The sequence below is a fragment of the Pseudomonas brassicacearum genome, assembly GCF_000585995.1.
GTDB lineage: Bacteria > Pseudomonadota > Gammaproteobacteria > Pseudomonadales > Pseudomonadaceae > Aquipseudomonas > Aquipseudomonas brassicacearum_A.
Map to the genome: position 1 here is coordinate 1,199,488 of NZ_CP007410.1, position 115,343 is coordinate 1,314,830.

Consider the following 115,343-nt stretch of genomic DNA (forward strand, 5'->3'; position numbering starts at 1 on the left):
ACCACCGTGACCGCTCGCCGTCGCGAGGAAAACCCGCAGGACGTGCCAATCCCGATCAACGTCCTCTACGGCGAGCAACTGGACGCAGCCGGCCTGCACAATGTTCAAGACATTCAACAGCGCGTGCCCGGCTTGATCGTGTCCGGGCATGACGCCCGCTATGCCGGCTTCGGTCTGCGCGGGTTCGGCGCGACCGCCTACAACGATGGCCTGGAAGGCAGCGTTGGCACCTACGTCGATGGGGTCTACCAGGCGCGCCAGGGCATGGCCTTCACCGAGTTGATAGACATCGAGCGCATCGAAGTGCTGCGCGGGCCCCAGGGTACCTTGTTCGGCAAGAACACCACCGCCGGCGCGCTGAACATCATCACCCGGCAACCGACGTTCCAGCCCGAAGCCAACCTCGAAGCCAGCTATGGCGAGCGCGGTCTGCGCGAATATCGCGGAACGATTTCCGGGCCGCTGCGGGACGATGTGCTGGCCGGGCGACTTAACGTTTTCGATAGCGCCACCGACGGCAGCGTGGAAAACCTGCAAGACGGTGCCCGCCTCGGTGACGCCGACAGCCAAGGCCTGCGCGGCCAATTGCTGTGGACGCCGACGGCGGACTTCAGCGCCCGCCTGATCGCCGACTATGCCGAGCAAAACGAGGCCGGCAACGTCCTGCTGGTCAATCACTACAGCCAGCAGACACGCAAGCGCGCCCAGTTCGTCGGCTATCCGCTGGCGGAGCCCGCCCCTTACCAACGCGAGAGCCGCATCGACGCACCGGGGCGCCCGCAAACCCTGCAGAACGGCGTGTCACTGGAATTGAACTGGGATCTGGACGAGGCGATGCGCTTCACCAGCATCACCGCCTACCGCGACTGGGACTACCGCGCCACCCGCGACAGCGATAGCTCCGCGCTGTCGGTCGCGCAGTCCGAGACCGAACTGGGGCACCGGCAATTCAGCCAGGAGTGGCGCCTGTCCGGCACGGCCGGCTCGTCCATCGATTATGTCGCCGGGCTCTACTATCTGCGCCAGCAGCTCGACCGCGAGATCGACACCGAATTCGGCAAGGACGCCGCGCCCTGGTTCGTCGGCGACCAATTGGAGCAATTGCAAAAGCTCTATGGCATCACTTTCACCGATCCGAGCCAGGTGCCGGCCCAGTTGCTGGAAGGCGCCCGACAACATTACGACGGCGAGCAGAAGGGCGACAGCCGGGCGATTTTTGGTCAGGTTTCCTGGCGCCCCATCGACCCCCTCGAACTGACCGGCGGCCTGCGCTACAGCCAGGAACGCAAGGACGGCTGGGTCTCCCGCGACGTCAGCAACCTCGCCCCGCTGACGGGCTTGCCGCCGGTTTTCCAAGCGGGTGGCCAGTTGTTGCGCGACATCGCCCTTGGCCGTGCCTATTACCGCGAGGACTCGATTGAAGAAGACAACGTCTCCGGCCTGCTCAGCGCCAGCTATCGTTTCAGCGACGCGGTGATGGGCTACGTCAGTTGGTCGCGCGGCTACAAGGCCGGCGGCATCAACTTCGATGTGGTCGGCCCGTTCACCGCGCCCACCTTCGAGCCGGAACGTGCCACGTCGCTGGAACTGGGCATGAAGACGCGCTTCTGGGATGAGCGTGCGCTGCTCGACCTCGCCGTCTACCAGACCGACGTCGCCGACTACCAGGCGCTCACCTACAGCCCGCCAACGTCCGTGTTCGCGCCGCCGCTGCGGGACAACCTGATCAATGTCGGCAAGGTCCGCTTGCGCGGTATCGAACTGGATTCCGCCTGGCAACTCACTCCGCAACTCACCGGACGCCTCGGCCTGGCCTGGAGCGATGCGCGCTATCGCAGCTTCCCCAACGCCCCGTGTCCGCCAGCCTCGGGCCAATGGACCTGCGACCTCAGCGGCGACCGTGTCTACAACGCGCCGGAATGGAACCTCAGCAGCGGCCTCGACCACACCCATCCGCTGCCCTACGGGCTGGAAGCCTTCAGCGGCATCGACTACAGCTTCCGGACCGGCTACTACGGCACCCTCGAAGGAGGCGAAGGCAGCTATCAACCCAGCTACGGCCTCACCAATGTGCGCCTGGGGCTGCGCAGCCAGGACCGTACGTGGGAAGTGGAAGGCTGGGTGCGCAACCTGTTCGACCGAAACTACATCACCGCCGTCTATTCACTGCTCGGCGCCGGTGACTACGGCGTCATGACCGGCAGCGAAAGAACCCTCGGCACCACCGTCAGGCTCCGCTATTGAGCGAAATAAACCGGGTCGGACAAAACGCCAAACGATTACCGCCAGCCTTTTTCGACAGGTACATCGCCTGGTCCGCCTTGCTGATCAGCGCATCGACCTCCTGCCCATGCTCAGGAAAAAACGCCACCCCGATACTCGCGGCAATCTCCACCGTTTGCGCGCCGATCAAGATGGGCGCATTGGCCGCCGCCAGCATCCGCTTGAGCAAAGGCTCGCAGTCTTGCACGTCCTGCAGCCCCACCAACCCAGCGACAAACTCATCGCCACCGAGCCGCGCGAGCGTGTCGCTCTCCCGCAGCGTCGCGTTGATCCGCGCCGCGACAATCTGCAACACCCGATCACCCCAGTCATGCCCGTAACTGTCGTTCAGCGCCTTGAAGCCATCCAGATCAATGAACGCGATGGCGACCTTATGCTGGTGAATACGTGCCTTGCCCAACGCCTGACGCATCCGCTCGGCCAACAGCAACCGATTAGGCAATTGCGTCAGCGCGTCATAACGGGCGTCGCGCTCCAGCAACTGAAGGCGCTGCTTCACCTGCGTCATGTCGCTGAGCAGCGCCACGTAGTGCCGAACATTCCCGTGACGGTCATGCACGGCGCTGATGCTGATGCGCGACGTCATCTCGCGGCCATCCTTGTGGTTGCTTTGAATCTCCCCGGACCAATGCCCGTGGAAATCCAACGCATTCTTCATCGGCGCATAAAACGCCGCGAGCCGACGCACCATGCGATGGGAATTCAACTCGCGGCCCTTCACCTCGTCTTGTCCGTAACCGGTCAGGCGCGTGAACGCCTCGTTCACACCGATGACTCGCCCGAAAGGGTCGACCAGCATCGCCCCTTCCCGCGCGTGGCTGAACACGGTCGCGGCCAGCTCCGAACAAACACCGGTACCGCGCCGCTCCAGCAAGTCCGAGTCACGGATGGCCGGCCGCGTCCGCGAATCGAAGCCCTGCTGCGCCAGATAACCGGCCAGGAACGAAAACGCCCGGTGCAGCCGGGTCAGCGCGTTCGTTACGAGCCTGGAATCGAAGCAATAGCTACGGATGAAGGTGCGTAGGTTCATTTGGGTCTATGTGGGGCTGGCGGGTAAGGGGGGCGAGCGAAGGGGGATTATCGTGGGGTGAATTTGCCGGCGACTTTGCTGGAGCGGATGAGAGCTTTGCGGGAGGGGACGAAGGAAAAAGATTTCTGCTGGGGGAAAGAGCGCGCTAGCCAGGGCTACCTAGACCTAAAGGAAAAACACTACCCCCGTGGCGAGGGGATTTATCCCCGCTGGGCTACGCAGCAGCCCCAAACCGCCGGACGCAGTCGGCTGGGACGGTTGGCGCCTCGGACGAAGCGGCCCCAAATACTGATTGGCTACCCATTGATGCTGCTTTGCACCTGCCGATGTTTTCAAGCTTCATGTGACTGAGCCGTAATTGGGCTGCCCTAGGCTCATCGTTTTGCTGTAAATCAGGTATGCCTTGGTTCGCCGCAAGGCACTTTTACGGCAGAACTCAGTTCAACGGCTGAGCGAATATCATCTTGGTGGTGGCATATCGCCAACAAACGGATATGATGTTGTTGTCCTCTAACTTCCGCCGGTAAGAATGCTAATGAAAATAAAGCTGTTGCTATTGTTTCTGCTGATCCTGAATGGATGTACACAAGTTCAATACCGTTCAGCAAGAATTGAAAATTCAACTGATGGAGCAATGGTTCTACGTGTTTTTCCCAATATAACTGGTGCGAGCCAGTTCTTCGGAAATTGGCAAAGCATTACACTCGAACGTATACCTCTCAATGGTGGCGAACGGGCTACTCAGTATGTAATTACCCCTAGACTGGAAGCTACATCCAGAACAGCAATTTATGCCGGCGCGTTACCACCGGGGACTTACCGCTTCGTTCAGTTCTCCGCTCAGCAATGTATCTATACATGTGTCAGTTCATGGGTAGATGTTCCCTCTAAATTCAGTCGCTTCGAGGTGCAAAGCGGCCGGCTCACAGATCTTGGTGAGCTAATTCAAGCGTGGCAAGGGAAGAAAGTTATATTTTCTCACAGTATTAAGCCAGACCACGCTAGAGCGGAAGAGGTGGTGAAAGGAGTATTGCCGGATCTTAAACAGCTGCTATCACAGCCTCTACTGTCGTGGAACTCCGAATCGGTTCCTGAGTATATGGAAAGTCTCTTCGAACTTTCTAAAGAGGTTAGCTATGGCGTTGTATCGGTTAAGAATACCAACCAAGACAGCTTTATCTATGGAAGCTCTAACGGTGTAGTCTACAGCTGGATACCCGGTCAGGCTCCAGTACCGCATGATATTGATCGTAGGGCCTCAATCGAATCTATCTTGGTCACTCCATCCGGGAGCTGGTTGGCCGGTGGCGAGTTGGGTGTGCTGCAGCAATCGGATGATGATGGCAGACACTGGCGATCAATCAGAGGGAACCTGCCATTTGGCGTCGTGGTTGATCTCCACCACTGGCACGACAAAGTGATTGCAACATCATTACGTGGTAATCAGGTTTACGTGCACTCCTCGGCAGAAGGGGATAATGAGTGGAAACTACTAGCCCACTACGACACAGACATTTCACAGCTTTGGGATATCCCAGATGTCCGCCCGCAATCTTTTTTAATTGATAATCAGCTCATCACCACAGTTCCGGGTCGCAAGGTTGCAGTTATGGACTTGAATAGCGGAGTGTCGGATATTCGAGATCTTCCGGGAGCAATGCAAATGTTTTCGGTGTCGCGAGACAAGGTATTGAGGTGCAGATGTGCTGCGGTCGTAGTAAATCCCTATGAAAGTCATGATTTTGGAAAAACTTGGCGAGACTCTACCAGCTCTCGCATTATGCAGATGCCAATATTTCGAGATGAAAATAACGGGGTTGCATTTAATGATGGTTTTTTTGCGCCAAGCCGAATGACATACACCTCAGATGGTGGCAATACATGGGTTGAAACTACTAAAACTCCTATGTTCTTCAAACAGCTTTTTTATAGTCGCGATGGGAGAAGCGTATACGCAGGGACTCCCAATGGTGACTTTTGGATTTCAACAGATGATGGTCGCCACTGGCGACCTGTAACGAAGGAGTAAAACACGAACCTTTGTCCTTTAGCTCTATCCGATCCCTAAGCAAACCACCCCCCAGACCACCCAGCGCAGTTCATCGCAAGAGGATCATGACCACTGCTGTCAATAAATGACTACTAGTCAGGAAAAGCAACAAATTACGAGGTAACTCTATGGAGTCCACTTCCCAGGGGCGCGTCTGAATGGATTACCCACTCGCCAGCACAACCCGGCCAAACCGGGCGTTTTGCTCCTGCGGCGTAATCGCCAATAACTGATCGAGACGAATCTCCAGGCGACCTTCCGCAGTTTTCACATCGAGAAACTCCTCCCACGTGCGAGCGGTACGCGTGGTGATCGCACGGGCTGTTAGGCGTTGGCCGTCAGTCAGTTCGATGTCCAGCGTGTAGCCGTACAGGCAGGCGATCTCCAGATAGTCATGCAAGTCGCAGTTCAAGGTGCGATAGGTGTTCATCTCATTGCCTCTACGGTCATGGCGGTGCTCACCCATTAGGACAACAGCGACCGAACAGGATGGCCCACCTGTCGGTCGCAAGGGAGCAGCGCGATTTAGCGCAGTTGTTTCAGCATCGTTTGCAGTTGGCTGACGCGCGCCGCATCAAGGGGAAACACCGGCAAGCGCGGATCACCCACCTCCAGGCCCAGGCTGCATAGACCAGCCTTGATGGTGGCGGGCAAACCGCCCTTGAGGATGAAGTCCAGCAGCGGCAATTGACGATAGAACAACGCCCGGGCCTGGCTCAGGTCGTTGGCCAGGACGGCGGCGTACAGGTCGAGGTTGAGCTGCGGGATCAGGTTCGGCGCGGCGGTGCACCAACCCTTGGCCCCGGCGGAGAAGGCTTCCAGCGCCAGGGGGTTGCAACCGTTGTAGAACGGCACCTGGCCTTCGCCCAGCAATTGCAGCTTGTGCATGCGCTGAATGTCGCCGGTGCTTTCCTTGACCATGGTGACGTTATCCACCGCGTTGAAAATCCGCAGGATCAGCTCCACCGACATGTCGATGCCACTGGTGGCGGGGTTGTTGTAGAGCATGATGGGCAGGTCGATGCTGGCGCCGATGGCCTGGTAGTGCGCGAGGATTTCCGCCTCGCTCAATTTCCAGTACGAGGCCGGCAACACCATCACCACATCGGCGCCCTTCGCTTGGGCAAAGCGTGCGCGGCGCACCGCCTTGGCGGTGGTCAGGTCAGACACGCTGACCACGGTCGGCACCCGGCCGGCGACGCGGGCAATGCTGAACTCGCTGACCTGGTCCCACTCGGCGTCGCTCAGGTAGGCGCCTTCGCCGGTGCTGCCCAGGGGCGCGATGGCATGCACGCCGCTGTCGATCAGACGGTCGATGGACCGGCCCAGCGCGTCCAGGTCCAAGCCCTGGCCGTCGGTGGAGAAGGGCGTGATGGTGTAGCCGATGATGCCGTGGATATTGGGGGTAGACATGGCTTCGCTCCTGGTGGGGTCAGTTCAGGCAATCGGCGTGTTGACGCAGGGTCTGCCGGGCGTAGTAGTTGAAGGCGGCCGCGTGGCGCTTGGGGCGGGCGATCCAGTCGTGGGCTTCGCGGCCCAAGTGAGGCAGGATCGGTTTCACCTCGCCAGCGGCCATGGCCAGCAATTGCAACTTCGCGGCGCGTTCGATCAGTTGGGCGATGTTGCAGGCTTCTTCCACGGTGGCACCGGTGGACAACTGGCCGTGGTGGGAAAGCAGGATGGCGCGCTTGTCACCCAGGGCACCGGCGATCAATTCGCCTTCCTCGTTACCCACCGGCACCCCCGGCCAGCCCTCCAGGAAGGCGCAGTCTTCGTACAGCGGGCAGAGGTCCATGTGGGAAATCTGCAGCGGCACTTCCAGCATCGACAGCGCGGCGATGTGGGTCGGGTGGGTGTGAATGATGCAATTCACATCCGGCCGGGCGCGGTAGACCCAGGTATGAAAGCGGTTGGCCGGGTTGGGCATGCCATGGCCCTCCAGCACCTCGAGGTCTTCATTGACCAGCAGCAGGTTACCGGCGGTGATTTCATCGAAGCCCAGGCCCAGTTGCTGGGTGTAATAGGTGCCCGGTTGCGGCCCGCGCGCGGTAATCTGCCCCGCCAGCCCTGAGTCGTGACCATTCTCGAACAGGATGCGGCAGGTCAGGGCCAGCTTTTGTCGTACAGTCCACGTATTATCCGGCAGTGTTTTCTGCATCTGGTTAACAGCATGCTGGACCAACTGGTCCTTGGGCGTCGCCAGTGTCTTGCTCATACCCGTTCTCCTGATTCGTTCTTTGACCGTTCTTGATCCGCGTCATGGAAGCTGTGAAAGGAAGGTGCTAATGACACTAAATAGACTATATGACACAAAGTGTCATTTGCAATCGCAGATTGTCCGTTTCTCTGGAAATGTTGGTTACCTATGTCCATTCGCTTGAAATTGCTCAGGAAAAAACTCGGCATGACACTGGACGTCCTGGCCGAAAAAACCGGGATGACCAAGAGCTACCTGTCCAAGGTGGAGCGGGGCTTGAGCACGCCCTCCATCGCCACGGCGCTCAAGCTCGCCAAGGCCCTGAGCGTGAAAGTCGAGGAGCTGTTCTCTGAAGAAAGCGTCTCCCTCGACAGCTACAGCCTGGTGCGCAGCGAAGACCGCCAATCCCTTGCAGCGAGCAGCGGCAGCTCCGAATACGCGGTATTGGCCCACCAAGTGTCCGAACGCAGCCTGCTGCCCTTCATCCTCTATCCGGCCGCCGAATTCACCGCCCATCACGCGTTCAAGGAACACACCGGGGAGGAGTTTTTGTTCGTGCATGAGGGGCAGGTGGAAGTGGACTTCATGAACGAGCGCGTGCTGCTGAACCGCGGGGATGCCTTGCATTTCAATGCGCAGAAACCCCATCGCCTGCGTTCGGTGGGGGATGTTCAGGCGCAGTTGTTGGTGGTGGTGCACAGCGATGAGTCGTCGGAGAAGGGCGAGGGCGCCTAGTGGCTCCAATCGCAGGTAACCAACGTTGCGAGGGAGCTTGCTCCCGCTGGGCTGCGCAGCAGCCCCCCTCCAATGAGCGCCTCGCCACAGATCTTCCGACAGCCTCAACTGAACGGTATCGGGGCATCTGCTCAGACCAGTCGAGTGGCGTCTGTCAGTAAAGACCGACAGACACCAGCGACGAAGGCCCGCTAGGCCACAGCGCCTTGCGCCTTTGCCTACAACTACGCCAGAATCCGCCGGCTTGTGCGCCTGGGGTTGCGTCGGTAGTTTTGGACCTGTCACTGATGGTCAGTGATCGGGTTTAGCAGCTCGCCGAGTTAAGTCGCACAACGCGTCATCAGACAGGAATCCCCATTCCTGCACTTGATGGTGGCTGTGCGCAGGGCGTCCTCGGACGCGCCGATTTCTTAACTCGTCGGTCTGCTAACCTGCGTACAGCTGCCTCCCAATTCGTTTAGCAGCGAACGGGTCGTGGCCTCAACCAGAGAGTTAAGACCATGGTCAAAGTTACACCGAATCCTCCAGTTACAGACGAACCCACATCCCGTGCCCAGTCTGCCCGCAACAAAAAGCTCGACGACGCGGCCACGCGAGCGTTGGATTACTACCTGAAACCCAAGGCTAAGAGCGAAACGTCTGACAAGTCAGATTCCATTTTTCGGATTGATCCGGGGGTTGATTCTGAGTGTTTGCTTGCGAATCTCAGTGAGAATTTGGCTTCGGCTAATGCCATGATCAATGATTTGGCGTTTGATTTGGATGGGGCACGACGGCGTGTTGCGTTGGGGATTTTGCAGGTGATTGAGGTGAGTGAGCTGTTGGCGAATCGGGCTTTGGATATTGTTGAGGTGAGGTAGGCAGCAATATCACGTGCTACCTAAATGAAAAAAGGTCTTGCCCAGCAAGACCTTTTTATGAGCCCGAGGGAGACTGTAGTGTTCCAGTAAACTCAAGGCCTCCAGAGAGGTTTGCTTTCTAGGGATACATGTAGGGATACATGCTCGCCATTGCTGTAGGCAGTATGAAGAGTTTCAGCGATTCCATGCAATCCATTCAGTCACTCACTCTCCCACTGATACGCCTGGTACGTGCGGCTCGTTCAGCATTGGTAACGATCCTTTATGACTCGGTCGAAGTAGCCCCCTTTTGACGGTGCGTTAATCAGCCCTTGATAGACGTTCAATGGTACGCGGCAAAAGTCGTACGTCTTTCCTTGCTTGAAGGTGATCTTCATTCGGTTGGTCGCCGGGTCGTAACCTACAGCTGTGATCGCACTTGAGTTCACGCGAACCATTTCCATTGGGACGTCCTTTCATGGAGGGAGCTAACCGATATGTCAGCATCACTTAGGATCGTAGCTCACGATATCCATTCGGCCTGTTCAAGCCGGGGTCGATTGCGGCTACCATTTTATCGATTCACAATTTATTAGACCGGAGTGGCAATGACGAGATCGGTAGAAGCCAATCGGGATCCGATTTCGAAATCTACAACGATGATGCTTGACGCTGCTGTCAAATGGATTGGTTGGTTGGAAGATTACCCAGGCTGGAAAGAATGGAATCGAGAAAGATTTAGCCGCACGCTCTACGACGACAATCTGGTCCCAGATGCTGATGAGGCAGAGCAACGTGTGTTTGTCTTTTCTGAAGACGTGGAACGCCAACACGCTGTGGTATTTCAGTACCTCAGCCTGCAACAGACTTCAACGGCCCTCAGGGAATGTGAATACTACTTTCGAAGATTTCCCTTTCACGGCTTGCCTGTCGCACATTCTGATCACATCACGAACATCTGCGAGATGTACTTCGGACGTTTCTACGAGTTCAGGGAGCGTTTGAAGAAGTATCTCAATGTGGTTGCGGTGGCTGCACCAACACGCCGAATTGACGTGGGAGGGTTTATCAAGGTTTTTGATAAAGAGTTCGATGGTGAGCTAAGAGCCCGTAACTCGGTGCACCACCACTCTCGTTTCGAGGATGCGGCTATCGAGCGTGTGTTTCTAACTCACGTCGTCTCGACCGGACCTTCTGGAAATGGGTGGAAGGCAGAGCGCCAGGCAGCCTACCGCAAAGTTACGCAAGAATGGGTTGCCAGGGTCAGAAAACGTGCATCCAAACTGGAAGAGTTTATGGAGGCTGCTGCTCAGTTGACTTTGAATAGCTGTGACTTTCTATCGGTTAGTCTCGCACCCAGCGATACGAACTCTTGATCTCGAAAGTAGCCCGGTTGCTCGGGGCGTTGCTGAATCTCCACCGATAAAACCCGCTGGGGACCCTGAGCGTCAAGGGTACGGGGTCGGAAACCCGCGGGATCTTGGTAGCGACAGAGATTGCACCTTACTGAAATTTCAACGTTGAAATTGAAAGGACCCTGACGAAAAAAGGGCATCGTTACCGTTACGGTAAAGGTGAGCCATTGTGTTGCTGATAGCGAACGGTTGAACCTGGTCAACCTTGGGGATGGTGTCAACCGACGTAGAAAACTCAGTCGCTAACAAGATGCTGCGGGTTCTTTGCCCCGTACCCATTCGAAATACCCAGGGTCCCCGGCGAGCTAACAAGCGATAGGGCAAATGCACAGGTGAACCACCAGTTCACCAGGTTCACTTGTTCACTAAGCTGTGCACTTTTTCGCTAACACGATCACGCGGGTTTCCGACCCCGTGTATTAAAGAAACCTCAGGGTCCCCGGCAAAATTTGGAACTGCTCCTGACGTTCGCTGGTGGCATTGATGCTTCCGGGGACCGGGGGAATACGTATCCTTCTGAAAGCAGTGTTACGAACGTTACTGGTGTAACGGTTATCGATAACTAGCTGTATTTATTTGATATTTTTGCGTAGCGCTGTGTTTGAGCATGAGCTTTTTAGGAGTGTTACTAAGCCAACTGGTGTAACGCTTCAGAGGTCTGAAGTAGACCCATAAAACAGCAAGGAAGCTATTGTCGAGCTCTCGCTTGACCATCAGCAACGATTGGCAGTTAGGTATGAGCACTTTGCTAGGGGTCAGCAAGCTATCAGCGATTAGCCCGCTGGTGTGACAGGCCGCTACCGGCCAGAAGCCGCTGCTGGAGCTTAATTCGAGTTCAAAGGGGCGCGAGACATAAGGTTGACTAGGCCGGGCTCAATCATGCCTTGCCTATCAGCGATATGAACCCTGTAAAGCTATCTGCAATCCTTTCCACGGACTCTTCTGGAGCGATCCCATCGAAACAAACGATAGGCCAAGGTGGAGAGTTTCCTCTGAGATCGAAAGCTACAAGCTCACCTGCACCGTTACTACCGAACACAAATAAATCTGGAGCTATTTGCTCATAGAACAAAACCTGCTTGGGGTCGGCGGTAACCTCCGCAGAATCGAGAACGAAGTTAAATGGACCAACAGGTAACGGCCCCTCGCCACCATTGCTGAAGGTCAGCAACTGGTAGTACTCATCAGGGAGCACATGCGGTACAACCGCTCGCAACGCGGCCAACGCATCATAAGAAGCCCCTGGTGATCTATGCCACTCTCCATCAATTTTCAATTCTTCAGGTCTCAGTTGATTTATCGCCAGTCGTGACGCAGGCAGCCGAAGGCTGCCTAAAACTATTACCGTCGCTGCTCATAAGCGGATGGCTTTACTTACGACAAGCATACGCATGTCAAAGTAACGTTCAAGGCACCTTGGGGTGAATTCAGGATCACTGGCCACAATCTCGATGATCGCATTGGGTAGATTTCGGCCAGTCGTGACTGGCAAACATCGACCCAAACAGGCCTGTCGTGCGACCGGCAGAAAACGGTCAAAAGCGGACGCTCACACGCTACCGCTTCCGGCCAAAAGTGCACGATGGACACGGTGATGGAAAATGAGTAGTGTCACGGGAGCTGTATTCGACTCTAGAAGGTAGCAGGGCTTGCCTTTATCCATGTCGCGTTTCTCCCTGAGCGATGTCACATATGCCGCGACCCACAAGGACTTACAGGACGACAAGGAACGTTATATGACACGCTATCGCGACATGACACGCGACATGGCATCTCGCTTAATAGTAGTTATGGTTCTAGCGGGCAACAGGACTCACCGACATCCATGTCGCGTTTTTCCCCGAGTAATGTCGATTTTGCCGCGACCACCTTTACGCTAGACAAGGACTTACAGGGCGATAGGGAACGTTGTATGACACGTCATCGCGACATAGCATGGCGTCTAACTATTAGTTAGATTTCGTTAACTTACGCATGAGAATATTTTATGAGGCGCGCACTTGTTTTGATAATTTTGTTGGTGCTGTCGGCATGCACAACCATTTCAGACTTAAAAAAGCCAATTAAAGAGCAGTATTTTGTCCTCGCGCAAGACTATGTGCGTACCGAAATTCGAGGCCTTTCTGATGTAAAATGGGTCGAAGGGCTAAAGTCTGGAAAATATGTTTCTGTCGGAGAGGACGAAAATGGCATTTACTTCAAAGGGGAAGCGGCATGTGTGCTTCTTCTTGCTAACAAAGATGCTGATTATTATCTGAAGAATGGGGAAGTCAGCGAGTCAGCTAAATCTAATATCAAAATCTTTCCACGTCCGATCAACGTAGGGGGGCTCTGGATTCCCAAGAAAGGTGTAAATGCAGACCCTAAATTATTCTACGAAATTCGCAACGCCACGGATGGAACTTTCGCGGGAGTAACAGGCATGGCAATTGTCGAAGCCACCGAAGGTTCTATCAATTTTCTTCAATTTGGATCCGAGAAAAATTTTGTTAAAAATCTAACAATCATTGATCAATAACAATCTAACTATATGCTCAAATCGTTCGCTTCGCTCACTGGGACCGGCTAAAGCCGGCCCCTTAGGCCTGCAGTCAGATTGTGCCAATACTGTTCAGCTAACGCTCCACAATGAGGCAGTTGAATGCTGTTTCTTTGATTGAAGGGATCACGTATTTCATGTGCCGTTCCTTGGGGAGCTGTTTTAATTTGTGATGATGGCAGATTTATTCGGGCTGGGTATCTCCTGTGCGCTATTTTGCGGCCTGTGACGGCCTACAGAAGCGCTAGAAGGGGGACGAGTCCCTATCCATGCCCTATGCCACCGACCGCATTCGACCCAAAGCTGACGTTCGCGCCGGGCGGCGTGTAGCCAGCAATGATTGTTCGACTGATGAAGCGGAGACAGTTATGCGACCGATCCACCTCGGCAGCGTCTGCCAGGGTTTCTTGGGAGAGGGCCACGGCTTTTCGTCGCGCACGGACTGCTGCCCCCAAGCGGGGTACTTTCTTCGGCAAGGTCTCCTCCGAGATCTCAAAGAGATGGAAATGTAACGAAGATGGAGCGACTAGACGGAGTAGCAGGAAAAAGGGGACGGATTTATTTTCTATGGCTGAGCTGGGCCGTCTCCTTTGTTACCTAGATTGGCCTGGTGTAAACGCCCGGCGCTCAGTATATCTAGCGGTAGAGTGTTCAGTCTCCCTGTGCTATCCCCGCTTGAGCAGCTTGGATACGCGTGTCGCAACGAACCATACAAATTGGCCCGAACCAACCAGCAGGCGCTTCAGCACACGGAGGCACTGGCCCAAGCGATGCCGTGCTGCCCTAAGAACGCGACGCCTATCAGCCGCAGGCCGTGCATCAATCAAACACAGCTTGGTAGTCGCCAACGCCACTTTTGCTCCGACCGCTACAGCGACAGCAAGGAAATACAGCCAACGGTGATTCTTGGCTTTGTCATGTTGGCTGACTAGTGCCGACAACTGCTTCAAGGAAGGCTTGGCACCGGCGAGCCAGGGAATGATGCATTCGCTGGCCAAGGCTACGGTGTGGCTGCTGATGTTTTTGTCTACAAGTCCCGGCGGGCCATCAGGATTGACCGAGCAATAGCCGCGGGGGACGTACTCGCAGGTGCTGGAGAGGGGCGATGAGCGCGACATACCATTGGAAAAGTACTTCACGGGGCACAACCGTTGGTTGTAGTCGTTGATCTCTTTGCGGATGGCGATCACATCCTCGTCGCTTATGGCTCTTCTAGTCGCGGCGTAGAACCCCTTGGACTCGTTCGGTGCGAAATCTATGAAGTAGCCGGATTCACCTTCCTTGATGTGAGTAAAGGTCCACTGTGAATCGCTGCTCCACTGGCACGATTTCAGGCTACCCAAGCCATTGGCCTTACAGTAATCATCGTAGCGCCTGATCTGGCTCAACAGGAACGCACTGGCGTCCTGGATGCTCGCTGTCGCCTCCTTCAGTAATGCGGCGTCTTCATTGGCTCCGTTGTCCGCCACGAAGAACACCGCTGCGACCAATGCCAGCGGAAACCAGAAGTGATCGTATAGCTGTCGGAAGCGTTCGGTGAGGTTGAGGTTGTCATAAATAAGGACCATGACACCCCATCCGGTGAGGGTGCAAAGCATCAACAGGGGAATCAGCCCGACTTCGCTGCCCAGCTTCCCAACACCGTTGATGGTGTAACGAATGGGCAGGTAATTGATGGTTGGGAAAAGGCCCAGGCAGTTCAACAGACCGGGTAGGAACAAGAGCGCGAAGAAGATGAACACGCCTCGCTTCTTGCTCACGGTAAAGGCCGCTGCTGCCAGCAAGGGGATCAGCAGCAGTGACAGCATCATCAGATAGCCCAGCGTGATCACCATGGCTTCATCGGGGGACCAGTAAGTTCCGGTGATTTGCCCGGCGTCGTTACGCCCGGTGAAGGTCGATGATACGACGCCAAGGCCTTCCAGGATCTGGTGCAGGTTGTAGGCAGCGCCGTGGAGAAATTTTACGTAAGGGTAGAAAAAATCCCCTATTGAAATTGACATCAATTTGAATCCTTCAATTCTTTTGCCAATCCGTGGTTACGTAGAAGAGAGCGTGAGAAACGGCCAGATTATTTGCGAGTTTATCCGAGGCGGACGCCCGCTCGGCCTTAAGATGCAAGTGCTCTTATCATCGCGAGTGAGTAAACGTTTCCCTCGCCGGATCCCCATAATAGAGGGGATAGCCGGTCGTCGGCGGTGAATATTAAATGGGTGGATGACAGCTCTATTAGTTTGGAGTCAGTCAAGCCAAATTGAGGGAGGTAGGGGTTGTGTAAGTCGTCGTGGAGATTGGAATCTATCTCTTTGAATGTTTCAAAAATGGTTCTGGCAATTTCAAAAGCTTTTTCTTGAGCGTAACCCTTTAAATCTAGAAGGTTGGAGACCTCTGCGGCAATGTATTTCGTTGTGTAGCCCTCTCCAAATGGTTGGATGGCTTTAAGCAACAAGTCATAGTCGCCAATGCTAAAGTCTTTCAGTCGCTTCGAGCTAGAGATGAACCTGCCTTCTTCTACGCTGCCAATTATTAGCAATAGCAGAAGGTTGGTATCAATAATTATGTTTCTTTTGTGGTTGGGTACCGATCTTTTTTTGTTTTTGGCCATCTTATTGGCCTTTGTAACGCTTGAATCCCTTGAGCGATCCATCTTTAGATGAGACCAAAAAAGTCTTGTACTCTTTTCGCTTGCCCAAAACAGTGGCCAATTCAAAAAGCGGCGTTCTAGTACGAGTTCCTGAGAGCGGTGAGGGGGTACGGTCGACATCGTAGCTAAAGGTCACCTCATACCGCGAATTGTCATCTGAAATGACAATCTCCTCCAGAACTATGTTACTTGCTCCCTGTACAAAATCATTGAAGCCATTACGGGCAGCTGCTTCAGCCTTTTTAAAGTCGATCATGATTTCCTCCTGTCGGGTCAGCCGGCGTAAATAAATGTGTCATGCCTGATCAAAGAACATCCCGCAGATAATCCCTCAGAATGATAGCTGGAGCATAAAGCCCTTCCATCGTCAGTGCAGCACCAAAATTCTTTGCCAAACGATGCAGTTCACAACCCAGCACTGTATCCACTCCTCCAACCGCCCCCAGCGCCAGATCCAAGCACCGACCAATCTCACTCTGAATTCCGGCCACATCCTCTCTCCGTACCAACAATCCAAAGACTTCCCGATCACAACCGCCCATCAACGGATCATCCCGCAGAATCGGACTATGCCCCTCCGTCTCATAAGCCAGCTTAAGCGAGTAAAGAGCGACCGTTTCCAGCAGTAATTCCATGGGGTGAAATCCTTTGTCAGCGGGTGAGGAGGGGCGGTGGGTCAACTGGGCGTTGCAAGGCGGAGCATCGATGGGGGCTGTGACATTTTTGTGAGCGCTTTGCGCTCAAGCGGGAGCAAGCTCCCTAGCCACAGGTTCCTACTAGCCACAGATTCTTCCTTGCCACAGGTTTGGTGGTTGGGGCTGCTTCGCGGCCCAGCGGGGACAAATCCCCTCGCCACAAATGGATCGGGTGACTTTCTTGCAGACGAAAAAAAAGACCTTGAATTTCAAGGTCTTTCTTTAAGATGGTGCCCCGAGGGAGACTCGAACTCCCACTCCTTTCGAAAACGGATTTTGAATCCGCCGCGTCTACCAATTCCGCCATCAGGGCTCAATGGCGGCGAAGTATAGAGAGGTGCCTACCGTTGGTCAATCACGTTTCATGGTGAATTTTTGATATTTCCGCTAGACTTTCCGGCCCTGCTAGACGAACCCCATCATGCGTGTTGCTGACTTTACCTTCGAACTCCCGGATTCGCTGATCGCTCGCCACCCTCTGGCTGAGCGTCGCGCCAGTCGACTGTTGACCCTGGACGGGGTCAGCGGTGCCATGGCTCACCGTCAATTCACTGATTTGCTTGAGCATTTGCGCCCGGGCGATTTGATGGTGTTCAACAATACCCGGGTGATTCCGGCGCGGTTGTTTGGCCAGAAGGCCTCCGGTGGCAAGCTGGAGATTCTGGTGGAGCGGGTGCTGGACAGTCATCGTGTGCTGGCCCATGTGCGCTCCAGCAAGTCGCCCAAGCCGGGCTCGTCGATCCTCATCGACGGTGGCGGCGAGGCGGTGATGGTGGCGCGGCATGATGCGTTGTTCGAGCTGGAGTTCGCCGAAGAGGTGTTGCCGCTGCTCGACCGTGTCGGGCACATGCCGTTGCCGCCTTATATAGACCGCCCGGACGAAGGTTCGGACCGCGAGCGTTATCAGACCGTGTACGCCGAGCGCCTGGGGGCGGTGGCGGCGCCGACGGCGGGGCTGCATTTTGATCAGCCGTTGCTGGAGGCGATTGCCGCCAAGGGCGTGGAGACCGCGTTCGTGACGCTGCACGTTGGCGCTGGCACTTTCCAGCCGGTGCGGGTCGAGCGCATCGAAGACCACCACATGCACAACGAATGGCTGGAAGTGAGCCAGGAAGTGGTGGATGCCGTGGCGGCCTGTCGCGCGCGCGGTGGTCGGGTGGTGGCGGTGGGGACCACCAGCGTGCGGTCCCTGGAAAGCGCTGCCCGCGATGGCGTGCTCAAGCCGTTCAGTGGCGACACCGACATCTTCATCTACCCGGGCCGGCCGTTTCATGTGGTCGATGCCCTGGTCACCAACTTTCATTTGCCCGAATCCACGCTGTTGATGCTGGTTTCGGCGTTCGCCGGTTATCCCGAAGCCATGGCTGCCTACAAGGCCGCCGTCGAGCATGGATACCGCTTTTTCAGCTACGGTGATGCGATGTTCATCACCCGTAACCCCGCGCCACGCGGACCCGAGGAAACAGTATGAGTCGCACCTGTCGCATGTCCTTCGAGCTGCTCGCCACCGATGGCAAGGCTCGTCGCGGTCGTCTGACCTTCCCCCGCGGTACCGTGGAAACCCCGGCGTTCATGCCGGTGGGCACCTACGGTACGGTCAAGGGCATGCTGCCACGGGACATCGTCGCCACGGGCGCGGAGATCATCCTCGGCAACACCTTCCACCTGTGGCTGCGCCCGGGCATGGAAGTGATCAAGGCCCACGGCGACCTGCATGATTTCATGCAGTGGAAAGGCCCGATCCTGACCGACTCCGGTGGTTTCCAGGTGTTCAGCCTCGGCGCGATGCGCAAGATCAAGGAGGAGGGCGTGACCTTTGCTTCTCCGGTGGACGGTTCCAAGGTGTTCATGGGCCCGGAAGAGTCGATGCAGGTACAGCGCGACCTGGGCTCGGACATCGTGATGATTTTCGACGAATGCACGCCGTACCCGGCCGATGAAGACGTGGCGCGGGTGTCCATGGAGCTGTCGTTGCGCTGGGCCCAGCGCTCCAAGAACGCCCATGGCGAAAACACCGCGGCGCTGTTCGGGATCGTCCAGGGCGGTATGCACCAGGACCTGCGCATGCGCTCCCTCGAAGGCCTCGACAAGATCGGCTTCGACGGCCTGGCCATCGGCGGTTTGTCGGTGGGCGAGCCCAAGCACGAGATGATCAAGGTGCTCGATTTCCTGCCGGGCCAGATGCCCGCTGACAAACCTCGTTACCTTATGGGCGTTGGCAAACCGGAAGATCTGGTTGAGGGTGTGCGCCGCGGGGTGGACATGTTCGATTGCGTGATGCCAACCCGTAATGCCCGCAATGGGCATCTGTTCATCGACACGGGCGTGCTGAAGATCCGTAACGCGTTCCATCGCCATGATGATTCGCCGCTGGATCCGACCTGCGATTGCTACACGTGCCAGAACTTCTCCCGTGCTTATCTGCATCATTTGGACAAGTGCGGCGAAATGCTGGGTAGCATGTTGAATACCATCCACAATTTGCGCCATTACCAGGTGCTTATGGCTGGTTTGCGCGAGGCTATTCAACAGGGTACATTGGCCGCCTTTGTCGAGGCCTTCTATGCCAAGCGCGGGTTGCCTGTTCCGCCCTTGGACTGAGTTTTCCGATCCTAAGATTCAATACTTGCAACTGGAGTGCTAAATGAGCTTTTTTATCTCTAATGCCATGGCTGACGCGGCTGCACCTGCTGCTGCCGGTCCTATGGGCGGCGGTTTCGAGTGGATTTTCCTGGTCGGCTTCCTGGTGATCTTCTACCTGATGATCTGGCGTCCACAGGCCAAGCGCGCCAAAGAGCAGAAGAATCTGCTGGGCAGCCTGCAGAAGGGCGACGAAGTGGTCACCACCGGCGGCATCGCTGGCAAGATCACCAAAGTGGCTGATGACTTCGTGGTACTGGAAGTGTCCGACACTGTTGAAATGAAGTTCCAGAAGGGCGCTATCGCGGCCACGCTGCCAAAAGGCACGCTGAAAGCGATCTAAGAGTTTCAACTTCTATTCAATCGACGGGGCGCGCAAGGCGCCCCGCGTCATAAGCGGGCGGCGTGATGCTGAACAAATACCCTCTGTGGAAATATGTACTGATCCTGGCGGTGCTGGCGGTCGGTCTGATTTATTCCGCTCCCAATCTTTACCCGGATGACCCGGCCATTCAGGTCAGTGGCGCAAGCACTGCCTTGCAGGTCACCCAGGCTGACCTGGATCGTTCGAGCGCAGCCCTCAAGGCCGCCGGGATCGAAGTCAAGGCTGCAACCATCGCCGAAAACGGCAAGGGTGGCCTGTTGCGCCTGGTCAAGGCTGAAGACCAGCTGCCGGCCAAGGACGTGGTGCGCAAGGCCATGGGCGATGATTACGTCGTAGCCCTGAACCTGGCCCAGACCACGCCGCAATGGTTGCGCAAGCTCGGCGCGCACCCGATGAAGCTCGGCCTGGACTTGTCCGGTGGTGTGCACTTCCTGCTGGAAGTGGACATGGACAAAGCCCTCGACGCGCGCATGAAAGTCTACGAAGGCGACGTCAAGAGCCTGCTGCGCAAAGAGCGCCTGCGCTATCGCAGCCTGCCGCAACTCGACGGTGCCATTCAGCTGGGCTTCAGCGATGAAGATACCCGCGAGCAGGCCCGTTCGCTGATCCGCAAGAACTTCAACGATTTCGACATTGTGCCGGCCGACCTCAATGGTCAGGCGGTGCTGCGTCTGGCGATGACCCCGGCCAAGCTGGCGGAAATCCGCGAATACTCCATCAAGCAGAACTTGACCACGGTACGTAACCGCGTCAACGAGCTGGGTGTGGCCGAGCCGATCGTGCAGCGCCAGGGTGCCAACCGCATCGTGGTCGAGCTGCCAGGCGTGCAGGACACCGCCGAAGCCAAGCGTATCCTCGGCAAGACCGCCAACCTGGAATTCCGCCTCGGTGCTGAACCGGGTGCTTCCAAGGCCACGACCGAGAGCTTCGAGTTCCGTGAAGGCGGTCGTCCGGCGGCGCAGATCGAGCGTGGCCTGATCATCACTGGTGACCAGGTGACCGACGCCCAGGCGGGCTTCGACGAGCAGGGTCGTCCACAGGTGAACATCCGCCTCGATGGCCACGGCGGCGAACTGATGAGCCGCGCCACGCGCAGCAACGTCGGTCGCAGCATGGCGGTGATCTTCATCGAGCAGAAACCGACCACCACTTACACCAAGCAAGTGGTCGACGGCGTCGAGAAAGACGTCGCGGTGCAGACCTTTAAGGAAGAGAAAAAGATCATCAGCCTGGCGACCATCCAGTCGCCACTGGGCAGCCAGTTCCGCATCACCGGCCTGAACGGCCAGGGTGAATCCTCGGAACTGGCCCTGCTGCTGCGTGCCGGTGGTCTGGCCGCGCCGATGTACTTCGCTGAAGAGCGCACCATTGGCCCGAGCCTGGGTGCCGACAACATCACCAAGGGTATCGATGCATCGCTGTGGGGCATGCTGTTCGTCTCGCTGTTCATCATCGCCATCTACCGCTTCTTCGGCATCATCGCCACCGTCGCGCTGGCGGTGAACATGGTGATGCTGCTGGCCCTGATGTCGTTGCTGGGTGCCACGCTGACCCTGCCGGGTATCGCCGGTATCGTGTTGACCATGGGTATGGCGGTGGACGCCAACGTGCTGATCTTCTCGCGGATACGTGAAGAGATCGCCGCGGGCATGACGATTCAACGGGCAATCAACGAAGGCTTCGGCCGGGCATTCACCGCGATTCTCGATGCCAACCTGACCACGTTGCTGGTGGGCGGGATTCTCTTCGCCATGGGCACCGGCCCGGTCAAGGGTTTCGCAGTGACCATGTCCCTCGGGATCTTTACCTCGATGTTCACAGCCATCATGGTGACCCGCGCAATGGTCAACCTGATCTTTGGCGGTCGTGACTTCAAGAAGTTGTGGATTTAAGGGGCTGCCATGTTACGTACAATCAACTTCATGGGCGTTCGCAACGTTGCGTTCGGCGTCACATTGTTTCTCACCGCGCTGGCGTTGTTCAGCTGGGGCACCAAGGGTCTGAACTACGGCCTGGACTTCACCGGCGGTACGCTCATCGAGCTGACCTACGAGCGTCCGGCCGACGTCTCCAAGGTGCGTGAGCAACTGGCGACCTCGGGCTACAGCGATGCCATCGTGCAGAGCTTCGGTGCAACCACCGACCTGCTGGTGCGCATGCCGGGTGAAGACCCGCAGCTGGGCCACCAGGTAGCCGAGGCCTTGCAGAAGGCTGGCGGCGACAACCCGGCGCAGGTCAAGCGCGTCGAGTTCGTCGGCCCGCAAGTGGGTGAAGAGCTGCGCGACCAGGGCGGCCTCGGCATGCTGATGGCGCTGGGCGGCATCCTGATCTACCTGGCCTTCCGCTTTCAGTGGAAGTTCGCGGTGGGTGCCATTGTCTCGCTGATCCACGACGTGATCGTGACCGTGGGCATCCTGTCGTTCTTCCAGATCACCTTCGATTTGACGGTGCTGGCGGCGGTGCTGGCGATCATCGGTTACTCGCTCAACGACACCATCGTGGTGTTCGACCGGGTGCGTGAGAACTTCCGCGTGCTGCGCAAGGCGTCCTTGATCGAGAACATCAACATCTCGACCACCCAGACCCTGCTGCGGACCATGGCGACGTCGATCTCCACCTTGCTGGCGATCGCGGCGCTGCTGTTCTTCGGTGGTGACAACCTGTTCGGTTTCTCCATTGCGCTGTTTGTCGGTGTATTGGCGGGTACTTACTCGTCGATCTACATCGCCAACGTGGTGCTGATCTGGCTGAACCTGAGCACCGAGGACCTGATTCCTCCAGCGGCCACCGAAACGGAAGTGGACGACCGCCCATAAGGCTCGTCGCTCCGCCCGTCACCGCTGAAAAGGCGCGAGTTGAACTCGCGCCTTTTTTTGTGCTCCAAGGCTGGGAGAAGCGCGGATTAATCCGCTTGTGATGGTCAGGAGGTTCAAGTGAACAAATCGATGCTGGTTGGTGCGGTATTGGGTGCTGTCGGTGTAACAGCCGGTGGTGCGGTCGCCACCTACAGCTTGGTAAAAAGTGGCCCTGAGTCTGCGCAAGTGTTGGCCGTGGAACCGGTCAAGACCCAAATCAAAACCCCGCGTGAAGTGTGCAAGGACGTCACCGTGACCCGGCAGAAGCCGGTTCAGGACCAGCACCAGATCGCCGGTACTGTCCTGGGCGCCGTGGCCGGTGGCCTGTTGGGCAACCAGATCGGCGGCGGCACCGGCAAGAAAATCGCCACCGTGGCCGGTGCGGCCGGCGGCGGTTATGCCGGTAACAAGATTCAGGAAGGCATGCAGGAACGCGACACCTACACCACCACCCAAACGCGCTGCAACACGGTCAATGACATCAGCGACAAGGTTGTAGGCTACGACGTTCGCTACATGCTCGACGGCAAGGAAGGCAAAGTCCGCATGGACCGTGACCCGGGCAACCAAATCCCGGTGAACAAAGAAGGCCAGCTGATCCTGGGTCAGAACGAACCCGCCCAGTGATCCAACCGCTATGAAAAAAAGCACCCTTCGGGGTGCTTTTTTTGTGCCCATGATCCATCACCCACCGCCAGTCCCTTGTGGGAGCGGGCTTGCCCGCGAAAGCGGTGGATCAGCTTGCATCCATGTTCGGGGTGTCATCCATTGTGGCGAGGGGATTTATCCCCGCTGGGGCGCGAAGCGGCCCTCAATGCCAGCAACCCGGTATGTCAGGCAGATTGAATTGACTGCTTGGAGGGGGGGCTGCTTCGCAGCCCAGCGGGGATAAATCCCCTCGCCACAAAGGGAGGTGCTTGCCTACATGAGGGCAGATTCCAGGCATAAAAAAAGCACCCCGAAAGGTGCTTTTTCTGTAGCCGAACTGTTTAACGCTTCAACGAAGCCGGCAGATGCGGCTGGATAGCGGTGAGCACAGCCTTGAAGCATTTGGTGTTGCCGGCAACGATATGGCCTTTTTCAAGGAAGTCGTGGCCGCCGGTGAAGTCGCTCACCAAACCGCCGGCTTCCTGGATCAGCAGGGCGCCTGCGGCCATGTCCCATTCAGACAGGCCTGACTCCCAGAATGCATCGAAACGGCCAGCAGCCACATAAGCGAGGTCCAGGCTGGCGGCGCCGGCGCGGCGGATGCCGGCGGTCTGGCCGACGAGGGCCCGGAACATGCCCAGGTAGTTGTCCAGGTTGTCCATCTGGTCATCGCGGAACGGGAAACCGGTACCCAGCAGGGCGCCTTCCAGGCTGGTACGACCGCTGACGCGCAGGCGACGGCCGTTCAGCTGGGCGCCACGGCCACGGCTGGCGGTGAATTCTTCCTGGCGAACCGGATCCAGCACAACGGCGTGTTCCAGGCGGCCACGGTATTTGCAGGCGATGCTGACAGCGAAATGAGGGATGCCGCGCAGGAAGTTGGTGGTGCCGTCCAGCGGATCGATGATCCACAGGTACTCTTCACCTTCGATCCCGGTGCCGGCGTGCATGCCGGTCTCTTCACCCAGGATCGAGTGATTCGGGTAAGCCTTGCGCAACGCGTCGACGATTTTTTGCTCGGCGGCGCGATCCACCTCGGACACGTAGTCCTTGGCGTCTTTTTCATCGACCTTGATGGTATCCAGGCGCTCGATGGAGCGGAAGATCAGTTCACTGGCGCTGCGGGCGGCGCGCAGCGCGATATTCAGCATGGGCTGCATGGAGGTGTCACCTAAGGTTGTTAAAGAAAGCCGCGCATTCTATCAGAAAGTTTTCTCAGGAGAAGGTTGGTGTTCGCTTTCATAGCTTAACGGTAGGTGCTTAGGTAAGATTTGCTCCCTTTATCGTGTTCGAGAGCGCCTCCCTTGTTGCAGAACATTCGTGTCGTCCTGGTCAATACCAGCCATCCGGGTAACATCGGCGGAGCTGCGCGGGCCATGAAGAACATGGGCTTGTCGCGGCTGGTGCTGGTCGAACCTCGTTCGTTTCCCCATCACGAAGCCGACGCCCGGGCTTCCGGCGCCGGCGACATCCTGGCCAATGCCCAGGTCGTCGCCACCCTGGAAGACGCCCTGGTGGGTTGCAACCTGGTGCTCGGCACCAGCGCCCGCGACCGTCGCATCCCTTGGCCACTGCTCGATCCTCGCGAATGCGGGACCAAAGTGATCGAGGAGGCCGCGCAAAACGCAGAGATCGCCCTGGTGTTTGGTCGTGAAGATTCCGGCCTGACCAACGAAGAGCTGCAGCGATGTCACTTTCACGTGCATATCCCTTCCGACCCGGAGTTCAGTTCCCTGAACCTCGGGGCGGCGGTGCAGGTGTTGAGCTATGAAGTGCGCATGGCTTGGCTGGCGGCCGAAGGCAAGCCCAGCAAGGTCGAAAAAATCGAGGTCACGTCGCCGCGCAGTGAGACACTGGCGACCATGGACGAGCTGGAACGATTCTATGAACACCTGGAGCAGACCCTGGTGGACATCGAGTTCCTCGACCCAGACAAGCCTCGGCACTTGATGGCGCGCCTGCGTCGGTTGTACGGACGAAGCTCGGTTAGCCGGGCGGAGATGAATATATTGCGCGGCATCCTCACGGAAACCCAGAAAGCGGCCCGTGGCGAGCTGATTAAGCGGAAGAAATAAAATGTTCGAACGTTTGCGTGAAGATATCCAAAGCGTTTTCCATCGCGACCCAGCGGCGCGCAATGCCTTTGAAGTGCTGACCTGCTACCCGGGAATGCACGCGATCTGGATCCACCGCCTGTCTGGCGCCTTGTGGAACATGGGCTGGAAATGGCTAGCGCGGGTGGTCTCGAACTTCGGCCGCTGGTTGACCGGGATCGAGATTCATCCGGGTGCCAAGGTCGGTCGTCGGTTCTTCATCGACCACGGCATGGGCATCGTCATTGGCGAAACCGCCGAGATCGGCGACGACGTGACGCTATACCAGGGCGTGACCCTTGGCGGCACCAGCTGGAACAAAGGCAAGCGCCACCCAACCCTGGAAGACGGCGTGGTGGTGGGCGCGGGCGCCAAGGTGCTCGGGCCGTTCACGGTAGGGGCAGGGGCGAAAGTCGGCTCCAACGCCGTGGTCACCAAGGCTGTGCCTCCCGGCGCCACTGTGGTGGGCATTCCGGGGCGGATCATCGTCAAGTCCGACGACGAGCTGGACGCCCGGCGCAAGGCCATGGCCGAGAAGATCGGCTTCGATGCCTACGGCGTCGGCGAAGACATGCCCGACCCGGTCGCCCGCGCCATCAACCAGTTGCTCGATCACCTGCAGGCCGTCGATGGGCGCCTGGAGGGGATGTGCGGCGCCCTGAAGGACCTGGGCAGTAATTACTGCGCCAAGGACCTGCCTGAGCTGCGCGAGGAAGACTTCGCGTGTGTGAAGGACAAGGATGAGAGCCAGGCTAGCTGAAACCCTGCTGGCCTCATCGCGAGCAAGCTCGCTCCCACGGGGGATCTGTGGTGTACACCCATTGTGCATCCACCAAAGCCCTCCTGTGGGAGCGAGCTTGCTCGCGATAAACGACAGCGCGGTATCACTGGTCGCCACTGGCCAGCCTTTGCTATCATTCGCGCGCTCTTTCGCGGGTAAACCTGAGTAAAGCACTAGGTCTTATACTTGACTTAAATACTCGGGAATTGCATACTCGCCCCCATTCCGAACTCCGTGGTAATTGTCCATGCGACTGACTACAAAAGGCCGATACGCCGTGACCGCAATGCTGGATCTGGCATTGCATGCGCAGCACGGGCCGGTGTCCCTGGCCGATATCTCCGAGCGCCAGGGCATTTCCCTGTCCTATCTTGAGCAGCTGTTCGCCAAGCTGCGCCGCAGCAACCTGGTTTCCAGTGTTCGCGGCCCCGGCGGCGGCTACCAGCTGTCACGCGACATGCAAGGCATCCAGGTCGCCCAGGTGATCGATGCAGTGAACGAATCGGTCGATGCGACCAAATGCCAGGGCCTTGGCGACTGCCATGGCGGCGATACTTGCCTGACCCACCACTTGTGGTGCGACCTCAGCCTGCAGATTCACGAATTTCTAAGCGGTATCAGCTTGGCTGACCTTGTAACTCGCCGTGAGGTGCAAGAAGTAGCCCAGCGTCAGGACCAGCGCCGTTGCAATAGCAAGGCGCCACACCTGGACAAGATTGAAGCGTCCGCCGTCGAATGACCGCCGCAGAGCAAGCGGAACGCCAGCCAGCCTGATTTAGGAGAGACTCCATGAAATTGCCGATTTACCTTGATTACTCTGCGACTACCCCGGTTGATCCGCGTGTCGCGCAAAAAATGAGTGAATGCCTGCTGGTCGACGGAAACTTCGGTAACCCGGCGTCCCGCTCCCACGTGTTTGGCTGGAAGGCCGAAGAGTCGGTCGAAAACGCCCGTCGCCAGGTCGCTGACCTGGTCAATGCCGACCCGCGTGAAATCGTCTGGACCTCCGGTGCCACTGAGTCCGACAACCTGGCAATCAAGGGTGTCGCGCACTTCTACCACACCAAGGGCAAGCACCTGATCACCTCCAAGATCGAGCACAAGGCTGTCCTGGACACCATGCGCCAACTGGAGCGTGAAGGTTTCGAAGTCACCTACATCGAACCGGGTGAAGACGGCATCATCACCCCAGCCATGGTGGAAGCCGCACTGCGCGACGACACCATCCTGGTTTCGATCATGCACGTGAACAACGAAATCGGCACCGTCAACGACATCGAAGCCATCGGCGAGCTGACTCGCTCCAAAGGCGTCCTGTTCCACGTCGACGCGGCCCAGTCCACCGGCAAGGTCGACATCGACCTGTCCAAGCTCAAAGTCGACCTGATGTCGTTCTCGGCCCACAAGACCTACGGTCCTAAAGGCATCGGCGCGCTGTACGTGAGCCGCAAGCCGCGTGTGCGCATCGAAGCGACCATGCACGGCGGCGGTCACGAGCGTGGCATGCGTTCCGGCACCCTGGCGACCCACCAGATCGTCGGCATGGGCGAAGCCTTCCGTGTAGCCAAAGAAGACATGGCTGCCGAGAACGTGCGCATCAAGGCCTTGAGCGACCGCTTCTTCAAGCAGGTCGAGCACCTCGAAGAACTCTACGTCAACGGCAGCATGATCGCCCGCGTACCGCACAACCTGAACCTGAGCTTCAACTATGTTGAAGGCGAGTCGCTGATCATGGCGCTCAAGGATCTGGCCGTGTCGTCCGGTTCGGCGTGCACCTCGGCGTCGCTGGAGCCTTCGTACGTACTGCGCGCCCTGGGCCGCAACGACGAACTGGCCCACAGCTCCATTCGCTTCACCTTCGGTCGCTTCACCACCGAAGAAGAAATCGATTACGCCGCGCAGAAAGTCTGCGAGGCCGTTACCAAGCTGCGCGCTCTGTCGCCGCTGTGGGACATGTACAAAGACGGCGTCGACATTTCGAAAATCGAGTGGGCGGCGCACTGAGAAGTCGCCACCAGAGCGACTCACTGATGAGGATTAAAGCAAATGGCATATAGCGAAAAGGTCATCGACCACTACGAGAACCCGCGCAACGTCGGCAAGATGGACGCGCAGGATCCTGATGTCGGCACCGGCATGGTCGGCGCGCCGGCGTGCGGCGACGTGATGCGCCTGCAGATCAAGGTCAACGAGCAAGGCATCATCGAAGATGCCAAGTTCAAGACCTACGGCTGCGGCTCGGCCATTGCGTCCAGCTCCCTCGCCACCGAGTGGATGAAGGGCAAGACCCTTGATGAAGCCGAAACCATCAAGAACACCCAGCTGGCTGAAGAACTGGCCCTGCCGCCAGTGAAGATCCACTGCTCGGTACTCGCCGAAGACGCCATCAAGGCCGCCGTTCGCGATTACAAGCAGAAGAAAGGCTTGATCTGATCCGCGTACCGGTAAGGAGTTATCCATGGCTATCCAGATGACAGAAGCGGCAGCTAACCATATCCAGCGCTCCCTTGCGGGGCGCGGCAAGGGCGAGGGTATCCGCCTGGGTGTTCGCACCACGGGCTGTTCTGGTCTCGCCTATGTACTGGAATTCGTCGACGAAGTGGGCGAAGACGATCAGGTGTTCGAAAGTCATGGTCAGAAAGTGATCATCGACCCGAAAAGCCTGACGTACCTGGACGGCACCGAGCTGGATTTCGTCAAGGAAGGGTTGAACGAAGGCTTCAAGTTCAACAACCCCAACGTGCGCGGTGAGTGTGGCTGCGGCGAAAGCTTCAACATCTGAGGCGGCTTGTGGGTACTCCTTGTCATTTTGCTTTGTTCCAGTTGCAACCTGCTTTCCAGCTGGATCTCGATCAGTTGTCGGCGCGTTACCTGGAATTGGCCCGTGGTGTTCATCCGGATCGCTTCGCTGACGGCTCCGAATCCGAGCAGCGGCGGGCGCTCGAGCAGTCGGCGAACCTCAACGAGGCTTACCAGACGCTCAAGAGTCCGGCCAAGCGCGCGCGTTACCTGCTCGCCATCAGCGGTCATGAGTTGCCCCTGGAAGTCACGGTCCACGATCCCGAGTTTCTTCTGCAGCAGATGCAGTGGCGCGAAGAGCTCGAAGACTTGCAGGACAGCGCCGATCTGGCCGGTGTCGCGGTATTCAAGCGCCGCTTGAAAGACGCCCAGCAAGAACTGAACGAAAGCTTCGCAGCCTGCTGGAACGATGCCGCGCAACGCGAACAGGCCGAGCGCCTGATGCGGCGCATGCAGTTCCTCGACAAGCTCACCTACGAAGTGCGCCAGCTAGAAGAGCGCCTCGACGATTAACCCAGTGCCGCTCCGGTCGCACGCCTGATTACAGATAAGTCCTGATTACGATGGCCCTACTGCAGATCGCCGAACCCGGCCAAAGTCCACAACCGCACCAGCGTCGCCTGGCTGTCGGGATCGACTTGGGTACTACCAATTCCCTGGTCGCTGCCTTGCGCAGCGGTCTTTCCGAGCCGCTGGCCGACGAGCAGGGGCAGGTGATCCTGCCGTCCGCCGTGCGTTATCACGCCGACCGCGTCGAAGTGGGCGAGTTGGCCAAGCTGGCCGCCGCCACCGACCCTCTGAACACCATTGTCTCGGTCAAGCGCTTGATGGGTCGTGGTCTGTCCGACGTCAAGCAATTGGGCGATCAACTGCCGTACCGCTTCGTCGGCGGCGAATCCCACATGCCGTTCATCGAAACCGTGCAGGGCCCGAAAAGCCCGGTCGAGGTTTCCGCCGACATCCTCAAGGTGTTGCGTCAACGCGCCGAAGCCGCGTTGGGCGGTGAACTGGTAGGGGCGGTCATCACCGTCCCGGCCTATTTCGACGACGCCCAGCGTCAAGCCACCAAGGACGCGGCCAAGCTGGCCGGCCTGAACGTGCTGCGCCTGCTTAACGAGCCGACCGCTGCAGCCGTGGCATACGGCCTCGACCAGCACGCCGAAGGCCTTGTCGCCATCTACGATCTGGGCGGCGGCACCTTCGATATCTCTATCCTGCGCCTGACTGGCGGTGTCTTTGAAGTTTTGGCCACCGGTGGCGACAGCGCCCTGGGCGGCGATGACTTCGACCATGCCATTGCCGGCTGGATCATCGAACAAGCGGGCCTGTCCGCCGATCTCGATCCGGGTGCCCAGCGTCACTTGCTGCAAACCGCCTGCGCCGCCAAGGAAGCCCTGACCGATACCGCGACTGTCGAAGTGGTTTACGGCGATTGGAAAGCATCCCTGACCCGCGCCGCCTTCGATGCGCTGATCGAGCCGATGGTCGCCCGCAGCCTCAAGGCCTGCCGCCGTGCCGTGCGTGATTCCGGCATTGAGTTCGAAGACGTCAAGGCCGTGGTCATGGTCGGCGGTTCGACCCGTGTACCTCGGGTTCGCGAAGCCGTTGCCGAGGCCTTTGGCCGCCAGCCGCTGACCGAAATCGACCCGGACCAGGTGGTTGCCATCGGCGCCGCGATCCAGGCCGATACCCTGGCCGGCAACAAGCGCGAGGGCGGCGAATTGCTGCTGCTCGACGTGATTCCGTTGTCTTTGGGTCTGGAAACCATGGGCGGCCTGATGGAGAAGGTGATCCCGCGCAACACCACCATCCCCGTGGCCCGCGCCCAGGACTTCACGACTTATAAAGACGGCCAGTCGGCCATGATGGTCCACGTGCTGCAAGGCGAGCGTGAGCTGATCAGCGACTGCCGTTCCCTGGCGCGCTTCGAATTGCGCGGCATCCCGGCCATGGTCGCCGGCGCGGCGAAGATCCGCGTGACCTTCCAGGTCGATGCCGACGGTTTGCTCAATGTCTCCGCCCGCGAACTGGCTTCGGGCGTGGAAGCGAGCATTCAGGTCAAGCCGTCCTACGGCCTGACCGACGGCGAAATCGCCAAGATGCTCAAGGATTCGTTCCAGCACGCCAGCGACGACAAAGTGGCCCGCGTGCTGCGTGAGCAGCAGGTCGACGCCCAGCGTTTGATCGAAGCCGTGCAAGGGGCCCTTGAGGCCGACGGCGAGCGCTTACTGGATGCCGAAGAGCGCATGGTCATCGAGCTGCAAATGCAAGAACTGTCCGAATTGATCAAAGGCACCGATGGTTATGCCATCGAGCAGCAGACCAAGCGTCTGTCGCACGTCACCGATGCCTTTGCTGCCCGCCGCCTGGACTCGACGGTCAAGGCCGCCCTGGCGGGGCGCAACCTGAATGAAATCGAGGAATAACTGATGCCGCAGGTGATTTTTTTGCCCCACGAGAAGTTCTGCCCGGAGGGTATGGTCGTGGAGGCTGAGCCCGGGACGTCCATTCTTGAACTGGCTCATGAGCATCACATCGAGATGGAAAGTGCCTGTGGCGGTGTCTGTGCGTGCACGACCTGTCATTGCATCGTTCGTGAAGGCTTCGATTCGCTGGAAGAGGCGGACGAGCTGGAAGAAGATTTCCTCGATCGGGCCTGGGGCCTGGAAGCGCAATCGCGTCTGGCCTGTCAGGCGATTGTTGGCACCGAGGACCTGACCATCGAAATTCCGAGATACTCGCTTAACCACGCCGCCGAAGCGCCGCACTGATTCAGGGAGCTACAATGAGTCTGAAATGGGTTGATGTACTGGAAATCGCAATCCAGCTGGTTGAATCCAAGCCAGATGTAGACCCCCGTTACGTGAACTTCGTCGATCTGCACAAGTGGGTGCTGGCATTGCCGGAGTTCAGCGATGATCCGACCCGTGGTGGTGAGAAGGTGCTGGAAGCCATTCAAGCCGCCTGGATCGAAGAGGCGGACTGAGTCTGCACCGTACGCAGTTAGGCAATACCCAAGAACCCGCGTATAATTCGCGGGTTTAATTTTTCGCAAATTACCGTTTCTGGAGTTACACCATGGCTGTTCAACGTACTTTCTCCATCATCAAGCCTGACGCCGTTGCTAAAAACGTGATCGGCAAGATCGTTACCCGTTTCGAAGACGCTGGCCTGCGCGTTGTAGCTTCGAAAATGAAGCAACTGTCCAAAGCCGAAGCCGAAGGCTTCTACGCTGAGCACAGCGAGCGCGGTTTCTTCGGTGAACTGGTTGCCTTCATGACTTCCGGTCCGGTTGTCGTTCAGGTGCTGGAAGGCGAAAACGCCATCGCTCGCAACCGTGAGCTGATGGGCGCTACCAACCCTAAAGAAGCCGCTGCCGGCACCATCCGTGCTGACTTCGCCGAGTCGATCGATGCCAACGCCGTTCACGGTTCGGACTCCGAAGCCGCCGCTGCCCGCGAAATCGCTTACTTTTTCGCCGCTACTGAAGTAACCGCTCGCTAAGCATTGGCTTAAGAGTGAAGGTGAATCCATGACGACATCGACTGTTAAAACCAACCTGCTGGGGCTGACCCAACAGGAAATGGAAAAATTCTTCGACTCAATCGGGGAGAAGCGTTTCCGTGCCGGTCAGGTAATGAAATGGATTCACCACTTTGGCGTCGACGACTTCGACGCCATGACGAATGTCAGCAAGGCCTTGCGCGAAAAGCTCAAGGCTGTTGCTGAAATTCGTGGTCCGGAAGTGGTCAGCGAGGACATCTCCAGCGACGGCACCCGTAAATGGGTGGTGCGCGTGGCGTCCGGCAGCTGCGTCGAGACCGTCTACATTCCCCAGGGCAAGCGCGGCACCTTGTGCGTTTCGTCCCAGGCAGGCTGTGCCCTGGATTGCAGTTTCTGCTCCACCGGCAAGCAAGGCTTCAATAGCAACCTCACCGCCGCCGAAGTGATCGGCCAGGTGTGGATTGCCAACAAATCCTTTGGCAGCGTCCCGGCGACCGTCGACCGTGCCATCACCAACGTGGTGATGATGGGCATGGGTGAGCCGCTGCTGAACTTCGACAACGTCGTGGCCGCCATGCACCTGATGATGGATGACCTGGGCTATGGCATCTCCAAGCGCCGGGTGACCTTGTCCACCTCGGGCGTGGTGCCGATGATCGATGAGCTGGCCAAGCACATCGACGTCTCCCTGGCGTTGTCGCTGCACGCACCCAATGACGCATTGCGTAATCAATTGGTGCCGATCAACAAGAAATATCCGCTTAAGATGCTGCTCGAATCATGCCAGCGCTACATGTCGTCCCTGGGCGAAAAGCGCGTGCTGACCATCGAATACACCTTGCTCAAGGATGTGAACGATAAGGTTGAGCATGCAGTCGAGATGATCGAGTTGCTCAAGAACATCCCGTGCAAGATCAACCTGATCCCGTTCAACCCGTTCCCGCACTCCGGTTACGAGCGCCCGAGCAACAACGCGATTCGTCGCTTCCAGGATCAGCTTCACCACGCTGGCTTCAACGTCACCGTGCGCACCACCCGCGGTGAAGACATCGATGCCGCGTGTGGCCAATTGGTAGGACAGGTGCTGGATCGCACCCGCCGCAGCGAACGCTACATTGCCGTGCGCGAGTTGAACGCCGCCGACGATGTAGCGCCAAACGCTGCGAACAGTCACTAAGAGAGGAACTCTATGTCCCTGCGCTTCGCGCTCATTTTGCTGTTGGCCGGGCTTTGCACCGGTTGTGTTCTGTCGGGTGACTACAACCCGATGAAAACCAGCAAGGGGCGCGATGAGGCGCGTGTGGCCTATGTGCAACTGGGCATTGGCTACTTGCAGCAGGGCATGACCGAACGGGCCAAGGTACCGCTCAAGAAAGCCCTGGAGCTGGATGATTCCGACCCCGATGCCAACGCGGCCCTGGCCTTGGTGTTCCAGGCCGAGATGGAACCCGAGCTGGCCGACGAGCATTTTCGCAAGGCGCTGTCCGGCCGGCCGCAGGATGCGCGGATCCTCAACAACTACGGCAGCTTCCTTTTCGAGCAGAAACGCTTCAAGGAGGCCTACGAGCGTTTTGAGCAGGCCGCCGCCGACACGCTTTATCCCGAGCGTTCGCGGGTTTTCGAGAACCTCGGCATGACGGCCTCGAAACTCGGCCAGCGTGACCTGGCTCGCCAGCAGCTTGAAAAAGCGCTGCGGCTCAACCATCAGCAACCGCGTGCCTTGCTGGAAATGGCTGAGTTGTCTTACGAAGACAGGCAATATGTGCCTGCGCGCGACTATTACGAACGTTTTAGCCTGCTGAGCGAGCAAAATGCACGTAGTCTATTGCTCGGTGTTCGACTGGCGCATGTGTTTGAAGATCGTGACAAGGCTGCCAGTTATGGCCTGCAACTAAAAAGACTCTATCCCGGTACGCCGGAATATCAGCAATACCTGTCGGAGCAATGATGAAAGCGGCGCATCCTGAAGTTGTAGCAGCGACTCGCGTAAACCCCGGTGAGACCCTGCGTCAAGCCCGCGAAAGCAATGGTTGGTCGCTGGCCGAAGTGGCCATCAAGCTCAATCTCACCGTGGCTTCCCTGGGCAATCTGGAAACCGGCGCGTTCGACAAGCTGCCAGGGCATACCTTCGCCCGGGGCTACATCCGCGCCTATGCCAAATTGCTCGGCATGGACCAGACCATCCTGGTCCAGCAATTCGATCAATTCACCGGTTCCGACGCCCAGGGCAGCAATGTGCACAGCCTGGGTCGCATCGAGGAGCCGGTTCGCGTTTCCCACACTATTTTGCGCATCGTCAGCCTGTTGCTGTTGATCGCGGTGATTGGTGGCGGTTTTGTCTGGTGGCAGGACCAGGCGTCCTTGCGCAACAAGGAACCGGTCGCCATGAACCCTGAACATGTCGAAGTCGAAGGCGCCGACGGCACCACCCAGATCCATCCGCTGGACGAGCCGGAAGACCAGGCCGTGGTGGAAGCCCAGGGCGAAGGTGAAACCACCTTGGCGCTGCCTCAAGGCCAGGACGGCGCCGATGCCGAGGCGGGTGCCGAGCCGGCTGTTCCGGCCCCAGCGCCTGCTGCACCGAGCACAACCGCGCCGATTGCCGCCGCTCCAACCGTCCCGAGCACGCCTGCGCCAAACGCCGCTGCACCGGCTACCCCAGCGGCTCCCGCCGCCGCACCCGTGGCGCCGTCGGCCGGTGAAGGCCAGGTCCAGATTCAATTCGTCGCCGATTGCTGGACGCAAGTCACCGACGGCAACGGTAAGGTGCTGTTCAGTGGCCTCAAGCGCAAGGGCGATAACACCTCCATCAACGGCAAGCCGCCTTTCGCCGTACGCCTGGGGTACGCCCGTGGCGCGCAGGTCAGCTACAACGGCCAGCCGGTCGACATCGCTCCATTCACCAGTGGCGAGACCGCTCGCCTGAAGTTGGGTCAATAAGTCATGCACGGCGAATCTCCAATCAAGCGTCGCGAATCCCGCAAGATCTGGGTCGGTAACGTGCCCGTGGGTGGCGATGCGCCTATCGCTGTGCAGAGCATGACCAACAGCGACACCAACGACGTGGCTGCCACGGTCGCGCAGATCAATCGCCTGGAAGCCGCCGGCGTCGATATCGTGCGGGTTTCCGTGCCGGACATGGACGCCGCCGAGGCGTTTGGCAAGATCAAGCAGTTGGTCAAGGTGCCGCTGGTGGCCGATATCCATTTCGACTATCGCATCGCCCTGCGCGTGGCCGAACTGGGCGTGGATTGCCTGCGCATCAACCCGGGCAACATCGGTCGTGAAGACCGCGTACGCGCCGTGGTGGATGCCGCCCGCGACCGTGGCATTCCGATCCGTATCGGTGTCAACGCCGGTTCCCTGGAAAAAGACCTGCAAAAAAAATACGGCGAACCGACCCCGGCGGCGCTGGTGGAGTCGGCCCTGCGCCATGTCGAGCACCTCGAGCGCCTGAATTTCCAGGACTTCAAGGTCAGCGTGAAGGCTTCCGACGTGTTCATGGCCGTCGAAGCCTACCGCCTGCTGGCCAAGGAAATCGTCCAACCGCTGCACCTGGGCATCACCGAAGCCGGTGGGTTGCGTTCGGGCACGGTGAAATCCGCCGTCGGCCTCGGTATGCTGCTCGCCGAAGGGATTGGCGATACCATCCGCATCTCGTTGGCGGCTGATCCGGTCGAGGAAGTGAAAGTCGGCTACGACATTCTCAAATCCCTGCACCTGCGTTCCCGTGGCATCAACTTCATTGCCTGCCCGAGCTGCTCGCGGCAGAACTTCGATGTGGTCAAGACCATGAACGAGCTGGAAGGGCGACTCGAAGACCTGCTGGTGCCGCTGGATGTCGCGGTGATTGGTTGCGTGGTCAACGGGCCGGGCGAAGCCAAGGAGGCCCATATCGGCCTCACCGGCGGTACACCGAACCTGATTTACATCGACGGCAAGCCGTCGCAGAAACTGACGAATGACAATCTGGTGGATGAGCTGGAACGGCTGATCCGCCAGAAAGCGGCCGAAAAGGTCGAAGCCGACGCAGCGGTTATCGCGCGCGGTTAAGTCGAAAGATTAAGGAATAGACGTGAGCAAGTCTCTGCAAGCCATTCGTGGCATGAACGACATCCTGCCCGAGCAGACGCCCCTGTGGCGTTATTTCGAGGGCACCGTGGCGCGCCTGCTGGATAACTACGGTTACCGGCAGATCCGCATGCCAATCGTCGAGTTCACCGAGCTGTTCAAGCGCTCCATCGGTGAAGTGACCGACATCGTCGAAAAAGAGATGTACACCTTCGATGACCGCAACGGCGATTCGCTGACCCTGCGCCCTGAAGGCACGGCGGCCTGCGTGCGCGCAGTGCTCGAACACGGCATCACCGGTGGCGGTCAGGTACAGAAACTCTGGTACGTCGGCCCGATGTTCCGTCATGAGCGCCCGCAAAAGGGCCGTTATCGCCAATTCCACCAGATCGGTCTCGAGGTGTTCAACCTCGAGGGGCCGGACATCGACGCCGAACTGATCGTCATGACCTGGCGCCTGTGGGGCGAGTTGGGGCTGCGTGATGCGGTCAAGCTCGAGCTCAACAGCCTGGGCACCAGTGAGTCCCGTGGCCGCTACCGGGAAGCGTTGGTGGAGTTTCTTTCCGCGCATCTGGACAAGCTCGACGAAGACAGCCAGCGCCGTCTGAAGACCAATCCACTGCGCGTGCTCGACACCAAGAATGCCGACACCCAAGCGGTCCTGGTCGACGCGCCGAAAATGGCCGACTACCTCGACGACGAATCCCGTGCGCATTTCGAAGGGTTGAAGGCGCGCCTCGACGCTGTCGGCATTCCCTACGTGATCAACCCCAAGTTGGTCCGTGGCCTGGATTACTACAGCAAGACCGTATTCGAATGGGTCACCGACAAACTCGGCGCCCAAGGCACCGTATGTGCCGGCGGCCGCTACGACGGGCTGGTGGAGCAGATGGGCGGTAAGCCGACCCCGGGCGTGGGCTTTGCCATGGGCATCGAGCGCTTGGTGCTGATGCTGGAAGCCTTGGACAAGGTACCCGAAGAACTGTCCCGTCAGGTCGACGTCTACCTGTGCGCCTTTGGCGAGGCCGCCGAACTGGCCGCCTTGTCGTTGAGCGAGCGGATCCGCGACCAGTTGCCCAACCTGCGCTTGCAGATCAACGCCGGCGCCGGCAGCTTCAAGAGCCAATTCAAGAAGGCCGACAAGAGCGGTGCGCTGTATGCACTGATCCTCGGTGACGACGAACTGGCCCAACAAGTGGTAGGTTTCAAACCCCTGCGTGGCCAGGGCGAACAACAAAGCATTGCCTGGGATGCGCTTGCTGCACACCTGGCCACCTGCGTCGTGCAGGGTTGAAGCTGTCAAACAGCCGATTTAGCGATTAAGGAGTATTGGGGTGTCGAGTACCGAAGATGAACAGCTGGCGGATTTGAAGGACTGGTGGACGCGCAACGGCAAGCCGCTGGTCACTGGCGGCCTGTTGGCGCTGGTCATCGTGTTCGGCTGGCAGGCCTACCAGAAATACCAGAGCAACCAGTCGCAAGGCGCCTCGGTGCTCTATCAGCAATTGCTGGAAACCACCCTGACCCCGGACGGCAAGCCTGACCCTGCCCGCGTTGCGGACCTGGCCGGCAAGCTGGACAAGGAATTCGGCGGCACCGCCTACGCGCAATACGGTCGCTTGTTCGTGGCCAAGGTTGCCGTGGACAGCGGCAAGCTGGACGACGCCGCTACCGAGCTCAAGGGTATCGTCGACAAGCCGGCCAACCCGACCCTGGGCGAAGTGGCGCGTCAGCGCCTGGCGCAGGTGCTGGCGGCGCAGAACAAGGCTGAAGATGCGTTGAAGCTGCTCGACGGCGATGCCGACAAGGCGTTCCTGGCGACCCGCGAAGAACTCAAGGGCGACCTGCTGGTACAGCTGGGTCGTGCCGATGAGGCCCATGCGGCCTACCAAAAAGCCAAGGCTGCGCTGTCGGATGAAGCCGCGGTCGGTGGCCTGCAAATCAAGCTGGACGACCTGGCCAAAGGGGATGCGTGACGTGATCCAGTGGAAACATGCAGCATTGCTGGCCCTGGCCATTCTGGCCGCGGGTTGCAGCAGCAACAGCAAGAAAGAACTGCCTCCGGCCGAGCTGACCGACTTCAAAGAAGAAGTCGTGCTGCAGAAGCAATGGAGCCGCTCCATCGGTGACGGCCAGGGTGAAACCTACAACATGCTGGTGCCGGCCATCGATGGCGACACCATCTATGCCGGCGACGTCACGGGCGTGGTCATGGCGATGGATCGCAGCAATGGCGACGTCAAGTGGGAGAAAGATCTCGAACTGCCTGTTTCCGGCGCCGTTGGCGTGGGTTACGGGCTGGTCATGATCGGCACGCTCAAGGGTGAGATCGTCGCCCTGGACGCGAGCAGCGGTGAAGAGAAATGGCGCGCCCGCGTGACCAGTGAAGTGCTCGCACCGCCTGCCACCAACGGTGACGTGGTTGTGGTCCAGACCCAGGATGACCGTCTGATTGGCCTGGATGCCGCCACCGGCAACCAGCGCTGGTTGTACGACAGCACCCCGGCGGTACTGACCTTGCGCGGCACCAGTGCGCCGATCGTCACCAACCGCCTCGCGGTGGCTGGGTTGTCGACCGGTAAAGTGGTCGCCCTGGATGTTTCCAACGGCGTGCCGGTCTGGGAACAGCGTGTAGCGATCCCACAAGGTCGTTCGGAGCTGGAGCGCGTGGTCGACATCGACGGCGGCCTGCTGCTGTCCGGCGGTACGCTGTATGTCGCCAGCTACCAGGGCCGCGTTGCGGCGCTGGACCTGGAAAGCGGTCGTCCGTTGTGGCAGCGCGATGCGTCCAGCTACGCCGGTGTCGCCCAGGGCTTTGGCAGCGTCTACGTGAGCCTGTCCTCGGGCACGGTCGAAGGCGTCGACGAGCGTTCCACCACCGCGTTGTGGAGCAACGACTCCCTGGCCCGTCGTCAACTGTCGGCCCCGGAAGTGTTCTCCAGCTACGTTGCAGTGGGTGACCTGGAAGGTTACCTGCACCTGCTCAGCCAGGTGGACGGCCGTTTCGTCGGCCGCGAACGCATCGACAGCGATGGCCTGCGGGCCCGTCCGCTGGTGGCGGGCAACATGATTTATGTGTATGGCAACAGCGGCAAACTGGAAGCCCTGACCATCAAGTAAGACTATGCTTGAGGCTAGATCTCAAGCGGCCCGTCCTTTGTGGGAGCGGGCTTGCTCGCGAATACGGTGTATCAGAGAAAACTTGTTAACTGACACACCGTATTCGCGAGCAAGCCCGCTCCCACAGGACTGCCTCCGAGCACCAGCCGCTGCCTCGCAGCGGCTTTTGTATTTTCTGAAATAACGAAGTGGAGAGCCGCATGGTTCCCGTAATCGCCCTGGTGGGCCGACCGAACGTCGGCAAGTCCACCTTGTTCAACCGCCTGACCAGGACTCGCGACGCCATCGTCGGCGACTTGTCCGGTCTGACCCGTGATCGCCAATACGGTGAGGCCAAGTGGCAAGGGCGTACCTATATTCTGGTCGACACCGGCGGCATCTCCGGTGATGAACACGGCATGGACGAAAAAATGGCCGAGCAGTCGCTGCTCGCCATCGAAGAAGCCGATGTGGTGTTGTTCCTGGTAGACGCCAAGGCCGGTTTTACCGCCGCCGACCAGATGATCGCCGAGCATTTGCGCAAACGTAACAAGCGTTCCTACGTGGTTGCCAACAAGGTCGACAACATCGACCCGGACATGGCCCGCGCTGAATTCGCACCGTTGGGCATGGGCCAGGCGATCCCGATCGCCGGTGCCCACGGTCGCGGCATCACCCAGATGCTCGAAATCGCCCTGTCTGATTTCCCCAAGGATGACGCCGAAGAGCCGGAAGACGGCGAAGAAGAGATCGTTGCCGAAGGCGAGGAAGCCAAGCGCATTCCGGGCCCTAGCGAAAAAGACGGGATCAAGATCGCGATCATCGGCCGCCCGAACGTAGGTAAGTCGACGTTGGTCAACCGCATGCTCGGCGAAGACCGGGTCATTGTGTACGACCAGCCCGGCACCACCCGTGACAGCATCTACATCCCGTTCGAGCGTAACGAAGAAAAGTACACGCTGATCGACACCGCCGGTGTGCGCAAGCGCGGCAAGATCCACGAAGAAGTCGAAAAATTCTCCGTGGTCAAAACCCTGCAGGCGATCAAAGACGCCAACGTGGTGATCTTCGTGATGGACGCCCGCGAGGGTGTGGTCGACCACGACCTGAACCTGCTGGGCTTCGCCCTGGAGGCCGGTCGTGCACTGGTCATCGCGATCAACAAGTGGGACGGCATGACGCCGAGCGAGCGGGATTTCGTCAAGGTCGAATTGCAGCGCCGGCTGTTCTTCGTCGACTTCGCCGATATCCACTTCATCTCGGCCCTGCACGGCACGGGCGTGGGCAACCTCTACGCCTCGGTGCAGAACTCGTTCAAGTCGGCGGTCACCCGCTGGCCGACCAACCGCCTGACCCAGATCCTGGAAGACGCCGTTGGCGAGCACGCCCCACCGATGGTCAACAACCGCCGGATCAAGCTGCGTTACGCCCACTTGGGTGGTGCCAACCCGCCGATTATCGTGATCCACGGTAACCAGATCGAGAAGGTGCCCAAGTCGTACGTCCGTTACCTGGAAAACACCTATCGCCGCGTCCTGAAGCTGGTCGGCACGCCGATCCGCATTGAATTCAAGGGTGGCGAGAACCCGTACGAAGGCAACAAGAACACGCTCACCGACCGCCAGGTCAACAAGAAGCGTCGCTTGATGTCGCACAACAAGAAGGCTGACAAGAAGCGTCGCGATAAGCGCTGATCGGACCTGCTGGCCGGAACAGCTTTTGTGGCGAGGGAGCTTGCTCCCGCTGGGTTGCGAAGCAACCCCAAATCTATCAGCTGCCATGTTGTAGCAGATGGAACGCAGGGGGCTGCTGCGCAGCCCAGCGGGAGCAAGCTCCCTCGCCACAGAGTTTTCCTGCGATTGGGCGACATGAAAAAGGGTGCCCTTGGTGGCACCCTTTTTCATGCCCGGCGATTGGGCTATCCTCGACCTCTCCCGCGCCGCACCAGAGCCGGGTGCAGACCCAGGGAACCCTCGATGATCACCAGCAAGTTGCCGAATGTCGGCATCACTATCTTTACCCAGATGTCCCAGCTCGCCGCGCAGACTGGCGCGCTCAATCTGTCCCAAGGGTTTCCCGATTTCGATGGTCCCCAGGCCCTGCGCGATGCAGTCGGCCGGCATATCGCCCAAGGCCATAACCAGTATTCGCCCATGACCGGTTTGCCGGCCCTGCGCCAACAGATCGCGGCGAAGATCGCCCGCAGTTACGGCGTCACCGTCGATGCCGACCAGGAAGTCACCGTCACCCCAGGTGCGACCCAGGCGATTTTCTGTGCCATTGCCGCCGTGGTTCACAGCGGCGACGAAGTGATCGTGTTCGACCCTTGCTATGACAGCTACGAGCCGGCGGTGCAGCTGGCGGGTGGGCGCTGCGTGCATGTGCAGTTGGGCCTGGATGACTTCGCCATCGACTTCCAGAAGCTCGGCGAAGCCCTGAGCCCGCGTACGCGGATGATCATCCTCAACAGCCCCCACAACCCCAGCGGCGCCCTCATCAGTCGTGCCGAGCTGGATCAGTTGGCGGCGTTGATTCGTGACCGCGACATTTACCTGATCAGCGACGAGGTCTACGAGCACCTGGTGTTCGACGGCGTTTCCCACGCCAGCGTCCTGGCCCACGAAGAGCTGTACCGCCGGGCCTTCGTGGTCAGTTCGTTTGGCAAGACCTACCATGTCACCGGCTGGAAAACTGGCTATGTCGTGGCGCCGTCCGCTCTGACGGCGGAGCTGCGCAAGGTGCATCAATACGTCAGCTTCTGCGGCGTGACGCCATTGCAGTACGCATTGGCCGACTACATGGCCGAGCATCCGGAGCACGTCGAAGAACTGCCGGACTTCTACCAGGCCAAGCGCGATCTGTTCTGCGATCTGCTGGCTCCGTCGCGGTTCAGTTTCAAGCGGGTGGCCGGGACCTATTTCCAGTTGGTGGATTACTCGCAAATCCGCCCGGACTTGAATGACGTCGACATGGCGGTCTGGATGACCCGTGAGCACGGCGTGGCGACGATCCCGGTCTCGGTGTTCTACCAGAGCCCGCCCGAAGGCCAGCGCCTGGTGCGCCTGTGCTTTGCCAAACGCGAGGAGACGCTGCGCGAAGCGGCGGAAAAACTATGCGTGATCTGAGTGCGTTGCCCAACCTCAATGTCGCGTTGATCCAGACCACCCTGGCCTGGCACGACCGCCAGGCCAATCTGGTCCACTTCGAAGGTTTGCTGGAGCAGGCGCGTGGGGCGGACCTGATCATCCTGCCGGAAATGTTCACCACCGGGTTCTCCATGGAGTCCGAGGCCCTGGCGGAGCCGGAATACGGTCCGTCGCACAAGTGGCTCAAGGCCCAGGCGGCGAAACTGGATGCGGTCATCACTGGCAGTGTGATCATCCAGGCCGCCGACGGCAGCCATCGCAATCGCCTGCTGTGGGCGCGACCGGACGGTGAGGTGCTGCATTACGACAAGCGTCATCTGTTTCGCATGGCGGGGGAGCACAACCATTACACGCCGGGCGAACGCCAGGTGTTGTTCGAACTCAAGGGGTGGCGGGTTCGGCCGCTGATTTGCTATGACCTGCGCTTCCCGGTCTGGAGCCGCGATGCCGAAGACACCGACCTGTTGCTGTACACCGCCAACTGGCCGGGTGCCCGACGCCAGCATTGGAACCGGCTGCTGCCGGCCCGGGCGATCGAGAACCTGTGCTACGTGGCGGCAGTGAACCGCATCGGTACGGACGGCAAGGGCTTTGCCTATACCGGTGACAGTCAGGTGCTGGATTTCCAAGGCGAGACCTTGCTCAGCGCCGGCGAGGCAGACGGGGTGTTCACAGTGTGTTTGAACGCGGCGGACCTGGCAGCGTATCGCACGCGGTTTCCCGCGAACCTGGATGCCGACGACTTCGAATTTATCTGATTGAAACGATTCAGCCCTTCAGAAGCGGTGTTGCGTGCCGATAAACGGTCAGCCAAGGAGAATGCTCATGACCACGATCAGCGCAACCACCGTTAACCCGTACCCGCTTTCGGCGCCTAAAGTCTCGATCAAAGGGGCCACTGAAGAGAAAGGAACCAGTGCTGTAGCGCCGACTGACGCCAACGGCGATAAAGACAAAGACAGCAAGCTAAGTGTGGATACCAGCGGTGCGAATGTCGCCGGTGCTCCTTCCAGCGGCGGTGGGGACGTCATCGAGCAACTGAAAAAGCAGATCGAGCAGGCCGAAAAACTGCTGGCCCAGCAGCAAGCCCAATTGGCCCGCGTGCAGAAGAGCCAGGCCAACGAAGAGCAGAAGGCCCAGCAGGCCATGGCCATCCAGACCCAGATCATGGGTACCCAGGCGATGCTGCAAACCTTGCGGGCGTCGTTGTTGCTGGCCATGACCGTTTCTGTCGACACCCATGCCTGACATTTGGGTTGTCTGACAGGTCGCCATCGCGAGCAAGCTCGCTCCCACAGGGGCTGAGGGAGGCACAGGATTTTGGACCCACTGAAGATCCAGTGTGGGAGCGAGCTTGCTCGCGATGAGGCCAGAACAGTCAGCACCAAACCATCAGCCAAACAAAAAGGCCCCAAGGTTCACACCCTGGGGCCTTTTTGCATTTCAGCCCAGGAATCAGGCTGCCTTGGCTTCTGGCTGGCTCAGCGAGCGGTTCAGCGCACTGAACAGGGCCTTGAAGCTGGCGGTGGTGATGTTTTCATCGATGCCCACGCCGTGCACGGCACGCTCGCCGTTAACCCGTAGTTCGATGTACGCCGCAGCCTTGGCGTTGGTACCGGCACCAATGGCATGTTCGTTGTAGTCCATGATCTCCACCGGAATCGGCAGGCCGGCCACCAGGGCTTCTAGGGCGCCGTTGCCCTTGCCGCGCCAGTGCAGGTTGGTCTCGCCCTGGCCCTTGCTGGCCACTTCCACTTCCACGGCGCTGTTGCCGTTTTCTTCCTGCAGGCGATGGCTGACCAGCGCGTACGGGGTGTTGGCTTGCAGGTATTCGCGCTGCAGCAGGCCGTGGATCTGCTGGGCGGTCATTTCCAGGCCCAGGCGATCGGTTTCGCGCTGCACCACCTGGCTGAATTCGATCTGCATGCGACGCGGCAGGCTGATGCCGTATTCCTGCTCCAACAGGTAGGCGATGCCGCCCTTGCCGGACTGGCTGTTGACGCGAATCACCGCCTCGTAGCTGCGGCCGATGTCTGCCGGGTCGATCGGCAGGTACGGGACTTCCCACAGGCCGTCGGATTTCTGCTGGGCGAAGCCCTTGCGAATCGCGTCCTGGTGCGAACCGGAGAACGCGGTGTGAACCAGGTCGCCCACGTACGGGTGACGCGGATGAACGGGGATCTGGTTGCACTCTTCGACTACTTTGCGCACGCCGTCGATGTCGGAGAAGTCCAGCCCAGGGTTGATGCCTTGGGTGTAGAGGTTCAGTGCCACGGTCACCAGGTCGACGTTACCGGTGCGTTCGCCGTTGCCGAACAGGCAGCCTTCGACGCGGTCGGCGCCGGCCATCAGGCCCAGCTCGGTGGCGGCCACGCCGGTGCCACGGTCGTTGTGGGTGTGCAGGCTGATGATCACGCTGTCACGGCGGGTGATGTTGCGGTGGAACCACTCGATCTGGTCGGCGTAGATGTTCGGGGTGGCAACTTCCACGGTCGCTGGCAGGTTGAGGATCACCTTGTGCTCAGGCGTCGGGTTCCAGACTTCGATCACCGCGTCGCAGACTTCCTTGGCGAACTCCAGCTCGGTGGCGCTGAAGGTTTCTGGCGAGTATTCGAACTGCCATTGGGTTTCTGGCTGCTGGGCGGCGTATTTGACGAACAGCTTGGCCGCGTTCACCGCGATTTCCTTCACGCCTTCCTTGTCCTGGTTGAACACGATGCGGCGGAACGACGGGCAGGTGGCGTTGTAGAGGTGGACGATGGCTTTTTTGGCGCCGCGCAGGGATTCGAAAGTGCGGGCGATCAGGTCTTCACGGGCCTGGGTCAGCACCTGGATGGTGGTGTCGTCCGGGATGTGGCCTTCTTCGATCAGGGTACGCACGAAGTCGAAGTCAGTCTGCGATGCGGCTGGGAACGACGCTTCGATTTCCTTCACGCCCACGGCCACGAGGGTTTTCCAGAAGCGCAGCTTCTTCACCGCGTCCATCGGCTCGATCAGCGACTGGTTGCCGTCACGCAGGTCGGAACTGCACCAGATCGGCGCGGCAGTGATGGTCTTCGACGGCCAGGTGCGATCCGGCAGGTTGATGGTCGGGAAGGCGCGGTATTTGGAAGACGGGTCTTTGAGCATGCTCATCAGGGAATCCTTATTGTCGTGGCCGGAAAAAGGCGGCCTGCCGGTGGTTCGAATGGGGGTGGTTTCAGAGCCGGAACGAGGTGCCGCGATTCAGCCCGGCAGTCGTGCGCTGACGAGGCACAGGCTGCGGTGCTGGCGAAGCTGGATGAGGGTGTGAGAGGTTTTCATGCCTCAACCCTAACCGGGCGAGGGGAGGATCGCAAGCAGTCGAGAAAAATTGAGAGAAGTTCTGCTTTTCGATGAGTTGGCGAGATTTAATCGCGCCTATTTGATAAGTCGGTGTTGGAAATTGCGTCGATGTTTTGAGCTTGGCAATTCACTGAGGGTGGTGATGCGGCTGCCGTCATCGCGAGCAAGCTCGCTCCCACAGGGGATCTCTGTGGGTTGCGAGAGATGTATTCACAACAAATCCCAATGTGGGAGCGAGCTTGCTCGCGAAGAGGCCAGTAGCCTTGCACAAACCTCAGGGCTGGAACGCCCCGATGAAAATCGCCGGATCCACCCGCGCATCATTCAGGCTGATGTTCCAGTGCATATGCGGCCCGGTCGCCCGACCCGTGGAACCGACCTTACCCACCACCGTGCCCCGGGCCAGCTGCTGGCCGACCTTCACGTCGATCTTCGACATGTGGCAGAACATGCTGATGAAGCCTTGGCCGTGGTCGACGAACACGGTGTTGCCATTAAAGAAGTAATTGCCGGTGAGGATCACCTTGCCGGCGGCCGGGGTCTTGATCGGCGTACCGGCGGGCACGGCGAAGTCCAGGCCGGCGTGGGGGTTGCGCTCTTCGCCGTTGAAGAAACGACGCACGCCGAACTTGCTCGACAGCGGGCCGTTGACCGGCTTGTCCAGCAACAGGTTGCTGGGGATGTTCGGGCTGAAGCTGCGGTAGGCTTTCAATTGCACCGCCAACTCGGCATCGATGCGCTTGAGGTCCGCCGGGTTCGGGTTGACCTGGCGTTTGTTCTTCAGGGTGATGTGTTGCTCGGGGTACTTTTTATAACCGACCACGAACGGCTGGGTCGCGCCGCCGCTGCTGATCTGTTGGGTGCCGGGCTGGACTGTCAGCGGGATGCCGACAATCGCCAGCCAGTTGTCCTGTTCCTTGACCACCAGCACCGGCTTGCCCTGGTAACTGGCTTTCGGCGCCTGGGCCGCGCTGCCCAGGTCCACCACGGCCACGCCGCCGGGCACCGGTTTGTTCAACAGGCGACTGATGTAACTGTCGGCGTGGGCGTTGAAGGTCAGGCACAGCAACAGCAATGGGGCGAGATATCGCGGCATGAATCAATCCAGTAAAGAAAGGGTGACTGGCGTCAGGTGATTGTCTTCGACCCGTACCAGCAGCTCGCCTTCGCCAAGGCGGGCGGTCAGGCGTTGGCCGGTCTGGGTTTGCCCGGCGCTGCGGATCGCATGGCCACGCTCATCGAGCAAGATGCTGTAGCCCCGGCCAAGGGTCGCCAGGGGGCTGACGATGTGCAGCGTCTGCATCTGGTTGTGCAACTGCACACGTCGCGCTTTCAGGCCTTCGCGCATGGCCCGGGGCAGGCGTTCGGCCAGGCTGTCCAGGCGCTGGCGCAGCAACGCCAGGTGCCGGCCCGGATGTTGCCCGGCCAGGCGGGTTTCCAGGCGGATCAAGCGTTCGCGGCGGGTATTGAGGCTGCGCTCGAAGGCCCGACGCAGGCGCATGTCCAGGTCGTCGAGGCGCTGGGCTTGCTGGCGCAGGCGTTCACCGGGGTGGCGCAGGCGCCGGGTCAGGCCCTCGAGGCGCAGTTGATCGCGCATCAGGCGGTCGCGCATGCGCATCACCAGCCGGCGATGCAGGCTTTCGACCCGGCGCACCAGGTCACCGGCGTCCGGAGCCAGCAGTTCAGCGGCCGCAGACGGGGTCGGAGCGCGCACGTCGGCGACGAAATCGCTGATGGATACATCGGTTTCATGACCCACGGCGCTGACGATCGGCGTGACGCAGGCATCCACCGCCCGGGCCACGGCTTCTTCGTTGAAGCACCACAAGTCTTCCAGCGAACCGCCGCCACGGGCCAGGATCAGCGCGTCGAAACCCCGGGCATCGGCCAGTTTCAGGGCGCGGACGATTTGTGCGGTGGCTTCGCGGCCCTGCACGGCGGTGGGAATCAGGGTCAGGGCAATCTGCGGCGCTCGACGGCGGAAGACGCTGATGATGTCGCGGATCACCGCACCGGTGGGCGAGCTGATGATGCCGATGCGTTGCGGGTGGGCCGGTAGCGGCACCTTGCGCTCGGCGCTGAACAGGCCTTCGGCGCTGAGCTTTTCCTTCAGGGCATCGAAGGCCAGGCGCAGGGCACCATCGCCGGCCGGCTCCACGGTGTCGAGGATCAGTTGATAGTCGCCACGGCCCTCGAACAGCGAAACCTTGCCGCGCACCTTCACCGCCAGCCCGTCTTTCAAGGCTTGGCGCACCCGTGCGGCGTTCTGCCGGAACAGTGCGCAACGCACTTGGGCGCCGCTGTCCTTGAGGGTGAAATACACGTGGCCGGAGGCCGGACGGGCAAGGTTGGAGATTTCCCCCTCGACCCAGATGTTGCTGAACACGTCTTCGAGCAACACCCGCGCACGGCCGTTGAGCTGGCTGACAGTCAGGACCTCGCGGTCCAGGCCCAGTCGGGCAAAGGGATCTTTAATCATGGGCGGCATGATAAGGGCATTCGCCGGTGAATCTCCATGTGTGGAAACAAATCGGACCGAGTTGCCTTCATCGCGAGCAAGCTCGCTCCCACATTTGATTTCCAGTGCGACATAGATCCAGTGTGGGAGCGAGCTTGCTCGCGATAGCGATAGGCCTGTCACCACAAATGCTGGATAAGCCTCCGACCTCTGGCTAAAGTCCCCGCTCTCCTCATCAAGGAAGTGCCGGATGAATCTTCTGTCGTGGTTGGGCCAGTGGGCATTCGCGCCCATGGAGTGGCTGGTGATCGGCCTGGCCATCGCCCTGGCCTATGTCGTGTTCGGCATCGCCGGGTTCGGCACGGCACTGGTGGCGGCGCCCATTCTGTTGCTGTTCATGCCACTGTCGAAAATCGTGCCGCTGCTGGTGCTGCTGGATTTTGTCGCGGCCTTCGGCAACCTGCTGCCGTCGCGGCGGGACGTGTCCCGGCCGGAGCTGTTGCGATTGCTGCCGTGCATGGCGCTGGGTTGCACCCTGGGGGTGATTTTCCTGCTCAACCTCAAGTCCGACCTGTTGCTGCTGTTGATGGGGCTGTTCATCAGCGGCTATGCGGTCTACAGCCTGTTGATCAAGACCCGGCCGACACAGTTGTCGTCGCTGTGGGCGTTCCCGATGGGCACGGTGGGCGGGATGTTCGGGGCGTTGTTTGGCAGTGGCGGCTTTTTATATGCGATCTACCTGAACAGCCGCCTGCCCAAGGATCCGGCCCGGGCCACGCAAAGTGCCTTGATCAGTTGCAGCACCGTGGTGCGTTTGAGCCTGTTCATCATCGCGGGCGTGTATGCCGAGCTACCCTTGTTGGTACTGGCGCTGTGTTTGTTGCCGGCCATGGCGCTGGGGCTGTGGGTGGGGCGTCGCCTGACGATGCGGATGTCGCGCGAGGCATTCGTGCGGTTGGTGACCTGGCTGGTGCTCGCCAGCGGCATTGCCTTGATCGGGCGCTACCTGAGTGCTTGACCTGGCTCGGCCAGGGATTAAGCTGCCGGCCTTTATTCGCCCGTATGGGAACCTCCAGGCCTCGTCATGAATTCGCAAAGCATCATCGTCCCGAAAATATCCACCCTGCCGGTCCACGAGCCCCGGGCCCGGGCGATCGTGCGCTGGCTGGTGCGCAAGAACATCGTCGAAGAACAACTGACCACCTGCGGGCGTACCGGCAATCGCATGGCCCACGCCATCGCCCCTGGCGCGCGTGCGGTAGTCTTGCATCCTGAAGCCTTGCCGTTCGGCGAGGCGATCAATGGCCTGGAGATCATCACCAAGCGCTGCATCTATACGCCGGCCAAGGGTTTTCTCGAGGAAGCCGGCTGCGCCGAGTGCCGCAAGGAAATCGGCGAGGCGCTGTTCGAAAGCCTGGAAGACTGGATGCCGGCCCGCACCGACAACTTCACCTGCCCCGAGTGTGGGCACGAAGATGACATCAATGGCTTCCTGTTCCTGCAACCCTGCGGCTTCTCCAACCTGGGGTTCATCTTTAACAATTGGCTCGAGGCCGGTTTCAAGCAGGACTTTCTCGATGAATTCGCCGATTGGCTGGACCTGCCGGTGAGTTGGGTGAAGGTGGAGTTGTAGATAGGCACACTGGAGATGGCTTTTGTGGCGAGGGGATTTATCCCCGCTGGGGCGCGAAGCGGCCCTAAACCCAGGCTATGCGGTACATCAGGCATACGAGTCGACTGCTCTGGGACTGCTGCGCAGTCCAGCGGGGATAAATCCCCTCGCCACAGGGGGGCGGTGTACAGCCACAGTGCAGTGATTAGCCCCGTCAATCACCCCGCCAATAATAGACAGAGTTTTACATTGAGCCAGACGGGGTCCATGAGTATAATGGCGCGCTTCCATTTTCCCGCTCGGGAGCCCCCGCGATGCTGCGTATCAGCCAAGAAGCTCTGACCTTCGACGACATTCTCCTAGTGCCCGGTTATTCCGAGGTACTGCCTAACGAAGTCAGTCTCAAAACCCGTCTCACCCGTGGCATCGAACTGAATATCCCGCTGGTTTCCGCCGCCATGGACACCGTGACCGAAGCCCGTCTGGCCATTGCCATGGCCCAGGAAGGCGGTATCGGGATCATCCACAAGAACATGACCATCGAACAGCAGGCCGCCGAAGTGCGCAAGGTCAAGCGGTTCGAGGCTGGCGTGGTCAAGGACCCGATCACCATCGAGGCTGACGCCACGGTTCGCGATCTGTTCGAACTGACCCGCATGCACAACATCTCCGGCGTCCCGGTACTGCACGATGGCGACCTGGTCGGCATCGTCACTTCCCGCGACGTGCGTTTCGAGAATCGCCTGGATGCCACCGTCCGCCAAGTGATGACGCCTAAAGAGCGCCTTGTCACGGTCAAGGAAGGCACCAACAAGGACGAGGTCCGCGAATTGCTGCACAAGCACCGCATCGAGCGCGTGCTGATCGTCGACGACAAGTTCGCCCTCAAGGGCATGATGACCGTCAACGACATCGAAAAAGCCAAGGCTTACCCGCTGGCCAGCAAGGACGACCAGGGTCGTCTGCGCGTAGGCGCAGCGGTCGGTACCGGCAAGGACACCGGTGACCGCGTTGCGGCCCTGGTCAATGCCGGCGTCGACGTGGTAGTGGTCGACACCGCCCACGGCCATTCCAAAGGCGTGATCGACCGCGTTCGCTGGGTCAAGCAGAACTTCCCTGACGTGCAGGTGATCGGCGGCAACATCGCCACCGGCGCCGCCGCCAAGGCCTTGGCCGAAGCCGGCGCCGACGCGGTCAAGGTCGGTATCGGCCCTGGCTCGATCTGCACCACCCGCATCGTCGCCGGTGTTGGTGTTCCACAGATCAGCGCCATCGCCAACGTCGCCGCAGCCCTTGAAGGCACTGGTGTACCGTTGATCGCCGACGGCGGCATCCGTTTCTCCGGTGACCTGTCCAAGGCCATCGTAGCCGGTGCTTCCTGCGTGATGATGGGTTCGATGTTCGCCGGTACTGAAGAAGCGCCAGGCGAGATCGAACTGTTCCAGGGCCGTAGCTACAAGGCTTATCGCGGCATGGGTTCGCTGGGCGCCATGTCCCAGGCCCAGGGCTCTTCCGACCGTTACTTCCAGGACTCCTCCGCGGGTGCCGAGAAGCTGGTGCCGGAAGGCATCGAAGGTCGCGTGCCGTACAAAGGCACCCTGAGCGCCATCATCCATCAATTGATGGGCGGCCTGCGTTCTTCCATGGGCTACACCGGCAGCGCCAACATCGAAGAGATGCGCACCAAGCCGGAGTTCGTCCGTATCACCGGCGCCGGCATGGCCGAGTCCCATGTCCACGACGTGCAGATCACCAAGGAAGCGCCGAACTACCGAGTAGGGTAAGGCCTTCAGCAAAACGTTAATCACCGGGGCTGTTCATTCAGCCCCGAGTTGTTTCTGATTCACTACATGAGAATGAGTCATGGCCCTCGACATTCACGCTCACCGCATCCTGATCCTCGACTTCGGTTCCCAGTACACCCAGCTGATCGCCCGCCGCGTGCGCGAAATCGGCGTGTACTGCGAATTGCATCCGTTCGACATGGATGACGAAGCGATTCGCGAATTCGCGCCTAAAGGCGTCATCCTCGCCGGCGGCCCCGAGTCTGTGCACGAAGCCGACAGCCCACGCTGCCCGCAAGCCGTGTTCGACCTGGGCGTGCCGGTCTTCGGTATCTGCTACGGCATGCAGACCATGGCCGAACAACTGGGCGGCAAGGTAGAAGGCTCCGACCTGCGTGAGTTCGGGTATGCCCGCGTTGACGTCGTCGGCAAGAGCCGCCTGCTGGATGGCATCGAAGACCATATCGACGCCGACGGCCTGTTCGGCCTCGACGTGTGGATGAGCCACGGTGACAAGGTCACCAAGATGCCGGAAGACTTCCACATCCTGGCCAGCACTCCGAGCTGCCCGATCGCTGGCATGTTCAACGATGATCGCCGTTACTACGGCGTGCAGTTCCACCCCGAAGTGACCCACACCAAGCAGGGCGGCCGCATCCTGTCGCGCTTCATCCTCGACATCTGCGAGTGCGAAGCCCTGTGGACCCCGTCGAAGATCGCTGAAGACGCCATCGCCCAGGTGCGCGCCCAGGTCGGTACCGACAACGTTCTGCTGGGCCTGTCCGGCGGCGTGGACTCCTCGGTGGTCGCTGCGCTGCTGCACAAGGCCATTGGCGATCAACTGACCTGCGTCTTCGTCGACAACGGCCTGCTGCGCCTGCACGAAGGCGAGCAAGTCATGGCCATGTTCGCCGAGAACATGGGCGTCAAGGTGATCCGCGCCAACGCCGAGGAGCAGTTCCTGGGCAACCTGGCCGGCGAGTCCGACCCGGAGAAGAAGCGCAAGATCATCGGCCGCACCTTCATCGACGTGTTCGATGCCGAATCCTGCAAGCTGGACAACATCAAGTACCTGGCCCAAGGCACCATCTATCCCGACGTGATCGAGTCGGCCGGCGCCAAGAGCGGCAAGGCCCACGTGATCAAGTCCCACCACAACGTTGGTGGTCTGCCGGAAGAGATGAACCTCAAGCTGGTCGAGCCGCTGCGCGAACTGTTCAAGGACGAGGTCCGTCGCCTCGGCCTTGAACTGGGCCTGCCCTACGACATGGTCTACCGCCACCCATTCCCGGGCCCGGGCCTGGGCGTGCGGATCCTCGGTGAAGTGAAGAAGGAATACGCCGACCTGCTGCGTCGCGCCGACCACATCTTCATCGAAGAACTGCGCAAGGCCGACTGGTACCACAAGGTCAGCCAGGCGTTCGTGGTGTTCCAGCCGGTGAAATCGGTGGGCGTGGTTGGCGATGGCCGTCGTTACGCCTGGGTCGTGGCCCTGCGTGCCGTGGAAACCATCGACTTCATGACCGCTCGCTGGGCACACCTGCCATACGAGCTGCTGGAAACCGTATCCGGGCGCATCATCAACGAAATCGAAGGTATTTCTCGCGTGACGTACGACGTGTCGAGCAAGCCGCCGGCGACGATTGAGTGGGAATGAGCCAAGCCTGAATATCGGGACCGCTGAAGGCCGCTATTGGCTCCGGCGCCTGCCTTGATCAAAGGCCCTGTGGATAACTTCCACAGGGCCTTTTTCATTTTTGCTGACCCATTCCAAGCTCCACTAGTCCTGCAACCGCAATGACATACCGCGAGGGTGATGCCGTCACCTTTCGCTACGATTACCCGCCTTGGAGCGCACCGGGAAGCGCTTATCGTCGGCTGCAGCCCTATGGGTATTTCACCGACATGATTCACGGAGAGTTGCCGTGTGCCAATCAAATTTGCCTCTTTGAGACGCTGCCGAGTGCGGCTGTCAGAAAGGAGGCGAAGTTGTCATTTGACAACCTTGCAGCTCATGCGAATACTGGAGATCACGGATGATTCGTCCAACGCACCCGAAGAAAGAGATCGAAGACGCGCTCAGGCATGCCGAAGGGCGCGGGTGGCGCATAGAAGTCGGCGGTGGTCACGCCTGGGGACGGGTTTATTGCCCCTACAAAGACGTGGAGTGCCGCTGTGGCGAGTTCTGCATCACATCGATATGGAGCACGCCGAAAAACCCTGGCAACCATGCGCGAGCGTTGCGACGCGTTGTGGACAATTGCTCGACGCATCGCAATCGGCGCGATGCGGATTACGATGCTAAGGAATAGAACAATGGAATTTACCTTTACCTTGAAATATCAGCTTGCTGACGATGGCTGCGCCCCGGATGAACTGGTTGAGCGGCTGGGCGAAGCGGGCTGCGACGATGCCTTGGTAGGCATCGGGCAGCCGGGGCGGCTGGCACTTGAGTTCACTCGCGATGCGCCTGATGCGGTCAAGGCAGTGCTTAGTGCTCTGGGCGACGTCCACCGCGCGGTGCCGTCGGCCAAGTTGATCGAGGTGGCTCCTGACTTGGTCGGGCTAACCGACGTAGCCGAGATCGTCGGTGTATCTCGGCAAAACATGCGCAAGCTGATGTTGGCTCATCCGGGCAGCTTCCCGACGCCCGTGCACGAGGGGAGTGCGTCTATCTGGCACTTGGCAGACGTTCTGGCCTGGCTGCAGGCCAGGGGCAACTATTCGCTTAGCAAGGGCGTGTTGGATGTGGCCCAGGTGGCGTTGCAGGTCAACGTTGCGAAAGAAGGCCGACGGTTACCAGGCGTGGCTTCCAAAGAGTTGGAAGCTTTGGTTGGGTAACAATCTTGTGGCGTCGCTGAACGGGGATTCCACACGACCTCAACGCCGCGCCACATCCGAAAAATAAAACTTATCCAGGGTATGCCGTGATTCGGTGTACTCGAACTGTCGGCCGTCCTGGAGAAAGGTCTGGTTGCTGACCACGATGACGTGGCTCTGGCCGTCGAGGTCCAGGTGTTGCTGGTCGTCCTTGCCGCAGCGGACCGCTTCGATGGTGCGCTGGGCATAGGCGATTTGCAGCTGCAGGGTCTGTTCGATGAAGGCGTAGATCGAGCGCTCGGCGATGTCGCGGGTCAGGCCGGGGATCACGTCGCTGACGAAATGGTTGATGTCCAGGATCACCCGTTTGCCGTCGATTCGCCGTACCCGCTTGATGCGCGTCACCTGGCTGCCGGCGGGTGCCTTGATGTGCTCGAGCAGGGCACCTTCCAAGGGCATTTGGCTGAATTCGACCACATCAGTGCTGACGTCGTCACCCAGGCGCGGGTAGGTCTCCTGGAAACTGACGATGCCGCCGAGCTGAAATTCGATGGGGGAGGTCGACAGCACGAAGGTGCCCTTGCCGTGGATCTTCTGGGCAAAACCACGTTCCTGAAGCTGTTCGATGGCCTTGCGCACGGTGCCGCGACTGGCCTGGTAGCTGTCCATCAGTTCGGTTTCCGAAGGCAGGCGGGCGCCACGCTCCAGGCGTTCGGTGGTAATGCTGGCCAGCAGATCGTTGTAGATCCGGTTGTATTTACTCATGGAATGGCTCTGTACCGCGCTGTTCACCGGGGCGGAACCTTAAGGGCCAAGTGGGGGATTTGTCCATTCGGCTGTAATTATTTGATGACAGGAGCGTAGGACGTTTCCTGTTTTATCAGGGGATATCATAAACAATTTCAAAACTCGTCTGTACGAGTTGTTGATTTAACTCGTACAGACGAGTACTTTCCCTTCCACGTGCTGTCGACTCTCAATAACAAGAATGACGCGGAAGAAAAAAGCATGAGCCACGACTACTCCAAAATCGCCAGTGAGCTGCTGCAAAGCCTCGGTGGCGTCGACAATATCGAGCAAGCTGCCCATTGCGTGACGCGCCTGCGCCTGTCCCTCAAGGACGCCGCCCGGGTGAACAGTGCCACGCTGAACCAGATCGACCTGGTCAAGGGCTCGTTTTTTACCGGTGGGCTGTTCCAGGTGGTCATCGGACCGGGCGAAGTGGAAAAGGTCTACGCCGCCCTGCGGGAGCTGACGGGGCTTGCGGCCGCGACCATTGCCGACGTCAAGCGCCAGGGCGCGCAGAAGGGCAACGGCATGCAGCGCCTGGTACGGGTGCTTTCCGACGTGTTCATGCCGATCCTGCCCGCGCTGGTGATCGCCGGCCTGTTGATGGGCGTCAACAACCTGCTGGGGGCCAAGGGCATGTTCATTGCCGGCCAGACCTTGCTCGACGCGTATCCGAACCTGGACGGTGTCTGGAGCCTGATCAACCTGATGGCCAACACTTCCTTCGTCTTTCTTCCGGCCCTGGTGGGCTGGTCGGCGGCCAAGCGTTTTGGCGGCAGTGAAATCCTCGGCATCGTGCTGGGCCTGATGCTGGTCCACCCGGACCTGCTCAACGCCTGGAACTACGGCAAGGCCGTGGCGGGGCTGGACGGCCAGAGCCTGCCCTATTTCGATATCTTCGGTTGGTTCCGGATCGAAAAAGTCGGCTACCAGGGGCAGATCCTGCCGATCCTGCTGGCGGCCTATGTCATGAGCATGATCGAGAAATGGTTGCGTGCCAGGGTGCCCAACGCGATCCAACTGCTCGTGATACCCATCACCACCATCGTGGTCACCGGGGTGCTGGCCCTCGCCATCATCGGTCCGGTCACCCGGCACCTGGGGATCCTGATCACCGAAGGCATGGTGGCGCTGTTCGACCTGGCGCCGGTGATTGGCGGGGCGATCTTTGGCCTGCTCTATGCGCCGCTGGTGGTCACCGGCATGCACCACATGTTCCTGGCGGTGGACCTTCAGTTGATCTCGACCCAGGGCGGGACCTTTATCTGGCCGATGATCGTCATGTCCAACCTGGCCCAGGGGAGCGCGGCGCTGGCGGTGTTCTACATGACCCGCAATGCCCGGGACAAGAGCATGGCGTCCACCTCGGCGATTTCCGCTTACTTCGGCATCACGGAACCGGCGATGTTCGGGGTCAACCTGCGCTACAAATTCCCCTTTTATTGCGCCCTGGCCGGCTCGGCCCTGGGCTGCATTTTCCTCTCGTTGAACAAGATCAAGGCCTCGGCCATTGGCGTGGGGGGCTTGCCGGGTTTCATCTCGATCGTTCCCGACGCCATACCGATGTTCGTGATCGGCATGGTCATCGCCATGAGCGTGCCCTTTGCCCTGACCTGTGCATTGAGCATGAAGATCGTCCGGCCGGGATATCGGGTCGCCTGACACTTGTGAGATCCGGGCTGGCCCGCGATGAGGCCCCCGGGTCGGTACCCAACAGACTGAAGGAATCTCGCCATGCAAGACTGGCAACGTTCAGTGATCTACCAGATTTATCCGAAGAGTTTCTACAGCCATGGCGGCCAGGCTACCGGTGACTTGCTGGGTGTCGTGGACAAGCTCGACTATCTGCACTGGCTGGGTGTGGATTACCTGTGGCTCACCCCTTTCCTGCGTTCGCCTCAACGGGACAATGGCTACGACATCAGCGATTACTACGCCATTGACCCCAGCTACGGCACCATGGCCGATTGCGAATTGCTCATCGCCGAAGCCCACAGGCGCGGTATCAAGCTGATGCTCGATATCGTGGTCAACCACACCTCCATCGAGCATCCGTGGTTCCAGGCCGCCCGCAGCAGCCTCGACAACCCGTACCGTGACTTCTATATCTGGCGCGACCAGCCCAACAGTTGGGAGTCCAAATTCGGTGGTTCTGCCTGGGAGTACGAAGCGCAGACCGGCCAGTATTACCTGCACCTGTTCGACCACACCCAGGCCGATCTGAATTGGGACAATCCTCGGGTGCGCGACGAAGTGTTCAAGATGATGCGCTTCTGGCGGGACAAGGGGGTGGGTGGTTTCCGTCTCGATGTGATCAACCTGATCTCCAAGCCGGCCGACTTTCCTGACGATCACACCGATGGCCGACGTTTCTATACCGATGGCCCGAACGTACACCGCTATCTGCAGGACATGCACCGGGAAGTCTTCGAAGGTTTCGACCTGATCAACGTTGGCGAGATGTCGTCCACCAACCTTGAACACTGCGTTCGTTACTCGTGCCCGGACTCACGGGAGTTGTCGATGACCTTCAACTTCCATCATTTGAAAGTGGATTACCCTAACCTGCAAAAGTGGGTGCGGGCCGACTTCGACTTTTTCCAGCTCAAGCGCATCCTGTCCGACTGGCAGACCGGCATGCAGGCCGGTGGTGGCTGGAACGCACTGTTCTGGTGTAACCACGATCAGCCGCGGGTGGTGTCGCGTTTCGGTCATGACGAAGAGTATCGGGTGGTCTCGGCGAAGATGCTCGCCACCGCGCTGCACTTTCTTCAAGGCACGCCTTTCGTGTACCAGGGCGAGGAGCTCGGGATGACCAATCCGGGCTTCGATCACATCGATCAGTACCGCGATGTGGAAACCCTGAACATCTACCGCCTCAAGCGCAACGCCGGAGTGCCTGAAGCCGAGGCCATGGCGCCGATCATGCAAAAGTCCCGTGACAACGGGCGTACGCCGATGCAATGGACTGCTGGGCCGAACGCGGGTTTCAGCCGTGCCGAACCCTGGATCGACGTACCCGCCAACGCGGCCTTCATCAATGTCGAGCAGCAACTGCAAGACCCGACCTCGGTTCTGCATTACTACCGTCACTTGATTGCCCTGCGCCGCAGCGAAGCCCTGATCCAGGATGGGGTCTATCGCCTGCTGCTGCCCGAGCATCCTCATGTGTGGGCGTACCTGCGCGAAGGGCAGGGCGAGCGCCTGCTGGTCGTCAGCCACTTTTACGGTGGCGACTGCGAAGTCCAGTTGCCCGAAGGGATTCTCTCCGGCGACACGAAGCAGCGATGGGTGATCGGCAACTACGACCGCCAACACCGTGAGCGACGATTGTTCCTACGCCCCTACGAGTCGTTCGTGCTGCACCTGAGCGACTGAATAAACGTCATTTCTGACCCAGGCATTGCCTGATAGCGACCACGTTGCGCGCGACGCACCGTGTGCCCTTTGTCGCCCATTCGTTGGCAGGCGAAGGGAGATTGAAGCGCATCAAAAAACAATAAAAAAGAAGGAGCGGTATATGAAAACAACAATAAATCGTGGTCTTGCGGTGTCTTGTATTTGCCTGACGTTGCCATTCCCGGCCCAGGCCCTGGAGTTCTCCGGCTACTTGCGCAGTGGCGTCGGCAGCGCCACCAATGGCCGCTCCCAATCCTGTTTCCAGTTGCCCGGGGCGCAAAGCAAATACCGATTGGGCAACGAGTGCGAACAATATGGCGAACTGGAGCTGCGCCAGGATCTTTTCACCCTCGACGACGGTTCGGTGCTGAGCGTGGATGGCATGGCGTCGCTGTACAACCGCTACGATCGCACGCCGACGTTCCAGGGCGAAAACGGCGCGGCACGGATGCCGCAGATGTATGCCCAGTGGTCGAACATGCCCAGCCTGAACGGAGGTTCGCTATGGGCCGGGCGGCGTTACTACAAGCGTAACGACATCCACATTTCCGATTTCTACTACTGGAACCAGAGCGCCACCGGGGCCGGGATCGAGGACGTGTTGATCGGCGGGCTGAAATACAGCTACGCCTTTTCGCGCAAGGACAACCTGTACCAGAAAGACCCGGTCAACCGGCATGATTTCAACGTGGGCGGCTTCGATACCAATCCCGGTGGCGAGTTGGAGTTCGGCGTGAGCTTCATCGACCAGGCGAGTCGTCGCGATGCTCATCGCGGTTGGGCCCTGACCGCCCAGCATGTGCAGCAGGACTTCCTGGGTGGCAAGAATAAACTGGCCTTGCAATATGGTGAGGGGCCCGGCACCGGACTGGGTTATACCGGCGATACCGGGCTGGACGACAGCAACAAGAGCTATCGTCTGGTGGAGTTTTTCGATTGGCAGGTCACGCCGCGTTTCGGCGGGCAAGTGCAGGCGGTGTACCAGAAGGACATTCGCCCTGATGGCGCGGATCAGGACTGGCTGTCGTTGGGGGTTCGCCCGGCCTACGCCATCACCGAACAGTTCAAGCTGGTGGCCGAACTGGGCCACGACCAAGTGCAGGCCAGCGATGGAACACGCAAGCTGAGCAAATTCACCTTTGCCCCCACTTGGTCGCCCAAGGGCCCGGAATTCTGGGCTCGCCCGGAAATACGACTGTATTACACCTACGCCAGCTGGAACGCGGCGGCCCAGCGCGCAGCCAATGAACTGGCGGCCGGGTCGGCGCTGTCCGACACCGGTGCATTTGGCGGCTCGCGGCATGGTTCCAACGTGGGCGTGCAGGTTGAGTACTGGTGGAAATGACCCGTGTGACGCGGGTCGGTGAACGCGCTCGGCCCGCGATGCCAAAAGAACAGACAGCAGCAGGTGAAGTCATGAACACAACGCAATCTTTGCAATTGCTCGCACCGTTGTCCGGTGTCTTGATGCCCTTGGACAACGTGCCTGATCCGGTATTTTCCAACCGTGTAGTGGGGGATGGAATCTGCATCGATCCGACTTCGCAGACCCTTTGTGCGCCGCTCTCCGGTGTCGTCGGCACGCTCCAGGACAGCGCCCATGCAGTGAGTGTCACCGGTGACAACGGTGTTCAGGTGTTGATGCACATCGGCCTGGACACGGTGAACCTGGCGGGCAAGGGCTTTACCTCCCGAGTAGAAATAGGTCAACGAGTCGAGGCCGGGCAACCGCTGATCGATTTCGATGCCGACTACATCGCCTTGCACGCGCGCAGCCTATTGACGTTGATGCTGGTGGTCACTGGCGAAGACTTCAGCCTGATACCGGCCCAATCGTCCTGGGTGGAAAGCGGTCAGCCGTTGCTGCAGGTGAGTCAAGGGGCGCAAGGGCAGGACGCGCGGACGCCACAGGGCTCGGTGCTGTTTTCCAAGCCGCTGATCCTGCCCAATGACAGCGGTCTGCATGCGCGTCCCGCTGCGGTGTTCGCCCAGGCGGCCAAAGGCTTCGATGCGAACATCTGCCTGCACAAGCAGCAGGCCAGCGCCAACGCCAAATCCCTGGTGGCGATCATGGCGTTGCAGACGGGCAAGGGCGACAGTTTGCAGCTCAGTGCCGCCGGCCCACAGGCCGAGCAGGCGCTCGAGGCACTGACGCAACTATTGTTGGCGGGCTGCGGCGAATCCGTCCAGGCGCAGCCGACGCCAGAAGTGCCCATGTGCATCGGATCGCCCACGCCTGACCGGTGGCAAGGCGTGTGTGCCTCGCCAGGCTCGGTGTCGGGTGTGGTGGTGCAGATCGCGACCCAGGCGTTGGAAGTGCAAGAGCCAGGCGCGGGGATAGAGACCGAACAGGCCCTTCTGGACCAGGCGTTGAACCAGGCCAACCAGGCATTGAAGGCGTTGCAGGACGAGGGCGCGGGCAGCGTCCAGGCGCAGATTTTTAGCGCCCATCAGGAGCTGCTGGAAGACCCCACCTTGCTGGAGCAGGCTCGGGATTTGATCGTCGAAGGCAAGAGTGCGGCCTTTGCCTGGAAAACCGCGACCGAGGCGACCGCCACGCAGTTCCAGCAATCGGGCAGTGCCTTGCTGGCCGAGCGCGCGATGGATCTGTCCGATGTCGGGCACCGGGTCCTCAAGTTGATTCTCGGCGTACGGGACCACGCCTGGGATCTGCCCGAGCAGGCGATCCTGGTGACCGCGCAGCTGACGCCGTCCCAGACCGCCAACCTGGACACCTCGCGAATCGCCGGTTTCGTCACGGTGGGTGGCGGTGCTACCAGCCATGTGGCGATCCTGGCCCGTGCGCTGGGCCTGCCGTCGTTGTGTGGCGTGCCTGAGCAGGTATTGACCCTCGCCAACGGCACCCCGGTGTTGCTGGATGCCGACAGCGGCGAACTGCACTTGAATCCAGACGCGGCGCGGATTGAACAACTCCAGGCCTCCCGTGACCAACAGTTGCGACGGCAGCGGCGTGATCTCGAACAATCGGCCCTGGCGGCCTGTACCCTTGATGGTCATCGAGTCGAGGTGAGTGCCAATGTGGGGGCGCTACGGGACGTGGAGCAGGCCATGACCCTGGGAGGCGAAGGTGTCGGGTTGTTGCGTTCCGAACTGCTTTACCTGGACCGGGCGCACCCACCTGGCCATGACGAGCAAGCGGCCTTGTACAGTGCCGTCGCTCGGGCCCTGGGTGCCGAGCGCAATCTGGTGGTGCGTACCCTGGATGTGGGCGGGGACAAGCCGCTGGCCTATGTGCCGATGGCCCGCGAGGCCAATCCGTTCCTGGGCATGCGCGGTATTCGCCTGTGCCTGGAGCGACCGCAGTTATTGCGCGAACAGTTCCGGGCAATTCTCGCCTGCTCGGGGCTGACGCGGCTGCACATCATGCTGCCAATGGTCACGCAGCTGTCGGAGTTGCGGCTGGCGCGGCAGATGCTGGACGAAGAGGTGCGCAACCTGGGACTGCCGCAAGCGCCGAAGCTGGGGATCATGATCGAGGTTCCGGCGGCGGCCCTGATGGCCGACCTGTTTGCTCCCGAAGTGGATTTCTTCTCCATCGGGACCAACGACCTGACCCAGTACACCTTGGCCATGGACCGCGACCATCCGCGCTTGGCCAGCCAGGCCGATGGCCTGCATCCGTCGGTGCTGCGCCTGATCGCCCGGACGGTCGAGGCCGCTCACGCCCATGGTAAATGGGTCGGTGTGTGTGGCGCGCTGGCATCGGAAACCTTGGCGGTACCGGTGTTGCTGGGCCTTGGCGTGGATGAGTTATCGGTCAGCGTGCCGCTGATTCCGGCCATCAAGGCCTGCGTGCGTGAATGGGATCTGAGCGAGTGCCGCGCGCTGGCCAAACAGGCCTTGGGCAAGGAAAGCGCCGAGCAAGTGCGCGACCTCTTGCGTAATCATTCATCCACGGCCAGTCCGGCCACCCTGGCCATGGAGCATTGAACATGTTCGACAAACTGCAACAGGCATTCTGGAAAGCCCTGACCCCGGACCTGGTACCGGAAGAGCCCAGGCCAGCGACAGCGGGTGATGAACTGTCACCGGCCATCGTCGCCGCGCTGGGTGGCGTGGATAACCTCAAGCACCATCAACCCGTAGCGCTGACGCGGCTGCGAGTGGAGTTGCGGGATGTGGCCCTGATCGACCGGACCGGGTTGAGCGCGGCCGGGGTGGCCGGGGTGATGACACTGGAGAACGGTGTGGTGCATCTGATTACGGGCTTGCGGGCCTGAACCGTCGAGACGACTGACGGTATCGGTTGACGGGGTACGCACCGGGGAGCGTTCTATACTCACGGGCATCCAGTTACGGCAACTGTCACGCCGCAATAAGGAGCCCGTCATGAACGACACCCAACGACTTGCCGCTTTGCGCATCGTTTTGATCGTAGTCGGTCTGATCGCCATATTCGCGATCTGGCCGCTAATGATCCTATGGCCGTCCGGCTGGGCGTGGCACAGCGGCCATTCCCAGTATCCGCTGATGATTGTCGGCATCTACGCGACCCTCGGCGTGTTCCTGCTGATGGCGTCGCGTGATCCGATGAAACATCTGAGCCTGATCTGGTTCACCGTGTGGTCGAGCGTCGTGCACGGCGCGATCATGGCCGTGCAGTCCTTTGGCGTCGAGATGGACGGGACAAGCCACGTCGGCCATCTGGTGGGCGATGTGCCCGCGTTGCTCATCGTGGCGGCGGCGTTGGCCTTCTTCACGCCGCGGCGCAGCAATGTGTAACCCGCGAATGGATTGATCCTGCCGATAAGCTCTGCTTCGATGTGCACGAAAAATGCCCTGTGGATAACTTCCCTAGGGCATTTTCATTTTGTTTTTTTCATTTTCGCTGACCTTACTGTTTCTCATCTGCGGGTGTATCGTATTCGCCTTTTGCGGACCTCCCGGTTCGCCGCAGATTCAATAGGTGGTTGTGTCCATGTCCTTTACCCGTCGCCAAATACTCGGTGGCCTGGCCGGTCTTGTTGTCGTTGGCGTAGGCGCGGGAGGTGCTTCGCGGTATTGGCTGGGCAAGATGGCGGATGCCGAAGCCGGTCACGACTATGAACTGATCGCCGCGCCCCTGGACGTCGAGTTGGTCGCTGGGCACAAGACCCAGGCCTGGGCGTTTGGCCCCTCGGCGCCGGGCACCGAGCTGCGGGTGCGCCAGGGCGAGTGGTTGCGGGTACGCTTCATCAATCACCTGCCGGTTGCCACCACCATTCACTGGCACGGGATCCGTCTGCCGCTGGAGATGGACGGTGTGCCGTACGTCTCGCAGTTGCCGGTGCTGCCGGGCGAATACTTCGATTACAAATTCCGCGTGCCGGACGCTGGCAGCTATTGGTATCACCCCCACGTCAACAGCAGCGAAGAGCTCGGGCGTGGGCTGGTGGGACCGCTGATCATCGAAGAGCGTGAGCCCACCGGCTTCAAATACGAACAGACCCTGAGCCTCAAGAGCTGGCACGTGGATGAACAGGGTGAATTCGTCGCCTTCAGCATTCCCCGTGAAGCAGCCCGTGGCGGCACGGCCGGGCGCCTGGCGACCATCAACGGCGTGCCGCAGGCGGTGATCGACCTGCCGGCCGGGCAGATCACCCGGGTGCGTTTGCTCAACCTCGACAACACCCTGACTTACCGTATCAACATCCCAGGTGTTGAAGCGCAGATCTATGCGCTGGACGGCAACCCCATCGAACCGCGCCCGTTGGGCAAGGAATACTGGCTTGGCCCGGGCATGCGCATTTGCCTGGCGATCAAGGCACCGCCGGCCGGTGAGGAGTTATCGTTGCGCAACGGCCCGGTGCGCCTGGGCACCCTGCGATCGGTGCCTAACAGTGACGCCCCGAGCCAATGGCCGCCGGCGCTGCCGCCTAACCCGGTGTCCGAACCGGACCTGGCCAATGCCGAGAAACTCAACTTCAATTTCGAATGGGTCGGTTCGGTGTCGGTCAACGTCGACAACGGCAAGCCGCCAAGCCTGTGGCAGATCAATGGCAAGGCCTGGGACATCACCGACAAGACCTGCGCCGACCGGCCGATCGCCACGCTGAAAAAAGGCCAGAGCTACATATTCGAATTGAAGAACATGACTCAGTACCAGCACCCGATCCACCTGCACGGCATGAGCTTCAAGGTGATCGCGTCGAACCGCCACAAAGTCGTGCCGTACTTCACCGACACCTACCTGCTGGGCAAGAACGAGCGGGCGCAGGTGGCGCTGGTGGCGGATAATCCAGGCGTGTGGATGTTCCACTGCCATGTGATCGACCACATGGAAACCGGCCTGATGGCCGCCATCGAGGTGGCGTGATGCGCCAGATTCGCCCCGCCAAAATCATCGACCGCAGCCGCGACCAGGACTTCATGCGCGAAGCCCTGGCGCTCGCCGCCCAAGGTGCCGCCCTGGGCGAAGTGCCCGTGGGCGCGGTGCTGGTGCAGGACGGCGAGATCATCGGGCGCGGCTTCAACTGCCCGATCAGCGGCCACGACCCCAGCGCCCATGCGGAAATGGTCGCCATCCGCGCCGCCGCCCAGGCGGTGAGCAACTATCGCCTGCCCGGCAGCACCCTCTATGTGACGCTGGAGCCGTGCAGCATGTGCGCCGGCCTCATCGTCCACTCGCGCATCGCCCGGGTCGTCTACGGCGCCCTGGAGCCCAAGGCCGGCATCGTGCAGAGCCAGGGGCAGTTTTTCAGCCAGGGGTTCCTGAATCATCGGGTGATGTATGAAGGGGGCGTGCTGGCCGAGGAGTGCAGCGCGGTGTTGAGTGAGTTCTTCAAGGCGCGAAGGGCCAAATCGCAAGATTGAACGCATAACCCGTGGCGAGGGAGCTTGCTCCCGCTGGGCTGCGCAGCAGACCCAAACCATTCAACACCCGGGCATCAGGAAAAACCGTTTGGCAGGTTTTGCGACTGCTGCGCAGCCGAGCGGGAGCAAGCTCCCTCGCCACAATGATGCTAACCACCTCTAGTGAACAGCATTGGCTCCCCTAAGGGGTTGTGTCTGGGGTATTTATTTACGCGCCACAATCACTGCACGCATCGGCGCCGGCAGCCCTTCGATGGTCTTGCTGTGGTCGGCAGGGTCGAGGAAGTCACTCAGCGACTGGTACTTCATCCATTCGGTACTGCGCTGTTCTTCCACGGTCGTCAGGCTCACGTCCACGCAACGCACATCGCTGAACCCGGCGCGGCGCAGCCAACGTTCCAGGGCCGGTACCGAGGGCAGGAACCAGACGTTGCGCATCTGCGCATAGCGATCCTCGGGCACCAGCACCTGATGCTCGTCACCCTCGATCACCAGGGTTTCCAGCACCAGTTCGCCGCCCTTGACCAGGCAGTCCTTGAGGGCCAGCAGGTGTTCGATGGGCGAGCGGCGGTGGTAGAAAACGCCCATGGAAAATACCGTGTCGAAGCCTTCCAGCTCCGGCGGCAAGGCCTCGAACGGAAACGGCAGGTGCCAGGCATTGGGCTGCGCGAGGTAGCGTTGCACGGCCTGGAACTGGCAGAAGAACAGCCAATTGGGATCGACGCCGATCACGGTGTCGGCCCCGGCGCCGAGCATTCGCCACATGTAGTAACCGTTGCCGCAGCCCACATCGAGGATGCGCTTGCCCTTGAGATCCAGGTGCGGCGCCACCCGCGACCACTTCCAATCCGAGCGCCATTCGGTGTCCACATGCACGCCAAACAGGTCGAATGGCCCTTTGCGCCACGGCGACAGGCCCATCAGTGCCGTACGCATCTGTGCGCGGGTTTCGTCGGAGCAGTCGGTATCGAGAGTCAGGCCGTTCAGCAGGTCGATCTCGCTCGGCTGCAGCACCGGCAAGGCGTCGAGGGCGCTCTGCCAGCGCTCCAGGTCGCCGTGGCCCTTTTCCATCTTGCTGTCGAGTTGCGCCTGTAGCGTCGCAGCCCAATCGGCCAGGGGCGTGCCGGCCAAGTGGCGGGCGAGGGGAGACAGATCAATCATGGCAGGGCAATCAACGAGGCGAAGTTAAGACACTGGAACCACGGCACGACTTTCGAGAACCCGGCCGCCAGCAGGCGTTCGCCGTGTTCTTCGAGGCTGTCGGGCTTCATGACGTTTTCGATGGCGCTGCGTTTCTGGGCAATTTCCAGCTCGCTGTAGCCGTTGGCGCGTTTGAACGCCACATGCAGGTCGTTGAGCAGTGCATGTTCCTCGGCATCGTTGAAGCGCAGCTTTTCCGACAGGATCAGCGCGCCACCGGGCAGCAGCGACTGGCGGATGCGGCTCAACAGTGCGGTGCGCTGGTCTGGCGCGATGAATTGCAGGGTGAAGTTCAACGCCACCACCGAGGCTGGCTGGAAGGTCAGGGCGAGGATGTCGCCTTCAATCACCTCCACCGGCAGCAGCTCCTGGAACATCGAGTCCTGGCCGTTGAGGTATTCCCGGCAGCGCTCGACCATGGCCGCCGAGTTATCCACTGCAATCACCCGGCAACCGTCGGTGCGCACATGACGGCGCAGCGCCTGGGTCACCGCGCCCAGGGACGAGCCGAGGTCATAGAGCACGCTGCCCGGCTGGGCGAATTGCGCGGCGAGCACGCCGAGGTTCTCGACAATGGTCGGGTAACCCGGCACCGAACGCTTGATCATGTCCGGAAACACCCGCACCACGTCCTCGTTGAAGGCGAAGTCAGGCACTTGGGCCAGGGGTTGGGCGAATAGGCGATCGGGCTCTTTGCTCACGGCGGTTCCAGCGGCATGGGGGTGAAAAGGCCGGCATTTTAACTAAAAAAGCGGTGGGAGCGAGCTTGCTCGCGATTGGGGTGGTTCAGCCAGCCATAATGTTGGCTGACAGACAGCTATCGCGAGCAAGCTCGCTCCCACATTATCTGGCTCAGTGTGGCTTTTGGGCGAACGCCGATGCTGTAATGCCCCATTGGCCCAGCCAATAACTGATGATGATCAGGTAAGGCGCGGCATGGAAGGGCGCGACGAAGCGGTTGATGCCGATCAGGCTGTCGGAAAAAACAAACGCCAGCGCCCCGGCGGCAGCCAGCCAGGCCGAGCGTTTCGGCGCTTCGGTGCCCAGTCGCGCCAGCGCTCGCCAGAGCATGGTACTGATGACCAGGCCATAGACTATGACGGGGACCAACAGCGGCCCGAGGCCGTTCGACATCAGGATCCCCAGCAGGGCCGCGCCGATACCCGAAGCCAGGGCCAGCGGCAACAGCGCCGGGCGACGACAATCGCTGAGGTAGGCTTTCAGGTACGCCAGGTGCGCCAGCAGAAACGCGCCGAGGCCGAACACGAACAGGTCCCCCGGCCAAGCCAGCAACACGTCGCCCACCAGCGAAAAGATCAAGCCCAGGCTGATCCAGCGTCGATACTCGCCGGGTGGCGCATCGTGCAGCCAGCCGAGCAGGGCCAGCACCGGCATCGGCTTGACCAGCAGGCAGAGCAGCGTGGCGTGTACGGTCAGGCCATACAGGTAGGTGGCTGCGCCCATCAATGCAAGGATCAGCCAACCCACGATCATTTCACCGCAATGGCGCAGTCGAAGGTTTCAACCGGAGGCACTTCCGGTGCCCAGGGTTGTTGATAGGTCAAGCGCAAGCGACCGGTGCCGGCGTTGAACGCCTGGAAGCGCCAGGTCGACACCCCGGCGGCACCGACGATGCCGGCATCCTCCGGGTTGCGATAAACCTCAGGCCCAAGAGACTTCAGCACGCCGCCCGCTGAATCCTGGATCGCCCAGCGATAACCGGTGGTGGGGTTGCTGGGCAAGCTCAGGATCAGGTTTTGCCCACTGTTGAGTCGCACCGGGCACTGGCTCAGTTTTTCCACGGTCACGTTGTTGCTGGTTTGCGTGGCGCAGGCGCTCAACAGGGCGAGGCTGACGGGGACAAGCAGGCGAGTGAGGGACATAAGGGCAACGGCTCCGGCATTCACGACGAACGGCGAGCATAACCGAAGATGCTACTGGGTGTGTCAGGTGGGCAAGTGTTGTTGCCGATGCCGCCTTCGCGAGCAAGCCCGCTCCCACAGGGCTTGGTGTGGATCACAAATGCTGTGAACACCGCAAATCCACTGTGGGAGCGAGCTTGCTCGCGATGAGGCCATTGCAGGCGCTACAGGGTCCTCAGAACAACACCTTGGCCACATCCGCAAACCGCTTGGCAAAGTGCACCGTCACACCTTCCTTGAGGTAGTCCGGCAGTTCTTCGAAGTTGCCCCGGTTGGCTTCCGGCAGAATCAGCTCGTTGATTTTCTGCCGTCGCGCCGCGATCACCTTCTCGCGCACCCCGCCAATTGGCAGCACATGCCCGGTGAGGGTCAGTTCGCCGGTCATGGCCACGCCTTTTTTCGGCGGCTGGTTACGGGCCAGGGACAGCAGGGCGCTGGCCATGGTCACCCCGGCACTTGGACCATCCTTGGGCGTGGCGCCTTCCGGTACGTGCAGGTGGACGAAGGCCTCGTCAAAGAACTTCGGATCGCCGCCAAATTGCTTCAAGTGCGAGCTGACGTAGCTGTGGGCGATTTCCGCCGATTCCTTCATCACGTCCCCCAGTTGCCCGGTCAGCTTGAAGCCGCGGTTGAGGGTATGGATGCGCGTCGCTTCGATCGGCAAGGTAGCGCCGCCCATGCTGGTCCAGGCCAGGCCGGTAATCACCCCGATGCCGGACAGCACCTGCTCGTTGCGGAACACCGGTTTGCCCAGGGACGCCTCGAGGTCTTTCGGCCCAAGCTTGATGATGGCTTTCGGGTCATCGATCAGCTTCATCACGGCCTTGCGCACCAGTTTGCCCAGTTGTTTCTCCAACTGTCGCACCCCGGCCTCACGGGCATAGCCATCGATCAGGGCCTTGAGGGCACTGTCGTTGATACTCAAGCTGGCCTTGGACACGCCAGCCTTGGCCAGTTGCTTGGGCCACAGGTGGCGCTTGGCGATGGCGACTTTTTCTTCGGTGATGTAGCCCGACAGGCGAATCACTTCCATCCGGTCCAGCAGCGGGCCGGGGATCGAGTCCAGGGTGTTGGCGGTGCAGACGAAGAGCACTTTCGACAGGTCCAGGCGCAGGTCCAGGTAGTGGTCGAGAAACTCGACGTTCTGTTCCGGATCGAGGGTCTCCAGCAGGGCCGAAGCCGGGTCGCCCTGATAGCTCTGGCCCATCTTGTCGATCTCGTCGAGCATGATCACCGGGTTCATCACTTCGACGTCCTTGAGCGCCTGCACCAGCTTGCCCGGCTGGGCACCGATGTAGGTGCGCCGATGGCCCTTGATCTCGGCCTCGTCGCGCATGCCGCCGACGCTGAAACGGTAGAACGGCCGCCCGAGGGATTCGGCGATGGACTTGCCGACGCTGGTCTTGCCTACGCCCGGCGGGCCTACCAGCAGCACGATGGAGCCGCTGATTTCGCCTTTGTAGGCGCCGACGGCGAGGAATTCCAGGATACGGTCCTTGATGTCATCCAGGCCGGCGTGGTGCTGGTCGAGAATCTTGCGGGCATGCTTGAGGTCGAGTTTGTCCTGGCCGTACACACCCCACGGCACCGAAGTCGCCCAATCGAGGTAATTGCGGGTGACGGCGTATTCCGGCGAGCCGGTTTCCAGGATGGAGAGCTTGTTCATCTCCTCTTCAATGCGCTTCTGCGCCTGGGCCGACAGGGTCTTGCCTTCCAGGCGTTGCTCGAATTGTTCGAGGTCGGCGCTGCGGTCGTCCTTGGTCAGCCCCAGCTCCTGCTGGATGACCTTGAGCTGCTCCTTGAGGAAGAATTCGCGCTGATGTTCGCCGATCTTGTTGTTGACCTCGGCGGAGATTTCTTTCTGCAGCCGCGCCACTTCGACTTCCTTGCGCAGCATCGGCAGCACTTTTTCCATGCGCTTGAGCATTGGGACGCAGTCGAGCACTTCCTGCAACTCGCTGCCGGTGGCGGAGGTGAGGGCGGCGGCGAAGTCGGTCAGCGGCGAGGGGTCGTTGGGGCTGAAGCGGTTGAGGTAGTTCTTCAGTTCCTCGCTGTACAGCGGATTGAGCGGCAGCAGTTCCTTGATCGCGTTGATCAACGCCATGCCGTAGGCCTTGACCTCGTCGGTCGGCTCGCTTGGCTGGTGCGGGTACTCGACCTCCACCAGATACGGCGGGCGGTGGTGCTTGAGCCAGGTGCGGATGCGCACGCGGGTCAGGCCCTGGGCAACGAACTGCAGCTTGCCGGCCTCGCGGCTGGCGTGATGCACCTTGACCAGCGTGCCGTACAGCGGCAGCGCCGAGGTGTCGAAATGGCGCGGGTCTTCCTGGGGCGAGTCCATGAAAAACAGCGCCAGGGAATGATGTTCGGACTTGGCCACCAGTTCCAGGGTCTCGGCCCAGGGTTCTTCATTGACGATGACCGGCAGCACTTGGGCCGGGAAGAACGGACGATTGTGGATGGGGATGATGTAGACCTTGTCCGGCAGGTTCTGGCCAGGCAGGGCCAGGCCGGTGCCGGAAGCGGTGTGTTCGATGTGTTCGGAGTCAGCGTATTCGTTCGTGGCTTCAGTAGAGTGCTGGTCGCTCATGGGGCACCTGCGCAATGGAGTATGGGTCTTAGATGGGGCAGGCGGGGGTGGTTTCAATGGTGGGTGAATGTTAGCGGGTATTTCATTGAACGTTGTTCAGGCGTCCGACAGGTCTGGAGCCGGGCCTGTTGCCAGGTCCGGCTCCCTGTTCAGGCGACCCTGTTCAAATCGTTGTGGCGTGTCTCTTTCAGGCACAACACGGCGATCACACTGAGCACCGCGGCCCCCGACACATAGCCTCCGACGTAGCTCAGGCCGCCCATCGCCACCAGCTTCTGAGCGAAGAATGGCGCGGCCGAGGCGCCGACGATGCCGCCCAGGTTGTAGGCCGCCGACGCGCCGGTATAGCGCACGTGGGTTGGAAACAGCTCCGGTAGCAAGGCGCCCATGGGTGCGAAGGTTACGCCCATCAGGAACAGCTCGAGGCACAGGAATAGCGCCACGCCTGCGGTCGAACCGTGGGTCAGCAAGGGTTCCATGGCGAAACCCGAGGCAATCGCCAGCACGCCGCCGATGAGCAGCACCGGTTTGCGCCCATAGCGGTCGCTGGCCCAGGCGGACAGGGGCGTGGCAGCCGCCATGAACAGCACGGCAAAGCACAGCAGGCCCAGGAACGTCTCGCGGCTGTAGCCGAGGGTGGCCACGCCGTAACTCAGCGAAAACACCGTCGAGATGTAGAACAGCGCGTAACACACCACCATCGCCGCCGCGCCCAGCACCGTCGGTGCCCAGTATTGGCTGAACAGCTCGACCAAGGGGATTTTCACCCGTTCCTGACGGGCCATGGCATTGGCAAATACCGGGGTTTCGTGGAGCTTGAGCCGCACATAGAGACCGACGATCACCAGCACCGCACTGAGCAGGAACGGAATCCGCCAGCCCCAGGAACGGAACTGCTCGTCGTCCAGGGTCATGGCCAGGGTCAGGAACAGCCCGTTGGCCGCGAGGAAGCCGATGGAGGGGCCCAGTTGCGGGAACATGCCGAACCAGGCGCGCTTGCCTTTGGGGGCGTTCTCGGTGGCGAGCAACGCCGCGCCGCCCCATTCACCGCCCAACCCCAGGCCCTGGCCGAAACGCAGCAGGCACAACAGGATCGGCGCCCAGGCGCCAATACTGGCGTAACCGGGCAGCACGCCGATGAGGGTGGTGCAGACGCCCATCAGCAAGAGGGAGGCCACCAGCGTGGACTTGCGCCCGATCCGGTCACCGAAGTGGCCGAACAGCGCCGATCCCAGTGGGCGGGCGAGGAAGGCAATGCCGAACGTCAGAAAGGACGACAGCATCTGCGCCGTGCCTGAGGTTTGTGGGAAGAACACCGGCCCGATCACCAGGGCGGCGGCCGTGGCGTAGACGTAGAAGTCGTAGAACTCGATGGCGGTGCCGATGAAACTCGCGGTTGCCACGCGGGTGGCGGAGTTCGTCGGCTGGGCAGGCACAGCCTCGTTGCAAGTGGTGGTTGTCATGCAGTTATCCCTGACAGTCATGTGCTCCGTTGGAGCGAATTATTATGGTTGAACACCCAGGGATGTGGGTTTGGGCACCCTCGCTGTTTCGGGTAGGAACAGTCGCAAGGCTGATGCGGATTTTGCTGATGGTCTGACCGGAACCGGCTAAGTGCGGGGTAAGCACAGGGTTCGGGCGGGGCTGGGTAAGCGGATTGATTATAGGAAGGGGGCTAACGAATCAACAAGTGAGCCTGCACACATTCGTGACGCTTGTGCAGAACCCTGTGGCGAGGGAGCTTGCTCCCGCTGGGCTGCGAAGCAGCCCTGAAACCTGGCCGGTGTGCCAGACAGGCTGCATTTGCTGCTTTGGGGCTGCTGCGCAGCCCAGCGGGAGCAAGCTCCCTCGCCACAAGGGCTGCCCTGCACCCGATCCAAACAGGAGTTTCAGGAAACTGCAGGCACCGAACTGTTATGCCACACCAGCACCTGGCTGACGCGGTTGTCCACGGTCTCGATGATTTCCAGCCGATAACGGCCGATCTTCAGGCACACCGGGCTTTCAGGGATGGTTTCCAGCGCTTCGGTCACCAGCCCGTTGAGGGTCTTGGGGCCGTCGCAGGGCAGATGCCAGCCCAGGGTTCTGTTCAGTTCGCGGATCGACGCGGCGCCATCGATCATCAAGCGTCCATCGGGCTGGGGATGGACGTGGGGGTTGTCGAGGCTGTGCTGGCTTTCGAATTCGCCGACGATTTCTTCGAGGATGTCTTCCAGAGTGACAATGCCCAGCACTTCGCCGTATTCGTCCACCACCATGCCCAGGCGCCGTTGCTGCTTGTGGAAATTCAACAATTGCAGCTGAAGTGGCGTGCTTTCAGGCACGAAGTAAGGTTCGTGGCAGGCGGCCAGCAGGGCTTCCTTGGTGAGGCTCGCGTCCGCCAGCAGATGACGGATCTGGCGGGTGTTGAGCACCGCCTCGACCTGGTTGATGTCGCTGTGGAACACCGGCAGGCGGGTACGACGGTTCAGGCGCAATTGTTCAATGATGTCGCCAATGGGGTCGTCGAGGTTGATGCCATCGACCTCGCTGCGGGGCAGGAGGATGTCATTGACGGTAATGTTGTCCAGGGCATGGATGCCGGAAATCGTATGCAGCCGGCTGTTGCGGTGCTCAGGTTCGTGCTCATTGCGCACCGGCGCGGGTAGCTCGTCGTCGCTTTGCTGTACCACCTTGCGTTTGCGGGCAAATGGACGCAGCAGCAACTGACTGATGCCATTCAACAGCCAGGCAAAGGGATAAAGAATCTTCAGGGGCACGCCAAGCAGGGCGTTGCCCAGTGCCAATACCGCGTCGGGTTGGCGGGTGGCCAGGGTGCGCGGCAGGTAATCGGCAAAGACCAGCAGGGCTGCACTGGTGCCGAGCCAGGCCATCCAGGGGCCGTTCTCCAGCCAGGTAAAAATCGCCAGCAATGTGCCGATCACCACTGTCAGGGTGCGGCAGAGGGTATTGCACAGAATCAGGCTGTCCCGGGGGAAGTTCAGCGTCACCAGCGGTTTGTCGTTGGCGCGAGAGGCCTTGCGCTGGGCCAACAGGTGCAATTGAGCGGCTTCGATCGCGGTGAACAGGGCCGACCAGAGGATCAGCACGACCAACACTGCGAGCAACGGCCCCACGGGCAAGGTATCCATCAGGGCCGTCCGTCAGATATGCAGAATGTATTCACGGACCAGCTTGCTGCCGAAGTAAGCCAGCATCAGCAGGCAAAAGCCGGCCAGGGTCCAGCGAATCGCTTTATGGCCACGCCAGCCGAGACGGGTGCGGCCCCACAGCAACACGCTGAACACCACCCACGCCAGGCAGGCCAGCAGGGTTTTGTGCACCAAATGCTGGGCGAACAGGTTCTCGACGAACAGCCAGCCGGAGAGCAGCGACAACGACAGCAGGGTCCAGCCAGCCCAGAGGAAGCCGAACAGCAGGCTTTCCATGGTTTGCAGCGGCGGGAAGTTGCGGATCAGCCCGGAGGGGTGCTTGTTCTTGAGCTGGTGATCTTGCACCAGCAGCAGCAACGCCTGGAACACCGCGATGGTGAACAGGCCGTAGGCGAGGATCGACAGCAGGATGTGGGCAAGGATGCCGGGCTCTTCGTCGATGATCTGCACCGTGCCCGACGGCGTGAACTGCGCCAGCAGCACCGTGGCCAGTCCCAGCGGGAACAGCAGCACCAGCAGGTTTTCCACCGGGATGCGCGAGCAAGCCAGCAACGTCAGGGCGATCACGGCCACGGCAATCAGGCTGGCGGCGTTGAAAAAGTCCAGGCCCAGGCCGATCGGCGTCATCAAGTGGGTATAAAGGCTGGCCGCGTGGCCGAGCACCGCCAGCACGCCAAGCGTGACCAGCAGGCGTTTGTTCGCCTTGGCACCGGTGGCCAGGCGGGAGCCTTGATAGAAGGTCGCAGCGGCATAGAGGCAAGCGGCGGCGAGAGTGGCAAGCAAACTGGGTGACAAGGGGAGCATAAATCCTGTTAGGCAAGCCCGAAAGGCGCTGAGTTTGGCATAGAACCCCCATCGCACGAAAGACCACCGCAACTGACAGCGAGCTGTACGTCGCCCGCTTCTTCGCTATAATCCGCGACCTGCCCACGCCGCAGGCTCGCCGAGCACATTTTTCACGGTCTGGGCCGCCATTATCCCGGTCACATCTGGGCCTGAAAGGATCGCGCATGTTTGAAAACCTAACCGACCGTCTCTCGCAGACGCTGCGCCATGTCACCGGCAAGGCGAAACTGACCGAGGACAACATCAAAGACACCCTGCGCGAAGTGCGCATGGCGTTGCTCGAAGCCGACGTCGCCCTGCCGGTGGTCAAGGACTTCGTCAATTCGGTCAAGGAACGCGCCGTCGGTACCGAGGTGTCGCGCAGCCTGACGCCGGGCCAGGCGTTCGTGAAGATCGTCCAGGCCGAGCTCGAAAGCCTGATGGGCGCCGCCAACGAAGACCTGAACCTGAGCGCCGTGCCACCCGCCGTAGTGTTGATGGCCGGTCTGCAGGGCGCGGGCAAGACCACGACGGTCGGCAAGCTGGCGCGCTTCCTTAAAGAGCGCAAGAAAAAGTCGGTGATGGTGGTCTCCGCGGACATCTATCGCCCGGCGGCGATCAAGCAACTGGAAACCCTGGCTAACGACATCGGCGTGACATTCTTCCCGTCCGACCTGAGCCAGAAGCCGGTGGACATCGCCCAGGCGGCCATTAAGGAAGCAAAGCTCAAGTTCATCGATGTGGTCATCGTCGATACCGCCGGTCGCCTGCACATCGATGAAGAGATGATGGGCGAGATCAAGGCGCTGCATGCCGCGATCAACCCGGTGGAAACCCTGTTCGTGGTCGATGCGATGACCGGCCAGGACGCGGCCAACACCGCCAAGGCGTTCGGTGATGCGCTGCCGTTGACCGGCGTGATCCTGACCAAGGTCGATGGCGACGCCCGTGGCGGTGCCGCACTGTCGGTACGCGCCATCACTGGCAAACCAATCAAGTTCATCGGTATGGGCGAGAAGAGCGAAGCGCTCGAACCGTTCCACCCCGAGCGTATTGCTTCGCGTATCCTGGGCATGGGCGACGTGCTCAGCCTGATCGAGCAGGCCGAACAGACCCTCGACAAGGACAAGGCCGACAAACTGGCCAAGAAGCTGAAGAAGGGCAAGGGCTTCGATCTCGAAGACTTCCGCGACCAGCTGCAACAAATGAAGAACATGGGCGGCCTTGGCGGGCTCATGGACAAACTGCCGAACATCGGTGGCGTGAACCTGGCGCAGATGGGCAATGCCCAGGGCGCGGCTGAGAAGCAGTTCAAGCAGATGGAAGCCATCATCAACTCCATGACCCCGGCCGAGCGCCGCGACCCTGAGCTGATCAGCGGTTCGCGCAAGCGTCGTATCGCCATGGGCTCCGGTACCCAGGTGCAGGACATCGGTCGCTTGATCAAGCAGCACAAGCAGATGCAGAAGATGATGAAGAAATTCTCCGCAAAAGGCGGAATGGCCAAGATGATGCGCGGCATGGGCGGTATGTTGCCCGGCGGTGGCATGCCGAAAATGTAAAGAATCTGCGCCGGCTGTCACGCCGGCGTTGCCCCGCACGGATGCGGGGATCTCCAGCAAACCCGTGCTATGCGGGAGCTGACCTGCCGTTTTTCATGACGGCTCCATGGCAAATCTTGATCGCATGGCGCCAGGCGCCGGAAAAAGACATTTGCAAAAGTCCGGATATTCCTTAGAATATGCGGCCTTTCGGGCACCTATGCCCGCTGTGCATTTAGATTTGCAGCACCGACTACAGGAACGATGTTCACATGCTAACAATCCGTCTTGCCCTTGGCGGCTCCAAAAAGCGCCCGTTTTACCACCTGACCGTAACCGACAGCCGCAACCCGCGTGACGGTTCCCACAAGGAGCAGGTTGGTTTCTTCAACCCTGTTGCCCGTGGTCAGGAAGTTCGTCTGTCCGTGAACCAAGAGCGCGTAGCCTACTGGCTGAGCGTTGGTGCACAACCTTCTGAGCGCGTTGCTCAGTTGTTGAAGGAAACGGCTAAGGCTGCGGCCTGAGCAATATGAACGCGACGCCAAAAGATGCTGATGATTTGATCGTTGTCGGCAAGATCTATTCTGTTCATGGCGTTCGCGGCGAAGTGAAGGTGTATTCCTTTACTGATCCGATCAAAAACCTGTTGGAGTACAAAACCTGGACGCTCAAGCGCGAAGGTAGCGTGAAACAGGTTGAGCTGGTCAGCGGACGCGGGAACGACAAGTTCCTGGTCGCAAAGCTCAAGGATCTCGATGATCGTGAAGAAGCGCGTCTTCTGGCCGGTTATGAGATCTGCGTGCCGCGCAACCTGTTCCCTGAACTGACCGACGGCGAGTACTACTGGTACCAGCTGGTGGGTCTGAAGGTTATCGACCACCTCGGGCAATTGCTCGGGAAAATCGATCACCTGCTCGAGACCGGTTCGAACGATGTCATGGTGGTCAAGCCTTGCGTCGGCAGCCTGGATGATCGCGAACGCCTGTTGCCCTATACCGAGCAATGCGTGTTGGCCGTCGACCTTGCAGCAGGCGAGATGAAGGTGGAATGGGATGCGGATTTCTAAACGTGGCTAATTTGCGCGTTGAAGTCATCACATTGTTTCCCGAGATGTTTTCCGCCATCAGCGAGTACGGCATAACCAGCCGCGCGGTGAAACAGGAGCTGTTGCAGCTCACCTGTTGGAATCCGCGGGACTACACCACGGATCGGCATCACACTGTGGACGATCGCCCGTTTGGCGGTGGTCCGGGCATGGTGATGAAGATCAAGCCCCTGGAAGACGCTCTGGTTCAGGCCAGGACCGCAGCCGGGGAGGGCGCTAAGGTGATTTACCTGTCGCCCCAAGGCCGCCAGCTGACTCAGTCGGCGGTACGCGAGCTGGCGAATTCGGATGCATTGATCCTGATTGCCGGCCGTTATGAAGGCATTGACGAGCGTTTCATTGAAGCTCATGTCGATGAAGAGTGGTCGATTGGCGACTATGTACTGTCTGGCGGCGAGCTGCCGGCGATGGTCCTGATCGATGCGGTTACACGACTGCTGCCCGGAGCTTTAGGGCATGCAGATTCCGCTGAGGAAGATTCCTTTACGGATGGTCTGCTGGATTGCCCGCACTACACCCGACCGGAGGTGTATGCGGATCAGCGTGTTCCCGACGTGTTGCTAAGTGGCAACCACGCGCACATCCGGCGTTGGCGTTTACAGCAGTCCCTTGGTCGGACCTATGAACGACGCGCCGATCTTCTGGAAAGCCGCTCGCTTTCTGGAGAAGAGAAGAAGCTGCTCGAGGAATACATCCGCGAGCGGGACGATAGTTAACAACGTATCGATGGTGAGTCCGATGACTTGCCTTAGGAGCACAGCATGACTAACAAAATCATCCTTGCACTCGAAGCAGAGCAGATGACCAAAGAAATCCCTACCTTTGCCCCGGGCGACACCATTGTCGTTCAGGTGAAAGTGAAGGAAGGCGACCGTTCGCGTCTGCAAGCGTTCGAAGGTGTCGTTATCGCCAAGCGTAACCGTGGCGTGAACAGTGCTTTCACTGTTCGTAAAATCTCCAACGGTGTTGGCGTAGAGCGTACTTTCCAGACCTACAGCCCGCAAATCGACAGCATGGCTGTGAAACGTCGCGGTGACGTGCGTAAAGCCAAGCTGTACTACCTGCGTGACCTGTCCGGTAAAGCAGCTCGCATCAAGGAAAAACTGGCTTAAGTCCAGCTTCCGATGCAAAAAAAGCAGCCTGCGGGCTGCTTTTTTGTTGCCTGCGATTTGGTCTTTGAGCACCCTGCATGCCTTCATCTTCTATTTCGATGCAGCCCGTGTTCGCATCTTCCATGAGTCTTTATGCCAGCCATCGATCATCCGCTGATAGACCAGTTTCTCGACACCTTGTGGCTGGAGAAGGGCCTGTCCGATAACACCCGCGATGCTTACCGCAGCGATCTGGCCCTGTTCAACGGTTGGCTGCAGGAAAAAGGCCTGGAGCTGGCCAACGCCGGGCGGGAGTTGATCCTCGATCACCTGGCATGGCGTTTGGAGCAGAACTACAAGCCGCGATCCACCGCACGGTTTCTCTCTGGTCTACGTGGGTTTTATCGCTATTTGCTGCGGGAAAAGCTGATCGCGGTGGATCCGACCTTGCGGGTGGAAATGCCGCAATTGGGCCGTCCGCTGCCCAAGTCCCTGTCGGAAGCCGATGTGGAGGCATTGCTGGCGGCGCCGGACCTCAGCGAAGCCATCGGCCAGCGCGACCGGGCCATGCTGGAGGTGTTGTACGCTTGCGGCCTGCGGGTCACCGAGTTGATCAGCCTGACGCTGGAGCAGGTCAACCTGCGCCAGGGCGTGTTGCGAGTGATGGGCAAGGGCAGCAAGGAACGCCTGGTGCCCATGGGGGAAGAGGCCATCGTCTGGGTCGAGCGCTACATGCGCGATGCCCGCCATGAACTGCTGGGCGGGCGCCCCAGTGATGTACTGTTCCCAAGCCTGCGCGGCGAGCAGATGACCCGCCAGACTTTCTGGCACCGCATCAAGCACCAGGCCAAGGTGGCCGGGATCGGCAAGTCCCTCTCGCCCCACACCTTGCGCCATGCCTTCGCCACGCACCTGCTCAATCACGGCGCCGACTTGCGGGTGGTGCAGATGCTGCTGGGCCACAGCGACCTGTCCACCACCCAGATCTACACCCATGTGGCCCGGGCGCGGTTGCAGGACTTGCATGCCAAGCATCATCCACGGGGCTGACATCTGCCGCGATGTTGTCAAAGCTGACGCCATCGCGAGCAAGCTCGCTCCCACATTTTGGAACTGTGCCGGGCCGCAATTGTGCGTCCACCACAAATCCCTGTGGGAGCGAGCTTGCTCGCGATGACGGCGTGTCAGCCGACATCAATCCTGTGTGTGCTTACAAAACGTCGTGCGTCAGCGGCATTCGGCCACGCAGCCCTTATGTGGTAGGCTTTGCCGGTTTGCACAGTGGGCGGCCGGAACCCGAATCTGCGGGTCGGCGTTTCCCCGTCCCATTTGTTCGCCTCAGGAGTCCCCATGCGTTTGATCCAGATGTTCACCGCCGCCGCCATTGCGTTGGCCAGTACCTTTGCCATCGCCGACGACGCGGCCGACAAGGCTATCCGCAAGAGCCTGGAAAACCTTCAGCTCGAAGTGCCGATCGAAACCATCTCCGCCAGCCCCATGTCCGGTCTGTACGAGGTCAAGCTCAAGGGCAGCCGCGTGCTTTACGCCAGCGCCGATGGCCAGTACATCGTCCAGGGCAACCTGTTCGAGCTCAAGGACGGCAAGCCGGTCAACCTCACCGAGATCACCGAGCGCCAGGGCATTTCCAAACTGATCAACGGCATTCCGGTTGCCGAAACCGTGGTTTACCCTGCGGTGGGTGAAACCAAGTCCCACATCACGGTATTTACCGACACCACCTGCCCGTATTGCCACAAGCTCCATGCCGAAGTACCGGAGCTGAACAAGCGCGGTATCGAAGTGCGTTACGTCGCGTTCCCGCGCCAGGGCCTGGGCTCGCCGGGTGACGAACAGTTGCAGGCGGTCTGGTGTTCCAAGGACAAGAAAGCGGCCATGGACAAGATGGTCGACGGCAAGGAAATCAAGGCCGCCAAGTGCGAGAACCCGGTTTCCAAGCAGTTCGCCCTCGGACAGTCAATAGGTGTGAACGGGACGCCAGCGATTGTTTTGGCGGACGGTCAGGTAATTCCGGGCTACCAGCCGGCGCCACAAGTCGCCAAACTGGCCCTTGGCGCGAAATGAAATGAGCATGGGCGGTCAGTTTCTGAAGATCTCGGCTCGGCGAAACCTTCGTCGGGCCGTTAAACACTAGGTCGCGTTACTGCGTGGCTGTATTTCACGGCCGACCTTGCGTCGGCCGTTTCATGGGGAGTCAAGAGTGAATCCGGTCAAAGTAGGCATCTGTGGGTTAGGTACCGTCGGTGGCGGCACCTTCAACGTACTTCAGCGCAACGCCGAGGAGATTTCTCGGCGTGCCGGGCGTGGAATCGAAGTGGCACAAATTGCCATGCGCACGCCAAAGCCTCAGTTCCAGACGACCGGTATTGCGATTACCAACGATGTCTTCGAAGTGGCCACGAACCCTGAGATCGACATCGTCATAGAGCTGATGGGCGGCTATACCGTTGCCCGCGAGCTGGTACTCAAGGCCATCGAGAATGGCAAGCATGTGGTCACCGCGAACAAGGCGCTTATCGCTGTTCACGGTAATGAGATTTTCGCCAAGGCTCGCGAGAAGGGCGTGATCGTTGCGTTCGAAGCCGCCGTGGCCGGTGGTATTCCAGTGATCAAGGCGATCCGTGAAGGCCTGTCCGCCAACCGCATCAATTGGGTGGCCGGGATCATCAACGGCACCGGTAACTTCATCCTGACCGAAATGCGCGAGAAGGGTCGCACCTTCGAAGACGTGCTCGCCGAAGCCCAGGCCCTGGGTTATGCCGAGGCCGATCCGACCTTCGACGTGGAAGGCATCGACGCGGCGCACAAGCTGACCATCCTGGCGTCCATCGCCTTCGGTATTCCGCTGCAGTTCGACAAGGCCTACACCGAAGGCATCACCAAGCTGACCACCGCTGACGTGAACTACGCCGAAGCCTTGGGCTACCGCATCAAGCACCTGGGTGTGGCTCGCAGCACCGCCAGCGGCATCGAGCTGCGCGTGCACCCGACGCTGATCCCGGCCGACCGCCTGATCGCCAACGTCAACGGCGTGATGAACGCGGTGATGGTCAATGGCGATGCCGCCGGCTCGACCCTGTTCTATGGCGCCGGTGCCGGCATGGAGCCGACGGCCTCCTCGGTGGTGGCCGACCTGGTGGATGTGGTTCGCGCCATGACCTCCGATCCGGAAAACCGTGTGCCGCACCTGGCTTTCCAGCCGGACTCGTTGTCGGATCATCCGATTCTGCCGATCGAAGCATGCGAAAGTGCCTACTACCTGCGTATCCAGGCCAAGGACCATCCGGGCGTCCTGGCCCAGGTGGCGAGCATTCTTTCGGAGCGTGGCATCAACATCGAGTCGATCATGCAGAAGGAAGTCGAGGAGCACGATGGCCTGGTGCCGATGATCCTGCTGACCCACCGTGTGGTTGAGCAGCGCATCAATGATGCGATCACTGCGCTGGAGGCCCTGCAGGGCGTCGTGGGTCCGGTGGTCCGTATCCGCGTTGAACATTTGAACTAAAGCAGCTACAAGCGGCTAGCTGCAAGCGACACGTCAAGAGCAGCCCCGCTTTTACTTGTCGCTTGTGGCTTACAGCTCGCAGCTCAAACCGAAGGTTTGCCCTTATGCGCTATATCAGCACCCGCGGCCAGGCACCGGCCCTGAATTTCGAAGATGTCCTGCTGGCCGGCCTGGCCACGGACGGCGGCCTCTATGTGCCGGAAAGCCTGCCGCGTTTCACCCAGGAAGAAATTGCCTCCTGGGCCGGCCTGCCGTATCACGAGTTGGCCTTCCGGGTGATGCGCCCGTTCGTCACCGGCAGCATCCCGGACGCCGACTTCAAGAAGATTCTGGAAGAGACCTACGGCGTCTTTTCCCACAACGCCATCGCACCGCTGCGTCAGCTCAACGGTAACGAATGGGTGATGGAGCTGTTCCACGGCCCGACCCTGGCATTCAAGGACTTCGCCCTGCAACTGCTCGGTCGCCTGCTGGACTATGTGTTGCAAAAGCGTGGCGAGCGTGTGGTCATTGTCGGTGCCACCTCCGGCGACACCGGTTCGGCCGCCATCGAAGGCTGCAAGCATTGCGAGAACGTCGACATTTTCATCCTGCACCCGCACAACCGTGTCTCGGAAGTGCAGCGTCGGCAGATGACGACGATTTTCGGCGATAACATCCACAACATCGCCATCGAAGGCAACTTCGATGACTGCCAGGAGATGGTCAAGGCCAGTTTTGCCGACCAGAGTTTCCTCAAGGGCACGCGGCTGGTGGCGGTGAACTCGATCAACTGGGCGCGGATCATGGCCCAGATCGTTTATTACTTCCACGCGGCCCTGCAATTGGGTGGCCCGGCCCGTTCCGTGTCGTTCTCGGTGCCTACCGGCAACTTCGGCGATATTTTCGCCGGTTACCTGGCGCGCAACATGGGGCTGCCGATCAATCAATTGATCGTCGCCACCAATCGCAACGACATCCTGCATCGCTTCATGAGCGGTAACCAGTACGTCAAGGAAACCCTGCACGCCACGCTGTCGCCGTCCATGGACATCATGGTGTCGTCGAACTTCGAGCGCCTGTTGTTCGACCTTCACGGTCGCAATGGCGCGGCGATTGCCGGCCTGATGGACAGCTTCCGGCAGGGCGGCGGTTTCAGCGTCGAGCCTGAGCGCTGGACCGAAGCCCGCAAGCTGTTCGACTCCCTGGCGGTGGACGATGCGCAAACCTGCGAAACCATTGCCGAAGTGTTTGCGCAGAGCGGTGAATTGCTCGATCCGCACACCGCTATCGGCGTGAAAGCCGCCCGTGAGTGCCGTCGCAGCCTGGATATTCCGATGGTGATCCTGGGCACCGCGCATCCGGTTAAGTTTCCGGAAGCGGTGCAGAAGGCGGGCGTAGGAAAAGCGCTTGAGCTACCTGCACATCTTTCTGATTTGTTTGAGCGAGATGAGCGTTGCACTGTGTTGCCTAATGACCTGAAAGCCGTGCAAGCCTTTGTCAGCCAGCATGGCAACCGCGGCAAGCCACTTTAACCGCTGAAACCTGTCACATTTTGAAGCCCGTCTCCTGACGGGCTTTCTTGTTTCTGCATGCCAAACTGGCCGGGTTTTCGCCCTTGGAGGGACGGGCGAGTCATCTCGAAGGAAATGCAGATGTTGTTTTTTACCAAAGGAAAACCAGCGCTGGGCTGGGTGATGGGCCTGGTCCTGTTGTACTGGGGACAGGGGGGCAATGCGGCACAATTGGCGACCTTCGAAGCGCCGCCGCTCGACCCTGGCGAGCGACTGGTGCTGGATGCGCAGGAATTGAAGTGGATCAAGGAGAACCCGCGGGTCATCGTCGCTTCGATGCAGTTTCCGCTGTACCTGTTCAAGAATGAACTGGGGCAGTGGGACGGGCTGAACCATGAAATTCTCCAGCGCATTGCGCAAATGACCGGGCTTGAATTCGTGCATCGCGAGTCGTTCTCCCCGGGGCAGTTGCTGACGATGCTGGAGAATGGCGAGGCTGATATGACGACTCTCCTGGCGATGAACGATGAACGCCGGGATTTCCTCAGTTTCAGCCATGCGTTTGGCGGTTCCGGCTGGGTGTTCGTCGGCCGTGACGGGGAGTCGGTACTCCATTCGCTGAAGCAGTTGGAGGGCAAGGTCCTGGCGTTGCCGGCACGGCATGCCTTGGAGACGGAAATCAGGCGCGACTACCCGGCCATCGAATTGCGCACGACCAAGACGTATGGGGAGGCGCGGGCGCTGGTGGAGAGTCGGGAGGCCTACGCCACCATTGAAAATGAAACGGGGGTGCATCTGTATCCGGCTGGGCAGTTGCAGGTAGGAAGTGGCCTTGAGGGCAAGTGGGAACCGGACTACCTGGCGGTGCGCCAAGACCTGACTCCGTTGCTCGGTATCTTGAATAAAGCACTGGAAGTCTTCCCGGCCGAGGACATGCGCGCCCTGCGCGCCAAGTGGATGGCGGGTATTGCCCCCATCCAGGCGCCATCGATCTGGTTGCGTATGTCCCGTTGGGGCTACTGGTGCGTGACCGTGGTCGTGTTGTTCGGCTTCCTGTCCCTGTTGTGGAACCGTCGCCTGAAGATACAGATCGATCAGCGCCTCAAGGCCGAAGCGGTCCTCAAGGACCAGTTGGTGCTCCAGAGAGCCCTGATGGATGCCATTCCCGATCCGATTTTCATCCGTGATCTCGAAGGGCGCCTGGTCATGTGCAACAAGAGTTACGAAGACCAGCTGGCGACGCGCTTCGAAAAGCTGCGGGGCAGGCGGCTGACGGACTCCCCGACGTTCCCGCCGGCCACCGCCGAGCTGCTGCATGGGGAGGTGATGGAGCAGTTGCGAACCGGCCAGTCCCGATTCGTCGACCGTCAGTTGATGTTCAGCGGCGGATTGCGGGAAATCTACCACTGGTCGGTGCCCTTCTACGGAGCCGATGGGCAGTTGCGCGGAATCCTGGGCGGATGGATCGATGTCGGGCGCCGCTGGAGCCGCACCGACAAGCTCTTCGCTTGAATAAGACCGGTCGCGACGAAAATGGCTTCAAGTGAAGATTGTTGTTTCCCTGTCATATTGGACGCGCATGCTCGGTTGAACAGGTTTGAGGCGCGCCGGTTCGGTGCGCTGGCGAACTTTCTGCTGTGGCCCAGGGTCACTTACTGTGAACATGCAGTTGTTTTCGGACTATTGAAGGGTGAGCGAATGGAAAGTATCAGCCTATTGCTAGGTGAGGCTTTGAGCCCGTATCAGGTCACGCTGACTCCCTTCGGCGCCAAGGGCGAATGCCTGGTGACGTTGAAGAATACCGTGGGGAGCATCATGGTCGAGCGGGTGTTCAACCAGGCTCAATTGACCGACAAGCGCCAATTGACGGACGTGGTCGATGGCTTGCATCGCGATGTACTGATTGCCGAGGGCCGCCTGGAGCCCTGTGTGATTGCGGCGCTGCGTAATCTGGCGCGCCACAAGGCGATGGCCATCCCGAATTGAACGATATTTTGTGGGAACCTTCTTACGTCCCGGTGAGTCAGACCTTTTACCAGCAAGAGCGAGCATTGTGCTCCGGTGCTTGTCGCTTGTTGTACTGACCTCAAATATGGTCACGTTTAACCCCGAGTCGTCTCCCCACTTCTCGGGGTTTCTTTTTGTCTGGCGTTCAAGGTTTTTAGCCCGCTCTGCTACTGAGCAGCGCTGAACCCTTGTGGGAGCGAGCTTGCTCGCGATTGCGGTGTGCCAGTCAGTATCAGTCGACTGAACCGACGCCATCGCGAGCCAAGCTCGCTCCCACAGTTGATCTTCAGTGACAGCGATTTTCCTTCGCGGCAGATCCCCTGTGACGCGTCAAATGGCCCCGTCGGTGCGCAGCCGGGCGATCTGCTGCGCATCGTAGCCAAGCTCCCCGAGTACCTGTGCATTGTGCTCACCCAGCGCCGGCCCGACCCATTCGGAGGTCCCCGGTGTGTCGGAGAGCTTCGGTACGATCCCCGGCATCTTGAACGCCTTGCCGTCCGGCAGTTTGGCCTGCAGAAACATTTCACGGGCGAGGAATTGCGGGTCGCTGAACATATCTTCGGCGCTGAAGATCCGACTGGCCGGCACTCCGGCCTGGTTCAACTGCTCAATGACGGCATCGAGCGGCAGCGAGTTGACCCAGCGATCAATGACCCCGTACAGCTCATCGCGGCGGCTGTCGCGACCATCATTGCTGGCCAGTTGCGGATCATTGGCCAGGTCGTCACGGCCGATGATCTGCATGAAGCGCTTGAAGATCGCGTCGCCGTTGGCGCCGATCTGCACGTGTTTGCCATCGGCGCTGGTGTGGATGGACGACGGAGTGATGCCGGGCATGATATTGCCGGTGCGCTCGCGGATGAAACCGAACACGTCGAACTCCGGCACCATGCTCTCCATCATGGCAAAAATCGCCTCGTACAAGGCCACATCGACCACTTGTCCGGTTCCACCGTTGACCTCGCGGTGACGCAGGGCCATCAGTGCGCCGATCACGCCCCAGAGGGCGGCGATCGAATCGCCGATGGAGATCCCGGTGCGCACTGGCGGACGGTCCTCGAACCCAGTGATGTAGCGCAGGCCGCCCATGGACTCGCCCACTGCGCCGAACCCGGGCTGATCTTTCATCGGTCCGGTCTGGCCGAAGCCCGAGAGCCGCACCATTACCAGTTTCGGGTTCAGTGCATGCAGCACATCCCAGCCCAGGCCGAGCTTTTCCAGCACGCCGGGGCGGAAGTTCTCGATCAGGATGTCGGCTTCGCCGATCAGTTTTTTCAGGATCGCCAGGCCGTCGGGATGCTTGAGATTAAGCGTCAGGGACTTCTTGTTGCGTGCCTGGACGAACCACCACAACGATGTTCCTTCGTAAAGTTTGCGCCACTTGCGCAATGGGTCGCCGCCGTCAGGCGATTCGACCTTGATCACCTCGGCACCGAATTCACCGCAGATGCGCGAGGCAAAAGGCCCGGCGATCAAAGTGCCGAGTTCGATGACTTTGACGCCGGCAAGGGGTTTGGCAGTAAGCGACATGAGCAATCCTGTAGGACAAAGGCAGAACGAATAGAGCGTTTTATCATAGGCCAATCGCTGTCGCCGCAGGTTGATGGTCGGCAATTCGTGGATTGTCCGCGTCATCGGTTAGACTTGCCGCCTTTCTCTGTATCAAGAAGCCCGTTCATGGCCCAGCCGTCCACGACCTATAAGTTTGAACTGAACCTCACCGACCTCGACCGCAGTGTGTACGAGAGCGTGAAGCAGACCATCGCCCGCCATCCTTCGGAAACCGAAGAACGCATGACCGTGCGTCTGCTGGCCTACGCTTTCTGGTACAACGAACTGCTGGCATTCGGTCGTGGTCTGTCAGACGTCGATGAACCTGCGCTGTGGGAAAAAAGCCTGGATGACCGTGTGTTGCACTGGATCGAAGTCGGCCAGCCTGACGCCGATCGCTTGACCTGGTGCTCGCGCCGCACCGAGCGCACCAGCCTGTTGGCCTACGGCAGCCTGCGCGTCTGGGAAGGCAAGGTGATCCCGGCCGTCAAGAACCTGAAAAACGTCAACATTGCCTCGGTGCCCCAGGAAGTGCTGGAAACCCTGGCCCGGGATATGCCTCGCGTGATCAAGTGGGATGTGATGATCAGCGAGGGCACGATTTTCGTGACCGACGACCGTGGTCAGCATGAAGTCCAGTTGCAATGGTTGCTGGGCGAACGCGGTTGATCCGCCCCGATATCAAGTGAACTCAATGTGGGAGCGGGCTTGCTCGCGAATACGGTAGATCAGTTTGCATTTATGTTGAATGTGCCGCCGCTTTCGCGAGCAAGCCCGCTCCCACACAAGCTCCCTTGCCAGAATTTTCACGATTATCCAGATAAATGTCCTTCACCCCATGCGCATAGAACCCCGCCAGCTACCCGACACCCTGCCATTTCTCGGTGATCTGCCGCCCCTGTTGACCCGCCTATACGCCGCGCGTGGCGTGCAGTCCGAGACGGAACTGGACAAGAGCCTGGCGCGCTTGATTCCTTATCAGCAGCTCAAGGGCATCGACGCGGCGGTTGACCTGCTGGTGGTGGCGCTGGAGCAAGGCCAGCGCATCCTGATCGTCGGCGACTTCGATGCCGATGGCGCAACGGCCAGTACGGTGGGCATGTTGGGGTTGCGTCTGCTCGGCGCGGCCCATGTCGACTATCTGGTGCCCAATCGCTTCGAATACGGTTACGGACTGACTCCGGAAATCGTCGAAGTCGCCTTGACCCGCGAGCCGCAGTTGCTGATCACCGTGGACAATGGCATTTCCAGCGTGGAAGGCGTGGCGGCGGCGAAAGCGGCGGGCCTCAAGGTGTTGGTCACCGATCACCACTTGCCCGGCCTCGAACTGCCGGCGGCCGATGCCATCGTCAACCCGAACCAGCCGGGCTGTGAATTCCCGAGCAAGGCCCTGGCCGGGGTCGGCGTGATTTTCTATGTGCTGATGGCGCTGCGGGCCCGTCTGCGCAGCCTGGGTTGGTACGCCAGCAAACCCCAGCCGAACATCGGCGAACTGCTCGACCTGGTGGCCTTGGGCAGCGTGGCCGACGTGGTGCCCCTGGACGCCAATAACCGCATTCTGGTCCATCAGGGCCTGGAACGCATTCGCGCCGGACGCGCCCGCCCCGGTATCAAGGCGATTCTGGAGGTGGCCAAGCGCGATCATTCCCGTATTACCTCCACGGACCTCGGATTTATCCTCGGCCCGCGTCTGAACGCGGCGGGGCGCCTGGACGACATGAGCCTGGGCATCGAATGCCTGCTCACCGACGACGCGGCCCTGGCGCGGGAGATGGCGGCGCAACTGGACGGCATGAACCAGGATCGCAAATCCATCGAGCAGGGCATGCAGCGTGAGGCCCTGGCCCAGCTCAAGGACTTGCCGGTGGAGTCGATGCCGTTCGGTTTGTGCCTGTTCGATCCACAGTGGCACCAAGGGGTCATCGGTATCCTTGCCTCGCGCATGAAAGAGCGCTATTTCCGCCCGACCATCGCCTTTGCCGATGCCGGGGACGGCTTGCTCAAGGGCTCGGGGCGCTCGGTACCGGGGTTCCATATCCGCGATGCGCTGAGCGTGGTGGCGGCGCAGCATCCGACCTTGATCAGCAAGTATGGCGGTCACGCCATGGCGGCGGGCCTGACGTTGCCGGAAGCGAATTTCCCGTTGTTCGCCGAAGCGTTCGACGCTGAAGTGCGTCGGCAATTGCGTGAAGAAGACCTGACCGGGCGCCTGTTGTCGGACGGCACGTTGGCGGTGGAGGAGTTTCACCTCGAGCTGGCCCGGGCGCTGCGCCACGCCGGGCCCTGGGGCCAGCATTTTCCCGAGCCGATGTTCCACGGCGTGTTCCAGTTGGTCGAACAGCGGGTGGTGGGCGAGCGGCACCTGAAGGTGGTGCTCAAGAGCGAATGCGGTTCGGTGAAGCTCGATGGCATCGCCTTCGGCATCGACCGCGAGATCTGGCCGAACCCCACCGTGCGCTGGGTCGAACTGGCCTACAAGCTTGATCTCAACGAGTTCCGCGGCCAGGAAACGGTGCAGTTGATGATTGCCCATATCGAACCGCGCTAGGCATGCCTGTCAGTCCCTGAACCCCTGTGGCGAGGGAGCTTGCTCCCGCTGGACGCGCCAGCGTCCCCTTGCGATGTGATGGCTGGAACAGGGCCGCTTCGCAGCCCAGCGGGAGCAAGCTCCCTCGCCACAAAGATTCAGGCAAGCCGTGAGTGACCAGCATTGCGCCACCCTGCCGGTTTTTAAGTTATGAACCCTCCCTCCTTCCAGGTTGTCGACTAGGCTCTAAGCACTGCTTGATAGCCCTTGTGACGTCTTGTCGAATTTATTTGCCCGCGGGGGCGGGTGTTGCACCTTTTGTCACTCGTCGACTTTTCAAACAGAACCCTGGAGCCTGCCCACTGATTCGAGAGGTGCCCCATGAGTCTGCTGCTGGAACCCTATACCCTTCGCCAATTGACCCTACCCAATCGCATCGCGGTGTCGCCGATGTGCCAGTACTCGAGCGCCGATGGCCTGGCCAACGACTGGCACCTGGTGCACCTTGGTAGCCGCGCCGTGGGCGGCGCCGGCCTGGTATTCACCGAAGCCACCGCTGTCACCGCTGATGGCCGTATCACCGCCCAGGACCTGGGGTTGTGGAACGATGAACAGATCGAACCGTTGCAACGCATCACCCGTTTCATCACCGCCCAAGGGGCCGTGCCGGGCATCCAGTTGGCCCACGCGGGGCGCAAGGCCAGCACCTGGCGACCTTGGCTGGGCAAGCATGGCAGCGTGAAACCCGAGGACGGCGGTTGGCTTCCGGTCGGCCCGTCGCCGATTGCCTTCGACCCGCAGCACACCCCGCCAGCCCAACTGGACGAAGGGCAGATCGCCGGGGTTATCCAGGCGTTCGTGGATTCGGCCAAGCGCGCCCTCACGGCCGGCTTCAAGGTGGTCGAGGTCCATGCGGCCCACGGCTATCTGCTGCATCAATTCCTGTCGCCCTTGAGCAACCAGCGGCGCGACCAATACGGCGGCTCGTTCGAGAACCGCATCCGCCTGGTACTGCAGGTGACCGAAGCGGTGAGGGCCGTCTGGCCCGAGGAGTTGCCGGTATTCGTTCGCGTCTCTGCCACCGATTGGGTCGAGGACGGTTGGAACCCGGATGAAACCGTGGAACTGGCGCGGCGGTTCAGGGCGGTGGGGGTGGACCTGATCGATGTGTCATCGGGTGGCACTGCCGCCAATGCGGAGATTCCCACCGGCCCGGGTTATCAGACACGCTTTGCCGAACGGGTGCGCAAGGAGTCGGAAATCGCCACCGGCACTGTGGGCATGATTACCGAACCGGCCCAGGCCGAGCACATCCTGCGCACCTGCCAGGCCGACATCATTTTCCTCGCCCGGGAATTGCTGCGCGATCCGTACTGGGCCCTGCATGCCGATGATGACCTGGGTGGACGCAAGGCTACATGGCCGGCGCAGTACCAGCGGGCCACGCATCGGGACCAGCCGATTCATGAGTCTGATTTGCGCGACTGAGTGAGGGATGAAAAAAAAAGCCCCGGTCGTGTTGGCCGGGGCTTTTGTTTATCGGGCTGGATTATTCGGTGGTTGTACCGGCCTCATCGCGAGCAAGCTCGCTCCCACAGGGATTTCTGTAAACCACAGATCCCATGTGGGAGCGAGCTTGCTCGCGATGGGGCCAGCCCAAGCGCCGAATCACCATCAGGGATACTTACGCTTATCCGGCGCCGGCGGAAAGTACTGGTACAGCCAGGTCTCGCTCAGGGTCCGGTCCTTGCTGCGAATGAACAGGCGCATCTGCACCGGGTCTACGCGGTCGTCGGTCGGGTACCAGTCGAAGGTGATCCGGTAACCCTTGATCGCATCCAGTACCAGCACATTGAAGTCCTTCACTTCGCCGTGGGAGCAGGTCACCACCGGTTCGATGCCGGTGCCTGGTGGTAACTGGTCGAGGCCGCCGCCGCTGAAGTCCACGGCGAAACGCCGTGCCCAGACGGTAGGGTAATGCTCGCCGGGCGCCCAGCCTTCGATGAAGCCACCCATGCCCGAACGGGTCGCGTCGACATGGGCCAGGTCGGTGCTCACCGGCGGCAGGGCACTCCAGTAGAGCTTGTAGCCATAGTTCAGCGAGTCACCTGCGGCCACCGGTTTTTTCGGGGTCCAGAACGCGACGATGTTATCCAGGGTTTCGCCGGTCGTAGGAATTTCCAGTAGATCGACAGAGCCTTCGCCCCACGCCGTTGTCGGTTCGACCCATAGGCTGGGACGTTTGCTGTACCAGTCTACGGTGTCTTGGTAGCTATCAAAGTCATGGTCGGTCTGCACCAGGCCGAAGCCCTTCGGATTATTGTCGGCGAAGGCATTGAATTGCAGGGTGGCGGGGTTGTTCAACGGACGGCAGACCCACTCGCCGTTGCCGCGCCACATGGCCAGGCGGTCGGAGTCGTGGATTTGCGGGTGAATGGTGTCGCACATGCGCCGCTCGACGGTGCCGCAGCTGAACATGCTGGTCATGGGGGCGATACCCAGTTGCTCGATGGCGGTACGCGCATTGATGTGCGCGTCGATCTCCATCACCACGCGGGTCGGCTGGCAATCGATATCGAACCGATAGGCACCGGTGGCGCTGGGGGAATCGAGCAGCGCGTAGACCACGAAGCGGGTGCTGTTTTTTTCCGGGGTTTCGAACCAGAACTTGGTGAAGTCCGGAAATTCCTCGCGCTTCTTGGCGTAGGTATCGATGGCCAATCCGCGGGCTGACAACCCGTACTGGCCACTGGCGTCCACGGCACGGAAATAACTGGCCCCCAGGAACGAAAGGATGTCGTGGCGATCCAGCTCCGGCGCCTTGAACACCCGGAAACCGGAGAACCCCAGGTCGCCCGTCAGCTGCGAAGTGTTGACCGTGGTTTTCTCATAGTTGAACAGCTCCGGGCGGAAGTGCACCTCACGAGCCAGGCGGGTCTTGGGATCGACGCTGTACATGCGCACCGGCTGCTTGAAGCCCATGCCGACGTGGAAAAACTGCACGTCCAGCTGACCGTCGAGCTTATTCCACAGCGAGTGGTTGGCGTCGTACTGGATCGCGTTGAATTGCAGGGGCGACATCAGGGCCAGGGTTTGCGGCAGGACTTGCTTGGTGTCGACGTATTGGCTTGCGGCCAATTGTCGGGCCTGGTCTTTCAGGGCGTTGAAATCGAAGGGACGGGCTTCGCCGTCGGCAGTCTGGTCAGCAGCCCAGGCACGTGCGGCCATGAGCCCGGAGGCTGAAAGCCCTGTGTAGGCGGCGAAGGCCATGGAGGCCTTGAGCAGATTCCTGCGGTGCATAAATACAACCTTTCTCGAAACAATCCCGAGCCGTTCCTGGCCGCAAAGATTGATGAAGGAGTTCGGACATGCCTTTGGCCAAACGCGAACAGACGTTAGAACAGATGCCTGAGAGCTGGATCGGTTCACCGAGGCGCAAAATCATAGGGGATATATGGTTGTTGAGAGCGAAGAAAGCAGGGCTTGGTCAAATTTTCTTACAGTTATTTCTTTTTTTATGTGGATTCCGGCCTTTTTTGACTAATTACTCTAAAAATCCCTTTTCACGGTATGAAACCTCCCTATTCTTTAGCTTGATAGACCGTTAACCCAGGGTTGCGAAGGCGCTATCAGGTCAATTCGACGTACAGAAGGGCATCGCTCATGACGAAAATACAGGGCATTACCGCAATGCTGGGGATCTTTCCAGGCCTGATCAATGGGCGCAGGACACGGCGACTCAGCCTGGAGGAATTAAGACTGGTGGAGCGCTATCGAGAGCTGTCGGAAAACGACCGGATTGCCATGCGCTACCTGGTGGATGCGATGAGGAGTGTTTCGAGGTTTTGAATAGCCTGGGGATACGCTGATTATGGGGGGACAAACTGGCCTGTATAAGGCTTCCTGGCTTCACACCAACACACTGCATGTTTCCACAGAGCCGAAGCGAATGTGCTTACGATCAGCGGCGGTTGCAGGCTCGATGATGAAGTATTACTTTTAAAATAAAGGTAATACTTAAAGGAGAGTTTATTGTGTCGACGACGATGACAAGTAAAGGGCAGGTCACCATTCCCAAACCTATCCGGGATGCGCTGCACCTGATTCCGGGTAGTGCAATCGAGTTCAGCGTCAATGCGCAAGGGGAAGTGGTGCTACATGCCGGCAAACCTAAAATGGCAAAAAAAACGGCTGGCGATCGTTTTGACGCGATGCGTGGCAAAGCGGATATCAAGTGGCGCACGGATGACCTGATGGCGCTGTTGCGTGGTGAAGATTAATGATACTGGTCGACACCAACGTCTTGATCGATGTCCTGGAAGACGACCCCATCTGGGCTGACTGGTCTATCCAGCAACTGCGGGCCCAATCGCAAGCCCATGACCTTGTGATCAACCCGATTATCTATGCTGAACTGTCTCAGATTTTTTCCACTTTTGAAGCGTTGGATGAGGTTGTCAGTGAGCTCCGGTTGCTGGTGCAAGAAATACCTCGTCCGGCACTGTTTCTCGCTGGGAAAGCTTTCGTGCGTTATCGAAAGCTCGGCGGCGGAAAAAACAACGTGCTGGCAGACTTTTTCATCGGTGCCCATGCGGCTGTGAATGGCCTGCCTTTGCTCACTCGAGACGCCAAACGTTACCGAAGTTATTTTCCCTCCGTCGAGTTGGTGGTGCCGTCCTGATATTTGAATAACCACGGCCGGACCCTGTCTTCCGGCCGTGGGGGGTGTTTTAGCTCAATGCTTGAACATCACATGCCGCACCACCGTGTAGTCCTCCAGCCCATACATCGACATATCCTTGCCATAGCCGGAATGTTTCTGACCGCCATGGGGCATTTCGCTGACGAGCATGAAGTGGGTGTTCACCCAGGTGCAGCCGTATTGCAGGCGCGCCGCCAGGCGATGGGCGCGACCGACGTCGGCGGTCCACACCGATGACGCCAGGCCGTAGTCCGACTCATTGGCCCAAGCCAGCACTTGTGCTTCGTCGAGGAACGGCGTGACGGACACCACCGGACCGAACACTTCCCGGCGGACGATTTCGTCGTCCTGCTGGGCGTCGGCCAGTACCGTCGGTTCGAAGAAGAACCCGTTGCCGTCCACGGTCTTGCCACCGGTGATCAGGCGGATATGCGGCTGGGCGATGGCCCGTTCGACGAAACCCGCGACGCGGTCCCGGTGCTGGGCGGTGATCAGCGGGCCCATTTCAGTGTCGGGTGCGGTTTGCAGGCCGTACTTGATACTGCCCACCGCAGCGCCGAGCTTCTCGACAAACTGCTCGTAGATGCCTTGCTGGGCATAGATGCGGCAAGCGGCGGTGCAGTCCTGGCCGGCGTTGTAGAAACCGAAAGTGCGGATGCCTTCCACGGCCGCGTCAATGTCGGCGTCGTCGAAAATGATCACCGGGGCCTTGCCGCCCAGTTCCATGTGCGTGCGCTTGACGCTGTCGGCGGTGCTGGAAATGATGTTCGCGCCGGTGGCGATGGAGCCGGTGAGCGACACCATGCGCACTTTCGGATGGGTCACCAGCGGCTGGCCTACGGTTGGCCCACGACCGAACACCACGTTGAGTACGCCGGCCGGGAAAATTTCCGACGCCAATTCCGCCAGGCGCAGCGCGGTCAGCGGGGTTTGTTCCGATGGCTTGAGCACCACGGTGTTCCCGGCGGCCAGGGCCGGGGCGATTTTCCAGGCGACCATCATCAAGGGGTAGTTCCAGGGGGCGATGGAGGCGATGACCCCCACCGGGTCGCGGCGGATCATCGAAGTGTGCCCCGGCAGGTATTCGCCGCCGGCCGAGCCGTTCATGCAGCGACTGGCGCCGGCAAAGAAGCGGAACACATCGGCAATCGCCGGGATCTCGTCGTTCAGCGCGGCGCTCAAGGGTTTACCGCAGTTGTCCGACTCCAGCTTCGCCAGTTCTTCGCCGTTGGCTTCGATGGCGTCAGCCAGTTTGAGCAGCAACAGGGAGCGGTCCTTGGGCGCAACCTGCGACCAGCTGTCGAAGGCGCTGTCGGCCGCACGGACGGCGGCATCGACCTGGGCTTCGCTGGCCTCGTTGATTTCCACCAGCACTCGCCCCAGCGAGGGGTTAAACACGGCCTGGCCGGGGCCTTCGCCGTTTACCAGGTGGCCGTTGATCAGCAGTTTGGTTTGCATGGCTTTGTCCTCATCGAAACAGTTATGTGTCTGCTGGAACCGATCCCTGTGGGAGCGAGCTTGCTCGCGATAGCGGTCTTACAGTCGACACGTGTGTTGAGTGTTCGTCAGTCATCGCGAGCAAGCTCGCTCCCACAAAAGCCCTTTTGTACAAGGCGAAAAAGGGGCTACTTCCCGCCGCTACCGGCCACGCTCTCACCCCCACGGGTCAGGTAATAGGCGCCGAGTATCGGCAACATCGTCACCATCATCACCAGCATCGCCACGACGTTGGTCACCGGCACGTCGCGAGGGCGGCTGAGCTGGTTGAGCAGCCACAGCGGCAGCGTGCGTTCATGGCCGGCGGTGAAGGTGGTGACGATGATCTCGTCGAACGACAGGGCGAACGCCAGCATCCCGCCGGCCAGCAGCGCCGAGCCGAGGTTGGGCAGGATGATGTAGCGAAAGGTCTGCCAGCCGTCGGCGCCCAGGTCCATCGACGCCTCGATCAAGCTGTGGGAGGTGCGGCGCAGGCGGGCGATGACGTTGTTGTAGACGATCACCACGCAAAACGTCGCGTGCCCGACGATGATGGTGAACATGCCCGGTTCGATGCCCAGGGTCTTGAAGGTCGCCAGCAGCGCAATGCCGGTGATGATCCCTGGCAGGGCAATCGGCAGGATCAGCATCAGCGAAATGCCCTGTTTGCCGAAGAAGTCCCGGCGGTACAGTGCCGCCGAGGCCAGCGTGCCGAGCACCATGGCGATCAGCGTGGCGATGGCCGCGATCTGCAACGACAGCTTGATGGCCTCCAGCACATCCGGACGCGAGAAGGCGACGCTGAACCATTTCAGGGTCAGGCCCTTGGGCGGAAAGCTGAACGCCGCATCTTCGGTGTTGAAGGCGTAGAGGAAGATGATCAGGATCGGGAAGTGCAAAAACACCAGCCCGCCCCATGCCGCGATCCGCAAGCCCCACGAGGCCCGGTCTTGAGAGTCAGAGTGCATCGAAAGCCCCCAGGCGCTTGACGATAGACAGGTAGATGGCAATCAGCACGATGGGTACCAGGGTGAACGCAGCGGCCATGGGCATGTTGCCGATGGCGCCTTGCTGGGCGTAGACCATGCTGCCGACGAAGTAGCCTGGCGGGCCCACCAGTTGCGGCACGATGAAATCCCCCAGGGTCAGCGAGAACGTGAAGATCGAGCCGGCGGCAATGCCGGGGATCGACAGCGGCAAGATCACCTGCATGAACGTCTGGCGCGGCTTGGCGCCGAGGTCCGCCGAAGCTTGCAGCAACGACGGTGGCAGGCGCTCCAGGGAGGCCTGGATCGGCAGAATCATGAACGGCAGCCAGATGTAGACGAACACCAGGAAACGCCCCAGGTGTGAGGTGGACAACGTACTGCCGCCCACCCCGGGGATCCCCAATACGAACTGCAACACCGGCCCCAGGCCCAGGTGCTGGACGAACCACTGGGCCACGCCGCCCTTGGCCAGCAGGAGTGTCCAGGCATAGGCCTTGACGATATAACTGGCCCACATCGGCAGCATCACCGCGATGTAGAAAAACGCCTTGGTCTTGCCGCTGGTGTAGCGCGCCATGTAGTAGGCAATCGGGAAGGCGACGATGGCGCTGGCGATGGACACCACGATGGCCATGCTCAAGGTGCGCAAGATGATGTCGAAGTTCGAGGGCTGGAACAGCGCGGTGAAATTCGCCAGGGTCAGGTCGGGCGTGACCGCCATGGTGAAGTCATCGAAGGTGTAGAAGCCCTGCCACAGCAAGGTCAGCAGTGAGCCCAGGTAGATCGCGCCGAACCAGATCAGCGGCGGCACCAGCAGCATCGACAGGTACAGGTTGGGCCGTCGGTACAGCAAGTTGGAGAAACGTCGCAACGGTGAGCCGGGCGTAGGTGTTTGAGTGATGGCCAGGGTGTTCATCTCACACCTCGCCGCCAACGGTGTCATGCAGCGCGATCATCGCCTCGCGGGCCCAGCGTACAGTCAGTTGCTGGCCGGTCTGGTGCTGGGCGCCGGTGTCGATCCACTGGGTGTTGGCCTGGCTGAGGTTCAGGGTCTGGCCATTCTCAAGCTTCAATTCATAGCGTGTGGCGCTGCCCTGGTACTGGATGTCGTGGAGCAGGCCGCGGACTTCGATTTCATGACCGGCCAACGGGCCTTCGGCGAAACGCACGTGTTCCGGACGGATCGAGAACGGCTGTGGATAACCGCTCAGTTGCCGGGCCAGGTCGCCACGAATCACGTTGGAGGTGCCGACGAATTCGGCGACGAAGGTGGTCGCTGGTTTCATGTACAGGTTGCGCGGGGTATCCACCTGTTCGATGCGGCCTTTGTTGAACACCGCCACGCGGTCGGACATCGACAAGGCTTCGGTCTGGTCGTGGGTGACGAAAATGAAGGTGATGCCCAACTGGCGCTGCAGTTTCTTCAACTCGCCCTGCATCTGTTCCCGCAACTTCAGGTCGAGGGCGCCCAGGGGTTCGTCCAGCAGCAACACCCGTGGGCGATTGACCAGCGCACGGGCCAAGGCCACGCGCTGGCGCTGGCCGCCGGACAGCTGCACCGGCTTGCGCTCGCCGTAGCCGCCCAGGGCGACCATCTCCAGCGCTTCATCGGCGCGCTGGATGCGTTCGGCCTTGGCAACGCCTTTGACTTTCAGGCCATAGGCCACGTTGTCGCGCACATTCATGTGTGGGAAGAGGGCGTAATCCTGGAAAACCGTGTTGACGTCGCGCTGATAGGGCGGCAGCCCGGCGGCTTCTTCGCCGTGGATGCGGATCGAACCGGCGCTGGGTTGTTCGAACCCGGCGATCAGCCGCAGGCAAGTGGTCTTGCCTGAGCCGGAGGGGCCCAGCATGGAAAAGAACTCGCCGTCCTGGATGTCGATGGAAACCCGGTCAACGGCCTTCACTTCGCCAAACTGACGGGATACCTGGGTGAATTGGACTGCAAGCGTCATGGTGCGGTGCTCCAGAAAAACGGGGCGGGTATGAAAATATCAACCTTGGAACGCGGTCCCGTGGCGAGGGAGCTTGCTCCCGCTGGCGTGCGCAGCACGCCCAAAACAGACCGACGCGGTATGACCTGACCCACCGCATCGTCTGGTTTTGGGGTGGCTGCGCCACCCAGCGGGAGCAAGCTCCCTCGCCACAGGGTTAACCATGTTCCCGGTCCAAACAGGTTACTGCGAGCTACCGCCCACCCATGATCGCAATGTAGTCCTGGGTCCAGCGGCTGTACGGCACGAACTTGCCGCCCTCGGCCTGTGGGGTTTTCCAGAAGGCGATCTTGTCGAACTGGTCGAAGCCATTGGTCTTGCAACCTTCGGCGCCCAGCAGTTCGCTGCCCTTGCAGGCCGCAGGAACCGCAGGCAAGGAGCCGAACCAAGCGGCCACGTCACCCTGGACTTTCGGTTGCAGCGACCAGTCCATCCATTTGTACGCGCAGTTGGGGTGCTTGGCCTCGGTGTGGAGCATGGTGGTATCGGCCCAACCGGTGGCGCCTTCTTTCGGAATGGTCGAGGCGATCGGTTGTTTTTCGTTCATCAGGCCGTTGACCTGATACGGCCAGGCGCCGGACGCCACCACGCCTTCGTTCTTGAAGTCACTCATCTGCACGGTGGTGTCGTGCCAGTAGCGATGGATCAACGGTTGTTGGGCCCGCAGCAGTTCCAGCACGGCCTTGTATTGCGCTTCGTCGAGTTGGTAGGGGTCCTTGATGCCCAGCTCAGGCTTGGCGGTCTTGAGGTACAGCGCCGCGTCGGCGATGTAGATCGGGCCATCGTAGGCTTGCACGCGGCCCTTGTTCGGCTTGCCGTCGGGCAGGTCCTGGGCACTGAACAGCACGCTCCAACTGGTGGGCGCCTGTTTGAACACCTCGGTGTTGTACATCAGCACGTTCGGGCCCCACTGATACGGGGTGCCGTAGGTTTGCTGGTTGACCACATACCACGGTGCATCCTTGAGGCGTGGGTCGAGGTTCTTCCAGTTGGGGATCAGCGCCGTGTTGATCGGCTGCACGCGCTTGCCGGCAATCAACCGCAGCGAGGCGTCGCCCGAGGCGGTGACCAGATCGTAGCCACCCTTGGTCATCAGACTGACCATTTCGTCGGACGTCGCGGCGGTTTTCACGTTGACCTTGCAACCGGTTTCCTTCTCGAAGCCGGTGACCCAGTCGTAGGCCTTGTCGCTTTCGCCTCGTTCGATGTAACCCGGCCAGGCGACGATATCCAGTTGGCCTTCGCCAGCGCCAACGGCCTTGACCGGTTCGGCGGCCTGGAGGCTGACACTGGTCAGCAGCGCCGTGGTGATTGCACTGAGCAATGCGGTCTTGTGCGCGTACATGGGAATCCCTCTTGCTTTAATTATGTCGGGGCAGTGTTTGAATCAGATAAAGCGCCATGAATGGCTGTTATTAGCGTAGTGCTGTTATCTACAGATGCTGGCCGTGGCGGGCCATGATGTGGCGCACCACGCTGTAGTCCTGGAGCGAATCACTGGACAGATCCTTCCCATAGCCAGAGCGTTTCAGGCCGCCGTGGGGCATTTCGCTGACCAGCATGAAATGACTGTTGATCCAGGTGCAGCCGTATTGCAGGCGCGCGGCAACCTGCATTGCCTTGTCCAGGTTCTGTGTCCACACCGAGGAGGCCAAGCCGTATTCGGAATCGTTGGCCCAGTCCACTGCCTGGCTGAGTTCGTCGAAGCGGGTCACGGTGACGACCGGGCCGAACACTTCGCGCTGGACGATTTCATCGCTTTGCTTGCAGCCGGCCAGGAGCGTGGGCTGGTAATAGAAGCCAGCACCGGAATGCACCGCCGCACCGGTGATGCGCTCGATATGTGGCTGGCCGAGGGCGCGCTCGACGAAACTGGCAACGCGGTCGCGCTGGCGAGTGCTGATCAGTGGGCCGATTTCATTGTCGGCATCGCGCTTGCCGGCAAAACGCAGGCTGCTGACCGCCGCGCCGAGCTCGGCCACCAGCCGGTCGTGAATCCCGCCCTGGGCGTAGATCCGGCACGCGGCGGTGCAATCCTGCCCGGCGTTGTAATAACCATAGGTGCGCACGCCTTCGACCACCGCCTGGAGGTCGGCGTCGTTGCACACGATCACCGGTGCCTTGCCGCCCAGCTCCAGATGCGTGCGCTTGAGGGTTTTCGCGGCGGCCTGGAGGATCTTCTGCCCGGTGACGATATCGCCGGTCAGCGAAACCATGCGCACTTTGGGATGGCTGACCAGATGGCTGCCGACGCCTTCGCCGCCCCCGCAGAGGATGTTGATCACGCCCCGTGGCAGGATCTGCGCCAGTGTCGGCGCCAGGGCCAGGATCGACAGCGGTGTGTGTTCCGACGGTTTGAACACCAGCGTATTGCCAGCAGCCAGGGCCGGGGCGATTTTCCACGCGGCCATCATGATCGGGTAATTCCACGGCGCAATGGACGCCACCACGCCAATCGGGTCGCGGCGCACCATGCTGGTGTAGCCGGGCAGGTACTCACCGCTGAGTTGGCCGGTCTGGCAGCGCACGGCACCGGCAAAGAAACGGAACACGTCCACCGTGGCGCTCAGGTCATCCTGGCGCGCCAAATGCAGCGGCTTGCCGCAGTTCAAGGATTCAAGGCGGGCCAGGTAGTCGGCGTCTTTTTCGATGGCGCTGGCGATGTCCAGCAGCAGGTTCGAGCGTTGTTGCGGGGTGGTGCGCGACCAACCCTCGAAGGCGCTGTGGGCCGCCAGGATCGCGGCTTCGACCTGCTCGGTACTGGCTTCGGCAATCTGAGCCAGTACTTCGCCAGTGGCCGGATTGAGGATGGGCTCGACAACGCCCTGGCCTGCGACCAGTTCTCCGTCGATCAGCAACGCGGTACACAACGGAGTTTGCGTGCCAGCCATGTTCGCGTTCTCTTTCTATAGATATTGGTTGAAACACAGAACCTGTGGGAGCGAGCTTGCTCGCGATAGCGGTCTATCAGTCGACATTACTTTGCTGACACTCCGCCATCGCGAGCAAGCTCGCTCCCACAATGGGTTGTGGTGATGCAGCAAGACTAGTGTTCAGCCCTAAAGCCGACAAATTCTAAATACTCAAGGCTGCATTCGATTAAATAGATGGCTTGCGGCCGCCATGGGGTTGTTCCCGGGCGACGGTTAAAAACGGGTCGACCAGGGTCGGTCGTGCCGTGCCTCGGCGCCAGGCCAGGCCGACGTCGAGGGTCTGGCTGAGGTCGGCAATCGGTCGCGCTTCAATGATGTCGCCTTCCAGCGACCAGGGACGGTAGGTCATGTCCGGCTGGATCGACACGCCAAGCCCCGCCGCCACCAGGCTGCGCACGGCTTCGGTCGAGGCGGTGCGCAACGAGATCTTCGGTTGCAGGCCGGCGCCGCGCCACAGGCGCTGGGCGTTGCGGTCCATTTCATCGACGTTCAGTTGGATCAGTGGCTCGTGGGCCACGTCGGCCAGGTTGATGCTGTCGTGCTCCAGCAGTGGATGCTGGGCTGGCAGCCACAAGCGGTGGGGTGAATGGGTCAGCACCTCGGTCTGCAAGGCGTGGCGGTCTTCCAGGTTGGACAGGATCAGCACCCCGACATCGATTTCACCGCTGACCAATAAATGCTCGATGTACGGCCTTTCGTCTTCCATGACGCGGATTTCCACATTGGGATAAGCGCGTTGGAAACGGGTCAGCAGATCCGCCAGGTAATAACCGGCGACCAGGCTGGTGACCCCGATGGTGACATGGCCGGCCACCTGGTCGGTGCTTTGCTGCAGGCTGCGCTTGGCGTTGTCGACGGTGGCCAGGATCAAATGGGCCTGGCGCAGGAATTGATGACCCTGGTGAGTCAGGGTCATGCCCTTGGCGTGGCGGTTGAACAAGCTGACGCCGATTTCCTGTTCCAGCTGCTGGATGGCCAGGGTCAAGGTGGATTGGGAGATGAACGCCGTTTGCGCAGCGGCGGAGATCGAGCCGGTTTCGGCCACGGCGATGAAATGACGGATCTGGCGCAGGGTCATCATGGACGAATACCCGGTGGGCGGTTTTTATCGATGGGTTGGAGTGTATATCGTTTTTTATCAAGGATAGTCATTGCGCCTCAGGCAACATCTCGAAGCAATCTTGCCGAAGGCGCCGGGCACTTTCGTTCTAGGCTGGTGGCCTTAATGATCCGGTTACCCGAATGCGTGGAGGCAGCAAATGAACACTCGTGGATTGCTCGATCAGCTACTCAAGTCCGGTCAGGAAATGTTGCAGAACAAGACTGGCGGCTCCCAAGGCAACAAGTCGTCCGGTGGTTTGGGCGGGTTGCTCGGCGGCTCCGGCAACTTGGGCGGCATGCTCTCCGGCGCGGGTGGCGGAGCGCTGGCCGCCGGCGCCATGGGCCTGTTGCTGGGTAATAAGAAGGCCCGCAACTTTGGCGGCAAGGCCTTGACCTACGGCGGCCTGGCCGCCTTGGGCGTGATCGCCTACAAAGCCTATGGCAACTGGCAGGCCCAGCAGGGCGCCGCACCGAAAACCGAACCCCAGACCCTGGACCGCGTCCCCCCGGCGCAGGTCGAGCAGCACAGCCAGGCGATCCTCAAGGCGCTGGTGGCGGCGGCCAAGGCCGATGGCCATGTGGACGAGCGTGAGCGGCAATTGATCGAGGGTGAATTCACCAAGCTCGACAATGACCAGGAGCTGCAACACTGGCTGCACGCCGAACTCAACAAGCCCTTGGACCCCGTCGACGTCGCCCGTGCTGCCAGCACCCCGGAAATCGCCGCGGAAATGTACATCGCCAGCGTGATGCTGGTGGACGAGGAGAGCTTCATGGAGAAATCCTACCTCGATGAACTGGCGCGCCAACTCAAGCTGGAGCCAGGGTTGAAGGCAGAACTGGAAAAGCAGGTGCGGCAGGCGACCGCCTAGAACAGCCCCAACTCCATTCCCTGTGGGAGCGAGCTTGCTCGCGATGGCGCCCGGTCAGTCGCAGCGTTTTTGACTGATACACCGTTATCGCGAGCAAGCTCGCTCCCACAGTGGTTTTGTGGTGTCTGGCAGTCCTGTGGCCAACGCATCGCCTGTGGGAGCTGAGCCTCGGCCTGGTCAAAATCCTCCCTCGCGGCCATACAGACGCCACGCCGCCCTCGGCTATACTCCCCAGCATTTCAAAGGCCCCGAGGTTTTACTGTGAAGAATTGGACATTGCGCCAACGCATCCTGGCGAGTTTTGCGGTGATCATCGCCATCATGCTGCTGATGGTGCTCGTCTCGTATTCACGGTTGTTAAAGATCGAGGACAGCGAAGAACGGGTGCGCGCCGATGCGGTGCCCGGTGTGTATTACAGTTCGATGATCCGCGGTGGCTGGGTCGACAGCTACGTCCTGACCCAACAGATCGTGGGCCTCTCGGGCAACCGGGAAATCACCGCCGAGGACAAGGCCCGCTACCAGGGTTTCGAGCAGCACCTGCGCGAAGAGATACAGAACTACCAGAAGTTGATCCAGAACCCGGCCGACCAAGCCTCGTTCGACGAGTTCGAGGCCTTCCACCTGGCGTTCAATCAGGCGGTGGCAAAGGTCCTGGACTTGTACCAGCGCAAGGATTACGAGGGGGCACGGCTGGCGCTGGAGAAAGACCTGACGCCCGCATGGATCGGTGGCCGCGGGCATTTGAATCAAATCATCGAGCGTAATCGCGAGCTGGCAGAAAGCGCCACCCAGACCATTGGCGATGCGGTGACGGCGGCCAAGGTCGCCATGGGCCTGTCGTTCCTGGTTGCGCTGATTGTCGCCGTACTGTGCGGGTTCTTGTTGATGCGGGCGATCATGGCGCCGATGAACCGCATCGTAGAGATCCTCGAGATCATGCGCAGCGGTGACCTGAGCGGGCGCCTGAACCTGGCGCGCAAAGACGAATTCGGCGCGGTGGAAACCGGCTTCAACGATATGATGGCTGAGCTGACATCGTTGGTGTCCCAGGCCCAGCGCTCTTCGGTGCAGGTCACCACGTCGGTGACCGAGATCGCCGCGACTTCCCGCCAGCAGCAGGCCACGGCCACTGAAACCGCGGCCACCACCACCGAGATCGGCGCGACGTCTCGAGAGATTGCCGCCACCTCCCGCGACCTGGTGCGCACCATGACCGAAGTGTCCACCGCCGCCGACCAGGCCTCGGTGGCCGCCGGCTCTGGGCAGCAAGGCCTGGCGCGGATGGAAGAAACCATGCATTCGGTGATGGGCGCCGCCGACCTGGTGAACGCCAAGCTGGCGATCCTCAACGAGAAGGCCGGCAACATCAATCAGGTGGTGGTCACCATCGTCAAAGTGGCCGACCAGACCAACCTGCTGTCCCTCAACGCCGCCATCGAAGCCGAGAAGGCCGGCGAGTACGGCCGTGGTTTCGCCGTGGTCGCCACCGAAGTGCGGCGCCTGGCTGACCAAACGGCCGTGGCGACTTATGACATCGAACAAATGGTGCGTGAGATCCAGTCCGCGGTGTCAGCTGGTGTGATGGGCATGGACAAGTTCTCCGAGGAGGTGCGTCGTGGCATGGCCGAGGTGCAGCAGATTGGCGAGCAACTGTCACAGATCATTCATCAGGTTCAGGCGTTGGCGCCGCGGGTCTTGATGGTCAACGAGGGCATGCAGGCCCAGGCTACCGGTGCCGAGCAGATCAACCACGCCTTGGTGCAACTGGGCGATGCCAGCAGCCAGACCGTGGAGTCCCTGCGCCAGGCCAGTTCCGCCATCGATGAGCTGAGCCAGGTGGCCGTAGGGCTGCGCAGCGGCGTCTCGCGTTTCAAAGTCTGATGAGTGAGTTCGAGGCCAGAGGTGGTGCCGCGCCGGCGGCCCGGCAAGCGCTGTTCCTGGTGTTTTGCATCGGTGACGAGCGCTATGCCCTGCAGGCCATCGATGTGGTGGAAGTGCTGCCGCGCCTGCCGCTCAAGCCCATTGCCCAGGCGCCGTCCTGGGTGGCGGGGGTGTTTGCCTGGCGCGGCGCGGTGGTGCCGGTGATCGACCTGTGCACGTTGACCTTCGGCCATGGCGCCAAGGCCCGCACCAGCACGCGATTGGTGCTGGTGCACTACCAGCCCGACGCACAGCAAGCGAGGCAGGTGCTGGGCTTGATCCTGGAACAGGCCACCGACACCCTACGCTGCGATCCGGCGGATTTCCGCCCCTACGGCCTGGACAACCGGCAGGCGCCGTACCTGGGCCCGGTGCGCGAAGACGCCCAGGGATTGCTGCAATGGGTACGGGTCAATGACCTGCTCGACGAGTCGGTCCGCGCCGTGCTGTTCCCCATGCCGCCGCTGAACCTCGATGACCTCGAGGTCCGGCCATGAACAACGACCAGCGCTTTTTCGATTTCCTCAAGGAACGTATTGGCCTGGATGTCACTTCCGTCGGCACCGCCATCATCGAACGGGCGCTGCGCCAGCGCATCAGTGCCCAATCGGGACGAACCGCCGATGAATACTGGCAATGCCTGCAGCATTCGGCCCAGGAGCAACAAGCACTGATCGAAGCGGTGATCGTCCCGGAGACCTGGTTCTTTCGCTATCCCGAATCCTTTGCGACCCTCGCCAAACTGGCGGTCAAGCGCTTGACCGAAATAAGGCACCTACGGGCCCTGCGTATCCTCAGCTTGCCGTGCTCCACCGGCGAAGAACCCTATTCCATCGCCATGGCCTTGCTTGATGCGGGCCTGGGGCCTCATCAATTCAAGGTTGATGGGCTGGACGTCAGTCCGCTGTCGGTGGAGCGGGCCAAGGAGGCGCGCTACGGCAAAAACTCCTTCCGTGGCGCTGACCTGGTTTTTCGCGAGCGGCATTTCACCGCCGAAAACGAAAGCTATCGCCTCAGTGAGCGGGTACGCGAACAGGTGCGCCTGCAAGTGGGCAACCTGCTGGATCCGGGCCTGCTGGTGAATGAGGCACCTTACGATTTTGTGTTCTGCCGCAACTTGCTGATTTATTTTGACCCGCCGACCCAGCAGCAGGTGTTCGAGGTGCTCAAGCGCCTGACCCATCAGGACGGCGTGCTGTTTATCGGCCCCGCCGAGGGCAGTTTGCTGGGGCGATTGGGCCTGCGTTCGATCGGTATTGCCCAGTCGTTCGCCTTCAGCCGCCAGGGTGCTCCGGAACCACAGCCGTTGCCTGCCTTGATGCCGACTCCGCTGCCGGTTCGCCCGTCGCCGCGAGTCGTCCCCCCAGCGGTTCGACCCCGGCCATTTGCAGGAAATGCGAGCCCGGTCGCCGAACCGAAAAGCAGCGATGCCGCAACACTGCTGGCCCACATCGCCGCCCTGGCCAACAGCGGCAAAAGCGCCGAGGCCCGAGTCGCCTGCGAGCAGTACTTGCGCAGCCACGCACCGGCGGCCCAGGTGTTCTACTGGCTGGGCTTGCTCAGTGACATGGCCGGCAGCGCACTGGAGGCCCAGGGTTATTATCGCAAGGCGCTTTATCTTGAACCGCAACACGCCGAGGCCCTGGTGCATCTGGCGGCGCTGCTGGCTTCCCAGGGTGACGCGGCCGGTGCCCGTCGATTGCAGGAACGTGCCGCCCGCAGCGGGCGCACGGCTGACAGTGAGCGCAAACAATGAGCGGTTCGGCTTTTTACAACGTCACCCATGACGACGCCCAGGCCATCGACGACTGCTGGAATCGCATCGGGGTGCATGGCGACCAATCCTGCCCGCTGTTGGTCGAGCATATTCACTGCCGCAATTGCTCGGTGTATTCGGCGGCCGCCACCCGGTTGCTTGACCGCTATGCCTTGCAGCACGACGACCGCGACCTGGCCCTTGCGCCGCAGGAAACCGACGTCGTCACGCGCTCGCTATTGCTGTTCCGCCTGGGCGAAGAGTGGCTGGCCCTGACCACGCGCAGCCTGGTGGAAGTGGCGCCGTTGCAGCCGATCCATTCGTTGCCCCACCAGCGTTCGCGGGCCTTGTTGGGCGTGGCGAATGTACGCGGCGCGTTGGTAGCCTGCCTGTCCCTGGTGGAACTGTTGGACCTGGAGCCCGGCGCAGCAGCGCCTGCATCCGCACGCATCATGCCGCGCATGTTGATTGTCGCGGCCCCGGGCGGGCCGGTGGTGGTGCCGGTGGAGGAGGTGGACGGCATTCATGCCATCGACGAACGCCTCCTGGCGGGCGCTTCGCAGTCGGCCGGTAAATACACACGCGGCGTGTTGCAGTACAAGGGCCGCAGCCTGCGCTGGCTGGACGAAGAACAGCTACTGTCCGCTGTGACCCGGAGCCTGTCATGACCCCCGATCAGATGCGTGACGCCTCGTTGCTGGAGCTGTTCAGCCTGGAAGCCGAAGCCCAGACCCAAGTGCTGAGCGCTGGCCTGCTGGCCCTTGAACGCGACCCGACCCAGGCCGAGCACCTTGAGTCGTGCATGCGCGCGGCCCATTCCCTCAAGGGCGCTGCGCGGATCGTCGGGGTCGACGCCGGAGTCAGCGTGGCCCACGTGATGGAAGATTGCCTGGTCAGCGCCCAGGAGCGACGACTGGTGCTGAGCGCCGTCCACATCGACGCCTTGCTGCAAGGCACCGACCTGCTGACGCGCATCGCTACGCCGGGCAACACCCTCGGCGCCGCAGACATCGACGCTTACGTAGCGCTGATGGGGCGTTTGCTCGATCCCAATGCAGCGCCGACCCCCACGTCGGCGCCACTCTCCGTCGAGACGCCTGTCGAGCCCCTGCGCGTCGATCTGGTCGAACCCGAGCCCGTCGTACTCACGGAGCCAATCCCCAAGAACAAACGCCTCAGTGAAGGCGGCGAGCGGGTCTTGCGGGTCACGGCTGAACGCCTCAACAGCCTGCTGGACCTGTCGAGCAAATCCCTGGTGGAAACCCAGCGCCTCAAGCCCTGGCTGGCCACGATGCAGCGGCTCAAGCGCCAGCAAAGCAACGGCCTGCGCGCCCTTGAAGCGCTGAATGTGCACCTCAAGGACCATGCCCTGAACCTGCAGGCCCAGGAAGCTCTTGACGATGCCCGCCGCCTGTTGTCCGAAACCCAGCAGTTGCTGGCGCAGAAACACGCGGAACTGGACGAGTTTGCCTGGCAGGCCAGCCAGCGGGCGCAGGTGCTGTACGACACGGCGCTGGCCTGTCGCATGCGCCCGTTTGCCGACGTGCTCTCGGGCCAGGCGCGAATGGTGCGGGACTTGGGCCGCAGCCTGGGCAAACAGGTGCGCCTGGAGATTGAAGGCGAGAAGACCCAGGTCGACCGCGACGTGCTGGAAAAGCTCGAAGCGCCGCTGACCCACCTGTTGCGCAACGCCGTGGATCACGGCATCGAAACCCCGGAGCAGCGGGTGCTGGCCGGCAAGCCCGCCGAAGGCCTGATCCGCTTGCGGGCTTCCCATCAGGCTGGGCTGCTGGTCCTGGAGCTGGCGGACGACGGTGCCGGCGTGGACCTGGCGCGGGTGCGCCGCAGCATCGTCGCGCGCGGGCTTTCCCTTGAGCAAACCGCCGCCAGTTTGAGCGAAGAAGAGCTGCTGACGTTTCTGTTCCTGCCCGGTTTCAGTCTGCGGGACAAGGTCACTGAAGTGTCCGGACGGGGTGTTGGCCTGGACGCCGTCCAGCACATGGTCCGGCAGGTGCGTGGTGCGGTGGTGCTGGAGCAGACGACGGGCGAAGGCAGTCGTTTTCATCTCGAGGTACCGTTGACGCTCTCGGTGGTGCGTAGCCTGGTAGTGGAGGTCGGCGATGAAGCGTATGCCTTTCCCCTGGCCCATATCGAGCGAATGTGCGACCTGGCCCCCGAGGACATTGTGCAGGTCGAAGGCCGCCAGCATTTCTGGCATGACGGCCGGCACGTGGGGCTGGTCGCCGCCAGTCAGTTGCTCAATCGTCCCGCCACACAGAACAGCGGCCAGAGCCTCAAGGTTGTGGTGATCCGCGAGCGCGAGGCGGTCTATGGCGTGGCGGTGGAGCGCTTCATTGGCGAACGAACCCTGGTGGTGCTGCCCCTGGATGAACGCCTGGGCAAGGTCCAGGACATTTCTGCCGGGGCCTTGCTGGATGACGGATCGGTGGTGCTGATTGTCGATGTCGAAGACCTGCTGCGCTCGGTGGATAAGTTGCTCGATACCGGGCGCTTGGAGCGCATCGCCCGGCAGAACCAGACCCAGGCCCCGCGCAAGCGGATCCTGGTGGTGGACGACTCCCTGACCGTGCGCGAGCTGCAACGCAAGTTGCTACTCAATCGCGGCTACGATGTGGCGGTGGCGGTAGACGGCATGGATGGCTGGAACGCCTTGCGCTCGGAAGATTTTGACCTGTTGATCACCGACATTGATATGCCACGCATGGACGGCATCGAGCTGGTGTCACTGTTGCGGCGCGACAACCGTTTGCAGTCGCTGCCGGTGATGGTGGTGTCCTACAAGGACCGTGAAGAAGACCGCCGTCGTGGCCTGGACGCTGGAGCCGACTATTATCTGGCGAAGGCGAGTTTTCATGACGACGCCTTGCTCGACGCCGTGGTCGAATTGATCGGAGGGGCCAGGACTTGAAGATCGCCATCGTCAATGACATGCCCCTGGCGGTCGAAGCCCTGCGCCGGGCGTTGGCGTTCGAGCCGGCGCATCAACTGGTCTGGGTGGCCGTCAACGGGGCCGAGGCGGTGCAGCGCTGTGCCGAATACACGCCGGACCTGATCCTGATGGACCTGTTCATGCCGATCATGGATGGCGTGGAAGCCACACGACGGATCATGACCGAAACCCCCTGCGCCATTGTGATTGTCACCGGTGACAGCCAGCAGAACGTCCACCGGGTGTTCGAAGCCATGGGCCACGGTGCCCTGGATGTGGTCGATACGCCGGCCTTGGGTGTGGGTAACCCCGAGGACGCGGCGGCACCGTTGCTGCGCAAGATCACCAACATCGGTTGGCTGATCGGCGAGCGCGGCAACCCTGAGCGACCTGCGCCGGCGGCCCAGCGTGCCTCGGTGTCGCGCAAAAGCCTGGTGGCCATCGGATCCTCGGCGGGCGGCCCGGCGGCGCTGGAGGTCTTGCTCAAGGCATTGCCGCGTGATTTTGCCCCGGCCATCGTGCTGGTCCAGCATGTGGACGAGGTATTTGCCGCGGGCATGGCCGAGTGGCTCGGCAAAGCGTCGGGCCACAAGGTCCGCCTGGCGCTGCACGGCGAAACACCACAAAGCGGCACAGTGTTGCTGGCCGGGACCAACCACCACCTGCGCTTGTTGAAAGACGGCACCCTGGCCTACACCGTCGAGCCGGTCAACGAGATCTATCGGCCTTCCATCGACGTATTTTTCGAGAGTGTCGCCCACTTCTGGAGCGGTGATGCGGTGGGCGTTTTGCTCACCGGCATGGGCCGTGACGGTGCCCAAGGGCTTAAACTCATGCGTGAGCAGGGCTATATGACCATTGCCCAGGACCAGCAGAGCAGCGCCGTGTATGGCATGCCCAAAGCCGCGGCCGCCATCGACGCGGCCGCGCAGATTCTTGCGCTGGACAAGATAGCGCCACGGTTGGTGGAGATTTTTAGCCGATGATAAACCCCCGGACTAGCCCAAGCCTTACTCAGGTAAGCCTTCATGAATGAATTACAGCTCGACGATTTCAAGAACAATGAGAACGCCGCCATGGTCCTGCTCGTCGACGACCAGGCCATGATCGGCGAAGCGGTGCGGCGCGGGCTGTCGAACGAAGAGAACATCGACTTCCACTTTTGTTCCGACCCTCACCAGGCCATCGCCCAGGCGGTGCGCATCAAGCCAACGGTGATTCTCCAGGACCTGGTGATGCCCGGCCTCGACGGCCTGAGCCTGGTGCGCGAGTACCGCAACCATCCGGCCACTCGCGATATTCCGATCATTGTCCTGTCCACCAAGGAGGACCCGCTGGTCAAGAGCGCTGCGTTTGCCGCCGGGGCCAACGACTACCTGGTCAAGTTGCCGGACAACATCGAACTGGTGGCGCGCATCCGCTATCACTCGCGCTCCTACATGATGCTGTTGCAGCGCGACGCGGCCTACCGCGCCCTGCGGGTCAGCCAGCAACAGTTGCTCGACACCAACCTGGTGCTGCAGCGGCTGATGAACTCCGATGGCCTGACCGGGCTGTCGAACCGCCGACACTTCGATGAGTACCTCGAACTGGAGTGGAGAAGGGCAATGCGGGATCAGACCCAACTGTCGCTGCTGATGATCGACGTGGATTACTTCAAGTCCTACAACGACAACCTGGGTCACCTGGAGGGCGACGAAGCCCTGCGCAAGGTGGCCACGGCGATCCGTGACGCCTGCAGTCGCCCGTCCGACCTGCCCGCTCGCTACGGCGGTGAGGAGTTTGCCCTGGTCCTGCCCAGCACCTCGCCCGGCGGCGCCCGGCTGATGGCCGAAAAGCTGCGCCAGAGCGTCGTCGCCCTGAACATCCCCCACACCACCCCCGATGGTGGCGCGAACCTCACCGTCAGCGTCGGTGTGGCGACCGTGACGCCGCAGCAAGGTAGCGATTGCCGGCAGCTGATTTCGGCGGCGGACAAAGGGTTGTACATCGCCAAGCACAATGGGCGTAATCGGGTGGGGTTCGAATAACCTTCGGTCGATAATGATGCTTTTGTGGCGAGGGAGCTTGCTCCCGCTGGGCTGCGCAGCAGACCTGAAACCAGGCGGCTCGGTGTATCAGATGAGTTGAGTCGCTCCTTTTGGGGCTGCTGCGCAGCCCAGCGGGAGCAAGCTCCCTCGCCACAGGTCCGTGTTAACCCACCCCTGAGTATCATTCCCCCCTAAAGCCGCCAGGCGGGCTGCCGCTGGCGCTTGATTACGTTATACTCGCCGGCTTTCAAAAGTTCGCCAACGAGTGCTGCCCGCCATGGAAATCAACCCGATCCTTAACACCATCAAGGACCTGTCCGAGCGCTCCGAAACTATTCGGGGGTATCTTTGACTACGATCAAAAGCATGAGCGTCTGACCGAAGTCAATCGCGAGCTTGAAGATCCGAGCGTCTGGAACAAGCCTGAATACGCCCAGGAACTGGGCCGCGAGCGCTCTGCGCTGGCGCAGATCGTCGAGACCCTGGACGAGTTGTCCAGCGGTCTGGCCGACTGCCGCGACCTGCTGGACATGGCTGTCGAAGAAAACGATGAAGGCGCGGTCGGCGATGTGGTCGCCGAGCTGACACGCCTCGACGAGGCCCTGGCCAAGCTGGAATTCCGTCGCATGTTCAGCGGCGAGATGGACATGAACAACGCCTACCTGGACATCCAGGCCGGCTCCGGCGGCACCGAGGCCCAGGACTGGGCCAACATTCTGCTGCGCATGTACCTGCGCTGGGCCGACAAACGCGGTTTCGACGCGACCATCATGGAACTGTCGGCCGGTGAAGTCGCCGGGATCAAGGGCGCCACCGTGCATATCAAGGGCGAATACGCCTTTGGCTGGCTGCGTACCGAGATCGGCGTGCACCGCCTGGTGCGCAAGAGCCCGTTCGATTCCGGCAACCGTCGCCATACCTCGTTCTCGGCCGTCTTCGTATCGCCGGAAATCGATGACAACATCGAAATCGAGATCAACCCGGCGGACCTGCGCATCGACACCTACCGTTCCTCCGGGGCCGGTGGCCAGCACGTTAACACCACCGACTCGGCCGTACGGATTACCCACGTACCGACCAACACCGTGGTCAGCTGCCAGAACGAGCGCTCCCAGCACGCCAACAAAGACACCGCGATGAAAATGTTGCGGGCCCGTTTGTACGAGCAGGAAGTGCAGAAGCGCAACGCGGCGTCCCAGGCCCTGGAAGACACCAAGTCGGACATCGGCTGGGGTCACCAGATCCGTTCGTACGTGCTCGACGCCTCCCGGATCAAGGACCTGCGCACCAACATCGAACGCAGCGACTGCGACAAGGTGCTCGACGGCGACATCGACGAATACCTGGTGGCGAGCCTCAAACAAGGGCTGTAACGCGACACCCATGCGGTGGGCAGGCACGTTTCCACAGGAAGCGAGGCTTGCCCGCAAACTCCGGCCCGGGGCCGGGGGCAACGAACCTGTGATGGAATCCTTAAAGACATGAGCGACCTAGAACTCGACCCGCAAGCCCTGCAACAGGAAGAAAATTCCCTGATCGCCCTGCGCAAGGAAAAGCTTGCTGCCGAGCGCGCCAAGGGCCAGGCCTTCCCCAACGACTTCCGCCGCGACGCGTACTGCGACGTCCTGCAGAAGAAGTACGCGGACAAGACCAAGGAAGAGCTGGCCGAGGCGGCGATTCCAGTCAAGGTTGCCGGTCGTATCATGCTTGACCGTGGTTCGTTCATGGTGATCCAGGACATGACCGGTCGCATTCAGGTCTACGTCAACCGCAAGACCCTGCCGGAAGAAACCCTGGCCGCCGTCAAGACCTGGGACCTGGGCGACATCATTGCCGCCGAAGGCACCCTGGCCCGTTCCGGCAAGGGCGACCTGTACGTCGAGATGACCAGCGTGCGCCTGCTGACCAAGTCCCTGCGCCCGCTGCCGGACAAGCACCACGGCCTGACCGACACCGAGCAGCGCTATCGCCAGCGCTACGTCGACCTGATCGTCAACGAAGAGGTGCGCCAGACCTTCCGCGTACGTTCGCAGGTCATCGCCCACATCCGTAGCTTCCTGATGAAGCGTGACTTCCTGGAAGTCGAGACGCCGATGCTGCAGACCATCCCCGGCGGTGCGGCGGCCAAGCCATTCGAGACTCACCACAACGCCCTGGATATGGAAATGTTCCTGCGTATCGCGCCGGAGCTGTACCTCAAGCGGCTTGTTGTTGGTGGGTTCGAGAAAGTCTTCGAGATCAACCGCAACTTCCGTAACGAAGGCGTTTCGACCCGGCACAACCCCGAGTTCACCATGCTCGAGTTCTACCAGGCCTACGCCGACTACGAAGACAACATGGACCTGACCGAGGAATTGTTCCGCGAGCTGGCTCAGTTGGTATTGGGCAGCACCGACGTGCCGTACGGCGACAAGGTGTTCCACTTCGGTGAGCCGTTCGTGCGACTGTCGGTGTTCGACTCGATCCTCAAGTACAACCCGGACCTCACCGCGGCTGACCTGCAGGACATCGACAAGGCTCGCGCCATCGCCAAGAAGGCCGGCGCCAAGGTGCTTGGCTTCGAAGGCCTGGGCAAGCTGCAAGTGATGATTTTCGAAGAGCTGGTCGAGCACAAGCTGGAACAGCCGCACTTCATCACCCAAT

At 60.5% G+C, this 115,343-nt stretch carries 107 protein-coding genes and 1 tRNA gene (2 of these 108 only partly in view); 75 read left to right on the forward strand and 33 right to left on the reverse strand.

Features of this window, described 5'->3' with window-relative positions; all coding sequences use genetic code 11:
* A protein-coding gene (locus tag CD58_RS05080; protein ID WP_025211980.1) for a TonB-dependent receptor crosses the window boundary here: on the forward strand, positions 1–2,244 show its 3' portion. 108 nt of this gene lie to the left of the window's left edge; 2,244 of the gene's 2,352 nt are visible here — the last part of the coding sequence; its start codon lies off the left edge, out of view; its stop codon occupies positions 2,242–2,244.
* On the opposite strand, the gene CD58_RS05085 is transcribed toward CD58_RS05080, so the two are convergent.
* Complete coding sequence (locus CD58_RS05085) at positions 2,228–3,313, reverse strand: sensor domain-containing diguanylate cyclase (protein ID WP_025211981.1); 1,086 nt, start codon at positions 3,311–3,313, stop codon at positions 2,228–2,230. The genes CD58_RS05080 and CD58_RS05085 overlap by 17 nt on opposite strands.
* A 535-nt stretch (positions 3,314–3,848) precedes the next feature.
* Here CD58_RS05085 and CD58_RS30015 point away from each other — a divergent pair.
* Positions 3,849–5,342 (forward strand): sialidase family protein, encoded by a 1,494-nt coding sequence (locus CD58_RS30015; protein ID WP_144238519.1) that lies wholly within the window; start codon positions 3,849–3,851, stop codon positions 5,340–5,342.
* 184 nt (positions 5,343–5,526) lie between these two features.
* Here CD58_RS30015 and CD58_RS05090 read toward each other — a convergent pair whose 3' ends face one another.
* From CD58_RS05090 to CD58_RS05100, 3 genes are all read right to left on the reverse strand, one after another.
* Positions 5,527–5,793, reverse strand: a complete 267-nt coding sequence (locus CD58_RS05090) for a Rho-binding antiterminator (RefSeq protein ID WP_025211982.1) — start codon at positions 5,791–5,793, stop codon at positions 5,527–5,529.
* 95 nt (positions 5,794–5,888) lie between these two features.
* Complete coding sequence (locus CD58_RS05095; protein ID WP_025211983.1) at positions 5,889–6,776, reverse strand: dihydrodipicolinate synthase family protein; 888 nt, start codon at positions 6,774–6,776, stop codon at positions 5,889–5,891.
* A gap of 19 nt (positions 6,777–6,795) precedes the next feature.
* Positions 6,796–7,578 (reverse strand): aldolase, encoded by a 783-nt coding sequence (locus CD58_RS05100; RefSeq protein ID WP_025211984.1) that lies wholly within the window; start codon positions 7,576–7,578, stop codon positions 6,796–6,798.
* Between the two features lie 150 nt (positions 7,579–7,728).
* Between CD58_RS05100 and CD58_RS05105 the strand changes: the two genes are divergently transcribed.
* Positions 7,729–8,295, forward strand: a complete 567-nt coding sequence (locus CD58_RS05105; RefSeq protein ID WP_025211985.1) for a helix-turn-helix domain-containing protein — start codon at positions 7,729–7,731, stop codon at positions 8,293–8,295.
* A 500-nt stretch (positions 8,296–8,795) separates the two neighbouring features.
* Entirely contained in the window at positions 8,796–9,155 is a 360-nt protein-coding gene (locus tag CD58_RS05110) for a DUF6124 family protein (RefSeq protein ID WP_025211986.1), read from the forward strand.
* A gap of 242 nt (positions 9,156–9,397) precedes the next feature.
* Here CD58_RS05110 and CD58_RS05115 read toward each other — a convergent pair whose 3' ends face one another.
* On the reverse strand, positions 9,398–9,598 hold the full coding sequence (locus CD58_RS05115) for a KTSC domain-containing protein (RefSeq protein ID WP_025211987.1): 201 nt from the start codon (positions 9,596–9,598) through the stop codon (positions 9,398–9,400).
* Between the two features lie 144 nt (positions 9,599–9,742).
* On the opposite strand from CD58_RS05115, the gene CD58_RS05120 reads away from it, so the two are divergent.
* Positions 9,743–10,510 carry a hypothetical protein gene (locus CD58_RS05120; RefSeq protein ID WP_025211988.1) on the forward strand — a complete coding sequence of 256 codons (768 nt, stop codon included), beginning with the start codon at positions 9,743–9,745 and terminating at the stop codon, positions 10,508–10,510.
* 916 nt (positions 10,511–11,426) lie between these two features.
* Here CD58_RS05120 and CD58_RS28995 read toward each other — a convergent pair.
* Positions 11,427–11,825: an SMI1/KNR4 family protein gene (locus CD58_RS28995; RefSeq protein ID WP_158482151.1), complete on the reverse strand. Its 399-nt coding sequence runs from the start codon at positions 11,823–11,825 to the stop codon at positions 11,427–11,429.
* 711 nt (positions 11,826–12,536) lie between these two features.
* On the opposite strand from CD58_RS28995, the gene CD58_RS05125 reads away from it, so the two are divergent.
* Positions 12,537–13,067, forward strand: coding sequence for a hypothetical protein (locus CD58_RS05125; RefSeq protein WP_025211989.1), 531 nt, complete (start codon positions 12,537–12,539; stop codon positions 13,065–13,067).
* Between the two features lie 686 nt (positions 13,068–13,753).
* On the opposite strand, the gene CD58_RS28740 is transcribed toward CD58_RS05125, so the two are convergent.
* The 5 genes from CD58_RS28740 to CD58_RS05150 all read right to left on the reverse strand — a co-directional run bounded on the left by CD58_RS28740 (position 13,754) and on the right by CD58_RS05150 (position 16,740).
* Positions 13,754–15,091: a hypothetical protein gene (locus tag CD58_RS28740; RefSeq protein WP_025211990.1), complete on the reverse strand. Its 1,338-nt coding sequence runs from the start codon at positions 15,089–15,091 to the stop codon at positions 13,754–13,756.
* A 107-nt stretch (positions 15,092–15,198) separates the two neighbouring features.
* Positions 15,199–15,693: a hypothetical protein gene (locus CD58_RS05135; protein ID WP_025211991.1), complete on the reverse strand. Its 495-nt coding sequence runs from the start codon at positions 15,691–15,693 to the stop codon at positions 15,199–15,201.
* Position 15,694: 1 nt separating this feature from the next.
* On the reverse strand, positions 15,695–15,988 hold the full coding sequence (locus tag CD58_RS05140; protein WP_025211992.1) for a hypothetical protein: 294 nt from the start codon (positions 15,986–15,988) through the stop codon (positions 15,695–15,697).
* Between the two features lie 49 nt (positions 15,989–16,037).
* On the reverse strand, positions 16,038–16,367 hold the full coding sequence (locus CD58_RS05145) for a hypothetical protein (RefSeq protein WP_025211993.1): 330 nt from the start codon (positions 16,365–16,367) through the stop codon (positions 16,038–16,040).
* Between the two features lie 288 nt (positions 16,368–16,655).
* Positions 16,656–16,740: transfer RNA gene (locus CD58_RS05150), tRNA-Leu, on the reverse strand.
* A gap of 108 nt (positions 16,741–16,848) precedes the next feature.
* Here CD58_RS05150 and queA point away from each other — a divergent pair.
* From queA to CD58_RS05180, 6 genes are all read left to right on the forward strand, one after another.
* Positions 16,849–17,898, forward strand: coding sequence for a tRNA preQ1(34) S-adenosylmethionine ribosyltransferase-isomerase QueA (queA, locus tag CD58_RS05155; RefSeq protein WP_025211994.1), 1,050 nt, complete (start codon positions 16,849–16,851; stop codon positions 17,896–17,898).
* Positions 17,899–17,912: 14 nt separating this feature from the next.
* Positions 17,913–19,028 carry a tRNA guanosine(34) transglycosylase Tgt gene (tgt, locus tag CD58_RS05160; protein ID WP_162178159.1) on the forward strand — a complete coding sequence of 372 codons (1,116 nt, stop codon included), beginning with the start codon at positions 17,913–17,915 and terminating at the stop codon, positions 19,026–19,028.
* 43 nt (positions 19,029–19,071) lie between these two features.
* Entirely contained in the window at positions 19,072–19,410 is a 339-nt protein-coding gene (gene yajC / locus CD58_RS05165) for a preprotein translocase subunit YajC (RefSeq protein ID WP_003185175.1), read from the forward strand.
* Between the two features lie 65 nt (positions 19,411–19,475).
* Positions 19,476–21,344, forward strand: coding sequence for a protein translocase subunit SecD (gene secD, locus CD58_RS05170; protein WP_025211996.1), 1,869 nt, complete (start codon positions 19,476–19,478; stop codon positions 21,342–21,344).
* A gap of 9 nt (positions 21,345–21,353) precedes the next feature.
* Positions 21,354–22,268 (forward strand): protein translocase subunit SecF, encoded by a 915-nt coding sequence (gene secF, locus CD58_RS05175; RefSeq protein WP_025211997.1) that lies wholly within the window; start codon positions 21,354–21,356, stop codon positions 22,266–22,268.
* A gap of 117 nt (positions 22,269–22,385) precedes the next feature.
* Positions 22,386–22,934, forward strand: a complete 549-nt coding sequence (locus CD58_RS05180) for a glycine zipper 2TM domain-containing protein (protein WP_025211998.1) — start codon at positions 22,386–22,388, stop codon at positions 22,932–22,934.
* A gap of 362 nt (positions 22,935–23,296) precedes the next feature.
* Here the strand turns inward: CD58_RS05180 and suhB are convergent, their stop codons facing one another.
* Positions 23,297–24,115, reverse strand: a complete 819-nt coding sequence (suhB, locus tag CD58_RS05185; protein WP_025211999.1) for an inositol-phosphate phosphatase — start codon at positions 24,113–24,115, stop codon at positions 23,297–23,299.
* Between the two features lie 144 nt (positions 24,116–24,259).
* On the opposite strand from suhB, the gene trmJ reads away from it, so the two are divergent.
* From trmJ to CD58_RS05295, 22 genes are all read left to right on the forward strand, one after another.
* Positions 24,260–25,030, forward strand: coding sequence for a tRNA (cytosine(32)/uridine(32)-2'-O)-methyltransferase TrmJ (gene trmJ / locus CD58_RS05190; protein WP_025212000.1), 771 nt, complete (start codon positions 24,260–24,262; stop codon positions 25,028–25,030).
* Between the two features lies 1 nt (position 25,031).
* The gene (gene cysE, locus CD58_RS05195; RefSeq protein WP_025212001.1) at positions 25,032–25,808 is read left to right on the forward strand and encodes a serine O-acetyltransferase; all 777 of its coding nucleotides are present in this window, start codon (positions 25,032–25,034) and stop codon (positions 25,806–25,808) included.
* A 268-nt stretch (positions 25,809–26,076) separates the two neighbouring features.
* The gene (iscR, locus tag CD58_RS05200) at positions 26,077–26,568 is read left to right on the forward strand and encodes a Fe-S cluster assembly transcriptional regulator IscR (RefSeq protein ID WP_003185160.1); all 492 of its coding nucleotides are present in this window, start codon (positions 26,077–26,079) and stop codon (positions 26,566–26,568) included.
* A gap of 50 nt (positions 26,569–26,618) precedes the next feature.
* On the forward strand, positions 26,619–27,833 hold the full coding sequence (locus tag CD58_RS05205; protein ID WP_025212002.1) for an IscS subfamily cysteine desulfurase: 1,215 nt from the start codon (positions 26,619–26,621) through the stop codon (positions 27,831–27,833).
* A 42-nt stretch (positions 27,834–27,875) separates the two neighbouring features.
* On the forward strand, positions 27,876–28,262 hold the full coding sequence (gene iscU / locus CD58_RS05210) for a Fe-S cluster assembly scaffold IscU (RefSeq protein ID WP_003185157.1): 387 nt from the start codon (positions 27,876–27,878) through the stop codon (positions 28,260–28,262).
* Positions 28,263–28,287: 25 nt separating this feature from the next.
* Positions 28,288–28,611 carry an iron-sulfur cluster assembly protein IscA gene (iscA, locus tag CD58_RS05215; RefSeq protein ID WP_003185155.1) on the forward strand — a complete coding sequence of 108 codons (324 nt, stop codon included), beginning with the start codon at positions 28,288–28,290 and terminating at the stop codon, positions 28,609–28,611.
* An 8-nt stretch (positions 28,612–28,619) separates the two neighbouring features.
* A complete protein-coding gene (gene hscB / locus CD58_RS05220; RefSeq protein ID WP_025212003.1) occupies positions 28,620–29,141 on the forward strand; it encodes a co-chaperone HscB in 522 nt (173 codons plus the stop codon).
* Positions 29,142–29,191: 50 nt separating this feature from the next.
* Positions 29,192–31,054 (forward strand): Fe-S protein assembly chaperone HscA, encoded by a 1,863-nt coding sequence (gene hscA, locus CD58_RS05225; protein ID WP_025212004.1) that lies wholly within the window; start codon positions 29,192–29,194, stop codon positions 31,052–31,054.
* A gap of 3 nt (positions 31,055–31,057) precedes the next feature.
* A complete protein-coding gene (fdx, locus tag CD58_RS05230) occupies positions 31,058–31,399 on the forward strand; it encodes an ISC system 2Fe-2S type ferredoxin (protein WP_025212005.1) in 342 nt (113 codons plus the stop codon).
* A gap of 14 nt (positions 31,400–31,413) precedes the next feature.
* Complete coding sequence (gene iscX, locus CD58_RS05235; RefSeq protein ID WP_025212006.1) at positions 31,414–31,614, forward strand: Fe-S cluster assembly protein IscX; 201 nt, start codon at positions 31,414–31,416, stop codon at positions 31,612–31,614.
* A 92-nt stretch (positions 31,615–31,706) separates the two neighbouring features.
* A complete protein-coding gene (gene ndk / locus CD58_RS05240; protein ID WP_003185145.1) occupies positions 31,707–32,132 on the forward strand; it encodes a nucleoside-diphosphate kinase in 426 nt (141 codons plus the stop codon).
* 28 nt (positions 32,133–32,160) lie between these two features.
* On the forward strand, positions 32,161–33,309 hold the full coding sequence (gene rlmN, locus CD58_RS05245) for a 23S rRNA (adenine(2503)-C(2))-methyltransferase RlmN (protein ID WP_025212007.1): 1,149 nt from the start codon (positions 32,161–32,163) through the stop codon (positions 33,307–33,309).
* A gap of 12 nt (positions 33,310–33,321) precedes the next feature.
* A complete protein-coding gene (gene pilW, locus CD58_RS05250; RefSeq protein WP_025212008.1) occupies positions 33,322–34,080 on the forward strand; it encodes a type IV pilus biogenesis/stability protein PilW in 759 nt (252 codons plus the stop codon).
* Positions 34,080–35,072 (forward strand): RodZ domain-containing protein, encoded by a 993-nt coding sequence (locus CD58_RS05255; protein WP_025212009.1) that lies wholly within the window; start codon positions 34,080–34,082, stop codon positions 35,070–35,072. The genes pilW and CD58_RS05255 overlap by 1 nt, the downstream gene beginning before the upstream one ends.
* A gap of 3 nt (positions 35,073–35,075) precedes the next feature.
* Entirely contained in the window at positions 35,076–36,185 is a 1,110-nt protein-coding gene (gene ispG / locus CD58_RS05260) for a flavodoxin-dependent (E)-4-hydroxy-3-methylbut-2-enyl-diphosphate synthase (protein ID WP_003185136.1), read from the forward strand.
* Positions 36,186–36,207: 22 nt separating this feature from the next.
* On the forward strand, positions 36,208–37,497 hold the full coding sequence (gene hisS, locus CD58_RS05265) for a histidine--tRNA ligase (protein WP_025212010.1): 1,290 nt from the start codon (positions 36,208–36,210) through the stop codon (positions 37,495–37,497).
* 40 nt (positions 37,498–37,537) lie between these two features.
* Entirely contained in the window at positions 37,538–38,179 is a 642-nt protein-coding gene (locus CD58_RS05270) for a YfgM family protein (protein WP_025212011.1), read from the forward strand.
* Complete coding sequence (bamB, locus tag CD58_RS05275; protein WP_025212012.1) at positions 38,172–39,323, forward strand: outer membrane protein assembly factor BamB; 1,152 nt, start codon at positions 38,172–38,174, stop codon at positions 39,321–39,323. The genes CD58_RS05270 and bamB overlap by 8 nt, the downstream gene beginning before the upstream one ends.
* Positions 39,324–39,523: 200 nt before the next feature.
* Positions 39,524–40,996, forward strand: coding sequence for a ribosome biogenesis GTPase Der (gene der / locus CD58_RS05280; protein ID WP_025212013.1), 1,473 nt, complete (start codon positions 39,524–39,526; stop codon positions 40,994–40,996).
* 282 nt (positions 40,997–41,278) lie between these two features.
* Entirely contained in the window at positions 41,279–42,427 is a 1,149-nt protein-coding gene (locus CD58_RS05285; RefSeq protein WP_025212014.1) for a pyridoxal phosphate-dependent aminotransferase, read from the forward strand.
* Positions 42,415–43,206, forward strand: a complete 792-nt coding sequence (locus CD58_RS05290) for an amidohydrolase (RefSeq protein ID WP_038436775.1) — start codon at positions 42,415–42,417, stop codon at positions 43,204–43,206. The genes CD58_RS05285 and CD58_RS05290 overlap by 13 nt, the downstream gene beginning before the upstream one ends.
* A gap of 67 nt (positions 43,207–43,273) precedes the next feature.
* Positions 43,274–43,696, forward strand: coding sequence for a hypothetical protein (locus tag CD58_RS05295; protein ID WP_025212015.1), 423 nt, complete (start codon positions 43,274–43,276; stop codon positions 43,694–43,696).
* Positions 43,697–43,903: 207 nt separating this feature from the next.
* Here CD58_RS05295 and leuA read toward each other — a convergent pair whose 3' ends face one another.
* The 3 genes from leuA to xseA all read right to left on the reverse strand — a co-directional run bounded on the left by leuA (position 43,904) and on the right by xseA (position 48,251).
* Positions 43,904–45,583 carry a 2-isopropylmalate synthase gene (gene leuA / locus CD58_RS05300; protein ID WP_025212016.1) on the reverse strand — a complete coding sequence of 560 codons (1,680 nt, stop codon included), beginning with the start codon at positions 45,581–45,583 and terminating at the stop codon, positions 43,904–43,906.
* A 463-nt stretch (positions 45,584–46,046) separates the two neighbouring features.
* Positions 46,047–46,868 (reverse strand): peptidoglycan DD-metalloendopeptidase family protein, encoded by an 822-nt coding sequence (locus tag CD58_RS05305; protein WP_025212017.1) that lies wholly within the window; start codon positions 46,866–46,868, stop codon positions 46,047–46,049.
* Positions 46,869–46,871: 3 nt separating this feature from the next.
* Complete coding sequence (gene xseA, locus CD58_RS05310) at positions 46,872–48,251, reverse strand: exodeoxyribonuclease VII large subunit (RefSeq protein ID WP_025212018.1); 1,380 nt, start codon at positions 48,249–48,251, stop codon at positions 46,872–46,874.
* 229 nt (positions 48,252–48,480) lie between these two features.
* On the opposite strand from xseA, the gene CD58_RS05315 reads away from it, so the two are divergent.
* From CD58_RS05315 to CD58_RS05335, 6 genes are all read left to right on the forward strand, one after another.
* The gene (locus tag CD58_RS05315; protein ID WP_025212019.1) at positions 48,481–49,248 is read left to right on the forward strand and encodes a sulfite exporter TauE/SafE family protein; all 768 of its coding nucleotides are present in this window, start codon (positions 48,481–48,483) and stop codon (positions 49,246–49,248) included.
* Positions 49,249–49,314: 66 nt separating this feature from the next.
* Entirely contained in the window at positions 49,315–49,863 is a 549-nt protein-coding gene (locus CD58_RS05320; RefSeq protein WP_025212020.1) for a hypothetical protein, read from the forward strand.
* A gap of 293 nt (positions 49,864–50,156) precedes the next feature.
* Positions 50,157–51,626, forward strand: coding sequence for an IMP dehydrogenase (gene guaB / locus CD58_RS05325; protein ID WP_025212021.1), 1,470 nt, complete (start codon positions 50,157–50,159; stop codon positions 51,624–51,626).
* Between the two features lie 79 nt (positions 51,627–51,705).
* Positions 51,706–53,283, forward strand: a complete 1,578-nt coding sequence (gene guaA, locus CD58_RS05330; protein WP_025212022.1) for a glutamine-hydrolyzing GMP synthase — start codon at positions 51,706–51,708, stop codon at positions 53,281–53,283.
* A 379-nt stretch (positions 53,284–53,662) separates the two neighbouring features.
* Positions 53,663–53,938 (forward strand): hypothetical protein, encoded by a 276-nt coding sequence (locus CD58_RS29005; RefSeq protein WP_080712507.1) that lies wholly within the window; start codon positions 53,663–53,665, stop codon positions 53,936–53,938.
* 4 nt (positions 53,939–53,942) lie between these two features.
* Positions 53,943–54,467 (forward strand): helix-turn-helix transcriptional regulator, encoded by a 525-nt coding sequence (locus tag CD58_RS05335; RefSeq protein ID WP_025212023.1) that lies wholly within the window; start codon positions 53,943–53,945, stop codon positions 54,465–54,467.
* 39 nt (positions 54,468–54,506) lie between these two features.
* Here CD58_RS05335 and treR read toward each other — a convergent pair whose 3' ends face one another.
* Complete coding sequence (gene treR, locus CD58_RS05340) at positions 54,507–55,211, reverse strand: trehalose operon repressor (protein WP_025212024.1); 705 nt, start codon at positions 55,209–55,211, stop codon at positions 54,507–54,509.
* 243 nt (positions 55,212–55,454) lie between these two features.
* Between treR and treP the strand changes: the two genes are divergently transcribed.
* The 8 genes from treP (at position 55,455) to tadA (ending at position 65,447) form a co-directional block, all read left to right on the forward strand.
* A complete protein-coding gene (gene treP / locus CD58_RS05345; RefSeq protein WP_025212025.1) occupies positions 55,455–56,897 on the forward strand; it encodes a PTS system trehalose-specific EIIBC component in 1,443 nt (480 codons plus the stop codon).
* Between the two features lie 72 nt (positions 56,898–56,969).
* Entirely contained in the window at positions 56,970–58,613 is a 1,644-nt protein-coding gene (gene treC / locus CD58_RS05350; protein WP_025212026.1) for an alpha,alpha-phosphotrehalase, read from the forward strand.
* A gap of 142 nt (positions 58,614–58,755) precedes the next feature.
* Positions 58,756–59,979: a maltoporin gene (locus tag CD58_RS05355; protein ID WP_025212027.1), complete on the forward strand. Its 1,224-nt coding sequence runs from the start codon at positions 58,756–58,758 to the stop codon at positions 59,977–59,979.
* Between the two features lie 71 nt (positions 59,980–60,050).
* Positions 60,051–62,585, forward strand: a complete 2,535-nt coding sequence (gene ptsP / locus CD58_RS05360) for a phosphoenolpyruvate--protein phosphotransferase (RefSeq protein WP_025212028.1) — start codon at positions 60,051–60,053, stop codon at positions 62,583–62,585.
* Positions 62,586–62,587: 2 nt separating this feature from the next.
* Positions 62,588–62,875 carry a PTS transporter subunit EIIB gene (locus CD58_RS05365; protein ID WP_025212029.1) on the forward strand — a complete coding sequence of 96 codons (288 nt, stop codon included), beginning with the start codon at positions 62,588–62,590 and terminating at the stop codon, positions 62,873–62,875.
* Between the two features lie 109 nt (positions 62,876–62,984).
* The gene (locus CD58_RS05370) at positions 62,985–63,377 is read left to right on the forward strand and encodes a DUF6632 domain-containing protein (RefSeq protein WP_025212030.1); all 393 of its coding nucleotides are present in this window, start codon (positions 62,985–62,987) and stop codon (positions 63,375–63,377) included.
* A 196-nt stretch (positions 63,378–63,573) separates the two neighbouring features.
* Positions 63,574–64,950: a multicopper oxidase family protein gene (locus CD58_RS05375; RefSeq protein WP_025212031.1), complete on the forward strand. Its 1,377-nt coding sequence runs from the start codon at positions 63,574–63,576 to the stop codon at positions 64,948–64,950.
* Positions 64,950–65,447, forward strand: a complete 498-nt coding sequence (tadA, locus tag CD58_RS05380; RefSeq protein WP_025212032.1) for a tRNA adenosine(34) deaminase TadA — start codon at positions 64,950–64,952, stop codon at positions 65,445–65,447. Before CD58_RS05375 ends, tadA begins: the two co-directional genes overlap by 1 nt.
* Positions 65,448–65,651: 204 nt before the next feature.
* Here the strand turns inward: tadA and cmoB are convergent, their stop codons facing one another.
* From cmoB to CD58_RS05420, 8 genes are all read right to left on the reverse strand, one after another.
* Positions 65,652–66,608: a tRNA 5-methoxyuridine(34)/uridine 5-oxyacetic acid(34) synthase CmoB gene (cmoB, locus tag CD58_RS05385; protein ID WP_025212033.1), complete on the reverse strand. Its 957-nt coding sequence runs from the start codon at positions 66,606–66,608 to the stop codon at positions 65,652–65,654.
* On the reverse strand, positions 66,605–67,348 hold the full coding sequence (gene cmoA / locus CD58_RS05390; protein WP_025212034.1) for a carboxy-S-adenosyl-L-methionine synthase CmoA: 744 nt from the start codon (positions 67,346–67,348) through the stop codon (positions 66,605–66,607). The genes cmoB and cmoA overlap by 4 nt, the downstream gene beginning before the upstream one ends.
* A gap of 151 nt (positions 67,349–67,499) precedes the next feature.
* Positions 67,500–68,135: a lysoplasmalogenase gene (locus CD58_RS05395; RefSeq protein ID WP_025212035.1), complete on the reverse strand. Its 636-nt coding sequence runs from the start codon at positions 68,133–68,135 to the stop codon at positions 67,500–67,502.
* A 2-nt stretch (positions 68,136–68,137) separates the two neighbouring features.
* Positions 68,138–68,530: a protease inhibitor I42 family protein gene (locus CD58_RS05400; RefSeq protein ID WP_025212036.1), complete on the reverse strand. Its 393-nt coding sequence runs from the start codon at positions 68,528–68,530 to the stop codon at positions 68,138–68,140.
* A 214-nt stretch (positions 68,531–68,744) separates the two neighbouring features.
* Positions 68,745–71,159: an endopeptidase La gene (gene lon, locus CD58_RS05405; protein ID WP_025212037.1), complete on the reverse strand. Its 2,415-nt coding sequence runs from the start codon at positions 71,157–71,159 to the stop codon at positions 68,745–68,747.
* 149 nt (positions 71,160–71,308) lie between these two features.
* Positions 71,309–72,622 (reverse strand): MFS transporter, encoded by a 1,314-nt coding sequence (locus CD58_RS05410; protein WP_025212038.1) that lies wholly within the window; start codon positions 72,620–72,622, stop codon positions 71,309–71,311.
* A gap of 426 nt (positions 72,623–73,048) precedes the next feature.
* A complete protein-coding gene (locus CD58_RS05415; RefSeq protein WP_025212039.1) occupies positions 73,049–74,290 on the reverse strand; it encodes a CNNM domain-containing protein in 1,242 nt (413 codons plus the stop codon).
* A 12-nt stretch (positions 74,291–74,302) separates the two neighbouring features.
* Positions 74,303–75,115: a cytochrome C assembly family protein gene (locus CD58_RS05420; RefSeq protein WP_025212040.1), complete on the reverse strand. Its 813-nt coding sequence runs from the start codon at positions 75,113–75,115 to the stop codon at positions 74,303–74,305.
* A 206-nt stretch (positions 75,116–75,321) separates the two neighbouring features.
* Here CD58_RS05420 and ffh point away from each other — a divergent pair, with 206 nt between their 5' ends.
* From ffh to CD58_RS05475, 11 genes are all read left to right on the forward strand, one after another.
* A complete protein-coding gene (gene ffh, locus CD58_RS05425; protein ID WP_025212041.1) occupies positions 75,322–76,698 on the forward strand; it encodes a signal recognition particle protein in 1,377 nt (458 codons plus the stop codon).
* 251 nt (positions 76,699–76,949) lie between these two features.
* Entirely contained in the window at positions 76,950–77,201 is a 252-nt protein-coding gene (gene rpsP, locus CD58_RS05430) for a 30S ribosomal protein S16 (RefSeq protein WP_025212042.1), read from the forward strand.
* 5 nt (positions 77,202–77,206) lie between these two features.
* Entirely contained in the window at positions 77,207–77,743 is a 537-nt protein-coding gene (rimM, locus tag CD58_RS05435; protein WP_025212043.1) for a ribosome maturation factor RimM, read from the forward strand.
* The gene (trmD, locus tag CD58_RS05440) at positions 77,725–78,498 is read left to right on the forward strand and encodes a tRNA (guanosine(37)-N1)-methyltransferase TrmD (protein WP_170845966.1); all 774 of its coding nucleotides are present in this window, start codon (positions 77,725–77,727) and stop codon (positions 78,496–78,498) included. The genes rimM and trmD overlap by 19 nt, the downstream gene beginning before the upstream one ends.
* A gap of 45 nt (positions 78,499–78,543) precedes the next feature.
* Positions 78,544–78,894, forward strand: a complete 351-nt coding sequence (gene rplS, locus CD58_RS05445; protein WP_003175895.1) for a 50S ribosomal protein L19 — start codon at positions 78,544–78,546, stop codon at positions 78,892–78,894.
* Between the two features lie 132 nt (positions 78,895–79,026).
* Positions 79,027–79,923: a site-specific tyrosine recombinase XerD gene (xerD, locus tag CD58_RS05450; protein ID WP_025212044.1), complete on the forward strand. Its 897-nt coding sequence runs from the start codon at positions 79,027–79,029 to the stop codon at positions 79,921–79,923.
* 300 nt (positions 79,924–80,223) lie between these two features.
* A complete protein-coding gene (locus tag CD58_RS05455; RefSeq protein WP_025212045.1) occupies positions 80,224–80,955 on the forward strand; it encodes a DsbC family protein in 732 nt (243 codons plus the stop codon).
* Between the two features lie 136 nt (positions 80,956–81,091).
* A complete protein-coding gene (locus CD58_RS05460) occupies positions 81,092–82,396 on the forward strand; it encodes a homoserine dehydrogenase (protein WP_025212046.1) in 1,305 nt (434 codons plus the stop codon).
* Between the two features lie 104 nt (positions 82,397–82,500).
* Positions 82,501–83,910: a threonine synthase gene (gene thrC, locus CD58_RS05465; protein ID WP_025212047.1), complete on the forward strand. Its 1,410-nt coding sequence runs from the start codon at positions 82,501–82,503 to the stop codon at positions 83,908–83,910.
* A 120-nt stretch (positions 83,911–84,030) separates the two neighbouring features.
* A complete protein-coding gene (locus tag CD58_RS05470) occupies positions 84,031–85,401 on the forward strand; it encodes a transporter substrate-binding domain-containing protein (protein ID WP_025212048.1) in 1,371 nt (456 codons plus the stop codon).
* Positions 85,402–85,587: 186 nt separating this feature from the next.
* Entirely contained in the window at positions 85,588–85,875 is a 288-nt protein-coding gene (locus CD58_RS05475) for a DUF3509 domain-containing protein (RefSeq protein WP_025212049.1), read from the forward strand.
* Positions 85,876–86,226: 351 nt separating this feature from the next.
* Here CD58_RS05475 and CD58_RS05480 read toward each other — a convergent pair whose 3' ends face one another.
* Positions 86,227–87,426 (reverse strand): CaiB/BaiF CoA transferase family protein, encoded by a 1,200-nt coding sequence (locus CD58_RS05480; RefSeq protein WP_025212050.1) that lies wholly within the window; start codon positions 87,424–87,426, stop codon positions 86,227–86,229.
* Between the two features lie 147 nt (positions 87,427–87,573).
* Between CD58_RS05480 and CD58_RS05485 the strand changes: the two genes are divergently transcribed.
* The 3 genes from CD58_RS05485 (at position 87,574) to CD58_RS05495 (ending at position 91,462) form a co-directional block, all read left to right on the forward strand.
* Entirely contained in the window at positions 87,574–88,116 is a 543-nt protein-coding gene (locus CD58_RS05485; protein WP_025212051.1) for a YaeQ family protein, read from the forward strand.
* A 169-nt stretch (positions 88,117–88,285) separates the two neighbouring features.
* Complete coding sequence (gene recJ / locus CD58_RS05490) at positions 88,286–89,995, forward strand: single-stranded-DNA-specific exonuclease RecJ (protein WP_025212052.1); 1,710 nt, start codon at positions 88,286–88,288, stop codon at positions 89,993–89,995.
* Positions 89,996–90,355: 360 nt separating this feature from the next.
* Positions 90,356–91,462, forward strand: coding sequence for an NADH:flavin oxidoreductase/NADH oxidase (locus CD58_RS05495; protein ID WP_025212053.1), 1,107 nt, complete (start codon positions 90,356–90,358; stop codon positions 91,460–91,462).
* A gap of 186 nt (positions 91,463–91,648) precedes the next feature.
* Here CD58_RS05495 and CD58_RS05500 read toward each other — a convergent pair whose 3' ends face one another.
* Entirely contained in the window at positions 91,649–93,274 is a 1,626-nt protein-coding gene (locus CD58_RS05500; protein WP_025212054.1) for a glucan biosynthesis protein D, read from the reverse strand.
* Between the two features lie 363 nt (positions 93,275–93,637).
* Between CD58_RS05500 and CD58_RS05510 the strand changes: the two genes are divergently transcribed.
* The 3 genes from CD58_RS05510 (at position 93,638) to CD58_RS05520 (ending at position 94,655) form a co-directional block, all read left to right on the forward strand.
* The gene (locus CD58_RS05510) at positions 93,638–93,823 is read left to right on the forward strand and encodes a hypothetical protein (RefSeq protein ID WP_025212056.1); all 186 of its coding nucleotides are present in this window, start codon (positions 93,638–93,640) and stop codon (positions 93,821–93,823) included.
* 185 nt (positions 93,824–94,008) lie between these two features.
* Entirely contained in the window at positions 94,009–94,254 is a 246-nt protein-coding gene (locus CD58_RS05515) for an AbrB/MazE/SpoVT family DNA-binding domain-containing protein (RefSeq protein ID WP_025212057.1), read from the forward strand.
* The gene (locus CD58_RS05520) at positions 94,254–94,655 is read left to right on the forward strand and encodes a type II toxin-antitoxin system VapC family toxin (RefSeq protein ID WP_025212058.1); all 402 of its coding nucleotides are present in this window, start codon (positions 94,254–94,256) and stop codon (positions 94,653–94,655) included. Before CD58_RS05515 ends, CD58_RS05520 begins: the two co-directional genes overlap by 1 nt.
* Before the next feature lie 54 nt (positions 94,656–94,709).
* Here CD58_RS05520 and CD58_RS05525 read toward each other — a convergent pair whose 3' ends face one another.
* The 7 genes from CD58_RS05525 to CD58_RS05555 all read right to left on the reverse strand — a co-directional run bounded on the left by CD58_RS05525 (position 94,710) and on the right by CD58_RS05555 (position 103,149).
* Positions 94,710–96,134 carry a gamma-aminobutyraldehyde dehydrogenase gene (locus CD58_RS05525; RefSeq protein ID WP_025212059.1) on the reverse strand — a complete coding sequence of 475 codons (1,425 nt, stop codon included), beginning with the start codon at positions 96,132–96,134 and terminating at the stop codon, positions 94,710–94,712.
* A 167-nt stretch (positions 96,135–96,301) separates the two neighbouring features.
* Positions 96,302–97,120: an ABC transporter permease gene (locus CD58_RS05530; RefSeq protein WP_025212060.1), complete on the reverse strand. Its 819-nt coding sequence runs from the start codon at positions 97,118–97,120 to the stop codon at positions 96,302–96,304.
* Positions 97,110–98,057 carry an ABC transporter permease gene (locus CD58_RS05535; RefSeq protein WP_025212061.1) on the reverse strand — a complete coding sequence of 316 codons (948 nt, stop codon included), beginning with the start codon at positions 98,055–98,057 and terminating at the stop codon, positions 97,110–97,112. The genes CD58_RS05530 and CD58_RS05535 overlap by 11 nt, the downstream gene beginning before the upstream one ends.
* A gap of 1 nt (position 98,058) precedes the next feature.
* The gene (locus tag CD58_RS05540; RefSeq protein WP_025212062.1) at positions 98,059–99,096 is read right to left on the reverse strand and encodes an ABC transporter ATP-binding protein; all 1,038 of its coding nucleotides are present in this window, start codon (positions 99,094–99,096) and stop codon (positions 98,059–98,061) included.
* 232 nt (positions 99,097–99,328) lie between these two features.
* Positions 99,329–100,480 carry a putative ABC transporter substrate-binding protein YdcS gene (gene ydcS / locus CD58_RS05545; RefSeq protein ID WP_025212063.1) on the reverse strand — a complete coding sequence of 384 codons (1,152 nt, stop codon included), beginning with the start codon at positions 100,478–100,480 and terminating at the stop codon, positions 99,329–99,331.
* An 88-nt stretch (positions 100,481–100,568) separates the two neighbouring features.
* On the reverse strand, positions 100,569–102,026 hold the full coding sequence (locus CD58_RS05550) for a gamma-aminobutyraldehyde dehydrogenase (protein ID WP_025212064.1): 1,458 nt from the start codon (positions 102,024–102,026) through the stop codon (positions 100,569–100,571).
* A 208-nt stretch (positions 102,027–102,234) separates the two neighbouring features.
* Positions 102,235–103,149 carry a LysR family transcriptional regulator gene (locus CD58_RS05555; protein ID WP_025212065.1) on the reverse strand — a complete coding sequence of 305 codons (915 nt, stop codon included), beginning with the start codon at positions 103,147–103,149 and terminating at the stop codon, positions 102,235–102,237.
* 178 nt (positions 103,150–103,327) lie between these two features.
* On the opposite strand from CD58_RS05555, the gene CD58_RS05560 reads away from it, so the two are divergent.
* The 10 genes from CD58_RS05560 to lysS form a co-directional block, all read left to right on the forward strand.
* Positions 103,328–104,041 carry a tellurite resistance TerB family protein gene (locus tag CD58_RS05560; RefSeq protein ID WP_025212066.1) on the forward strand — a complete coding sequence of 238 codons (714 nt, stop codon included), beginning with the start codon at positions 103,328–103,330 and terminating at the stop codon, positions 104,039–104,041.
* Positions 104,042–104,302: 261 nt separating this feature from the next.
* The gene (locus CD58_RS05565) at positions 104,303–105,925 is read left to right on the forward strand and encodes a methyl-accepting chemotaxis protein (protein ID WP_025212067.1); all 1,623 of its coding nucleotides are present in this window, start codon (positions 104,303–104,305) and stop codon (positions 105,923–105,925) included.
* Positions 105,925–106,461: a chemotaxis protein CheW gene (locus tag CD58_RS05570; protein WP_025212068.1), complete on the forward strand. Its 537-nt coding sequence runs from the start codon at positions 105,925–105,927 to the stop codon at positions 106,459–106,461. The genes CD58_RS05565 and CD58_RS05570 overlap by 1 nt, the downstream gene beginning before the upstream one ends.
* Positions 106,458–107,720 (forward strand): CheR family methyltransferase, encoded by a 1,263-nt coding sequence (locus CD58_RS05575; RefSeq protein WP_025212069.1) that lies wholly within the window; start codon positions 106,458–106,460, stop codon positions 107,718–107,720. Before CD58_RS05570 ends, CD58_RS05575 begins: the two co-directional genes overlap by 4 nt.
* On the forward strand, positions 107,717–108,388 hold the full coding sequence (locus tag CD58_RS05580; protein ID WP_025212070.1) for a chemotaxis protein CheW: 672 nt from the start codon (positions 107,717–107,719) through the stop codon (positions 108,386–108,388). Before CD58_RS05575 ends, CD58_RS05580 begins: the two co-directional genes overlap by 4 nt.
* On the forward strand, positions 108,385–110,649 hold the full coding sequence (locus CD58_RS05585; protein ID WP_025212071.1) for a hybrid sensor histidine kinase/response regulator: 2,265 nt from the start codon (positions 108,385–108,387) through the stop codon (positions 110,647–110,649). Before CD58_RS05580 ends, CD58_RS05585 begins: the two co-directional genes overlap by 4 nt.
* Positions 110,646–111,656, forward strand: coding sequence for a chemotaxis response regulator protein-glutamate methylesterase (locus tag CD58_RS05590; RefSeq protein WP_025212072.1), 1,011 nt, complete (start codon positions 110,646–110,648; stop codon positions 111,654–111,656). Before CD58_RS05585 ends, CD58_RS05590 begins: the two co-directional genes overlap by 4 nt.
* 42 nt (positions 111,657–111,698) lie before the next feature.
* On the forward strand, positions 111,699–112,700 hold the full coding sequence (locus CD58_RS05595; protein WP_025212073.1) for a diguanylate cyclase domain-containing protein: 1,002 nt from the start codon (positions 111,699–111,701) through the stop codon (positions 112,698–112,700).
* Positions 112,701–112,977: 277 nt separating this feature from the next.
* A protein-coding gene (gene prfB, locus CD58_RS05600) for a peptide chain release factor 2 (RefSeq protein WP_144238520.1) occupies positions 112,978–114,073 on the forward strand; the annotation gives its coding sequence in 2 pieces (ribosomal slippage) (positions 112,978–113,049 and positions 113,051–114,073; 1,095 coding nt in all).
* A 108-nt stretch (positions 114,074–114,181) separates the two neighbouring features.
* Positions 114,182–115,343, forward strand: the 5' portion of a protein-coding gene (gene lysS, locus CD58_RS05605; protein WP_025212075.1) for a lysine--tRNA ligase. The gene runs 341 nt beyond the window's last position; 1,162 of the gene's 1,503 nt are visible here — the first part of the coding sequence; the start codon lies at positions 114,182–114,184; the stop codon falls past the right edge of the window.

Coding starts and splice junctions, on each gene's coding strand:
- CD58_RS29005 (WP_080712507.1), top strand. CDS start 53,663: ATGATTCGTCCAACGCACCCGAAGAAAGAGATCGAAGACGCGCTCAGG.
- CD58_RS05580 (WP_025212070.1), top strand. CDS start 107,717: ATGAGCGGTTCGGCTTTTTACAACGTCACCCATGACGACGCCCAGGCC.
- CD58_RS05420 (WP_025212040.1), bottom strand. CDS start 75,115: ATGCTCCCCTTGTCACCCAGTTTGCTTGCCACTCTCGCCGCCGCTTGC.
- CD58_RS05125 (WP_025211989.1), top strand. CDS start 12,537: ATGAGGCGCGCACTTGTTTTGATAATTTTGTTGGTGCTGTCGGCATGC.
- CD58_RS05295 (WP_025212015.1), top strand. CDS start 43,274: ATGACCACGATCAGCGCAACCACCGTTAACCCGTACCCGCTTTCGGCG.
- rimM (WP_025212043.1), top strand. CDS start 77,207: ATGAACGCGACGCCAAAAGATGCTGATGATTTGATCGTTGTCGGCAAG.
- ndk (WP_003185145.1), top strand. CDS start 31,707: ATGGCTGTTCAACGTACTTTCTCCATCATCAAGCCTGACGCCGTTGCT.
- pilW (WP_025212008.1), top strand. CDS start 33,322: ATGTCCCTGCGCTTCGCGCTCATTTTGCTGTTGGCCGGGCTTTGCACC.
- CD58_RS05410 (WP_025212038.1), bottom strand. CDS start 72,622: ATGACAACCACCACTTGCAACGAGGCTGTGCCTGCCCAGCCGACGAAC.
- CD58_RS05120 (WP_025211988.1), top strand. CDS start 9,743: ATGACGAGATCGGTAGAAGCCAATCGGGATCCGATTTCGAAATCTACA.
- CD58_RS05370 (WP_025212030.1), top strand. CDS start 62,985: ATGAACGACACCCAACGACTTGCCGCTTTGCGCATCGTTTTGATCGTA.
- CD58_RS05540 (WP_025212062.1), bottom strand. CDS start 99,096: ATGACGCTTGCAGTCCAATTCACCCAGGTATCCCGTCAGTTTGGCGAA.
- CD58_RS05335 (WP_025212023.1), top strand. CDS start 53,943: ATGGAATTTACCTTTACCTTGAAATATCAGCTTGCTGACGATGGCTGC.
- CD58_RS05570 (WP_025212068.1), top strand. CDS start 105,925: ATGAGTGAGTTCGAGGCCAGAGGTGGTGCCGCGCCGGCGGCCCGGCAA.
- queA (WP_025211994.1), top strand. CDS start 16,849: ATGCGTGTTGCTGACTTTACCTTCGAACTCCCGGATTCGCTGATCGCT.
- thrC (WP_025212047.1), top strand. CDS start 82,501: ATGCGCTATATCAGCACCCGCGGCCAGGCACCGGCCCTGAATTTCGAA.
- CD58_RS28740 (WP_025211990.1), bottom strand. CDS start 15,091: ATGTCAATTTCAATAGGGGATTTTTTCTACCCTTACGTAAAATTTCTC.
- tgt (WP_162178159.1), top strand. CDS start 17,913: ATGTCCTTCGAGCTGCTCGCCACCGATGGCAAGGCTCGTCGCGGTCGT.
- CD58_RS05480 (WP_025212050.1), bottom strand. CDS start 87,426: ATGTCGCTTACTGCCAAACCCCTTGCCGGCGTCAAAGTCATCGAACTC.
- rlmN (WP_025212007.1), top strand. CDS start 32,161: ATGACGACATCGACTGTTAAAACCAACCTGCTGGGGCTGACCCAACAG.
- lon (WP_025212037.1), bottom strand. CDS start 71,159: ATGAGCGACCAGCACTCTACTGAAGCCACGAACGAATACGCTGACTCC.
- iscR (WP_003185160.1), top strand. CDS start 26,077: ATGCGACTGACTACAAAAGGCCGATACGCCGTGACCGCAATGCTGGAT.
- treP (WP_025212025.1), top strand. CDS start 55,455: ATGAGCCACGACTACTCCAAAATCGCCAGTGAGCTGCTGCAAAGCCTC.
- CD58_RS05475 (WP_025212049.1), top strand. CDS start 85,588: ATGGAAAGTATCAGCCTATTGCTAGGTGAGGCTTTGAGCCCGTATCAG.
- guaA (WP_025212022.1), top strand. CDS start 51,706: ATGGCCCTCGACATTCACGCTCACCGCATCCTGATCCTCGACTTCGGT.
- CD58_RS05090 (WP_025211982.1), bottom strand. CDS start 5,793: ATGAACACCTATCGCACCTTGAACTGCGACTTGCATGACTATCTGGAG.
- CD58_RS05320 (WP_025212020.1), top strand. CDS start 49,315: ATGAATTCGCAAAGCATCATCGTCCCGAAAATATCCACCCTGCCGGTC.
- CD58_RS05520 (WP_025212058.1), top strand. CDS start 94,254: ATGATACTGGTCGACACCAACGTCTTGATCGATGTCCTGGAAGACGAC.
- ptsP (WP_025212028.1), top strand. CDS start 60,051: ATGAACACAACGCAATCTTTGCAATTGCTCGCACCGTTGTCCGGTGTC.
- fdx (WP_025212005.1), top strand. CDS start 31,058: ATGCCGCAGGTGATTTTTTTGCCCCACGAGAAGTTCTGCCCGGAGGGT.
- CD58_RS05510 (WP_025212056.1), top strand. CDS start 93,638: ATGACGAAAATACAGGGCATTACCGCAATGCTGGGGATCTTTCCAGGC.
- recJ (WP_025212052.1), top strand. CDS start 88,286: ATGCGCATAGAACCCCGCCAGCTACCCGACACCCTGCCATTTCTCGGT.
- CD58_RS05575 (WP_025212069.1), top strand. CDS start 106,458: ATGAACAACGACCAGCGCTTTTTCGATTTCCTCAAGGAACGTATTGGC.
- secD (WP_025211996.1), top strand. CDS start 19,476: ATGCTGAACAAATACCCTCTGTGGAAATATGTACTGATCCTGGCGGTG.
- bamB (WP_025212012.1), top strand. CDS start 38,172: ATGCGTGACGTGATCCAGTGGAAACATGCAGCATTGCTGGCCCTGGCC.
- suhB (WP_025211999.1), bottom strand. CDS start 24,115: ATGCAGCCCATGCTGAATATCGCGCTGCGCGCCGCCCGCAGCGCCAGT.
- CD58_RS05560 (WP_025212066.1), top strand. CDS start 103,328: ATGAACACTCGTGGATTGCTCGATCAGCTACTCAAGTCCGGTCAGGAA.
- CD58_RS05305 (WP_025212017.1), bottom strand. CDS start 46,868: ATGCCGCGATATCTCGCCCCATTGCTGTTGCTGTGCCTGACCTTCAAC.
- CD58_RS05595 (WP_025212073.1), top strand. CDS start 111,699: ATGAATGAATTACAGCTCGACGATTTCAAGAACAATGAGAACGCCGCC.
- CD58_RS05085 (WP_025211981.1), bottom strand. CDS start 3,313: ATGAACCTACGCACCTTCATCCGTAGCTATTGCTTCGATTCCAGGCTC.
- leuA (WP_025212016.1), bottom strand. CDS start 45,583: ATGAGCATGCTCAAAGACCCGTCTTCCAAATACCGCGCCTTCCCGACC.
- secF (WP_025211997.1), top strand. CDS start 21,354: ATGTTACGTACAATCAACTTCATGGGCGTTCGCAACGTTGCGTTCGGC.
- CD58_RS05110 (WP_025211986.1), top strand. CDS start 8,796: ATGGTCAAAGTTACACCGAATCCTCCAGTTACAGACGAACCCACATCC.
- ffh (WP_025212041.1), top strand. CDS start 75,322: ATGTTTGAAAACCTAACCGACCGTCTCTCGCAGACGCTGCGCCATGTC.
- iscU (WP_003185157.1), top strand. CDS start 27,876: ATGGCATATAGCGAAAAGGTCATCGACCACTACGAGAACCCGCGCAAC.
- rplS (WP_003175895.1), top strand. CDS start 78,544: ATGACTAACAAAATCATCCTTGCACTCGAAGCAGAGCAGATGACCAAA.
- yajC (WP_003185175.1), top strand. CDS start 19,072: ATGAGCTTTTTTATCTCTAATGCCATGGCTGACGCGGCTGCACCTGCT.
- hscA (WP_025212004.1), top strand. CDS start 29,192: ATGGCCCTACTGCAGATCGCCGAACCCGGCCAAAGTCCACAACCGCAC.
- iscA (WP_003185155.1), top strand. CDS start 28,288: ATGGCTATCCAGATGACAGAAGCGGCAGCTAACCATATCCAGCGCTCC.
- CD58_RS05550 (WP_025212064.1), bottom strand. CDS start 102,026: ATGGCTGGCACGCAAACTCCGTTGTGTACCGCGTTGCTGATCGACGGA.
- der (WP_025212013.1), top strand. CDS start 39,524: ATGGTTCCCGTAATCGCCCTGGTGGGCCGACCGAACGTCGGCAAGTCC.
- CD58_RS05095 (WP_025211983.1), bottom strand. CDS start 6,776: ATGTCTACCCCCAATATCCACGGCATCATCGGCTACACCATCACGCCC.
- CD58_RS05255 (WP_025212009.1), top strand. CDS start 34,080: ATGAAAGCGGCGCATCCTGAAGTTGTAGCAGCGACTCGCGTAAACCCC.
- CD58_RS05555 (WP_025212065.1), bottom strand. CDS start 103,149: ATGATGACCCTGCGCCAGATCCGTCATTTCATCGCCGTGGCCGAAACC.
- CD58_RS05470 (WP_025212048.1), top strand. CDS start 84,031: ATGTTGTTTTTTACCAAAGGAAAACCAGCGCTGGGCTGGGTGATGGGC.
- treR (WP_025212024.1), bottom strand. CDS start 55,211: ATGAGTAAATACAACCGGATCTACAACGATCTGCTGGCCAGCATTACC.
- CD58_RS05375 (WP_025212031.1), top strand. CDS start 63,574: ATGTCCTTTACCCGTCGCCAAATACTCGGTGGCCTGGCCGGTCTTGTT.
- CD58_RS05365 (WP_025212029.1), top strand. CDS start 62,588: ATGTTCGACAAACTGCAACAGGCATTCTGGAAAGCCCTGACCCCGGAC.
- CD58_RS30015 (WP_144238519.1), top strand. CDS start 3,849: ATGAAAATAAAGCTGTTGCTATTGTTTCTGCTGATCCTGAATGGATGT.
- CD58_RS05455 (WP_025212045.1), top strand. CDS start 80,224: ATGCGTTTGATCCAGATGTTCACCGCCGCCGCCATTGCGTTGGCCAGT.
- CD58_RS05105 (WP_025211985.1), top strand. CDS start 7,729: ATGTCCATTCGCTTGAAATTGCTCAGGAAAAAACTCGGCATGACACTG.
- CD58_RS05315 (WP_025212019.1), top strand. CDS start 48,481: ATGAATCTTCTGTCGTGGTTGGGCCAGTGGGCATTCGCGCCCATGGAG.
- CD58_RS05485 (WP_025212051.1), top strand. CDS start 87,574: ATGGCCCAGCCGTCCACGACCTATAAGTTTGAACTGAACCTCACCGAC.
- xseA (WP_025212018.1), bottom strand. CDS start 48,251: ATGATTAAAGATCCCTTTGCCCGACTGGGCCTGGACCGCGAGGTCCTG.
- CD58_RS05140 (WP_025211992.1), bottom strand. CDS start 15,988: ATGATCGACTTTAAAAAGGCTGAAGCAGCTGCCCGTAATGGCTTCAAT.
- CD58_RS05500 (WP_025212054.1), bottom strand. CDS start 93,274: ATGCACCGCAGGAATCTGCTCAAGGCCTCCATGGCCTTCGCCGCCTAC.
- guaB (WP_025212021.1), top strand. CDS start 50,157: ATGCTGCGTATCAGCCAAGAAGCTCTGACCTTCGACGACATTCTCCTA.
- CD58_RS05290 (WP_038436775.1), top strand. CDS start 42,415: ATGCGTGATCTGAGTGCGTTGCCCAACCTCAATGTCGCGTTGATCCAG.
- iscX (WP_025212006.1), top strand. CDS start 31,414: ATGAGTCTGAAATGGGTTGATGTACTGGAAATCGCAATCCAGCTGGTT.
- CD58_RS05495 (WP_025212053.1), top strand. CDS start 90,356: ATGAGTCTGCTGCTGGAACCCTATACCCTTCGCCAATTGACCCTACCC.
- xerD (WP_025212044.1), top strand. CDS start 79,027: ATGCCAGCCATCGATCATCCGCTGATAGACCAGTTTCTCGACACCTTG.
- cmoB (WP_025212033.1), bottom strand. CDS start 66,608: ATGATTGATCTGTCTCCCCTCGCCCGCCACTTGGCCGGCACGCCCCTG.
- CD58_RS05530 (WP_025212060.1), bottom strand. CDS start 97,120: ATGCACTCTGACTCTCAAGACCGGGCCTCGTGGGGCTTGCGGATCGCG.
- cysE (WP_025212001.1), top strand. CDS start 25,032: ATGTTCGAACGTTTGCGTGAAGATATCCAAAGCGTTTTCCATCGCGAC.
- CD58_RS05415 (WP_025212039.1), bottom strand. CDS start 74,290: ATGGATACCTTGCCCGTGGGGCCGTTGCTCGCAGTGTTGGTCGTGCTG.
- tadA (WP_025212032.1), top strand. CDS start 64,950: ATGCGCCAGATTCGCCCCGCCAAAATCATCGACCGCAGCCGCGACCAG.
- treC (WP_025212026.1), top strand. CDS start 56,970: ATGCAAGACTGGCAACGTTCAGTGATCTACCAGATTTATCCGAAGAGT.
- trmD (WP_170845966.1), top strand. CDS start 77,725: ATGGGATGCGGATTTCTAAACGTGGCTAATTTGCGCGTTGAAGTCATC.
- CD58_RS05400 (WP_025212036.1), bottom strand. CDS start 68,530: ATGTCCCTCACTCGCCTGCTTGTCCCCGTCAGCCTCGCCCTGTTGAGC.
- ydcS (WP_025212063.1), bottom strand. CDS start 100,480: ATGTACGCGCACAAGACCGCATTGCTCAGTGCAATCACCACGGCGCTG.
- CD58_RS05115 (WP_025211987.1), bottom strand. CDS start 9,598: ATGGAAATGGTTCGCGTGAACTCAAGTGCGATCACAGCTGTAGGTTAC.
- CD58_RS05525 (WP_025212059.1), bottom strand. CDS start 96,134: ATGCAAACCAAACTGCTGATCAACGGCCACCTGGTAAACGGCGAAGGC.
- CD58_RS05145 (WP_025211993.1), bottom strand. CDS start 16,367: ATGGAATTACTGCTGGAAACGGTCGCTCTTTACTCGCTTAAGCTGGCT.
- rpsP (WP_025212042.1), top strand. CDS start 76,950: ATGCTAACAATCCGTCTTGCCCTTGGCGGCTCCAAAAAGCGCCCGTTT.
- CD58_RS05205 (WP_025212002.1), top strand. CDS start 26,619: ATGAAATTGCCGATTTACCTTGATTACTCTGCGACTACCCCGGTTGAT.
- ispG (WP_003185136.1), top strand. CDS start 35,076: ATGCACGGCGAATCTCCAATCAAGCGTCGCGAATCCCGCAAGATCTGG.
- CD58_RS05535 (WP_025212061.1), bottom strand. CDS start 98,057: ATGAACACCCTGGCCATCACTCAAACACCTACGCCCGGCTCACCGTTG.
- CD58_RS05100 (WP_025211984.1), bottom strand. CDS start 7,578: ATGAGCAAGACACTGGCGACGCCCAAGGACCAGTTGGTCCAGCATGCT.
- CD58_RS05135 (WP_025211991.1), bottom strand. CDS start 15,693: ATGGCCAAAAACAAAAAAAGATCGGTACCCAACCACAAAAGAAACATA.
- CD58_RS05355 (WP_025212027.1), top strand. CDS start 58,756: ATGAAAACAACAATAAATCGTGGTCTTGCGGTGTCTTGTATTTGCCTG.
- CD58_RS05285 (WP_025212014.1), top strand. CDS start 41,279: ATGATCACCAGCAAGTTGCCGAATGTCGGCATCACTATCTTTACCCAG.
- CD58_RS05585 (WP_025212071.1), top strand. CDS start 108,385: ATGACCCCCGATCAGATGCGTGACGCCTCGTTGCTGGAGCTGTTCAGC.